At 62.0% G+C, this 115,343-nt stretch carries 102 protein-coding genes, 1 tRNA gene and 6 pseudogenes (2 of these 109 running past the window's edge); 57 read left to right on the plus strand and 52 right to left on the minus strand.

Annotation, left to right across the window (positions count from 1 at the left end; genetic code table 11):
* On the minus strand, window positions 1-814 hold the 5' portion of the coding sequence (gene ribA / locus HYN69_RS16590; RefSeq protein WP_108436720.1) for a GTP cyclohydrolase II. The gene continues 275 nt to the left of window position 1, outside the view; the window shows 814 of its 1,089 coding nt (coding positions 1-814); its start codon is at window positions 812-814; the stop codon falls past the left edge of the window.
* A 149-nt stretch (window positions 815-963) separates the two neighbouring features.
* Here ribA and HYN69_RS16595 point away from each other — a divergent pair, with 149 nt between their 5' ends.
* From HYN69_RS16595 to radC, 11 genes and pseudogenes are all read left to right on the plus strand, one after another.
* The gene (locus HYN69_RS16595; protein ID WP_108436721.1) at window positions 964-1,650 is read left to right on the plus strand and encodes a response regulator transcription factor; all 687 of its coding nucleotides are present in this window, start codon (window positions 964-966) and stop codon (window positions 1,648-1,650) included.
* A gap of 404 nt (window positions 1,651-2,054) precedes the next feature.
* Complete coding sequence (locus tag HYN69_RS16600; protein WP_108436722.1) at window positions 2,055-2,840, plus strand: exodeoxyribonuclease III; 786 nt, start codon at window positions 2,055-2,057, stop codon at window positions 2,838-2,840.
* A gap of 60 nt (window positions 2,841-2,900) precedes the next feature.
* Window positions 2,901-3,950, plus strand: coding sequence for a saccharopine dehydrogenase (locus HYN69_RS16605; protein ID WP_108436723.1), 1,050 nt, complete (start codon window positions 2,901-2,903; stop codon window positions 3,948-3,950).
* 15 nt (window positions 3,951-3,965) lie between these two features.
* The gene (locus HYN69_RS16610) at window positions 3,966-5,108 is read left to right on the plus strand and encodes a saccharopine dehydrogenase family protein (RefSeq protein WP_108436724.1); all 1,143 of its coding nucleotides are present in this window, start codon (window positions 3,966-3,968) and stop codon (window positions 5,106-5,108) included.
* A gap of 210 nt (window positions 5,109-5,318) precedes the next feature.
* Window positions 5,319-7,030 (plus strand): annotated as a pseudogene (locus HYN69_RS21965) (heparinase II/III family protein).
* A 27-nt stretch (window positions 7,031-7,057) separates the two neighbouring features.
* Window positions 7,058-8,644 (plus strand): bifunctional phosphoribosylaminoimidazolecarboxamide formyltransferase/IMP cyclohydrolase, encoded by a 1,587-nt coding sequence (gene purH, locus HYN69_RS16620; protein ID WP_108436725.1) that lies wholly within the window; start codon window positions 7,058-7,060, stop codon window positions 8,642-8,644.
* A gap of 13 nt (window positions 8,645-8,657) precedes the next feature.
* The gene (gene lspA / locus HYN69_RS16625; protein ID WP_108436726.1) at window positions 8,658-9,170 is read left to right on the plus strand and encodes a signal peptidase II; all 513 of its coding nucleotides are present in this window, start codon (window positions 8,658-8,660) and stop codon (window positions 9,168-9,170) included.
* A gap of 86 nt (window positions 9,171-9,256) precedes the next feature.
* Window positions 9,257-9,793 carry a DUF3035 domain-containing protein gene (locus HYN69_RS16630; RefSeq protein ID WP_108436727.1) on the plus strand — a complete coding sequence of 179 codons (537 nt, stop codon included), beginning with the start codon at window positions 9,257-9,259 and terminating at the stop codon, window positions 9,791-9,793.
* Between the two features lie 85 nt (window positions 9,794-9,878).
* Complete coding sequence (locus HYN69_RS16635; protein WP_108437279.1) at window positions 9,879-11,225, plus strand: M16 family metallopeptidase; 1,347 nt, start codon at window positions 9,879-9,881, stop codon at window positions 11,223-11,225.
* A 5-nt stretch (window positions 11,226-11,230) separates the two neighbouring features.
* Window positions 11,231-12,541: a M16 family metallopeptidase gene (locus HYN69_RS16640; protein WP_407925261.1), complete on the plus strand. Its 1,311-nt coding sequence runs from the start codon at window positions 11,231-11,233 to the stop codon at window positions 12,539-12,541.
* A gap of 72 nt (window positions 12,542-12,613) precedes the next feature.
* Window positions 12,614-13,366, plus strand: a complete 753-nt coding sequence (gene radC, locus HYN69_RS16645) for a RadC family protein (RefSeq protein WP_108436729.1) — start codon at window positions 12,614-12,616, stop codon at window positions 13,364-13,366.
* Here radC and HYN69_RS21760 read toward each other — a convergent pair.
* The 3 genes from HYN69_RS21760 to secA all read right to left on the minus strand — a co-directional run bounded on the left by HYN69_RS21760 (window position 13,338) and on the right by secA (window position 18,568).
* Window positions 13,338-14,831 (minus strand): OmpA family protein, encoded by a 1,494-nt coding sequence (locus HYN69_RS21760; protein WP_108436730.1) that lies wholly within the window; start codon window positions 14,829-14,831, stop codon window positions 13,338-13,340. The genes radC and HYN69_RS21760 overlap by 29 nt on opposite strands.
* Before the next feature lie 11 nt (window positions 14,832-14,842).
* Entirely contained in the window at window positions 14,843-15,697 is an 855-nt protein-coding gene (locus tag HYN69_RS16655; protein WP_159082509.1) for a hypothetical protein, read from the minus strand.
* A 147-nt stretch (window positions 15,698-15,844) separates the two neighbouring features.
* Window positions 15,845-18,568: a preprotein translocase subunit SecA gene (gene secA, locus HYN69_RS16660; RefSeq protein WP_108436732.1), complete on the minus strand. Its 2,724-nt coding sequence runs from the start codon at window positions 18,566-18,568 to the stop codon at window positions 15,845-15,847.
* A gap of 186 nt (window positions 18,569-18,754) precedes the next feature.
* On the opposite strand from secA, the gene HYN69_RS16665 reads away from it, so the two are divergent.
* The 4 genes and pseudogenes from HYN69_RS16665 to HYN69_RS21025 all read left to right on the plus strand — a co-directional run bounded on the left by HYN69_RS16665 (window position 18,755) and on the right by HYN69_RS21025 (window position 21,669).
* The gene (locus HYN69_RS16665; RefSeq protein ID WP_108436733.1) at window positions 18,755-19,606 is read left to right on the plus strand and encodes a foldase protein PrsA; all 852 of its coding nucleotides are present in this window, start codon (window positions 18,755-18,757) and stop codon (window positions 19,604-19,606) included.
* A gap of 24 nt (window positions 19,607-19,630) precedes the next feature.
* Window positions 19,631-20,964 (plus strand): annotated as a pseudogene (gene argJ, locus HYN69_RS16670) (bifunctional glutamate N-acetyltransferase/amino-acid acetyltransferase ArgJ).
* Between the two features lie 85 nt (window positions 20,965-21,049).
* Window positions 21,050-21,448 (plus strand): (deoxy)nucleoside triphosphate pyrophosphohydrolase, encoded by a 399-nt coding sequence (locus HYN69_RS16675; RefSeq protein WP_108436734.1) that lies wholly within the window; start codon window positions 21,050-21,052, stop codon window positions 21,446-21,448.
* A gap of 80 nt (window positions 21,449-21,528) precedes the next feature.
* Window positions 21,529-21,669: a hypothetical protein gene (locus tag HYN69_RS21025; RefSeq protein WP_174213634.1), complete on the plus strand. Its 141-nt coding sequence runs from the start codon at window positions 21,529-21,531 to the stop codon at window positions 21,667-21,669.
* 120 nt (window positions 21,670-21,789) lie between these two features.
* Here the strand turns inward: HYN69_RS21025 and infB are convergent, their stop codons facing one another.
* The 5 genes from infB to pip all read right to left on the minus strand — a co-directional run bounded on the left by infB (window position 21,790) and on the right by pip (window position 28,466).
* Entirely contained in the window at window positions 21,790-24,384 is a 2,595-nt protein-coding gene (gene infB / locus HYN69_RS16680; RefSeq protein WP_108436735.1) for a translation initiation factor IF-2, read from the minus strand.
* Complete coding sequence (locus tag HYN69_RS16685; protein WP_108437280.1) at window positions 24,381-25,013, minus strand: RNA-binding protein; 633 nt, start codon at window positions 25,011-25,013, stop codon at window positions 24,381-24,383. The genes infB and HYN69_RS16685 overlap by 4 nt, the downstream gene beginning before the upstream one ends.
* A gap of 19 nt (window positions 25,014-25,032) precedes the next feature.
* On the minus strand, window positions 25,033-26,643 hold the full coding sequence (gene nusA, locus HYN69_RS16690; protein WP_108436736.1) for a transcription termination factor NusA: 1,611 nt from the start codon (window positions 26,641-26,643) through the stop codon (window positions 25,033-25,035).
* Between the two features lie 17 nt (window positions 26,644-26,660).
* Window positions 26,661-27,278, minus strand: coding sequence for a ribosome maturation factor RimP (rimP, locus tag HYN69_RS16695; protein ID WP_108436737.1), 618 nt, complete (start codon window positions 27,276-27,278; stop codon window positions 26,661-26,663).
* Window positions 27,279-27,488: 210 nt separating this feature from the next.
* Window positions 27,489-28,466, minus strand: a complete 978-nt coding sequence (gene pip / locus HYN69_RS16700) for a prolyl aminopeptidase (RefSeq protein ID WP_108436738.1) — start codon at window positions 28,464-28,466, stop codon at window positions 27,489-27,491.
* Window positions 28,467-28,523: 57 nt separating this feature from the next.
* Here pip and ubiG point away from each other — a divergent pair, with 57 nt between their 5' ends.
* Entirely contained in the window at window positions 28,524-29,264 is a 741-nt protein-coding gene (ubiG, locus tag HYN69_RS16705; protein ID WP_108436739.1) for a bifunctional 2-polyprenyl-6-hydroxyphenol methylase/3-demethylubiquinol 3-O-methyltransferase UbiG, read from the plus strand.
* Between the two features lie 62 nt (window positions 29,265-29,326).
* Here ubiG and HYN69_RS16710 read toward each other — a convergent pair whose 3' ends face one another.
* The 10 genes from HYN69_RS16710 to HYN69_RS16755 all read right to left on the minus strand — a co-directional run bounded on the left by HYN69_RS16710 (window position 29,327) and on the right by HYN69_RS16755 (window position 43,636).
* The gene (locus HYN69_RS16710) at window positions 29,327-30,502 is read right to left on the minus strand and encodes an HlyD family efflux transporter periplasmic adaptor subunit (RefSeq protein ID WP_108436740.1); all 1,176 of its coding nucleotides are present in this window, start codon (window positions 30,500-30,502) and stop codon (window positions 29,327-29,329) included.
* On the minus strand, window positions 30,499-32,691 hold the full coding sequence (locus HYN69_RS16715; RefSeq protein ID WP_230426445.1) for an ATP-binding cassette domain-containing protein: 2,193 nt from the start codon (window positions 32,689-32,691) through the stop codon (window positions 30,499-30,501). The genes HYN69_RS16710 and HYN69_RS16715 overlap by 4 nt, the downstream gene beginning before the upstream one ends.
* Entirely contained in the window at window positions 32,688-34,028 is a 1,341-nt protein-coding gene (locus HYN69_RS16720) for a TolC family protein (RefSeq protein ID WP_159082510.1), read from the minus strand. The genes HYN69_RS16715 and HYN69_RS16720 overlap by 4 nt, the downstream gene beginning before the upstream one ends.
* Window positions 34,029-34,041: 13 nt before the next feature.
* On the minus strand, window positions 34,042-37,362 hold the full coding sequence (locus HYN69_RS16725; protein ID WP_108436742.1) for an Ig-like domain-containing protein: 3,321 nt from the start codon (window positions 37,360-37,362) through the stop codon (window positions 34,042-34,044).
* 192 nt (window positions 37,363-37,554) lie between these two features.
* Entirely contained in the window at window positions 37,555-38,562 is a 1,008-nt protein-coding gene (locus HYN69_RS16730; RefSeq protein WP_108436743.1) for an ABC transporter ATP-binding protein, read from the minus strand.
* Complete coding sequence (locus HYN69_RS16735; RefSeq protein WP_108436744.1) at window positions 38,559-39,599, minus strand: Gfo/Idh/MocA family protein; 1,041 nt, start codon at window positions 39,597-39,599, stop codon at window positions 38,559-38,561. The genes HYN69_RS16730 and HYN69_RS16735 overlap by 4 nt, the downstream gene beginning before the upstream one ends.
* The gene (locus tag HYN69_RS16740) at window positions 39,596-40,435 is read right to left on the minus strand and encodes a carbohydrate ABC transporter permease (protein WP_108436745.1); all 840 of its coding nucleotides are present in this window, start codon (window positions 40,433-40,435) and stop codon (window positions 39,596-39,598) included. Before HYN69_RS16740 ends, HYN69_RS16735 begins: the two co-directional genes overlap by 4 nt.
* Window positions 40,436-40,444: 9 nt before the next feature.
* On the minus strand, window positions 40,445-41,362 hold the full coding sequence (locus tag HYN69_RS16745; protein ID WP_108436746.1) for a carbohydrate ABC transporter permease: 918 nt from the start codon (window positions 41,360-41,362) through the stop codon (window positions 40,445-40,447).
* 82 nt (window positions 41,363-41,444) lie between these two features.
* Window positions 41,445-42,695 carry an ABC transporter substrate-binding protein gene (locus tag HYN69_RS16750; protein ID WP_108436747.1) on the minus strand — a complete coding sequence of 417 codons (1,251 nt, stop codon included), beginning with the start codon at window positions 42,693-42,695 and terminating at the stop codon, window positions 41,445-41,447.
* 47 nt (window positions 42,696-42,742) lie between these two features.
* Window positions 42,743-43,636 (minus strand): N-acetylmuramic acid 6-phosphate etherase, encoded by an 894-nt coding sequence (locus HYN69_RS16755; protein ID WP_108436748.1) that lies wholly within the window; start codon window positions 43,634-43,636, stop codon window positions 42,743-42,745.
* Between the two features lie 154 nt (window positions 43,637-43,790).
* On the opposite strand from HYN69_RS16755, the gene HYN69_RS16760 reads away from it, so the two are divergent.
* Genes HYN69_RS16760 through nagA form a run of 4 tightly spaced genes read left to right on the plus strand, consistent with a single transcriptional unit; the run spans window position 43,791 to window position 47,507 of the window.
* Window positions 43,791-44,615 carry a BadF/BadG/BcrA/BcrD ATPase family protein gene (locus HYN69_RS16760; RefSeq protein ID WP_108436749.1) on the plus strand — a complete coding sequence of 275 codons (825 nt, stop codon included), beginning with the start codon at window positions 43,791-43,793 and terminating at the stop codon, window positions 44,613-44,615.
* Window positions 44,615-45,379 (plus strand): GntR family transcriptional regulator, encoded by a 765-nt coding sequence (locus tag HYN69_RS16765; protein WP_108436750.1) that lies wholly within the window; start codon window positions 44,615-44,617, stop codon window positions 45,377-45,379. The genes HYN69_RS16760 and HYN69_RS16765 overlap by 1 nt, the downstream gene beginning before the upstream one ends.
* Window positions 45,376-46,398, plus strand: coding sequence for an SIS domain-containing protein (locus HYN69_RS16770; RefSeq protein ID WP_108436751.1), 1,023 nt, complete (start codon window positions 45,376-45,378; stop codon window positions 46,396-46,398). Before HYN69_RS16765 ends, HYN69_RS16770 begins: the two co-directional genes overlap by 4 nt.
* Window positions 46,398-47,507, plus strand: a complete 1,110-nt coding sequence (gene nagA, locus HYN69_RS16775; RefSeq protein ID WP_108436752.1) for an N-acetylglucosamine-6-phosphate deacetylase — start codon at window positions 46,398-46,400, stop codon at window positions 47,505-47,507. The genes HYN69_RS16770 and nagA overlap by 1 nt, the downstream gene beginning before the upstream one ends.
* Here the strand turns inward: nagA and HYN69_RS16780 are convergent.
* From HYN69_RS16780 to HYN69_RS21530, 6 genes are read right to left on the minus strand one after another with little or no spacing between them, the layout of a single operon-like run.
* Window positions 47,496-48,233 (minus strand): SDR family NAD(P)-dependent oxidoreductase, encoded by a 738-nt coding sequence (locus HYN69_RS16780; RefSeq protein ID WP_108436753.1) that lies wholly within the window; start codon window positions 48,231-48,233, stop codon window positions 47,496-47,498. The genes nagA and HYN69_RS16780 overlap by 12 nt on opposite strands.
* The gene (locus tag HYN69_RS16785) at window positions 48,230-48,790 is read right to left on the minus strand and encodes a DUF3833 domain-containing protein (protein ID WP_108436754.1); all 561 of its coding nucleotides are present in this window, start codon (window positions 48,788-48,790) and stop codon (window positions 48,230-48,232) included. Before HYN69_RS16785 ends, HYN69_RS16780 begins: the two co-directional genes overlap by 4 nt.
* 3 nt (window positions 48,791-48,793) lie before the next feature.
* A complete protein-coding gene (locus HYN69_RS16790) occupies window positions 48,794-50,020 on the minus strand; it encodes an MFS transporter (protein ID WP_108437282.1) in 1,227 nt (408 codons plus the stop codon).
* A 17-nt stretch (window positions 50,021-50,037) separates the two neighbouring features.
* Window positions 50,038-50,781, minus strand: a complete 744-nt coding sequence (locus HYN69_RS16795; RefSeq protein WP_108436755.1) for a DUF1365 domain-containing protein — start codon at window positions 50,779-50,781, stop codon at window positions 50,038-50,040.
* Window positions 50,778-52,073 carry an NAD(P)/FAD-dependent oxidoreductase gene (locus tag HYN69_RS16800; RefSeq protein ID WP_108436756.1) on the minus strand — a complete coding sequence of 432 codons (1,296 nt, stop codon included), beginning with the start codon at window positions 52,071-52,073 and terminating at the stop codon, window positions 50,778-50,780. Before HYN69_RS16800 ends, HYN69_RS16795 begins: the two co-directional genes overlap by 4 nt.
* Window positions 52,028-52,399 (minus strand): hypothetical protein, encoded by a 372-nt coding sequence (locus HYN69_RS21530; protein WP_230426577.1) that lies wholly within the window; start codon window positions 52,397-52,399, stop codon window positions 52,028-52,030. Before HYN69_RS21530 ends, HYN69_RS16800 begins: the two co-directional genes overlap by 46 nt.
* On the opposite strand from HYN69_RS21530, the gene HYN69_RS16805 reads away from it, so the two are divergent.
* Entirely contained in the window at window positions 52,340-52,885 is a 546-nt protein-coding gene (locus HYN69_RS16805; protein ID WP_230426446.1) for a sigma-70 family RNA polymerase sigma factor, read from the plus strand. The two genes, HYN69_RS21530 and HYN69_RS16805, sit on opposite strands and share 60 nt — an antisense overlap.
* Window positions 52,886-52,899: 14 nt before the next feature.
* Window positions 52,900-53,544, plus strand: coding sequence for a ChrR family anti-sigma-E factor (locus tag HYN69_RS16810; protein WP_108436757.1), 645 nt, complete (start codon window positions 52,900-52,902; stop codon window positions 53,542-53,544).
* Between the two features lie 27 nt (window positions 53,545-53,571).
* Here HYN69_RS16810 and HYN69_RS16815 read toward each other — a convergent pair whose 3' ends face one another.
* The 6 genes from HYN69_RS16815 to HYN69_RS16840 form a co-directional block, all read right to left on the minus strand.
* On the minus strand, window positions 53,572-54,081 hold the full coding sequence (locus HYN69_RS16815; protein ID WP_108436758.1) for a HutD/Ves family protein: 510 nt from the start codon (window positions 54,079-54,081) through the stop codon (window positions 53,572-53,574).
* Window positions 54,078-55,235 (minus strand): DNA recombination protein RmuC, encoded by a 1,158-nt coding sequence (locus tag HYN69_RS16820; RefSeq protein ID WP_108436759.1) that lies wholly within the window; start codon window positions 55,233-55,235, stop codon window positions 54,078-54,080. The genes HYN69_RS16815 and HYN69_RS16820 overlap by 4 nt, the downstream gene beginning before the upstream one ends.
* Window positions 55,232-57,061 (minus strand): DNA mismatch repair endonuclease MutL, encoded by a 1,830-nt coding sequence (gene mutL, locus HYN69_RS16825; RefSeq protein WP_108436760.1) that lies wholly within the window; start codon window positions 57,059-57,061, stop codon window positions 55,232-55,234. The genes HYN69_RS16820 and mutL overlap by 4 nt, the downstream gene beginning before the upstream one ends.
* A gap of 113 nt (window positions 57,062-57,174) precedes the next feature.
* Window positions 57,175-58,329 (minus strand): molecular chaperone DnaJ, encoded by a 1,155-nt coding sequence (gene dnaJ / locus HYN69_RS16830; RefSeq protein ID WP_108436761.1) that lies wholly within the window; start codon window positions 58,327-58,329, stop codon window positions 57,175-57,177.
* 73 nt (window positions 58,330-58,402) lie between these two features.
* Window positions 58,403-60,310, minus strand: coding sequence for a molecular chaperone DnaK (gene dnaK, locus HYN69_RS16835; RefSeq protein WP_108436762.1), 1,908 nt, complete (start codon window positions 60,308-60,310; stop codon window positions 58,403-58,405).
* A 184-nt stretch (window positions 60,311-60,494) separates the two neighbouring features.
* On the minus strand, window positions 60,495-61,301 hold the full coding sequence (locus HYN69_RS16840) for an ABC transporter permease (RefSeq protein WP_230426447.1): 807 nt from the start codon (window positions 61,299-61,301) through the stop codon (window positions 60,495-60,497).
* A 135-nt stretch (window positions 61,302-61,436) separates the two neighbouring features.
* On the opposite strand from HYN69_RS16840, the gene cysQ reads away from it, so the two are divergent.
* The 10 genes and pseudogenes from cysQ (at window position 61,437) to HYN69_RS16890 (ending at window position 71,996) form a co-directional block, all read left to right on the plus strand.
* The gene (cysQ, locus tag HYN69_RS16845; RefSeq protein WP_108436764.1) at window positions 61,437-62,207 is read left to right on the plus strand and encodes a 3'(2'),5'-bisphosphate nucleotidase CysQ; all 771 of its coding nucleotides are present in this window, start codon (window positions 61,437-61,439) and stop codon (window positions 62,205-62,207) included.
* Window positions 62,204-62,992 carry a 3-deoxy-manno-octulosonate cytidylyltransferase gene (locus HYN69_RS16850; protein WP_108436765.1) on the plus strand — a complete coding sequence of 263 codons (789 nt, stop codon included), beginning with the start codon at window positions 62,204-62,206 and terminating at the stop codon, window positions 62,990-62,992. The genes cysQ and HYN69_RS16850 overlap by 4 nt, the downstream gene beginning before the upstream one ends.
* A gap of 173 nt (window positions 62,993-63,165) precedes the next feature.
* Window positions 63,166-64,059, plus strand: coding sequence for a UTP--glucose-1-phosphate uridylyltransferase GalU (galU, locus tag HYN69_RS16855; RefSeq protein ID WP_108436766.1), 894 nt, complete (start codon window positions 63,166-63,168; stop codon window positions 64,057-64,059).
* Window positions 64,060-64,062: 3 nt separating this feature from the next.
* Complete coding sequence (locus HYN69_RS16860) at window positions 64,063-65,076, plus strand: glycosyltransferase family 2 protein (protein ID WP_230426448.1); 1,014 nt, start codon at window positions 64,063-64,065, stop codon at window positions 65,074-65,076.
* Between the two features lie 206 nt (window positions 65,077-65,282).
* Window positions 65,283-66,293, plus strand: coding sequence for a glycosyltransferase family 2 protein (locus HYN69_RS16865; protein WP_108436767.1), 1,011 nt, complete (start codon window positions 65,283-65,285; stop codon window positions 66,291-66,293).
* Window positions 66,290-67,336: pseudogene (locus HYN69_RS16870) on the plus strand (DUF5927 domain-containing protein); the annotation flags it as partial. The gene HYN69_RS16865 and the pseudogene HYN69_RS16870, both read left to right, overlap by 4 nt.
* 173 nt (window positions 67,337-67,509) lie before the next feature.
* The gene (istA, locus tag HYN69_RS16875) at window positions 67,510-69,048 is read left to right on the plus strand and encodes an IS21 family transposase (protein ID WP_108434414.1); all 1,539 of its coding nucleotides are present in this window, start codon (window positions 67,510-67,512) and stop codon (window positions 69,046-69,048) included.
* Between the two features lie 14 nt (window positions 69,049-69,062).
* Entirely contained in the window at window positions 69,063-69,821 is a 759-nt protein-coding gene (gene istB / locus HYN69_RS16880; RefSeq protein ID WP_108434714.1) for an IS21-like element helper ATPase IstB, read from the plus strand.
* 114 nt (window positions 69,822-69,935) lie between these two features.
* Window positions 69,936-70,604 (plus strand): annotated as a pseudogene (locus HYN69_RS16885) (DUF5927 domain-containing protein); the annotation flags it as partial.
* Window positions 70,605-71,996 (plus strand): nodulation protein NodH, encoded by a 1,392-nt coding sequence (locus tag HYN69_RS16890; protein WP_108436768.1) that lies wholly within the window; start codon window positions 70,605-70,607, stop codon window positions 71,994-71,996.
* Here the strand turns inward: HYN69_RS16890 and HYN69_RS16895 are convergent.
* From HYN69_RS16895 to HYN69_RS16930, 8 genes are all read right to left on the minus strand, one after another.
* Window positions 71,984-72,448, minus strand: a complete 465-nt coding sequence (locus HYN69_RS16895) for a PTS sugar transporter subunit IIA (RefSeq protein WP_108436769.1) — start codon at window positions 72,446-72,448, stop codon at window positions 71,984-71,986. The genes HYN69_RS16890 and HYN69_RS16895 overlap by 13 nt on opposite strands.
* A 36-nt stretch (window positions 72,449-72,484) precedes the next feature.
* Window positions 72,485-73,060, minus strand: coding sequence for a ribosome hibernation-promoting factor, HPF/YfiA family (gene hpf, locus HYN69_RS16900; protein ID WP_108436770.1), 576 nt, complete (start codon window positions 73,058-73,060; stop codon window positions 72,485-72,487).
* Between the two features lie 224 nt (window positions 73,061-73,284).
* The gene (lptB, locus tag HYN69_RS16905) at window positions 73,285-74,046 is read right to left on the minus strand and encodes an LPS export ABC transporter ATP-binding protein (protein ID WP_108436771.1); all 762 of its coding nucleotides are present in this window, start codon (window positions 74,044-74,046) and stop codon (window positions 73,285-73,287) included.
* Window positions 74,043-74,543 carry a lipopolysaccharide transport periplasmic protein LptA gene (gene lptA / locus HYN69_RS16910; RefSeq protein WP_108436772.1) on the minus strand — a complete coding sequence of 167 codons (501 nt, stop codon included), beginning with the start codon at window positions 74,541-74,543 and terminating at the stop codon, window positions 74,043-74,045. Before lptA ends, lptB begins: the two co-directional genes overlap by 4 nt.
* Window positions 74,540-75,097 (minus strand): LPS export ABC transporter periplasmic protein LptC, encoded by a 558-nt coding sequence (gene lptC / locus HYN69_RS16915; protein WP_216824619.1) that lies wholly within the window; start codon window positions 75,095-75,097, stop codon window positions 74,540-74,542. The genes lptA and lptC overlap by 4 nt, the downstream gene beginning before the upstream one ends.
* Before the next feature lie 57 nt (window positions 75,098-75,154).
* The gene (locus HYN69_RS16920; protein WP_108436774.1) at window positions 75,155-76,123 is read right to left on the minus strand and encodes a KpsF/GutQ family sugar-phosphate isomerase; all 969 of its coding nucleotides are present in this window, start codon (window positions 76,121-76,123) and stop codon (window positions 75,155-75,157) included.
* Window positions 76,104-76,718, minus strand: coding sequence for a ribonuclease D (locus HYN69_RS16925; RefSeq protein WP_108436775.1), 615 nt, complete (start codon window positions 76,716-76,718; stop codon window positions 76,104-76,106). Before HYN69_RS16925 ends, HYN69_RS16920 begins: the two co-directional genes overlap by 20 nt.
* Window positions 76,719-76,842: 124 nt before the next feature.
* Window positions 76,843-76,927 (minus strand) — tRNA-Leu (locus HYN69_RS16930).
* A 231-nt stretch (window positions 76,928-77,158) separates the two neighbouring features.
* Between HYN69_RS16930 and HYN69_RS16935 the strand changes: the two genes are divergently transcribed.
* From HYN69_RS16935 to HYN69_RS21970, 10 genes are all read left to right on the plus strand, one after another.
* Window positions 77,159-78,148 (plus strand): complex I NDUFA9 subunit family protein, encoded by a 990-nt coding sequence (locus tag HYN69_RS16935; protein WP_108436776.1) that lies wholly within the window; start codon window positions 77,159-77,161, stop codon window positions 78,146-78,148.
* 14 nt (window positions 78,149-78,162) lie between these two features.
* Window positions 78,163-78,963 (plus strand): undecaprenyl-diphosphate phosphatase, encoded by an 801-nt coding sequence (locus HYN69_RS16940; protein ID WP_230426449.1) that lies wholly within the window; start codon window positions 78,163-78,165, stop codon window positions 78,961-78,963.
* A gap of 164 nt (window positions 78,964-79,127) precedes the next feature.
* Window positions 79,128-80,564 carry an NAD(P)-dependent oxidoreductase gene (locus HYN69_RS16945; protein ID WP_108436777.1) on the plus strand — a complete coding sequence of 479 codons (1,437 nt, stop codon included), beginning with the start codon at window positions 79,128-79,130 and terminating at the stop codon, window positions 80,562-80,564.
* The gene (locus HYN69_RS16950) at window positions 80,564-81,280 is read left to right on the plus strand and encodes a hypothetical protein (RefSeq protein WP_108436778.1); all 717 of its coding nucleotides are present in this window, start codon (window positions 80,564-80,566) and stop codon (window positions 81,278-81,280) included. The genes HYN69_RS16945 and HYN69_RS16950 overlap by 1 nt, the downstream gene beginning before the upstream one ends.
* On the plus strand, window positions 81,277-85,815 hold the full coding sequence (gltB, locus tag HYN69_RS16955) for a glutamate synthase large subunit (RefSeq protein WP_108436779.1): 4,539 nt from the start codon (window positions 81,277-81,279) through the stop codon (window positions 85,813-85,815). The genes HYN69_RS16950 and gltB overlap by 4 nt, the downstream gene beginning before the upstream one ends.
* 131 nt (window positions 85,816-85,946) lie before the next feature.
* Complete coding sequence (mtgA, locus tag HYN69_RS16960) at window positions 85,947-86,717, plus strand: monofunctional biosynthetic peptidoglycan transglycosylase (RefSeq protein ID WP_108437287.1); 771 nt, start codon at window positions 85,947-85,949, stop codon at window positions 86,715-86,717.
* A 96-nt stretch (window positions 86,718-86,813) separates the two neighbouring features.
* Window positions 86,814-87,479 carry an FtsZ-binding protein FzlA gene (gene fzlA / locus HYN69_RS16965; protein WP_108436780.1) on the plus strand — a complete coding sequence of 222 codons (666 nt, stop codon included), beginning with the start codon at window positions 86,814-86,816 and terminating at the stop codon, window positions 87,477-87,479.
* 94 nt (window positions 87,480-87,573) lie between these two features.
* Window positions 87,574-88,623: a tRNA epoxyqueuosine(34) reductase QueG gene (gene queG / locus HYN69_RS16970; protein WP_108436781.1), complete on the plus strand. Its 1,050-nt coding sequence runs from the start codon at window positions 87,574-87,576 to the stop codon at window positions 88,621-88,623.
* A gap of 45 nt (window positions 88,624-88,668) precedes the next feature.
* Window positions 88,669-89,436: an SDR family NAD(P)-dependent oxidoreductase gene (locus HYN69_RS16975; protein WP_108436782.1), complete on the plus strand. Its 768-nt coding sequence runs from the start codon at window positions 88,669-88,671 to the stop codon at window positions 89,434-89,436.
* 80 nt (window positions 89,437-89,516) lie between these two features.
* The gene (locus HYN69_RS21970) at window positions 89,517-89,651 is read left to right on the plus strand and encodes a DUF1294 domain-containing protein (protein ID WP_216824620.1); all 135 of its coding nucleotides are present in this window, start codon (window positions 89,517-89,519) and stop codon (window positions 89,649-89,651) included.
* Here the strand turns inward: HYN69_RS21970 and tnpC are convergent.
* From tnpC to HYN69_RS16995, 3 genes are all read right to left on the minus strand, one after another.
* Complete coding sequence (tnpC, locus tag HYN69_RS16985; protein ID WP_108434424.1) at window positions 89,633-91,171, minus strand: IS66 family transposase; 1,539 nt, start codon at window positions 91,169-91,171, stop codon at window positions 89,633-89,635. The two genes, HYN69_RS21970 and tnpC, sit on opposite strands and share 19 nt — an antisense overlap.
* Before the next feature lie 79 nt (window positions 91,172-91,250).
* Window positions 91,251-91,604: an IS66 family insertion sequence element accessory protein TnpB gene (tnpB, locus tag HYN69_RS16990; protein WP_216824621.1), complete on the minus strand. Its 354-nt coding sequence runs from the start codon at window positions 91,602-91,604 to the stop codon at window positions 91,251-91,253.
* A complete protein-coding gene (locus HYN69_RS16995; RefSeq protein ID WP_108434425.1) occupies window positions 91,601-91,975 on the minus strand; it encodes a transposase in 375 nt (124 codons plus the stop codon). The genes tnpB and HYN69_RS16995 overlap by 4 nt, the downstream gene beginning before the upstream one ends.
* A gap of 169 nt (window positions 91,976-92,144) precedes the next feature.
* Between HYN69_RS16995 and HYN69_RS17000 the strand changes: the two genes are divergently transcribed.
* Complete coding sequence (locus HYN69_RS17000; protein WP_108436784.1) at window positions 92,145-92,399, plus strand: hypothetical protein; 255 nt, start codon at window positions 92,145-92,147, stop codon at window positions 92,397-92,399.
* Window positions 92,400-92,649: 250 nt separating this feature from the next.
* On the opposite strand, the gene HYN69_RS17010 is transcribed toward HYN69_RS17000, so the two are convergent.
* Entirely contained in the window at window positions 92,650-93,054 is a 405-nt protein-coding gene (locus HYN69_RS17010; protein ID WP_174213636.1) for a MarR family winged helix-turn-helix transcriptional regulator, read from the minus strand.
* A gap of 143 nt (window positions 93,055-93,197) precedes the next feature.
* Here HYN69_RS17010 and HYN69_RS17015 point away from each other — a divergent pair, with 143 nt between their 5' ends.
* Window positions 93,198-93,626, plus strand: coding sequence for an organic hydroperoxide resistance protein (locus tag HYN69_RS17015; protein ID WP_108436787.1), 429 nt, complete (start codon window positions 93,198-93,200; stop codon window positions 93,624-93,626).
* Between the two features lie 202 nt (window positions 93,627-93,828).
* On the opposite strand, the gene HYN69_RS17020 is transcribed toward HYN69_RS17015, so the two are convergent.
* The 4 genes from HYN69_RS17020 to HYN69_RS17035 form a co-directional block, all read right to left on the minus strand.
* A complete protein-coding gene (locus tag HYN69_RS17020) occupies window positions 93,829-94,485 on the minus strand; it encodes a hypothetical protein (protein WP_108436788.1) in 657 nt (218 codons plus the stop codon).
* Complete coding sequence (locus HYN69_RS17025; RefSeq protein ID WP_108436789.1) at window positions 94,485-95,129, minus strand: hypothetical protein; 645 nt, start codon at window positions 95,127-95,129, stop codon at window positions 94,485-94,487. The genes HYN69_RS17020 and HYN69_RS17025 overlap by 1 nt, the downstream gene beginning before the upstream one ends.
* 101 nt (window positions 95,130-95,230) lie before the next feature.
* Window positions 95,231-96,283 carry a zinc ribbon domain-containing protein gene (locus HYN69_RS17030; RefSeq protein WP_216824622.1) on the minus strand — a complete coding sequence of 351 codons (1,053 nt, stop codon included), beginning with the start codon at window positions 96,281-96,283 and terminating at the stop codon, window positions 95,231-95,233.
* A 227-nt stretch (window positions 96,284-96,510) separates the two neighbouring features.
* Complete coding sequence (locus HYN69_RS17035) at window positions 96,511-97,377, minus strand: branched-chain amino acid aminotransferase (RefSeq protein ID WP_108436791.1); 867 nt, start codon at window positions 97,375-97,377, stop codon at window positions 96,511-96,513.
* A gap of 153 nt (window positions 97,378-97,530) precedes the next feature.
* Between HYN69_RS17035 and HYN69_RS17040 the strand changes: the two genes are divergently transcribed.
* The 7 genes and pseudogenes from HYN69_RS17040 to HYN69_RS17070 all read left to right on the plus strand — a co-directional run bounded on the left by HYN69_RS17040 (window position 97,531) and on the right by HYN69_RS17070 (window position 103,811).
* Window positions 97,531-98,031 (plus strand): MarR family winged helix-turn-helix transcriptional regulator, encoded by a 501-nt coding sequence (locus HYN69_RS17040; protein ID WP_108436792.1) that lies wholly within the window; start codon window positions 97,531-97,533, stop codon window positions 98,029-98,031.
* Window positions 98,028-98,732 (plus strand): response regulator, encoded by a 705-nt coding sequence (locus HYN69_RS17045; RefSeq protein WP_108436793.1) that lies wholly within the window; start codon window positions 98,028-98,030, stop codon window positions 98,730-98,732. The genes HYN69_RS17040 and HYN69_RS17045 overlap by 4 nt, the downstream gene beginning before the upstream one ends.
* 68 nt (window positions 98,733-98,800) lie before the next feature.
* Window positions 98,801-99,726: pseudogene (locus HYN69_RS17050) on the plus strand (histone deacetylase family protein).
* Entirely contained in the window at window positions 99,723-99,962 is a 240-nt protein-coding gene (locus HYN69_RS17055; RefSeq protein ID WP_108436794.1) for an exodeoxyribonuclease VII small subunit, read from the plus strand. Before HYN69_RS17050 ends, HYN69_RS17055 begins: the two are co-directional and overlap by 4 nt.
* Before the next feature lie 50 nt (window positions 99,963-100,012).
* Window positions 100,013-100,822, plus strand: a complete 810-nt coding sequence (locus HYN69_RS17060; RefSeq protein WP_407925262.1) for a polyprenyl synthetase family protein — start codon at window positions 100,013-100,015, stop codon at window positions 100,820-100,822.
* 4 nt (window positions 100,823-100,826) lie between these two features.
* On the plus strand, window positions 100,827-102,740 hold the full coding sequence (gene dxs, locus HYN69_RS17065; RefSeq protein WP_108436796.1) for a 1-deoxy-D-xylulose-5-phosphate synthase: 1,914 nt from the start codon (window positions 100,827-100,829) through the stop codon (window positions 102,738-102,740).
* A 66-nt stretch (window positions 102,741-102,806) separates the two neighbouring features.
* Entirely contained in the window at window positions 102,807-103,811 is a 1,005-nt protein-coding gene (locus HYN69_RS17070) for a serine hydrolase domain-containing protein (protein ID WP_159082512.1), read from the plus strand.
* 108 nt (window positions 103,812-103,919) lie between these two features.
* Here the strand turns inward: HYN69_RS17070 and HYN69_RS17075 are convergent, their stop codons facing one another.
* Together HYN69_RS17075 and HYN69_RS17080 are read right to left on the minus strand one after the other, a co-directional pair.
* Window positions 103,920-104,915 carry a TerC family protein gene (locus HYN69_RS17075; RefSeq protein ID WP_108436798.1) on the minus strand — a complete coding sequence of 332 codons (996 nt, stop codon included), beginning with the start codon at window positions 104,913-104,915 and terminating at the stop codon, window positions 103,920-103,922.
* Window positions 104,916-105,157: 242 nt separating this feature from the next.
* Window positions 105,158-106,006: an SDR family oxidoreductase gene (locus tag HYN69_RS17080; RefSeq protein WP_108436799.1), complete on the minus strand. Its 849-nt coding sequence runs from the start codon at window positions 106,004-106,006 to the stop codon at window positions 105,158-105,160.
* A 157-nt stretch (window positions 106,007-106,163) separates the two neighbouring features.
* Here HYN69_RS17080 and HYN69_RS17085 point away from each other — a divergent pair, with 157 nt between their 5' ends.
* The 4 genes from HYN69_RS17085 (at window position 106,164) to HYN69_RS17100 (ending at window position 110,062) form a co-directional block, all read left to right on the plus strand.
* Window positions 106,164-107,642, plus strand: a complete 1,479-nt coding sequence (locus tag HYN69_RS17085; RefSeq protein WP_108436800.1) for an AMP nucleosidase — start codon at window positions 106,164-106,166, stop codon at window positions 107,640-107,642.
* Window positions 107,643-107,793: 151 nt separating this feature from the next.
* Window positions 107,794-108,081, plus strand: a complete 288-nt coding sequence (locus tag HYN69_RS17090; RefSeq protein ID WP_108436801.1) for an HU family DNA-binding protein — start codon at window positions 107,794-107,796, stop codon at window positions 108,079-108,081.
* Between the two features lie 119 nt (window positions 108,082-108,200).
* Complete coding sequence (locus tag HYN69_RS17095) at window positions 108,201-109,067, plus strand: DMT family transporter (protein ID WP_108436802.1); 867 nt, start codon at window positions 108,201-108,203, stop codon at window positions 109,065-109,067.
* A gap of 314 nt (window positions 109,068-109,381) precedes the next feature.
* Window positions 109,382-110,062 (plus strand): helix-turn-helix transcriptional regulator, encoded by a 681-nt coding sequence (locus tag HYN69_RS17100; RefSeq protein WP_108436803.1) that lies wholly within the window; start codon window positions 109,382-109,384, stop codon window positions 110,060-110,062.
* On the opposite strand, the pseudogene aroC reads toward HYN69_RS17100, so the two are convergent.
* The 3 genes and pseudogenes from aroC to HYN69_RS17115 form a co-directional block, all read right to left on the minus strand.
* A pseudogene (aroC, locus tag HYN69_RS17105) lies at window positions 110,059-111,158 on the minus strand (chorismate synthase). The gene HYN69_RS17100 and the pseudogene aroC sit on opposite strands and share 4 nt — an antisense overlap.
* A gap of 168 nt (window positions 111,159-111,326) precedes the next feature.
* Window positions 111,327-111,929, minus strand: a complete 603-nt coding sequence (locus HYN69_RS17110; RefSeq protein ID WP_108436804.1) for an enoyl-CoA hydratase/isomerase family protein — start codon at window positions 111,927-111,929, stop codon at window positions 111,327-111,329.
* Window positions 111,926-112,669, minus strand: coding sequence for an SDR family oxidoreductase (locus tag HYN69_RS17115; RefSeq protein ID WP_108436805.1), 744 nt, complete (start codon window positions 112,667-112,669; stop codon window positions 111,926-111,928). Before HYN69_RS17115 ends, HYN69_RS17110 begins: the two co-directional genes overlap by 4 nt.
* Before the next feature lie 125 nt (window positions 112,670-112,794).
* On the opposite strand from HYN69_RS17115, the gene HYN69_RS17120 reads away from it, so the two are divergent.
* Together HYN69_RS17120 and HYN69_RS17125 are read left to right on the plus strand one after the other, a co-directional pair.
* Complete coding sequence (locus tag HYN69_RS17120; protein ID WP_108436806.1) at window positions 112,795-114,336, plus strand: DUF2125 domain-containing protein; 1,542 nt, start codon at window positions 112,795-112,797, stop codon at window positions 114,334-114,336.
* Between the two features lie 120 nt (window positions 114,337-114,456).
* Window positions 114,457-115,343, plus strand: partial view of a TldD/PmbA family protein gene (locus HYN69_RS17125; protein WP_108437288.1) — the 5' portion only. Its footprint extends 457 nt past the window's final position; only the first 887 of its 1,344 coding nucleotides appear in the window; the start codon lies at window positions 114,457-114,459; the stop codon falls past the right edge of the window.

Here is a 115,343-nt window from a genome sequence, read left to right on the forward strand (position 1 = left end):
CGCGCATCTTGTTGGCAAGCCCGATCCCGCGCCCCTCCTGGTTCAGGTAAAGCAGAACCCCCGCCCCCGCCGCTCCCATCTGGGCCAGCGCCGCCTTCAGTTGCGGGCCGCAATCGCATTTCAGACTGCCCAGCACATCGCCCGTGAAACAGGCCGAATGCAGGCGCGCCAAGACCGGAAGCGACCGGTCTGGCCGCCCGACCTCGATCGCGTAATGCTCTTCGCCCCCGTCTTCGGGCCGAAACACATGCAACCGCCCCGCAGCAGCCGCCTGCATCGGCAAACGGGCATGCACAACGTCATGCAGCGGCGAAGACCGCGTAAGTTCCGGCAAAATCTCTGAAAGCGGCAGCAGCGTCAGCCCGTTCTCACCCGCCAGCGTCAACCCGTGCGGAACGGCCACCAGCAGCGCCGCAGGCAGCAGATGCGCCGATTTCACCAATTGCAGCGCCGCGCGGTGCAAAACGGCGGTCCCCTCGCGCAAAGACCGCAGCGGCCCCTTCAGCGGCACGCGCAAATCATCGGCAGGGTCGGCCAGCGCCCGCAGCCATTCGGTCCCCACGTCCGCCGGAACGGCGATCCGCGCAAGATCGCCGTCGTAAGCACGGGCCTTCAACGTCTCGGCCCGCCGCGCCGTCAGGGCAAGTTCGACCGCCCCCTGCACGCGCAGCGCGGCAAGGCGTTCAACCGACAGCGCCTCGACCGCGACGCACAGCATCGCCTGCCCTTCGCCCGTCAGCACCACGGGCACGCCCATGCGCAAATCGCCGCGGGCACGGGCAAGGCGTTCGACGATGGAAGGACGCAGCGGCATGAAACTCTCCTGTCCGCATATCTAGGGCGGTGCTCGGCAAATTGAAACATAGCCCGCTCCTGCGACACGTCCGCGTGAGGGTTTTGTCGCATACCTTGCCGCGAAAGCGAGCCGGACGCATCTGTGACACAACCAAGACGGAGGTTCCCATGGCCACGCTTCGAAAGATCTTGCTGGTAGACGACGATGACGACCTGCGCGAAGCGCTGAGCGAACAGTTGGTGATGACCGAAGATTTCGACGTGTTCGAGGCCCGCACCGGGGCCGAGGGCATGGAAAAGGCCAAGGCCGGGCTTTACGATCTGGTGATCCTCGATGTCGGCCTGCCCGATACCGACGGGCGCGAACTCTGCCGCCGGATGCGGAAACAGGGCGTGAAATGCCCGGTCTTGATGCTGACGGGGCATGATTCGGATGCCGACACTATTCTGGGGCTGGATGCGGGCGCGAACGACTACGTGACCAAGCCGTTCAAGTTCCCCGTCCTGCTGGCCCGCATCCGCGCGCAGTTGCGCCAGCACGAACAATCGGAAGACGCGGTGTTCACGCTGGGGCCCTATACGTTCAAGCCCGCGCAGAAAATGCTGGTGGATGAAAAGGATAAAAAAATCCGCCTGACGGAAAAAGAAACCAACATCCTGAAGTTCCTCTATCGGGCACAACAATCCGTAGTTGCAAGGGATGTGCTCCTGCATGAGGTCTGGGGATATAACGCAGGCGTCACCACCCACACGCTCGAAACCCACATTTACCGTCTACGTCAAAAGATTGAACCCGATCCCTCCAACGCGCGTTTGCTTGTTACCGAAAGCGGCGGATACAGATTGGTCGCTTAGGGCCTTATTGTTGCCGGATTCGATACCTATATCTGTATCGCAAGTTGCAGAGAGTTCCCCTTGTCGTGTCGGGGTTATGGCACGACACCCTCCCTGTTGGACCTGGCCGGGCTTCAAGCCCGGCCTTTTTTTGCTTTACAGCCACAGGTAGACTTTTAGCTGTAGCGGTATACATTTTCGTTAAGGAATTTTATACGAAGCCGTGCTAAACAAAGCTCACCTCCCTGTTGGACTTCGGCCCGGGCCAGCGCGCCCGGGCTTTTTTTATGCCCCCGCAAGCGGCGGGGAACCCGGCTTATCCAAAATACCCGCCCTTTCACGCTTGGCCCGGTTTTTCAGGTCTCGGGGCTGTGCTCGGGGCCGCAAGGTGATAGGACGGACAAGGATAAAAGGGGGCTTGGGGCATGTTCACGCTGGCAACTTGGAACATCAATTCGGTGCGGCTGCGCGAAGGGTTGGTGGCAAAGCTGATGGCCGACGAAGGCCCCGACGTTCTGTGCCTGCAGGAATGCAAAAGCCCGGTCGACAAGATCCCGGTCGATACGTTCCAGTCGCTGGGCTACACCCACATGGTCGCCCGCGGCCAAAAGGGCTACAATGGCGTCGCGATCATCTCGAAACTGCCGCTCGAAGAGGTAGGCGCGCGCGATTTCGCCACGCTCGGCCATGCCCGCCACGTGGCGGCGCGGCTTCCGAACGGGGTGGTGATCCACAATTGCTACGTCCCGGCAGGCGGCGACATCCCCGACCGCACCCAGAACGAGAAGTTCGGCCAGAAGCTCGATTTCCTGACCGAGATGCGCGACCATTTCTTTGCCGAAAGGCCCATGCGGTCAATCCTTGTGGGCGATCTGAATATCGCACCGCGCGAAGATGACGTCTGGTCGCACAAGGCGCTCTTGAAAATCGTCAGCCACACCCCGGTCGAGGTCGAGCATCTGGCGCAGGTGCAGGACGCGGGCGATTGGGTCGATGTGACGCGGGCCGACATTCCGCAGGGCTTGCTCTATTCATGGTGGTCCTATCGCGCCGCCGATTGGGACGCCGCCGACAAGGGCCGCAGGCTCGACCATATCTGGGCGACCCGCGACATCGCCGCCGCCGGACACGCCAGCCGCATCCTGCGCCCCTGCCGCGGCTGGGAACAGCCAAGCGACCACGTCCCGGTCTTTGCCAGCTTCGATCTGTGACAGGACTTTAACCCGCCGCGCAATCTGCTAGTCGTTTCGCCAAACGACGGGGGATTTGCGATGACGCATCTGTGGGTCAGGGCCGAACAGCGCCCGAACGAGGAACGTGTGGGCCTGACGCCCGAAGGGGCGGCAGCCCTGCTCAAGGCCGGGCTGCGCGTCACGGTCGAACGCTCATCGGTGCGGGCAATCGGGATCGACGGCTATATCGCCGCAGGCTGCGAGATTGCGGCCGAAAATTCATGGCCCGATGCGCCCCGCGATGCGATCATCTTCGGGCTCAAGGAACTGCCCGAAGACGGCACGCCGCTGCACCACAAGCACATCATGTTCGGCCATGCCTACAAGGGCCAACCCGCAGGGCGCGAGCTTCTCAAGCGGTTCAAGGCGGGCGGTGGCACGCTCTATGACCTTGAATATCTGGTGAACGAAAACGGCCGCCGCGTCGCCGCATTCGGCTATTGGGCAGGCTTTGCCGGAGCCGCCGTCGCGCTGCGGGTCTGGGCAGCCCAGCAGCGCGGCCAGATCGCGGGGCCGGTGGCGAAATACGCCGGAAAGGCCGAACTGATCGCCGATTTGCAGCGCGAACTGGGCACCGCAAAGCGCCCCGAGGCGATTGTCATCGGCGCCTTGGGCCGCGTCGGCACTGGCGCATCGGACCTGTGCGAACAGATGCAGGTCAAGGTCACGAAATGGGACATGGCCGAAACCGCCAGCGGCGGCCCATTCCCGCAGGTGCTCGAGCACGAGATTTTCCTCAACTGCATCCTCGCCTCTCCCGGTTGCCCGGTCTTCGTGCCCGCCTCCGCCAAGACGGCGGCGCGGCGGCTGACCGTGATCGGCGATATCGCCTGCGATCCGACCTCGGATTTCTCGCCCATCAAGGTCTATGACCGCGCGACCGACTGGAACGCACCGGCCCTGCGCGTGGCGGAAAATCCACCCCTCGACGTGACGGCAATCGACAACCTGCCATCCCTCTTGCCGGTCGAATCATCGCAGGATTACGCCGCGCAACTCTTGCCCAGCCTCTCGACGCTGGTTGATCTGCAAAGCGGCGTCTGGGGACGGGCCAAAACGGAATACGACCGCCACGTGGCGACGGTCTAAGGGGAGAAGACGGATATGACGATTCATTGGTGCGGAACGGGGCTGTCGTCGGTGCCGGGTTTGCGGCGTCTGATGACAGGCGGGCACAAGGTGGTGGTCTGGAACCGCACCGTCGAAAAGGCACGCGAAGCCGTGGGCGATCTGACCGCCGACATCCGCGCCTATTCGCTCGACGCGCTGGCTGCGGCGCTGCAGCCCGGCGATGTGGCAATCTCGATGCTGCCCGCCGACCAGCATGTCGGCATCGCCAAGGTCTGTCTGGAAAAGGGGGCGCATTTCGTTTCTTCCAGCTATATCGCGCCGGAAATGAAGGCGCTTGATGCCGAATTCCGCGCCAAGGGCCTCGCTTCGGTGAACGAGGTCGGCCTCGACCCCGGCATCGACCACCTGATGGCGCATGATCTGGTGGCCCGCTACAGGGCCTCGGACGCCTATCACCCTGAAAACGTGCTCTCCTTCACCTCCTATTGCGGCGGCGTGCCCAAGGTCGCCAACGCCTTTAAATACAAGTTCTCGTGGTCGCCGCTGGGCGTGCTAAAGGCCCTGCGCTCGCCCTCGCGGTCGCTCAAGGATTTCGCCGAATTCAAGGTGTCGCGCCCTTGGGATGCGATCACGGCCTATGACGCAGCCCTGCCCGTGCCCGAAAGCTTCGAGGTCTATCCCAACCGCGACAGCTACCCCTTCATGGCAGATTACCGCTTCGATCCAGGCTGGAAGGTCAAGGATTTCGTGCGCGGCACGATCCGCCTGAACGGCTGGGCTGACGCATGGGCCCCCGTGTTCCGCGAGATCGAAACGCTCGAAGGCCCCGCAGGCGATGCGCGTCTGGCCGAGATGGCCGCAGGCTTCTGGGCGGCCAATTCCTATGACGAAGGCGAAGCCGACCGCGTCGTCCTCTTCGTGTCGCTGAAAGCCGAACGCGACGGCAAGACCGTCTGGCACGAGGAATGGTCGATGGACGCATGGGGCGACGAACGCGGCACGGCGATGGCGCGTCTGGTGTCGGTGCCGGTGTCGATGGCGGTGGAATCGGTGCTTGCGGGCGAAATCGGCGCAGGCGTCCACGCCGCGCCGCATGACCCTGTGCTGATCGGCAAATGGATGGGGCAAATCAAGGGTCTGGTGCAGTATCTCGACCGCATCGACCATCTGGCCTGACCACCGGGGGTCTTGACCCCCGGACCCCCGGCGCTTTGCGGGGCGGGGGGCGGTGCGGTACGCACCGGGGGGGGGGCGAAAAGCCCCTCCCTTTCTGTCCGGGCATCGCGCAGGGGGCTTGCCCCGGTGACAAAGCGCCTGATCTCCGGGTAGGATCATCCTCAGGGACTCGGGGGTTCAACAATCCGGGCCGAACGGGGCAAGAACGGGATGGCAGGCGCTTTGTGGCAAGGGCTGGAAAACCGTTACGCGCTGTGGCAGGCGCGGCGGGTTCGGGTGGCGACAGGCTTCGCCTCGCAGCCCGAACCGCATTCGATCGGGCATTTCGCACGCGGGCGGCAGTTGATCGCCGGAAATTTTCAGTTTGCCGGGCAGCTGGTCGAAGCCAAGGGCAAATCCATCTGGGATGTCGCTGCCGCGTCAGGCACCGCCTTTCAGGCCGAGGTACAGGGCTTTGGCTGGCTCGATGATCTGGCCGCCGTGGGCGACACCGCCGCCCGCAAGCGCGCGCAGGATTGGACGTTCCAGTGGATCGCAGCGCACAGACGCAGCCAAGCCGCCGGATGGACGCCCGATCTGACGGGGCGGCGGGTCATCCGCTGGGTGAACCACGCCTTCCTTTTGCTGCAAGGTCAGGATCGCGCCGGCTCTGAAGCCTATTTCCGCGCCCTGACGGTGCAGGTCGCCTACCTCGCGCGGCAATGGAAACGCGCAGCCCCCGGCCTTGCACGGTTCGAGGCGCTGACCGGCCTGATCGTGGCGGGCCTCGCGCTCGAAGGCATGCAAGGGCAGGTCGCGTCCGCAGTGACCGAACTGGCAAGGGACTGCCAGCGCGAGGTTGATGCCGAAGGCGGTATCGCCACGCGCAACCCCGAAGAATTGCTCGAGGTTTTCACGCTTCTCAACTGGGCGGAAATCGCCCTGTCCGAGGCGGGGCGCGGCGTGCCTGCCCAGTTGACTGCCGCAATCGCGCGGATCGCGCCGACCTTGCGCGCCCTGCGCCATGCCGATGGCGGTCTGGCGCGGTTTCATGGTGGCGGGCGCGGCCTTGAAGGGCGGCTCGATACGGCATTGGCCAATGCAGGGGTAAAGGCCGCTCCGGGGCCGGGCCTTGCGATGGGCTTTGCACGGCTGTCGGCAGGGCGGACATCGGTGGTGGTCGACTCGGCCCCCCGGCGGGCGGGCGGGCGGGGCTTTCGGCGCATGCCTCGACCCTCGCGTTCGAGATGACATCGGGCCGCCGTCCGGTCGTGGTTAACTGCGGGTCGGGTCGCCCCTTTGGCGCGGAATGGGAGTTGGCGGGGCGGGCGACCGCGTCACACAGCACGCTGGCGCTTGATGGCGCCTCATCCTCGCGCATCGGGCGCGACGGGCGCGATCTGGTCGAACGCGCGGGTGTCACGCAGGCGCAAATGGCCCATGACGGCGCGGGGCATCACCTGTCGGTGGCCCATACCGGCTGGTCGGCCACGCATGGGCTGATGCATGGGCGCGTGCTGACGCTCGACCCGCTCGGGCGCAGGCTGACCGGCACCGACACGCTCGAATGCGTGACCCCGGGGGAAAGAAAGCGCCTGTTGCAAGTGCTGGGCTCTGCCCCAGATGGCGTGGGCTTTGCCCTGCGCTTCCACCTGCACCCCGATGTCGACGCCTCGATCGATCTGGGCGGCACGGCGGTTTCGCTCGCGCTGAAGTCCGGCGAAATCTGGGTGTTCCGGCACGACGGGCGCACAAAATTGTCGCTCGAGCCTTCGGTGCATCTGGAAAAAGGGCGTCTGCAACCACGTCCTGCGCGGCAAATCGTGCTTTCGGGCCATGCAAGCGGTTTCGAGACGCGGATCGGCTGGACCTTGGCCAAGGCACAGGATACTCCGCTGGCCATCCGCGATCTGGACCGCGACGATATGCCGGTTCCGGTTTGAACACTGTCGTATCTGGGGGCCTGACTGATGCCGAACCTTGTTCCGATTGGCCGCGCGCTGATTTCCGTCTCCGACAAAAGCGGCCTCCTCGATCTGGCACGGGCGCTTGCGGCGCGCGGGGTCGAGCTTATCTCGACCGGCGGGACCAGCGGCATGCTGCGGACGGCGGGCCTGACAGTGCGCGACGTGGCCGAAGTGACCGGCTTTCCCGAAATGATGGACGGGCGGGTCAAGACCCTGCACCCCAACGTGCACGGCGCGCTTCTGGCCCTGCGCGACGATGACGAACACCTGCTCGCCATGGCCGCGCATGGCATCGAACCGATCGACCTTCTGATCGTCAACCTCTACCCCTTCGAGGAAACCGTGGCCAAAGGCGCCGACCACGCCACCTGCATCGAGAACATCGATATTGGCGGCCCCGCGATGATCCGCGCCGCATCGAAGAACCATAAATTCGTGACCGTGCTGACCGACCCCGCCGATTATCAGGGCCTGCTCGACCAGTTGGCCGCGCATGACGGTGCGACAACCATGGCCTTCCGCCAAAAGATGGCGCTTGCCGCTTACGGCAAGACCGCCGCCTATGACACTGCCGTATCGAACTGGCTTGCGGGCGAGATTGCCGAAAAGACCCCGCGCCACCGTTCGTTTGCCGGAAAACTCGCCCAAGGGCTGCGCTACGGCGAAAACCCGCATCAGGGCGCGGCTTTCTACACCGACGGATCGAAACGCGAGGGCGTGGCGACTGCAAAGCAGTGGCAGGGCAAGGAACTGTCCTACAACAACATCAACGACACCGACGCCGCCTTTGAACTGGTGGCCGAATTCGCCGGAGACGCCCCGGCCTGCGCCATCATCAAACACGCCAACCCCTGCGGCGTGGCCGTGGGCACGACGCTGGCCGAAGCCTACCTGCGCGCCTATGACTGCGACCGCACCAGCGCCTTTGGTGGCATCGTGGCGCTGAACCAACCGCTCGACGCCGCAACCGCCGAAAAGATCGTCGAGATTTTCACCGAGGTCGTGATCGCTCCGGGTGCCAGTGACGAAGCGCGCGCCATCTTTGCCGCCAAGAAGAACCTGCGCCTTCTTACCACCGCAGGCCTGCCCGATGCGCGGTCGCAAGGCTTGGCCTTCAAGCAGGTCGCGGGCGGCTTTCTAGTGCAGGACCGCGATGCTGGCGTGCTTTCCACCCGCGACCTGCGCGTGGTGACCAAGCGCGCCCCGACCGATGCCGAAATGGCCGACATGCTTTTCGCGTGGAAAGTCGCCAAACATGTCAAATCCAATGCCATCATCTACGTCAAAAACGGCGCGACCGTCGGCGTGGGCGCAGGCCAGATGAGCCGGATCGACTCGACCCGAATCGCCGCCCGCAAATCGCAAGATATGGCGGAAGCCTTGGGCCTGCCCGCCCCCCTTACCCAAGGCTCGGTCGTCGCCTCTGACGCCTTCTTCCCCTTTGCCGACGGATTGGTTGCAGCCGCCGAAGCCGGCGCCACGGCGATCATCCAGCCCGGCGGCAGCATGCGCGACGACGAGGTGATCGCCGCCGCCGATGCGGCAGGGCTGGCGATGGTGTTCACCGGAATGCGGCATTTCCGGCATTGAAAGGGTAACGGGCATGCGTTTGGCAGCTTTGGTTGCAGGCGGAATTTTCCTGCTGGATCAGGCGACGAAACTGGCCGTCGTCCAGGGCCTGAACCTGATCGAACGGGGCGGCATCGACGTGCTGCCGCCCTATCTGACGTTCCGCATGGCGTGGAACCGTGGCATCAACTTTGGCCTCTTCGCGCATGATGCCGATGTGATGCGCTGGGTGCTGATCGCCGTGTCACTGGCGATCTCGGCCTGGGTCTGGATCTGGGTGCGCCGCGAAGGCGCCACCCGCTGGGCGCAAATCTCGGCTGGCGTGCTGATCGGCGGCGCGCTTGGCAACGTGATCGACCGCGTGGTCTACGGCGCAGTGGCCGATTTCCTGAACATGTCCTGCTGCGGTTTCGAAAACCCCTATGCGTTCAACGTGGCAGACATCGCAGTTTTCGCGGGCGCCTTCGGGCTGGTGCTGTTTTCCGGCGACCAAGGCCCCGACCGCAAGGCCAAGCGCAGCAAGCTGCGGGAAAAGCTCCGCAAATAGCCTGTGTTCAGGCCAAGGCGGAAAGACCCGTGACGCGGGGGATACGATAGGCTAAGACGGGGCGACAAGGTTCGACGGAGGCGGTAATGCAGGCAGCACGGGGGGTTCTCATGGTCGCAATGGCGGCTGTGCTGACGCTTGCGGCCTGCGGCCGGGGCGACAAGGCCCCGTCGCTGATGAACGTACGGTCGACCTCGCAGGGACCGGACGAATTCGCGATCCTGCCGCCCAAGCCTCTTACATTGCCGACCGATCTGGCCGCCTTGCCCGAACCTACGCCCGGCGGGCCCAACCTGACCGACCCCACACCCGAAGCCGACGCGATTGCGGCACTCGGCGGCACGCTGCGCCCCGCAGGCGGGGTTCCAGCCTCCGATGGTGGCCTGACATCCTACGCCGCCCGCTTCGGCATCGCCTCCGACATCCGCCAGACACTTGCGGGCGAAGACCTCGAATGGCGCAGAGACAACAACGGGCGCATCCTCGAACGTCTGCTCAACGTGAACGTCTATTACAAAGCCTATGCCGACATGTCGCTCGACCAGCAGGCCGAGCTGTGGCGTTGGCGCCAGGCTGGCGTCCGCACGCCTTCGGCCCCGCCGCCCAAACCGGACGAGAAGTAATCGCCGGTCACAAGCGCGTAGGGGCGGGTTGAACCTGCCCGCGCCGTGGCGCACCTTTGCGGTCAAAGCACTGGAGGTTGCGTCGATGGTCAGAAGCGTCAGGTATGCGGTTGCAGCCATTTTCGGGCTTTGCGCGCAATTGCAGCCCGTCTGGGCCGAGGATGTCACCACCTTCACGCTAAAGAACGGTCTGGAAGTCGTCGTGATCGAAGATCACCGCGCCCCGGTCGTGGTGCACATGGTCTGGTATCGCGTAGGCGCAGCCGATGAACCGGCGGGCAAATCGGGCATCGCGCATTTTCTGGAACACCTGATGTTCAAGGGCACGAAAACCGTCGGTCCGGGCGAGTTTTCCGACACGGTCGAAGCGCAGGGCGGCAATGACAACGCCTTTACCAGCTGGGATTACACCGCCTATTTCCAGCGCGTCGCGGCTGACCGTCTGGGCCTGATGATGCAGCTCGAAGCCGACCGCATGCAGAACCTGCAACTGACCGACGAAGTTGTGCTGCCCGAACGTGATGTCATCATCGAAGAACGCAACCAGCGCACCGACAACAGCCCCGGCGCGCTGCTGAACGAACAGATGCGCGCAGCGCAGTATCTCTCCAGCCCCTACGGCATCCCGATCATCGGCTGGAAGCACGAGATGCAGACCCTGACGCGTCAGGATGCGCTGGCCTACTACAAAGCCCATTACGCGCCCAACAACGCGATATTGGTGGTGGCAGGCGACGTGACGCCCGATCAGGTCAAGACCTTGGCCGAACAGCACTACGGCCCCCTCCAGCCCGCACCCGGCGTGCAACCGCGCCAGCGCCCGCAAGAACCGCCGCAACTGGCCGAGCGCCGTCTGTCCTACAGCGACGAACGGGTCTCCGAACCCTATTTCACCCGCAGCTACCTTGCGCCCGAACGTGACCCCGGCGACCAGAAAACCGCAGCCGCGCTGGCCATTCTTGCAGAACTCCTCGGCGGGAGCGGCCAAACCTCGGTCCTGTCGCAAGCCCTGCAATTCGGTGACGCGCCAAAGGCGACCTATGCCACGGCGATGTATGATGGCAGCTCGCTTGATGACACCACCTTCAACCTGCTCGCCGTCCCCGTGCCCGGCGTGTCGCTTCCCGATCTGGAAGCCGAGGTTGACAAGGTCATCGCGCAATTCCTGACAGACGGGCCGGACCCCGCCGCCTTTGAACGGATCAAGACGCAAATCAGAGCCGCCGACATCTACGCCCGCGACGACAGCCAAGGTCTCGCCCAACGCTACGGCGAAGGGTTGACCACGGGCCTGACGGTCGCAGACATCGAGGCATGGCCCGATGTCCTGTCATCGGTCACCATCGACGATGTGAAAGCCGCGGCCGCGATGGTCTTTGACCGCAAGAAATCGGTAACCGGCTACCTGATGGCCGAGGAGGCTGGACAATGAGCATGATGCGATTTCTTTCGGTCATTTCAATCGCCCTCGCCTTGGCGGCACCGGCCCGCGCCGCCGTCGACATTCAGGAAGTCACCTCGCCCGGCGGCATCAAGGCTTGGCTGGTCACAGACCCGAACATCCCCTTCACCGCGCTGGAAGTGCGCTTCCGCGGCGGCAGCAGCGTCGAGTCGCCCGACAAGCGCGGTGCCGTCAACCTGATGACCGCGCTGATCGAAGAAGGCACCGGCGACATGGACTCGGTCGGTTTCGCCCAAGCCCGCGACAGTCTGGCGGCGTCCTTCTCGTTTTCCTCCGATGCCGACAGCGTGGCCGTCTCGGCCCAGTTCCTGACCGAAAACCGCGACAAGGCGGTCGATCTTTTGCGCCAGGCCATCACCGCCCCACGCTTTGACGCCGACGCCATCGAACGGGTGCGCGGACAGGTGCTATCGAACCTGCGCTCCAGCGCCAAAGACCCCGGCGACATGGCAGGCAAGGCCTTCAACGCAATGGCCTTTGGCGACCACCCCTATGCCACATCGCCCCAAGGCACCGAGGAAAGCGTAAAATCTCTGACCCGCGACGATCTGGTCGCCGCCCATCAGGCCACCATTGCCCGCGACCGGATCTTCGTTGCAGCCGCAGGCGACATTTCCGCCGCCGATCTGGGCGCGATGCTCGACACGCTGTTCGGCGCCCTGCCCGAAACCGGCGCGCCCCTACCCGGTCGCGCCCCGTTCAACCTGACCGGCGGCACCACCGTGATCGACTACCCCGGCCCGCAATCGGTGGTGCTTTGGGGCGAACAGGGCATCAAGCGCGACCATCCCGATTTCTTCGCCGCCAGCATCCTCAACGAAATCCTCGGCGGCTCGCGCTTCTCGGCCCGCCTCATGTCGGAAGTGCGCGAAAAGCGCGGGCTGACCTATGGCATCGGCACCTCGCTTTCGGCCTACGACCAAGCCGAATTGCTCGCCGGCCAGTCCAACATCCCCAACGCCAAGGTCAAAGACGCGGTCGAGGTGATCAAGGCCGAATGGGCAAAGCTGGCCGAACAGGGCATCACCGCCGAGGAATTGCAGGCCACCAAAACCTATCTGACCGGCGCCTACCCCCTGCGGTTTGACGGCAACGGCCCGCTTGCGACGATCATGGTGAACATGCAGCTTATCGGCCTGCCCGCCGATTACCCCAAGACCCGCAACGACAAGGTGAACGCGGTCACGCTCGAAGACACCAACCGCGTGGCGAAAGAGCTGTTCCGCCCCGAAAACCTGCGCTTCGTGATCGTGGGCGAACCCGAGGGCGTTTCCTCAACCGACTGACCACGCCCCTGCCGTCACACCAGACGGCAGGGCGTTAACCTTTCCTCAACCATCCCCTGCCACGCTTCACGCATGGCACATGGTTTCAACGATTCCCTTCCCCTGTTTACCGACGCCGACGAAGCGGCGGCCGTCCCCCTGCCCGACCGCTTGCCCAGCTATATCGCCGATCACCGCAAACGCCTGCGGGCGCGTTTCATGGAAGGCGGGGCCAATGCGGTTGCGGAATACGAACTCCTTGAACTCATCCTGTTTCGCGCAATCCCGCGACAGGATGTCAAACCCCTCGCCCATCTCCTTTTGCAAACCTTTGGCGATCTTGCCCGCACCATCGCCGCCCCGATCCCGCAGTTGCAGCGGGTCAAGGGTGTGGGCGAAGCCGTCATCTTAGAGCTCAAACTGATCGAGGCCGCCTCGCAGCGCATGGCGCGGTCGCGGGTGATGCAGCGGCCGGTCCTGTCGTCATGGGCGGCCTTGCTCGACTATTGCCACACCGTCATGGCGCACCGCGAAACCGAACAATTCCGCATCCTGTTCCTCGATCGCAAGAACGTGCTGATCGCCGACGAAGAACAGGCCAAGGGCACCGTCGACCACGTCCCCGTCTACCCGCGCGAGGTGGTCAAACGTGCGCTCGAACTCAACGCCTCGGCGCTGATCCTCGTGCACAACCACCCCTCGGGCGACCCCACGCCGTCGCAATCCGACATCGACATGACCGACCAGATCCGCCACGCCTGCAGCGCATTGGGCCTGACCCTGCACGACCATCTGATCATCGGCAAAAGCGCCGAGGTCAGTTTCCGCGCAGCAGGCCACCTGTAAGCGCAGGCTGCACCCACAATTCCACCCGCCGGTTCAACCGCCGCCCCGCCGCCGTTTCGTCGCAGGCCATCGGCATCGCCTCGCCGAACGCCAGCACCTCGGGCAGCGTCACCTCGGGCGCAGCCAGCGCCAGCGCATCGCGCACCGCCTTTGCGCGTTCGTCAGACAGCGCCAGATTGGCCGCAGCCGCCCCCGACCCGTCGGAAAAACCCGCCAGCACCAGCGTCTCGCCCCTGAACAGCCCCGCCTCCAGCATCCGCGCCAGATCGGTCAGGTTCTCTTGCGATGCCGCCTCCAGCGTCGAAGACCCGTCCTCGAAACGGAACGTCAGCGACACCCGTTCCGCCCCGTCCATCGCCGCCACCAACCGCTTCAGATCGGGAAGCGAGGTTTCCTCACCCGCCCCCGCAATCGCATTCATCAGCCGCAAACCATCGGCCATCAACGTCTGCCGCTCGACCCCGCGATCCACATAACCCGCCCGCGCAATCGCCGCCTGCGCCTCGGGCAGGGCCAGAAACTCCAGAAATTCCCGCGCCATCAGCGGTAACCGCCGCCGTGGCGTCAGCAGGTTCAACGGCAGCGTCAGCGGATAATCCTCGGCCTTGACGGCAAGCGGCGAAGGCACCAGCGGAAAGCCGCAACTGTCGGTCAGGGTGATGACCTTGGCCTTACCCGCCGCCTTGCGCGTGGTGACCGCAATGCCCCACGGGTCGCGCGCGACCGCCGTGGCGAGTTCCGCCAGATCGCCATGCGCCTCGCCCAAGGCAACCGCCCGCCCCAACCGGCCCGCCAGCGCATCGGCGATGCTGCCCGCCTTTAGCCCGTGCAGCACCAGCGGCATGTCCGGCCCGCCAATCTGCGCCCAGTTCGTCACCTCGCCCGCCAGCACCCGCGCCAGATCGACCGACGCGATCTTGCCCACCGGATTGCCCTTGCCCACCACCGGCACCAGCGCATCCAGCGCCAGCACCCGCGCCCCGAAATCCGGCGCAGTCCCCGCCGAAAGCACCAGTTCCGCCCGCCCCGCAGCCAGATCGGCCAAGGCCGCCTCCGGCGGCGCGGGCGCAAAGGACACCTCGGCCAGCACCTGCCGCTTGCCGCGCTCGACCAGCCGCGTCACCGCCCCGTCCGCCACAACATCCAAACCGCGCGATGCCGCGAATGCCGCCACCAGCGGGGCGACCAGCGCCGCGCCCGCCTCGGCCTCGCCCACGATACGCACCTCGGCCCTGGGGGCTGTCAGGTCAGGACAGGCCGGCCCGTCGCACAGCACGCCCTGCCCGTCGACGGTCAGCAACCCGTATGACGTATCGATGCGGTAAAACTCGCCGTCCCAGCCCTGCAAGGTGCCGACCAATGCCAAGCCGCCATCGCGCGCCGTCAGGGTGACATCCTGCGCCTGCACCATACCTGCAAAGGCGCAAGCGACCAGAATCGCAGCGCCACCCCCCCGTAAATCCATAAACCCTCGCGCTATTCGGCGGCGGCGAGTGTCATGTCCGGCAAGGGATTGTTCAAGACCACAAAACCACCCATCGCATCGCATTCGGGCATGGCCAGCGTCAGATCACTCGATTGCACCGCGCCGCCTGCCGAAAACAGCGTCTCGCCCAGCAGCTCGCGCCCGCAGGTCGTATCGGATACTTCGGCCTCGATCGAAACCCGCGCCGTTTCAGGATCGGGAAAGGTGTAAACCTCGGCCAGCAAGGCAGGCTTGGATGCCGGATCACCCAGTGCCAGAACCCCGCCATTCGCGGCAGTCCGGTGGCCGGCGTCGCCGTAATCGGCTTTGCCCTCGAACCCGTTCAAGGCAAAGCGGTCGGCCTCTTGCCACTGGACGGCAAAGCGCCGCAGCCCGGCCAGTTCCGGCACAACCGCCGCTGCATCCAGCGCCGTTCCATCGTCGAACCGAGCCTCGACCGCACCCGCGATATCCAGCGCAGGCAGTGTCGCAAAAAGCGACCCCGTTGCAAGCGTCTGCATCGAAACCGCCAAGCCGCCATGCCGCAGCACAACCCGCGCGTTGGCCTGACAGGGCGCAAGCAGCGTGACGCCAAGCATCGCGCCCTCTTCGGCGAAAACCTCAAGGCTCATGGCGCAAGGATCGGCCATCGATGCGGCCTGCGTTTCAGCCTGCGCTTCGGCGATCTCGGCCACAGGGGCCTGCCAGACCTGCGCCGGTGTGCCCGCCGCCACGCGCAATGGCACAACCTGCGCCACCACCTTCGGCTCGGTCGGCGCAGACCCACCACCCGAAAGCATCTGCCCCGCAGAAATGGCCAGAACGACGCCGCCCAAGCCCAATGCAATCATACGCTTGCGGTCCATGCCGCTGCCCTCGCTAAAGACGTTCCGCGCAGACTGTGCCACCGGAACGCGCCTGCCTCATGGCCGCTCTGCGGCACATCCAAGGCATCGGCGCATGAAAAAACCCCCGCAGCCTGCGCCACGGGGGTCATGTCATTCAGGCCGCGATCAGACCGCCGTCTGTCCGTGGCAGTGCTTGAAGCGTTCACCCGATCCGCAAGGGCAGGGATCGTTGCGCGACGGGTTGCCCCATGTTGCAGGGTCCGCCTCGTCGAACCCTGCCAAACGCGCTGCCGGAGCCGGAGCGACATCTGCCGCAGCGGGTGCCTCGGCAGCCACAACCACGGGAGCCGGAGCCGCCGCCCGCTGCTGCGCCACGATCTGCGCCATCATCGCATCCTGCTCGGCCTGCGTCATCGGGCGGATCTGCGACAGCTTCTGCGTCACATCCTGCCGCAGCCCGTTCAGCATCGATTCGAACAGCGCGAACCCTTCGGTCTTGTATTCCGCCAGCGGATCACGCTGGGCATAACCGCGGAAGCCCACGACCGAACGCAGATGCTCCAGCGTCAACAGATGCTCGCGCCACTTGCCGTCGATGGTCTGCAACAGCACCTGCTTTTCGATGTTCCGCATCGTCTCGGGCCCGAAACCGGCCAGCTTTTCGGCCATCATGGCATCCGACTGCGCGACGATCCGGTCCCGCATCGCTTCCTGATCCACACCTTCTTCCGCCACCCAATCGGTGATCGGCAGATCGAGGTTCAGCTTTTCCATCACCGCCTTCTTCAGCCCCGGCCCGTCCCACTGGTCGGAATAGGTTTTCGGCGGCATGTAGAAATCGACCACATCCTCGATCACCTGCAAGCGCATGTCGGCGGCGATCTCGCCGATATCCTCGGCCTGCATGATATCCAGCCGCTGGGCGAAAATCGCCTTGCGCTGGTCGTTCATCACATCGTCGAACTTCAGCAATTGCTTGCGGATGTCGAAGTTTCGGCCTTCCACTTTGGCCTGCGCGCGTTCCAGAGATTTGTTCACCCACGGGTGGATGATCGCCTCGCCTTCCTTCATGCCCAGCTTCGACAGCACGGCATCCAGCCGTTCCGACCCGAAGATCCGCATCAGGTCATCTTCCAGCGACAGGAAGAAACTCGACCGTCCCGGGTCGCCCTGACGGCCCGAACGGCCGCGCAACTGGTTGTCGATGCGGCGGCTTTCGTGCCGCTCTGTCGCCAGCACGAACAGACCGCCTACCGCGACGACGGCGGCCTTTTCGTCGGCATGTTCCGCTTCGATCTTGGCGCGCACCTCGTCGGGGTGCAGATGCGGATCGGCGGCGATCGCCTCCAGCACCTTCATCTCGACGTTGCCGCCAAGCTGGATGTCGGTCCCGCGTCCGGCCATGTTGGTGGCAATCGTCACCGCGCCCAGCTTGCCCGCTTCGGAAACGATCTTGGCTTCCTGCTCGTGATGCCGCGCGTTCAGCACGTTATGCGGCACGCCCGCATCGGTCAGCAGCTTGGACAGATGTTCCGATTTCTCGATGCTCGTCGTGCCCACCAGAAGCGGCTGCCCCTTGGCATGGGCTTCCTTGATGCTGGCCACCACGCCTTCGTATTTCTCGCGCGCAGTGCGGTAAACCTTGTCATCCTCGTCCACACGCGCCACGGAGCGGTTGGTCGGAACCTCGACGACGCCAAGCTTGTAGATTTCGGCGAATTCCTCGGCTTCGGTCTGCGCGGTTCCGGTCATGCCGGCCAGCTTGTCGTAAAGCCGGAAATAGTTCTGAAACGTCACCTGCGCCAGCGTCACGTTCTCGGGCTGGATCTGCACCTGCTCCTTTGCTTCGATCGCCTGATGCAAGCCGTCCGACAGGCGGCGACCCTTCATCATGCGCCCCGTAAATTCGTCGATCAGCATCACCTCGCCGTCGCGCACGATATAATGCTGGTCACGGTGGAACAGCTTATGCGCCTTTAGCGCCTGCGTCATGTGATGCACCAAGGTGGTGCTTTCCGGGTCGTAAAGCGATTGCCCCTCGGGCAGCAGGCCCGACGCCGACAGGATCTGTTCGATCAGCTCGTTGCCATCCTCGGTATAGGTGACGTTGCGGGTCTTTTCATCCAAGCTGAAATGTTCTGGCCCAAGCTGCGGGATCAGCCCGTCGACCTTCATGTAAAGCTCGCTGCGGTCTGTCGACGGCCCCGAGATGATCAGCGGCGTCCGCGCCTCGTCGATCAGGATAGAGTCGACCTCGTCGACGATGGCATAGTAATGCCCGCGCTGCGCCATGTCTTCGATGGTCGATTTCATGTTGTCGCGCAGGTAGTCGAAACCCAACTCGTTGTTGGTGGCATAGGTGATATCGCAACGGTAAGCCGCGCGCTTCTCGGCCTCGCCCTGATAGGGATAGACCACCCCGCAGGTCATTCCCAAGGCGGCGTAAACCTTGCCCATCCAGTCGGCATCGCGCTTGGCCAGATAGTCGTTCACCGTGACGACATGCACGCCCTTGCCCGCCAAAGCGTTCAGATAGACCGGGAAGGTCGCCATCAGCGTCTTGCCCTCGCCCGTCTTCATCTCGGCGATGTTGCCCTGATGCAGGAATATTCCCGCCTTCAGCTGCACGTCGAAGGCACGCAGGCCAAGCGCCCGCTTCGCCGCCTCGCGGCAGTTGGCAAAGGCTTCGGGCAACAGGTCGTCAAGGCTTTCGCCCTTTTCAACCCGCGCCTTGAACTCGGCCGTCTTGGCCTTGATACCATCGTCGCTCAGCGCCGCGAACTCCGGCTCCAGCGCGTTGATCCGTGCCACGATCGGACGAACCGACTTTACCTTGCGGTCATTGGGCGTGCCAAAGACCTTCCGCGCGAGCGTTCCGAGACCCAGCATGTTTTCTCCGCTTGGTCGTTGCTGACATGAACGTGTGGCGCTCCGGCCTTGCCCGCCCCCGATGCCTTGCCTAGAAGGACCGGGTGGACCCGGCCGGACCCGCCGCACGCGACCCTCGCGAAATAAGGGACAGGCCGGGCTTAGTCAACGCCGCGCAAGCCCGCGGCACGATCAGGAGAAGGTGAGATGGCGAAACATACCGGTTTTTGGGCGGGCCTTACGCTCGCACTAGTCGCGTCCCTGCCGCTTGCAGCGCAGGATGCCCCCACGGCCGACACCGTCGTCGCCACCGTAAACGGCGAAGCCATCACCTTGGGCGAATTGATCGTCCTGCGTGAAAAGCTTCCCGCCCAATATCAGCAGCTTCCCGATGACGTGCTGTTCAAGGGCCTGATCGATCAGGCAGTCCAGCAAATGGCCCTCGAGCAATCGGTCGCCGACACCAAATCGAAGCGCGACGAGCTTTGGCTGGAAACCGACGCCCGCGGTTACATGGCAGGCAAAGCACTGGAAGCGGTGGTAAAAACCGCCGTCACCCCCGAAGCCCTGCAAGCCGCCTATGACGCGAAATACACCGCAGCCCCCGACGCGACCGAATATTCCGCCGCTCACATCCTCGTCGCAGACGAGGCAAAGGCCAAGGAACTCAAGGCCCAGATCGACGGCGGCGCCGATTTTGCCGAACTCGCCAAAGCCAATTCCTCCGACACCGGATCGGCCGTCAACGGTGGCGATCTCGGCTGGTTCGGCACCGGCATGATGGTCAAACCCTTCGAGGATGCGGTCGTCGCACTGAAAGCCGGCGAAGTCTCCGCCCCCGTCAAATCCGATTTCGGCTGGCACATCATCAAGCTGAACGAAACCCGCGTCGCCGCCAAGCCGACCTTGGAAGCCGTCACGCAAGAGTTGCAAGCCGAACTCGAACAAAAGGCCGTCGCCGCCCATATCGAAAAGCTGACCGCCGAGGCCAAGATCGAAAAGCCCGGCGAAGGGCTTGACCCCGCCCTGATGCGTGACGCAACTCTCTTCGACAAGTGATCTGACAAAACAGGGGGGCGGGCCATGGCCAAGACCGATTGGAAATCCGAAGCAAAAGCGCTCAGGAAAAAGGTCAAGGGCCTCAAATCCCGCCTCCCCGACCAAACCGGACAGACCAAAGCGGCAAAACCCGTGTCGCCCCTCGCCCCCAAGGGCGGCTTTCCGTCCCTGCCCCGCATCGCCGGCGTCGAATTCGCAGCGGTCGAGGCAGGCGTGCGCTACCAGAACCGCAAGGACGTGATGCTGATCCGCCTCGCCCCCGGCACCACCGTGGCAGGCGCCTTCACCCGCTCATCCACCCGCTCGGGCTGCGTGCGCGACTGTCAGGCCAAACTGGAAGCCAAAGTGCCCGCAGGCGCAGGTGCGGCCATCATCGTCAACTCCGGCAACTCCAACGCCTTCACCGGCAAAGCGGGAGACGAAGCCGTTGCCGCCGTCACCCAAGGCGTCGCGGACGCGCTGAACATCCCCGTCACCCGCGTCTTCTCCTCCTCGACCGGCGTGATCGGCGAACCCCTCCCCTACGACCGCATCACCGCCAAAATCCCCGACCTCGTCGCCGACCTGCGCGATGATGCCATCGACATGGCCGCCCAGGCGATGATGACCACCGACACCTTCCCCAAGGGCGCCGCCGCCACCGTGCAAGGGATCGGCGGCCCGATCCACATCGCAGGCATCGCCAAAGGCTCGGGCATGATCGCCCCCGACATGGCCACCATGCTCGTCTACATCTTCACCGACGCCAAACTGCCGCAACCCGCCCTGCAAAAACTCCTGTCGCGCAACGTCGACGCCACCTTCAATTCCATCACCGTCGACAGCGACACCTCCACCTCCGACACGCTGATCCTTAGCGCCACTGGCCAATCCGCCGCCGCCGAACCCAAGGGCGCGACCCTCAAAGCCTTCGAGACCGCGCTTCACGGCGTCATGCGCGACCTTGCCCTCCAGGTCATCCGCGACGGCGAAGGTGCCACAAAACTCGTCGAAATCCGCGTCACGGGGGCCGAGTCGGACGCAGACGCCGCGCGCGTCGCCTTCTCCATCGCCAACTCCCCCTCGTGAAAACCGCCATCGCAGGCCAAGATCCGAACTGGGGCCGCATCGTCGCCGCCATCGGCAAATCCGGCGCCACCGCCGATCGCGACCGCCTGTCGATCCGCTTCGGCGATATCCTCGTCGCGCAGAATGGCTGGCGTAACCCGAAGTACCGCGAAGAAGACGGCGCGACCTACATGCTGCAAGACGAACTCGTCATCGCGGTCGACCTCGGCCTCGGCCGCGCCAAACGCTCGGTCTGGACCTGCGACCTGACCAACCGCTACATCGAGATCAACGCCGATTACCGCTCCTGACTCTTCCCGCATTTTCTGTCCTCAAATATCCCACGGGGGGTCCGGGGGGTGTGAAACCCCCCGGCTTTTCAACAGGCACCGCGCAATGAAAACCGTCCTCGTCTCTGCCGTGGCCCTGATCGATGCCGATGGCCGCGTGCTTCTCGCCCAACGCCCCGAGGGCAAATCCCTCGCGGGCCTGTGGGAATTTCCCGGCGGCAAGGTCGAACCGGGCGAAACCCCCGAAGCCGCCCTGATCCGCGAACTGCACGAAGAACTCGGCATCGACACATGGCAAAGCTGCCTCGCGCCGCTAACCTTCGCCTCGCATACCTACGAGACTTTCCACCTTCTCATGCCGCTCTTTGCCTGTCGCCGCTGGCAAGGCACCCCCCACGGGGCCGAGGGGCAAAACCTCGCATGGGTGCGCCCCAACGCGCTGCGCGACTATCCCATGCCGCCCGCCGACCTTCCGCTGATACCAATCTTGCGTGATTGGCTCTGATTGCGACAGATTTGTGTTGGCAAGTCTGAACCGCTGATCTAGCTTTTACCAGCAAACGCCAATTCTGGGGGGAGTCCGGCATGCTCAGAACAATCACCGTGGGAAGCTGCGTGTCCATCCAAGGCATCGTGGTCAAGCAACTTACCGATGGCAAACTCGTCGTGCGCGTCGACCAGAACACATTCGTCGGCCATCCGGTCGCACAAGTCCGCGCCTCCTGACAGCGTAGGGTGCGCGCTTGGCGCGCACCCCTGCCGCCACGGACGGTGCGCGCAAAGCGCACACCCTACGAAAAAGGCCGCGCAATCAGCGCGGCCTTTTCCATTCTGTCAGGCCCCGGATCAGGCCAGCGTGCGCTGCACTTCCTCGCGCTCGAAGATTTCGATGACATCGCCTTGGCGGATGTCTTCGTAACGCTCGAACGCCATGCCGCATTCCTGACCGGACTGCACTTCTTTGACTTCGTCCTTGTAGCGTTTCAGCGTCTTCAGCGTGCCCTCGTGGATCACCACGTTGTCGCGCAGCAGACGCACACCGGCCGACCGGCGGGCAACGCCTTCGGTGACGATGCAACCGGCAACCATGCCAACGCCCGTAACCTTGAACACTTCCTTGATCTGCGCGTAACCGATAAACGTCTCGCGCACTTCGGCTTTCAACAAGCCCGAGGCCGCTTTCTTGATGTCATCCACCAGATCGTAGATGATCGAGTAATAGCGGATCTCGACACCTTTCTGATGGGCGCTGTTACGGGCGGACGCATTGGCCCGCACGTTGAACCCGATGATCGGCGCGCCGCTGGCTTCCGCCAGACCCACGTCGGTATCGGTGATCGCACCCACGCCCGAATGCAGGATACGCACGCGCACCTCGTCGTTGCCGACCTTTTCGAGGGCCTGCACGATGGCTTCGGCAGAACCCTGCACATCGGCCTTGACCAGAACCGGCAGTTCCGAAACCGACTTGTCGGCCTTGGCCTTGGCCATAAGCTGTTCCAGCGTGGTCGCGGCACCGGCTGCGGCGCGTTTGTCCTTGGCGGCCTTCTCGCGGTAATCCGCGATCTCGCGCGCCTGCGCTTCGGTCTCGACCACGTTCAGCACGTCACCGGCTTGCGGCGTGCCGTTCAGGCCCAGAACCTCGACCGGAACCGACGGACCGGCTTCCATCACCGTCTCGCCCTTGTCGTTGATCAGCGCACGCACCTTGCCCCACTGCTCGCCGACGACAAAGATGTCGCCCTTACGCAGCGTGCCGTTCTGCACCAGCACCGTCGCAACCGGACCACGGCCCACGTCGAGCTTGGCTTCGATCACGGCACCCTGCGCCGCCCGCTTGGGGTTGGCCTTCAGTTCCAGAATTTCCGCCTGAAGCGCGATTGCTTCCAGCAGATTGTCCAGACCCATGCCGGTCTTGGCCGACACTTCCACGTCCTGCACATCGCCCGACATCGCTTCGACGACGATGTTGTGTTGCAACAGGTCGGTCCGAACCTTGGTCGGGTCGGCACCGTGCTTGTCCATCTTGTTGATCGCCACGATCAGCGGAACCTTCGCCGCTTTCGCATGGGCAATCGCCTCGATGGTCTGCGGCATCACCGCATCATCAGCCGCAACGACCAGAATGACGATATCCGTCACCGCAGCCCCGCGCGACCGCATCGACGTAAACGCCGCGTGGCCGGGGGTGTCGAGGAACGAGATCACGGCCCCGTTTTCGGTCGTCACCTGATAGGCGCCGATATGCTGGGTGATGCCACCGGCTTCGCCCGACACCACGTTCGCCTTGCGGATCGCATCGAGCAGCGAGGTCTTGCCGTGGTCGACGTGCCCCATGATCGTCACGATCGGCGGGCGGGTGATCATGTCCTCGTCGCGGTCGTTGCCGACCGTCTCGATGGCCTGTTCCACGTCGGCATCCGAAACGCGCACTGCCTTGTGGCCGAATTCCTCGATCACCAGTTCCGCCGTATCGGCGTCGATAGCTTGGTTCATCGTGACCATCATGCCCATTTTCATGAGCGATTTGACCACATCCGCAGCCCGCTCGGCCATACGGTTGGCCAGTTCCGAGACGACAATCGTTTCGGGCAGCTGCACGTCGCGCACCTGCTTTTCCGATTTCTGTCCCAGACCCAGCGCCTTTTGCCGTGCCTTTTCCTGCTTGCGCTTCATCGCCGCAAGCGACCGCTGGCGTCCGCCCTCGTCTGATGTCGCATCCGACAGCGTCAGCTTGCCCGCGCGGCGGCCTTCGTCGCCTTTGGTCTTGGCGCGGTCACGGTCGGTCGCCCGCTCGTCCCGCTCGCGTTCCGATTTGCGCGGAGCCAGCGCAGGCGCCAGATTGCGCGTCCGCGGAACCGCAGCCTCACCCGGAGCTGGCGCAGGCGCAGGCCCGTCACCACGATCGAGCGGCTTGTCGGCCGATGCCGGCGCGGCGGGCTGCCTGCGGCTCGTGCCAAGAACATCGGCCTTTCGGGCCGCTGCGGCAGCGATGCGCGCTTCGGCCTCGGCCTTGCGGGCCGCTTCCTCTTCTTCCGCCTTCAGCCGCAGGGCTTCCAGACGGGCACGCTCTTCGCGCTCTTTGGCTTCGATCTCTTCGCGGCGGCGGGCGCGATCTTCGCCCCGCAGCTTTTCATCCTCGGCCCGCTTGGCGTTATCTTCCGCTTCACGTGCCTTGGCAGCCTTCAAGGCCGCCAGACGGCGCTCCATCTCCGCATCGGAAATGCCAGCCGGACGCTTGGACGGGTCGCCCAGATGCGGGTTCGCCCCGGGCGTCGCAGCACCGGTCGCGCCGGGCTTTGCCGGGACCACAACGCGTTTGCGCTTGGTCTCGACCACGACGCTTTTCGTCCTGCCATGGCTGAAGCTCTGCTTCACCTGCCCCGAACGCGGAGCACCACCACCCAGGCCGAGGGGTTTCTTGCCGTCAGTATCGCTCATGCCGTCTTCGTATCCTCTCCGGCGGTCTCGCCGCCGATCAGCCCGCGGATTCCCGCAAGCCTTGCCGCTTCCTCTACAACACGCGTCGTGAGTCCACCAGCCGCAAGCGCGGCGTGTATCGCACGTTCGCGCCCGAATGCCAAACCCAATTCCCCCGCGTTCAGGCAACGAATCAACGTTTTCTCGCCTGCCGGAGGGCGCAGTTTCGCGTTTCCGCGTTCCGACCCGTCACTGGCCTGAATCAGGATTCGCGCCTTTTCCTTCACCAGCCAGTCCTTGACCTTTTCATAGCCTGTCACAGCCGATCCCGCCTTGCGTGACATAGACACCAGATCAACCACCCGCCGCGCCAGCTGACCCTCGATCAGGTCGGCCAGCCCCTCGGGCACCTTCACCGGTTGCCGCGCGGCACGGGCAAACAGCCCCTTCGTCGCAGCCTTCTCGATCGCGGCACGATCCGCCATCACGTAAAACCCGCGGCCCGGCAACCGGCCCAGCACATCGGGCACCACCTCGCCATCGGGGCTTACGCAAAACCTGATCAACCCGCCCTTCGGCTGGCTGATACCCGAGACGATGCATTTACGCTCCGCCTCGTCCTGATCCGTTTCCCGTCCGCCCCGCGTCACTGCGGCCAAGTCCGAGGCCTCAGGCCTCGGCCTCCTCTTCTTCGACGTCTGCCTCGGCAGCACCGGCAAGCTCGGTCGGATCGACCCAACCCAGCATCACCCGCGCCGTCATGATCAGCGTTTGCGCTTCCTCGAGGCTCATCTCGAACTTCTCGAGAACGCCCTCGTCCTTTTTGCGCTGCCCGTTTTCGGTCGTCCAGCCACCGGCCAGTTCCCAGTCGGCGCAGGTCGCGAAATCTTCCAGCGTCTTGATGCCGTCATTCGCCAGCGCTTCCACCATCTGGGGTGTCAGGCCCTCGAATTCAATAAGGCTGTCCTCGACACCCAAGGCACGGGCATTTTCCAGCGCCTTGCGAGCCTGCTCTTCGATGTAATCGCGGGCACGGGCCTGCAATTCGCCAGCGGTCGCCTCGTCGAAGCCGTCGATCGACAGCAATTCGTCCGTTTCGACGTAAGCCACTTCTTCCAGATTGGTGAACCCTTCCGAAACCAGCAACTGCGCCATCATCTCGTCGATATCCAGCGTGTCCATGAACAGCTTGGTCCGCTCGGCGAACTCGGCCTGACGGCGCTGGCTTTCCTCGGCTTCCGTCAGGATGTCGATATCCAGACCTGTCAACTGGCTTGCCAGACGCACGTTCTGGCCACGACGCCCGATGGCGAGCGAAAGCTGCTCGTCCGGCACCACGACCTCGATCTTGCCGGCTTCTTCGTCGATGACGACCTTCGACACTTCGGCAGGCTGAAGCGCGTTCACAAGGAACGTCGCCTGATCCTGATTCCACGGAATGATGTCGATCTTTTCGCCCTGCAACTCGTTCACCACGGCCTGCACGCGGCTGCCGCGCATACCGACGCAAGCGCCGACAGGGTCGATCGAATTGTCATAGGAAATCACGGCGATCTTGGCGCGCGATCCCGGATCGCGGGCAACGGCCTTGATCTCGATGATGCCGTCATAAATCTCGGGCACTTCCATCTTGAACAGTTCGGCCATGAACATCGGGTCGGTCCGCGACAGGAAAACCTGCGGACCGCGCGGCTCGCGGCGCACGTCCTTGATGAAGCAGCGGATACGGTCGTTCGGGCGATAGCTTTCGCGGCCGATCTTCTCGTTGCGGCGCAGGATGCCTTCGCCACGGCCGATATCGACGATGATATTGCCGTATTCCTCGCGCTTGACGACACCGTTGATGATCGTGCCCTTGCGGTCACGGAATTCTTCATACTGGCGGTCACGCTCGGCTTCGCGCACCTTTTGCAGGATCACCTGCTTGGCCGATTGCGCGGCGATGCGGCCCAGTTCGACGGGCGGAACCTCGTCGATCACCTCGTCGCCGATCTGCGGGTCAGCCAGATAGGATTTCGCCTGCTTCAGCGTCAGTTGTGCGTGATGGCTCTCGACGGCGTCGTCCTCCACAACCGTACGGATGCGCGCGAACGTAGCACGGCCGGTCTTGCGGTCGATCTTGACGCGGATGTCCAACTCGGCCCCGTAGCGCGACTTTGCCGCACGGGCGAGGGACTCTTCCATCGCCTGGATCACAAGCTCCGGGTCGATCATTTTCTCCCGCGCGACCGCCTCGGCGGTTTGCAGAAGTTCCAACTGGTTCGCAGAAGTAATCGCCATCAAGGGCCTCCCGGAGGTTAGTGTCTGGTCTCGGGCGTGTCGGACGCGTCTTCGTCGTCCTCGTCGCCTTCGGTTTCTTCAATCTCGTCGAACTGGCTTTCGTCGATGATCCCCGCAGCCTTGCGCTGGCGCAGCATCTCGGCGATCAGCTCGTCGGTCAGGATCAGCTTGGCATCCGACAGCCATTCGAATTTCAACCCGATGGTCAGCGGATTGCCGGCCTCGTCGATCTCGATCAGCACCTCGTCGCCCTCGGTGCCTTGCAGCACCCCTTTGAAGCGGCGGCGGCCGTCGATCAGCTCGGTCGTCTCGATGCGGGCTTCATAGTCCACCCACATGTCGAAATCCTTCAGCCGCGTCAGCGGCCGGTCGATGCCGGGCGACGAGACTTCCAGAACGTAATTGTCCTCGATCGGGTCTTCCACGTCGAGCACGGCGGAAACGGCGGTCGAGATCTTGCCGCAGTCATCGACCTCGATCCCGCCATCGGGACGGTCTGCCATGATCTGCAAAATGCGCGTGCGTCCACCCATCAGGCGGATGCGGACCAATTCGAACCCCAGCCCCTCGATGACGGGGCCGACGATGTCGGCAAGGCGACGGTCGATGGCGGTCTTGGCGATCAGATCGGACATGGCAGCTTTCAGAGTGCAGGATGCAGAAAAGAAAAAAGCGGGCACAGCGGCCCGCTCGCGTGGATCTTTGGCGTCAGGTTTGGACCCCGACTCCGCTGTTAGGGGCGATATACGCCCGACCCGACGCTTGTGCAAGCGCAAGATGAAAGATCACCGCTTCCCTAACGCGGCGATTCAAAAGTCTGCATAGGGTGTGCACAGCTTGTGCATTCAGGCCACCCCGTCGCGCAGCCCGTCCATGACCCGCACCAAGGCCTCGCTGATTCCGGCCTCGGACAGTGCATGCCCCGCCATCGGCACGATACGAAGCGCGCAACTGTCCCAGCCCTGCGCCAGCTTCCACGCGGCTTGCGGTGGGCAGATCATGTCGTATCGCCCCTGCACGATCACCGCCGGAAGATGCAAAATCCGCTTCTTTTCCCGCAAGATCCAGCCGTCTTCCTCAAGAAAACCGCCGTTCTGGAAGTAGTGGTTTTCCAACCGCGCAAAGGCGCGGGCATATTCACCGGGGCTTTCGCCCATCATCCCGTCGTTCTGGATCGAGGCCAGCGCGTTCTCCCAATTGGCCCAGATCCGGCCGAACTTGGTCTCTTCCATCAGGTTGCCGGAAAACAGCCGCCGGTGATAGGCCGCAATCAGATCCTGACGTTCATCCGAAGGAATCGCATTGGCAAACCGCGCCCAAAGCTCGGGAAAGAACTGCCCCGCCCCGCCGCCATAGAACCAGTCCAACTCCTTGCGAGTCATCAGAAAAACGCCGCGCAGCACAAGGTTCGTCACCCGCGCCGGATGGGTGATCGCATAGATCAACGCCAGCGTCGCGCCCCAACTTCCGCCGAACAAGATCCAGCGGTCGATGCCCAAAGTCTGCCGGATAACCTCGATATCTGCGACCAGATGCCACGACGTATTCTGGATCACACTCGCATGCGGCCGCGACCGCCCGCAGCCCCGCTGGTCGAAAAGCACCACGCGATAGACCGCCGGATCGAAATACCGCCGCATCGCCGGGCTACACCCGCCCCCCGGCCCGCCATGCAAAACGACCACAGGAATCCCCTGCGGATTGCCACATTGCTCGACATAAATGCGGTGCCCGTCCCCCATGTCGATCACCCGCTGATCGAACGGGTCGATCGGCGGGTATAAAAATTCGACTGCGCGCTTTTGGCCTGATCTGTGATCCATCATTGCCCTATATAACCCGCCAAGGGCCAAGGACCAAGGCCTGCGAAAGGTGACAGCATGACGACCCAGACAACCATCGACCCGACCGAAGTCGCCAAGTTCGAAGCCATGGCCGCCGAGTGGTGGAACCCGAACGGCAAATTCAAGCCGCTGCACATGCTAAACCCTTGCAGGCTCGACTATATCACGCGCCAGATCGCGGCCGAGTTCGACCGCGACCTTACCCGCCCCGACCCGTTCAAGGGCCTACGCATCTTGGATATCGGTTGCGGTGGCGGTCTGCTTTCCGAACCGATGGCCCGCCTTGGTGCCACCGTGGTCGGAGCGGATGCCGCTCCGCGCAACATCCCCGTGGCGCAGCTTCATGCCGAACAGTCGGGCCTGACCATCGACTACCGCCATACGACTGCCGAAGACCTTGCCGCAGCAGAGGAACGCTTCGACGTGGTGTTGAATATGGAAGTGGTCGAACACGTCTCGGACCCGCAGGCCTATCTGACCGCCTGCCACGACCTTCTGAAACCGGGCGGGCTGATGGTATGCTCGACCCTGAACCGCAATCCGAAAAGTTTCGTCATGGCGATCATCGGTGCCGAATGGGTGATGCGCTGGCTGCCAAAGGGCACGCATGACTGGTCCAAGTTCATCACCCCCGACGAGCTTTACGCCCTCCTCCGGACGGCGGGACTCGATCCAGTCGACCGCAAGGGCATGGTCTTCAATCCCGCCTCATGGTCTTGGTCGTTGTCATCGCGCGATCTGTCTTGCAATTACGTGACGACCAGCCTGCGCCGCTGACCTTGCCGCTTTACGCAAACGTTAGTCCCAGCGCAGGCGGGGCACCAACGGCGCCCGTCCGGTCACCGCTCGGTCAACGCCTCTGACCCGCGCCAAAGCGGCTTGGTCAGATAGGTCAGCACAGTCTTGCCGCCGGTCAGCAGTTCCACCTCGGCCTGCATTCCGGGCCTGATTTGCAATGTCGCCTGCCGTTCGGTCAGTTTCGACAGGTCCACCCGCAGCGTTACCTTGTAGTGCGGGTCGCCGTTCGGATCACGGGACCGTTCATCCTTGAAGGTGTCGGCCGAAATGAACTGCACCTTGGCCTTCAGGGTGCCGTACATCGTGTAGTCATAAGCGGACAGCTTGATCGTCGCCTCTTGCCCCTCTCGCACGCTCGCGATGTCGGCGGGTTTCACCTTTGCTTCGATGAACAACTCTTCATCCAGCGGTATGATTTCCAGGATTTCCTCGCCCGGACGCACGACGCCGCCAATCGTGGTTATCGCCAATCGGTTCACCACGCCGCGCATCGGTGCGAACAGGACCGTGCGTGACAATTGGTCCTGCGACAACCGCAGTTTCTGGCGGAGCGAGGAAAGCTCGCCCTGAACTTTGGAATATTCGGCCGCACGGTCAAGGTCGGTCGTCGTCAGAACCTCGTTCAACCGCGCTTCGGCGTCCGACTTTGCTTTTTTGGCGCGGGTCACCTCGATTTCGGGTGCAACGTCACGGTCGAACATGCGCTGCGTCATGTCCAACTCCTTGGCCGCCTGCTCGAGCACCGCACGGGCACCGCTGCGCTTTGCTTCAAAGTCCGTCTGCCTTGCTTGCAGCAATGACCTTTCAGAGGCCACGATTTCGGGCACGCGCGCTGCGTCTTCGGCAGGCACGTCGAACTCTGGTTTTCCTGCGGCTTCCGCCTCGAGCCGCAGGCGCCGGATGTCGAGAGCCGCGATCTGGTCAGTCAGGTCATCGACGTTCGCCTGATATTGCGTGCCCTGCAACCGGGCCAGAACCTGCCCCGCCTGCACCGTATCGCCCTCGGCCACATCCAGTTCGGCCAGGATGCCCCCTTCGAGGTTCTGGATGATCTGCGGCCGCGAGGATGATACCACCTGTCCCGGCGCCCGCACGATTTCATCTACCCATGCAAAATGCGCCCACAGGAGGAACACCCCCAACGTTCCGGCGATCAGCCAGACCGTCCAGCCCGAGCGTCGCGCAGATTGCGAAAGCGGTGCATCAAAGGTCGTCATGACCCTGCCTTTGCCAAATGCGCGAGCACGGCATCGCGCGGGCCGTCGACCGCAAGTTTGCCGTTCTGCAAGATGACCGTCCGCTGCGTCAGTTGCAAAATCGGAATGCGATGCGTGGCGATCACGGCTGTCCGCCCTTGCAGCCAACCACCCAGTCGGGACACCAGCGTCGCCTCGAGCGTCTGGTCAAGCGCAGCCGTGGGTTCGTCCAGAATAGCAACTGCGGGGTCCTGCAACCACAAGCGGGCCCAGCCAAGCGATTGACGCTGCCCGACGGAAACACCTTCGCCCATTTCCTTGATCTCCAAGTCCAGCCCGCGCGGATGGCTGCGCACGAACGGACCCAGCCCTGAGAAATCCAGCGCAGCCAGCAACCGGTCGTCATCCCGTTCAAGCGCGTTCATCGTCAGGTTCGAGCGCAACGTGCCCGAGAACAGGCGCACTTCTTGCCCGAGGTAGCCGACGGACCGGCGCAAATCCCGAGGGTGGATCTGACCGAGGTCCAGCCCGTCGACCATGACGCGGCCACCGGTCGGTTCATAAATCCCGGCCAGCAAGCGAAGCAGGGTCGATTTTCCCGAACCGTTCGATCCCAGCACCGCCACGTGTTGACCGGCCGGAATCGCCAAGGCGGGCACGTCCACCGTTGCGCTTGCCTTGGCATCGTAACGGAACTCTACCGCACGCAGTTCAAACGCACCCTTCAGCCGATCGCGCCGAAGATAGGCGCGCCCGGGTTCTTCCGCCTGCGCTGCATTGGCGACGGCCTCCAGCCCTTGCAGGGCTGCCTTGACGTTCGACCACCTCGCAAGTGTGCCTGACAGTTGGGACAACGGCGCCAAAGTGCGACTTGTCAGCATCGACACAGCTATGATCGTCCCGACCGTAAAGGTGCCTGCAAAAACCTCGTAGGTGCCAACCATGATCGCAAGGATATAGGTCGCCTGTTGGACGCCCTGCGCCCATGTAGTCAGCCATGTCGTCAACAGCCGTTGGTACGAGGATTTTGCCGCCGACAGCGCCACCAGCTCCGACCACAGCCGCGCGACCTTTTCTTCGCCTCGTTGGGTGGAAAGCGTTTCGTGCTCGAAAACCGCTTCGTAAAGCAACTTGGCAGAGCGCGTGCTTGCACCTTGTGTCGCGTGGGTCAGCTCGACCATCCGCTTTTGCAGCAAAAGCCCCGGAACGACCATCAGCACTCCGCCTGCAATCAGCACCCAGACGATATTGCCGCCGATCATCGCGACCAGCGCAAGGAAGATGATCAAGAACGGCAAATCCGCCACAGTGCCGATGGTGCTTGCCGTGAAAAACTCGCGCACGGAGCCGAAATCGCGCATTGCCGCGAAAAGGGTCGATGGCTTACGCTCTCCGGGTGCTGCCTTCATTCCAAGCAATCGCTGCATCAGGCGCGCCTGTACATCGATCTCGATCTGCTTGCCGGTCGAATCCATCAGCGCAGACCGCGCCACCCGCAGCGCAGCATCCATCGCAATTGCCAGAAAGGCGCCAAGCGAGAGGACCCACAAGGTTGGCTCGGACTGGTGCGGAATGACGCGATCGTAGATCTGCAGGGAATAAAGGGCGATGCCTGCCGCCAGGAGGTTCGACACCAGCGAGGCGGCTGAAACCTCGATCATGCTGCGGCGATGAAAGCGGAACTCGCTCCAGAACCAATGCGGCTCTTGGACCGTTTCGCTATGCCGCTCTTCGATCTGGGCAAAAGGTGCCCGCACCGTAAGGAGCTTTCCGCCAAAGGCCGGCAGAAACTCGGCCAAGGCGATCTCGCTGCGAAAGTCTGGCGCGGCAGGGTCATGGATCGTTGTGGTCAACCCCGACATCGCAAGCGCAAGCACGACATGCCCGCCCGTCATTTCGACAAGGGCAGGCAGATCGGGAGATGACAGTTGCGCCCGTTCGATATGGTTGACCGAAAGCCCCGCCGTATCGCGCAGTGCCTGACCAAGGGCGACAAGCCCCGGTCGATTGCCAGCCTCGATCTTGACCAGTGCTTCGACCAAGTCAGTGCATGTAACCTCGGCACCGACCAAGGCTGCGGCAGTTGCAGCCAGTCGCGCCCGTGCCTGCAAAGGTCCGGTCTCGTGTTGCGCAACGGGTTGGGCTGTATGCACGGTTACAGCGTTGTTCCGCGCCGGATGCATGTCGAAGGAAATGACCTGCGTTGTCACATCGGCGCCCCATGGACCAGCAAACCCTGCATTGCGGCAACTTCAACCTCGCGTCGGGCAATTTCGTAATCCAGCGCCACCTGATCCCGCTCGAGCCGCAAAGCGGCGTCGTATTGCCCGACGAGTTCGACCAACGACCGCAAGCCGGCTTTGTATTGCTCGACAAAGAGGTCGAGGTTTCCCATCGTTTGCCGCAATACCTCAGCCCCTTGCGACCGGCGGAGCCGCAACTCGGCGATCTCGCCGCCGAGCGAGTCAATCCGTTGCCCGCTTTCAAGCCGCGCCTCGGCGAACCTGCGTTCGACAAGGTCGGGCGTCGCATTCAGTGCCCGCAACTTCGCACCAGTGCCAAAGCCGATATTCGCCCCGCCCAGTTGAAGCCCGGATAGAAAGGATCCGCCACCATCCAGCGAGGCGGTCGCCGCAAGTCCCGGCAGACTTCCTGCTCGCTCGGCCCGCGCCAGGGCCAAAACGCGTGCGCCCTCGCTTTTGGCGCGCATCACCGACAACGGCTCGGCTCGGCCCTGACCCAATGGTTCGATGCCGCGCAATCCCGCAAGCGGACGCCCGGCCAGTGACGCAAGATCGTTCAAGGACCGCTCGGCAGATTGCATGTCGCCAGAATAGGTTGCCTGCATCTCGGCGCGCTTCTGGCTTACGACTTGCAGTTCCGACCGGTCGGACAAGCCGCCCGTGACCCGCTGTTGCACCATATCCTGATAAGCTGACAGTCGTTCGACCCCGCGGCTTGCAACTGCAGCCTGCGCGCGCGCCTTTTCGGCGGCGATATAAAGCTCCAGGCCCTGACGCACACGGTCATTCGTGTCTTCGGCAAGACTGACCGCTGCCACTTCGACATCCGCCGCAGCGACCGCTCTTTCGGCACGTCGCCTTCCGTTGTCCAGCAGGGCCTGCTCAGCCACCAGCTTCGCAGCCATCACGCCGAGACTGTCCAGTGTCACCACCGGCCCGATTTGCGGAAGCCAGTTCTTGTCGACCGCCTCTTTTTGCAGCTTCGCCATCTGCAGTTCGGCAGCGGATGCCCCGCCCGATGCAAGCATGACCGCCTGCGCTACCGCTGCGTAACTTCCGCCTGCGGGCAAGACCGACTGGCGTGATCGCAGATCATCCATCACCGGAAAGGCCGCGGTGCTGCCTTCGGCGGCAAAAAGGCGGGTTTGCTCCGGCTTGTCCGGGGCCTGCCCTCTGCCAATTCCCTGAAACCCGGGCGGCTGCAACCCCCCCAGACATCCCGAAAGCAGCACCGCCACGGTCAGCATCAGGGCGAGGCGCGGTGATGCCACCCTGTCCGACCAACGGAGCACTGGGCGTTCCATGGACGATCTCCGCTCAGATGACCGTCCGGTTGATGTCTTCGTCGACGAAAATCGTGGCGCCATTCAGCGTGTAGACGGCGTAACGCTGCCCGTCCGAGCCGATATGCAGATTCTGCGTGTCGGTGGCACCGGTCATCGTAACACGGTCATTGCCTTCGCCATGGATCATCAATCTTTGGTCAGGACCGGTGACTGCCTGCAACTGCGCCGCAGTGATGTTCATCCGGCCTTGGGTCGACGACAGGTCCACCGCCGCAATGTCAAACCCGGCCAGACCGGGGCGCGACAGATCGACGACTGTTTCCCCAGTCGTCCGCAGATAGAGCGTGCTCGCATCGTTGCCTGCCGAATCGACATCACGGATGATCAGATAGCTACCATCCGGCAGGTTCGGAGAGAACAGCGCCAACTCGCTGCGGACCGCGGTCTGGTTCACCGGAACCATTATCTCGAACGCTCCATGCGCAGGCGTCACATCCACGGCAGCGCCACTGGCGGCAACCTCGTGGTAGCTGAATACATCCGGAGAATACGCTGTAAAAACGCCGCTAAGGATGCCGCCGGCACCGGAATCCTGAACCAATTCCGGTGCCGTCGGGGCGTCGGTATCGATATTGAAGGTAAAGTTGTGCAAGGCTCGGTTGCCGTTCGGATCGATTGCTTCGATAGACGCCGGAACGCCGTTCCGCGTGCCGCTGGGCAGTTCGTTGCGGCTAAAGGTGGTCGACCAGTTGCCGGAAACGTCTGACGTGACGGTATGGCTGCGGCCATCGACCGTTACAATTACCGTAGATCCGGCTTCGGCCTTGCCACTGACCGGCAATCCGGCAGACGCTTCGGCCGCGTTCATCACCCCGTCGGCGCCGACACTGAAGGCAACGTCGGATCGTGCAAAATTGTTCACCACCGTATCGATGGCTACGGTTTTCTGTTCCCAAGCCGTCTGGTTCCCATAGGCATCTTGCGCGCGCACACTGATGGTTGCTGTCGCGTTGACGCCTTCGGGTAAAGCTGCCGCCGGCACTGTGTAAGACCAGCGCCCGCTTGCCGTATCGGCCGCGGGAACTGTGGCCGAGAACTGGCCGATCTGGATCGTTACGACTGACCCCGCTTCCACCGTTCCATTGATGACCAGCCCTGCCGTCCGCTCGGCCGCATTCAACCTTTGTGCATCGAGCGGCCCGTCGTTGACCGCACCAACCAGATCGGGATTGGCGAACGAGAAATCGCGCACCAGCGTATCTACGGCAAAGTTACGTGTCAGGGTTTCGCTGCGGTTGTTTGCAGCATCGATCGAATAAAGCGAAATCAAACCGCCGTTCGCACCGCTTGCGATTTCGCCGGACGCGATCGTGTTCATAGGCAGGGTCCAGCGGCCATTCGCATCCGCCACGGCCATCCGTTCTGTCCCCATGTAAGTCACGAAGACCCGTGCATTCGCGTCGGCCGTGCCCTCCAGCGTAAAGCCAGAGGCCCTTTCCGCACCAGACACCACACCGTCCGCCCCGCCGGGGGCTGCCTGCAGCGTGATCCCTGCTTCAAGATCGACGCGGACCGGAAGGACATTACTGGCGGTGTTGCCTGCCCGGTCTGTCGAAGTGACCGTCATCGAGGTCATGCCGCTCACACTTCCAGCAGCACCAGCAGGCAGCGTCAGCGTCCACGCGCCGGTTGTCGCATTCACGTTTGCTGCGTAAGTGGTGCCTTGCCACGCCACATCGACGCGCGTGCTTCCTGCTTCGGCTTGTCCGGTCACGGTCAGCGCAGAGCGCGACTCCGACAGGTTCACGATTCCGTCGCCAAACGCAGCATGGCCCGCCATGTTCGCGAACGAAACGGAAGTCTGGGTGTCGACGATGAAGGATCTGGATGCCGAGCTGGGGTTTCCAGCAGCGTCCACCGTCGTGACCGTTGCGTTATACGTGCCGTCCACAAGGGTTCCGCCGGCAATGGAATAGCTCCAGCGGCCCTGTGCGTCGGCGACGACGGGCGCATTGGTGACCACGCCGGGAATGGTGACGCTCACCACGGCTCCGGCGGTGGTGGAACCACCAATCGAGACGGCTTGCGCCTGTTCGGTGCGATTGACGAAGCCATCACCCGAAACTTGGTCGACGGCCAAGGGATGCGGGATTGTGTCGAGCACAAGCGTATCGGTCAATCGCGTGACGTTGCCGTGAATATCGGTCGAGGTCAGCGAAACCGGGACCGTCCGCTCGCCACCCGCAACCTCGGCCTGCGAAAAGGTCACCGACCAGGTTCCGTCCTGCGCGACCGAAGTCGTGTGCGTCTTTTGCTCGATTGTGACCGAAACCGAAGCGCCCGCCTCGCCCGTTCCCTTAAGCGTCACACCATTTGCATATTCGGCCAGATTTTCGACGTCGTTGGTGCTTCCCGTGCCCTCGGTCGCAACGAGGGGCGGCGGAGTCATGTCGATGACCACCATAGCGCCCGGCAAAGTTGTCGATGTACTGCCGGTGAACGCGGCCTGCACCTGATAGTTTCCGTCAGGCGGCAGTGCGTTCGTGGGGAACGTCGTGCTCCACGTGCCGCCGGTCGTTATCGTCGTGGTCTGGCTGCTGCTTCCGACCGTTACGGTAACAGTGTCGCCAGCGTTGCCGGTTCCGGTCACTTGCAGCGACGGATTTGCAACGGTCGTGCTGAGCACCTGGGTCGAACCAGCGCCATTCACACTGGGCGGAAGCACGACGCTTGGCGTAGTACCGCCGCCGCCACCTCCGTTTCCGCCCGTTCCGCCACCAGTGCCGCCGCCATCCGGCGTCGTACCGGCCGAGCCGCCGCCGCCGCCAAGCGCAGCGCCACCCACCAATACCGCACCGCCGGCCGCCGCGGCGCCAAGGCCGCCACCGCCCATGCCCAGCAAGGCAGGGGTGAAAATGCCCATTCCGGCGGGTTCATTCGTCGCGCCCGCAGATGCCACCACCGGGTCGCCTTCGACAAAACGAAGGTCATCCAGGGGGCTCCATTTGTCGAAAGCGGATACAGGACCGTAATCTGCAACCAGGTAACCGTCTCCGGACTCGGAAAGCAGCACTTCGGTGATGTTGTTGTCACTGCTTAAGTACAAGTGATTAACGACGCCTTCGGGGACGTCGTAATACCCGAGCAGGATGATGGTCCTACCGTCTGCCAGTTCCACAACGAGGTCGCCTTCGACCCGCTGATAGCCCAGCACACTTTCCTTCGATATGTTCAATGAAATGCTGTCGCCAGCGCCAACTTGGACAAAGTTTGCCTGCTCGTCGCCGGCAACAGTTCCCATGGTGTTGCCGCCCGCAGAACTGCGGACAGCGAAATCAATCGCTGCACTCATTACCATCACTCCGCCTCAAGCCCGGCCATTCACGTGGCTAGGAACATTATTGGTCAGTCATACGCCGACCTATTGATGCCACAATTAACCCGCTTTTTGCCGCAATTCCAGACAAATCGCGCAATGGTAGTGAATTATGCGAACCTGCATGCCACATGTGGCATCAATCTCACGCTGTCCTGTCAGGTCTACCTAGCGAAGCCGTTGGCCATTCTTGCCAAAATGGAACGCGCGCTCGGCATCCAGAGACAGCCAGGCATCCGCATCGACGGCATAGTCATGCTCGCCGAACAACCGCACCGTTAAAAGCCCGTGGACCTCGGAACGGACATAGACGAGCGTTTCGCCGCCCAGCTTTTCAACATGGCTGATCCTGCCGTAAATCGCGCCGCTGCCCGCCGAAATGACCAGGTGTTCGGGCCGGATGCCGACCGTCTCACCCTGCATATCAATGGCGCCCGCTTTCAGAAAATTCATCTGTGGGCTGCCGATGAACCCAGCCACGAATGTGTTGGCAGGGTTGTTATATAATTCCATCGGCGCGCCGACCTGTTCGACCTTTCCCGCCCGCAATACCACGATCTTGTCGGCCAGCGTCATCGCTTCGACCTGATCGTGGGTCACATACACCATCGTAGCACCCAGTTCGCGGTGCAGTCGCGCGATCTCTATCCGCGTCGCCACCCGTAACGCGGCGTCAAGGTTCGATAAAGGCTCGTCGAACAGGAACAGCTTCGGCGTCCGCACGATGGCCCGCCCTATTGCCACCCGCTGCCGCTGCCCACCCGACAGTTCCGCAGGCCGCCGTTCGAGATAGTCACCCAAGGCAAGCATATCCGACGCTACCGAAATCGACTTCTCGATCTTGGCCTTGGGTTCACCTGCCTGCTTCAAGGCCAGGCCCATGTTATCGCGCACCGTCAGGTGCGGGTATAAAGCATAAGTCTGGAACACCATTGCGATCTCGCGCTTGGCAGGGGCCACATCGTTGATCCGCACCCCATCGAGCATCACATCGCCGCCAGACACATCCTCAAGCCCCGCGATCATCCGTAACAGGGTAGATTTGCCGCAGCCCGAAGGCCCGACGAAGACGCAGAACTCGCCCTCTTCGACCGTCAGATCGACGCCCTTGATCACCGCGGTCTTGCCATAGGCCTTGGCGACCCCGCGCAATTCCAGCGTGCCAACACCCCTCACAGCTTCACCGTCCCGAACTTGACCGGCTCACCCGACCGCACGCTCTCATCCGCCGCGAGGCAGATCGCCAGCGACTGCACCGCATCTTCCATATGCCGCGTCAAATCCAACCCCTCGTTGATCGCCCGCGCAACGAATGCCTGCTCGCGGTCGCACAATTCCTGATGTCCCGGTTCGTCCGCCATGCTCAGATCTTCATGACCACGTCCAACCCGGTGCACCCGAAGCAAACTGGTTTTGGTATGCGTGTCGATGTCATCCGACCGCGCACTTTCCGGCATCCGGATCGAAACCGCCCCGTTCGGGCTGACCACATCCTTCACGAAAAATGCCGTGTCGCTCATCATCGGACCCCAGCCCGCCTCATACCAGCCAAGGCTGCCGTCTTCGAACAGCACCTGAAAATGCCCGTAGTTGTACATGTCCGGCGCGATTTCGTTCGACAGACGCAGCCCCATACCCCGCACTTCCACGGGCTTGGCATCGGTGATTTGGCACATGACATCCACATAATGCACCCCGCAATCCACGATGGGGGGCGTGGTCTGCATCAGCGCCTTGTGCACCTCCCACGTCGGCCCGCCCGACTGCTGGTTCAGGTTCAGGCGGAACACATAAGGCCCGCCAAGCGCCCGCGCCTCCTCGATCAACCTAATCCAGGATGGATGGTGCCGCAGGATGTATCCCACCACCACCTTCCGTCCCGTCCTTACCGCACAGTCCCGCACCCGCCGCGCATCTGCCACCGTCGTAGCCAACGGTTTCTCCACGAAGACATGCGCCCCCGCCTCCATCGCGGCACAGGCATAATCGGCATGAGTGTCCGAATACGTTGCCACACAAACAAGATCAGGCTTCAACCGGCCCAAAGCCTCGGAATAATCCGCACTCAACAGGTAGCCCTGCAACTCTGCAGGCAAATCCACGGCCGAGCGGTTCACCAGCCCCACAATCTGAAACGCCGGATCCTTATGGTAAGCCAAGGCATGGCTCCGCCCCATATTCCCCAGACCAGCCACCAGCACCCGAATGGTCATTTCACCGCCCCCGCAGTAATGCCGCGGATCAACTGCCGCGAAAACACCAGATACAGCACCAGCACCGGCACGATCGCCAAGGACAGCGCGGCCAGCACCGCGTTCCAGTTTGTCACGAATTGGCCGATGAACACCTGGCTGCCGAGCGTGATCGTCTTCACCTCTTCGGCCGGTGCAAGGATCAGCGGAAACCAAAGATCGTTCCAGATCGGGATCATGGTAAACACCGCCACTGTCGCCATCGCGGGCCGTACAAGCGGCAAGACCAGACGAAAGAAGATCCGATACTCCGACAACCCGTCGATCCGTCCCGCGTTCTTCAGATCATCCGAAACTCCCTTCATGAACTCGGACAGGATGAACACCGCCAGTGGTAAACCCTGCGCCGTATAGACCAGCACCAGCGCGGTCAGAGTATTCACCAACCCTCCGGCCACCATTATCTGCAAGATCGCCACTGTCCCAAGCCGGATCGGGATCATGATGCCCAGCGCCAGATACAACCCCATCAGCGTATTGCCCTTGAACCGGTATTCCGACAGCGCAAATGCCGCCATCGCACCGAACAGCAGCACGAAGAACAGCGAAAACACCGTCACGGTCATGGAGTTTAGGAAATACTGGAAGAAATCTCCCTGCTTGAGCACCGTCGTATAACCGATCAGGTCGAAATGCTCGGGCCACGGCAGCGCCAGCGGGTCCGCGAATATCGCCCTCCGGCTTTTGAAGCTGTTCACCACGATCACAAAGACCGGAAACAGCGCGATCAGGGTATAGGCGATCAGTACCGCATGCGCCGCGATGCTACGCCCGACATTGCTCCGCACCACCGACATCCCGCCCCCTCAGAACTGATACCGACGCAACCGCGTCTGGATACCAAACAGATAAACACAAACGCCCAAGAGGATGATGCCGAACATCGCGGTCGCAATCGCCGACCCCATGTAAGGATCGCCCAGTTGCAACTGGAAACCAAAGAAGGTGCGGTAAAGGAATGTCCCCAGAATATCCGTACTGAAATCAGGCCCCGCCAGCGCGCCTTGCGCCACATAGATCAGATCGAATGCGTTGAAGTTGCCCACGAAGGTCAGAATCGAGATGATCCCGATACTCGGCAAGATCAGCGGCAGTTTGATCTTCCAGAACTGGCTCCAGCCTGTCACGCCGTCCATCTCGGCCGCCTCGATGACATCGTCCGGTATCGACAGCAAAGCGGCATAGATCAGCATCATGGGTATGCCCACGAACTGCCACACCGACACCAACGCCAGCGTGGTCAGCGCATATTCGGCCTTCCCCAGCCACGGCGCGAACAGGCTTTTCAACCCCACCATATCGAGCATCCCCGGTGCAATCCCCCAGATCGGCGAAAAGATCAGCTTCCACACGAAGCCCACGATCACGAAGGACAATATGGTCGGAATGAAGATCGCCGTTCGGTAAAATGCCGCCATCCGCAGCTTTGGGCTAGACAGCAAAGCCGCCAGCAAAATCCCGATGGGGTTCTGCACCAGCATGTGAATGACGAAAAACCAGAAGTTATTGCCCAAGGCGTTCCAGAACGCATCCGACCAGCGCCGATCACCGAACAGCGTGGCGAAGTTCGCCAGGCCCACGAAAACGCGGCTATCCGCCGACTCGTTGTAAAGCGAAAGGTTCAGCGTCCCGAACAAGGGGATGATCATGATCGCGGTATAGACCAGTAGCGCAGGCGCCAGAAACACCGCGATATGCCAGCGCACGGGCTTGCCCCTCGCCATGCCGAACCCTCATTTTCTGTCTGGAATTATCCTGCGGGGGTCCGGGGGGCGGCATACGCCCCCGGCCTTGGTCTCTAAAGCCTCAATTGGCAGGCTTGTACCAGCTGTCCAGCCCCTCTTGCAGGCGCTTGCCAGCATCCGCAGCGGTTTCCGTGCCCTTGATCACGTTCGCTGACGCATTCCACGTCTCGTTTTCAAGGTTCGGCGTTCCGCGCGACAGGATCTGATAGGTGGAACGGATCGTCGATTTGCACTTGTCACGCCACGACACGAACTCCTGCGCCAATGGGTCCGTCATCTTTACTGGGGTCGAGTTCAGCGAGAAGAACCCCGGCAAGCTGTTAGCGTAAAGATCTGCGAACTCCGACGATCCGACCCACTCGAGGAAGGTCTTGGCCTCATCCGGATGCGCCGACTTGGCGTTCATGCCCATCGCGATATCGGTATGGTCGCTGATGTAGCACTCGTCACCCGCAGTCACGACCGGCGGCGGGAAAGCACCCATCTTGAATTGAGCCTGCGTGTTGAAACCTGCAATCTCCCACGAGCCGGCCGGATAGATCGCGGCACGGCCCAGCGTGAACAGGTTCTGGCTGTCCGGATAGGTCTGGGCCTCGAACCCGTCACCTAGATAATCCTTCCACCGCGCCAACTGCTCATACGGAGCAACCCAAGCCGGATCAGTCAGCTTTTGCTCACCCTTGATCAGCGCCAGACGCCCCTCTTCGCCCTTCCAGTAGTTCGGCCCGATGTTGTTGTAACCCATCGTTGCAGCTTCCCACTGGTCGTTGGTGCCCATCGCCATCGGGATGTAGGTGCCATCGGCCTTGATCTTATCGAGCGCAGCAAAGAATTCGTCCACGGTCGTCGGCACGGCAATGCCCAGCGCGTCGAAAGCGTCCTTATTGTAGATGAAGCCGTGGATCACCGATGCCATCGGCATGCAGAAAGTCGCCGCGCCATCATCCGTCTGCCATGCCGACTTGGCCACCGGCGAGAAGTTAGCCATCGCGCCCAGACCCGACAGGTCCGCCAGATTGCCTTGGTTGTAAAGCTCCAGTGACGCATCGAATGGGCGGCAGGTGATCAGATCGCCCGCCGAACCGGCTTGCAACTTCGAGTTCAGCGCCGCGTTGTATTCCGCCGGAGCGGTCGGCGCGAAGACAATCTTGATCCCCGGATGCGCGGCCTCGAAGGCCGGAATCAGCTTGTCCTGCCAGATGGTCAAATCGTCGTTTCGCCAGCTTTCGATGGTCAGCGTCACATCCTCGGCCTGCGCCGCTCCGGCCAGCAGGGTTGTCGTCAGCAGGACAAGGCGAAAACTTTTCTTCATTGGTCGTCTCCCGGTTGGTTATTCGTTTTCTTATCGTTTTTCAGTTCTTATCGTTTCAGTCTGGCCAGGGCGGGGCCAAGATGCCCGCCGCTTGCCGCTAAGGTCGCTGTCGCCGCCTCGGGCGTTTCCCCTGCGGCTATCAGCACGGCGGGTTTCACCGCCCCTCCCGTTCGGGCCAGCGCTGCGCGCGCCGCCTCGATCCCCTGCCCCGACAGGTCCGACACGATCCGCGCCGCGCGCCCCGTCAGCTTTGCATTGTCCGCTACCACATTGACCATATAGCCATCATGCACATGGCCAAGCCTTATTCCTACCAAAACCGACAGCATGTTCAGCGCCGCCTTCTGCGCCGTTGCTGCCCCCATGCGGGTCGAACCGTTCACCACTTCCGGCCCCGTCTCGATGCAGACCCGAATGTCCGAAACGGCCAGCAAGGGCGAGTCCGGCACATTGGCGAACCCCGCCACAACCACCCCCGCCTTGCGCGCCAGATCGGCGATCACCAGCGTGTAGGGCGTGGTCCCCGATGCCGACAGGCACAGCACCACATCCCCCGCATTGAAACCCGCAGCAACGAAATCCGCCTCCGCTAGCGCCGGATCATCCTCGACCCCGCCCGTCATGTGCAACAGCGCGGCCGTCCCGCCCGCAAACAGTATCGGAGTTTGCACGGGCGGAATTCCGAATGTCCCCGCGAGTTCGAGACAATCCGCCAGCGCCATAAGGCCCGACGAACCGGCCCCCGCGTAGCCCATCTTGCCGCCCCGCGCCAAAGCCGCTGCACCTGCCTCGGCAGCCTCGGCAATCGACCCGAAAGCCCCGCGCACCTGCGAAATCGCTGCAATCTGGGCATCAAGCAACTGCCCAAGCGCCATCGCAGCGGGCTGTGCATGCAGTCCGGCAGAATGGGGATGCCTCGCCTCGGTCGCGCGTTCGGCCATGTGATTCCTCCGCTTCCTTCGACAATGCCAAAATAATACCAATTGTAAAGCATCATGTTCTTTACCGCCCACAGCATGCAATTAAAGGCTCGCTTCGTTAAACTTCTTCCCATTTGGTATTGTTTTGGTATCTTTACTCTGTGGAGGATTCGGAATGGCGCTTTATCTGGGGATCGATGGGGGCGGCACGGGCTGCCGCGCCGCCGTGGCCGATGCGTCGGGCCGCATCCTCGGCCTCGGTCAAGCTGGCCCCGCCAACATCGCCTCCGACCCCGACAGTGCCGCAGCCAATATCCTGCAAGCCTTGGACATTGCCTTGAAGGCCGCCGGCGGTGGCACCATTCACGCCGCAGGCCTCGGCCTTGCGGGCGCTAACGCGGCAGGCGCACCCGACCGCCTTCGCGCTGCCCTTCCCTTCGAACACGTTGCCATCGTCACGGACGCCATTACCGCCATAAAGGGCGCGCTCGGTCCCGACGACGGTATCGTCGCCGCCCTCGGCACCGGTTCGGTATTTGCCTCGCAGATCGGTGGCACCATCCGGCAGATCGGCGGCCGCGGCCTTGTTCTGGGTGACGAAGCCAGCGGCGCATGGATCGGCCGCGCCCTGCTCGCGCAGACCCTCCGCGCCGTTGACGGCTTCACGCACTTCACGCCCCTTCTGCAAGGGGTCTTGCAAGAACACGGCTCGCCTGACGCCATCGTCGCCCGCTCTCTGACATCGCGCCCTGCCGATTTCGCAACGCTTGCCCCCCGTGTAGCAAAGTCATCCGACCCCGCCGCCGCCGCAATCATGGCGCAGGCGACGAAAGACACGGCCGAAGCCATCGCTCTCCTCCAGCCCTTCAACTCCCTTCCCGTCACCTTCCTCGGCGGCCTCGGTCCGGCCTTCGCGGCCCGCCTGCACCACCTCGCGCAGCGCCCCGCCAAAGGCACAGCTCTGGACGGCGCGCTTCTCCTCGCACGGCAGGCCGCGTGATGGACCAGATCTTCTCGCCCGAGGGTTTCGACCAGACTGGCGCGGGCCCGCTTTACCTACAACTACAGCGTCGCATCTCTGACGCCATCGCCACAGGCCGGCTGCAACCAGGCGATAGCCTTCCGCCCGAGCGCGACATGGCCGCCCTCACCGGCCTTTCGCGCGTGACCATCAGGAAAGCGGTCGAGGGCCTCGTCGCCTCGGGACATCTGATCCAGCGGCGTGGTTCGGGCACCTTCGTCGCACCAAAGGTCGAACGCCTCGAACAGGCGCTCAGCCTTCTCACCTCGTTCACCGAAGACATGGCACGCCGTGGCAAATCGGCGGAATCGACGTGGATTTCCCGCGCTGTCCACAGCCCTTCGCCCGAAGAGGTCATGGCGCTTGGTCTGGCGGCCAATGCCCGCGTCGCACGGCTGGAACGTGTTCGCCGGTCTGACGGCATACCCCTCGCTATCGAACGTGCTTCGATTTCATCGGCATTCTTGCCCGATCCGGAAACAGTCACCGGCTCGCTCTATGCGGTGCTGGAAGCAAACCAATGCCGTCCCGTCCGCGCCGTGCAGCGGATTTCCGCTGCCAACCTTGGCCCCCATGACGCGGGGCTTCTGAACGTAGCGGTCGGAGCGGCCGGCCTGCGTATCGAACGCATCGGCTATTTGCCCGATGGTCGCGTGGTCGAATACACCCGCTCGCTCTATCGTGGCGATGCCTATGATTTCGCCGTCGAACTGAAACTCGATCCCGAAAGGACGTCCCGATGACCAGCCATATGGCCCGCGAGGTCGCCGAGATTCCGGAAGTCGCAGCCCGATTCCTGTCGCAATCGCGCCCCGCGCTCGAAGCCGCAGCCCAAGCCATGCGCGCACTCGACCCCTCGCTTATTGTCACTGTGGCGCGCGGCTCGTCCGATCATGCCGCGACCTACCTGAAATACGCAGCCGAACTGGTGGCAGGCGTCCCCGTCGCGTCGGTCGGCCCCTCGGTTGCTTCCGTCTACCACCGCCCCCTGCGCCTTGGCCGGGCAGCCTGTATCGGCATTTCGCAATCGGGCCGCAGTCCTGACATTGTCGAAATGATGCGCGCCGCAGGCAGCGGCGGCGCTCTTTCCATCGCCATCACCAACTTCGCCGACAGTCCCATGGCAATCGCCTCGGCCCATTGCCTACCGCTTCTCGCCGGGGCAGAGCACTCGGTTGCGGCCACGAAAACCTTTGTCATCTCGGTTCTCGCCTCGCTCGCACTCGTCGCCGAATGGCGGGAAGACGCGCCCCTCCGTGCCGCTGTGAACGCACTGCCCGAAGCATTTGCAGCAGCCCTGAAACTCGATTGGTCCCCTCTTGCCGCCCGACTGACACGGGCACAATCAGCCTATGTTCTGGGCAGAGGCCCAGCCTTCGCCATCGCCTCCGAGTCAGCGCTGAAACTCAAGGAAACCTGCGGGCTGCACGCCGAGGCCTATTCCGCAGCCGAAGTCCTGCACGGCCCCTCTGCCATCGTCCAATCCGGTTTTCCGATCCTCGCCCTCGCCGTCGACGATGCTGCGCGGACCGGGGTCATCCAGACCGCCGAACTCCTTGCATCGCAGGGCGCTGATGTCTTCATAACCGGCGCAGAGGCCAAAGGCGCGACTGCGCTTCCTTCGGTTGCGAACCAGCATGGCATCACAGCCCCTCTTGTCCTTGCAGTCAGTTTCTACGCCTTTGTAGAAGCCCTTGCCCGCCGCCGCGGATTTGACCCCGACACTCCTCCCTATTTGCGCAAAGTGACCGAGACGATCTGATGGCAAGCTGCAGCTACATCGGGGCCGCCATTTTCGACGGGGAAACCCTGCATCAGGGCGCCGCGCTCAACGTTGCGGATGGTCGCGTGGCCAGCATCGGGCCGGCCGAGTATGACACGGTCGACCTGCCGCCCGGCACGCTTTCGCCTGGGTTTCTCGATTTGCAGGTGAATGGCTCTGGCGGCCTTGGCGTCGACGGCGGGACGACTGCCGAAACGCTCATGCGGATTTGCGCGACCCAGGCCAGCCTTGGGGCAACGGGATGCCTGCCGACCCTGATCACAGACACGCCCGAGGCAACCGCCACGGTCGTTGCCGCAGGCATCGCAGCTGCCCGACGGAACACACCAGGGTTCCTTGGGCTTCATCTCGAGGGCCCCCATCTCGACCCGCGCCGAAAGGGGGCACACGACCCGGCACTGATCCGGCAAATGACAGACAGCGATCTGCGATTGTTGGTTCATGCCGCCGGTAACCTGCCTTCGCTGATGGTGACGGTTGCACCCGAAGCCGTCACGACCGAGCAGATCGCAGCCCTTCGCAGTGCCGGAGCCACCGTCAGCCTTGGCCACTCCGACTGTTCGGCAGCCACCGCGCTGGCCACTGGTGCCACCTGCGCCACCCATCTTTTCAACGCGATGAGCCAACTCGGAAACCGCGAACCTGGTCTTGTCGGCGCGGTTCTTTCGTCAAACCTTTATGCAGGCCTGATCGCCGATGGAATCCACGTCGACCCGATTACGCTTCGCATCGCGCTGGCGGCAAAGCCTGACCGCATCTTCCTCGTATCGGATTGCATGGCCCTCGCCGGAACCGAACTTACCGAAATGGTCTTGGGGAACCGCCTCATCCTGCGGAAAGACGGCCGGCTGACGCTGGAAGATGGTACGCTTGCAGGCGCGGATCTGACCATTCCGCGCGCATTGCAGGTCCTCACCGGCATCGGAATATCGCCTGTACGCGCCCTTGCGATGGCGACGACAATCCCCGCCTCGGTGATTGGTCGCCGCGATCTCGGCAACCTTCATCCAGGTGCCAGCGCCGATATGGTCCATCTGTCGCCGGACTTTACGCTTAATAAAGTCTGGCGCGCCGGTTCAGAGCTTTGAAAAGATGCTGAAATAAAGCCAGTCCGGCATCAGCTGAGACAGCCGGAACACCCAAGCAAACGGTACCGGGAACGAACGCGAGAACCGCCCGCTCTGCATATGCTCGACCATTTCCACTGCAGCCGCTTCCGGTTCCATAATCTGCGGCATGTTAAAGCTGTTCTTGTCGGTCAGCCGGGTCCGGATAAAGCCCGGATTGGCAAGTTGCACTTCGACCCCTGTCCCCGCAAGATCGCAACGCAGGCTTTCGGCCAAAGACACCAGCCCAGCCTTTGAAGCGCCGTAGCCGATAGCTCTCGGCAGCCCGCGGAAGCCAGACAAAGACCCAGTCAGGACGATATGCCCGTGACCGCGCGCCAGCATCGCGGGCAATACGGCCCCGACGACCCGCGCCGCGCCTGTCAGGTTTACGTCGATCATTGTCTCGACGGCCTTGGTGTCCCATTCTTTTGCCGTCATCGGCCAATAGACCCCGGCAAGAAAAACTACCCCATCCACGGCGCCAACTGCTTCGGCAGCTGCCAGAACCGAAGCGCTGTCACCGACATCCATGGCAACCGCCCGCGCCTTGCCCGGCATCTTTGCTACTGCCTCGTCAAGCCGCTCGGTCGACCGAGCCGACAAGACCACCTCGCAGCCTGCGCGGTTCAACCGCTCGGCAAGCGCGAGCCCGAGCCCCTCGCTTGCTCCGACAAGCCAATACCGCTTGCCTGCCCAATCCTTCATGCCTTCACCGCAGCGGGCATAGGCCGCATGGTGGCGACCAGTTCTGCGACCTTGATGCCGAATTTGCGGAATTGGCTGCGGTTCATGATCGTACCGTTTTCCATCACATACATCCAATCGACCACGTCGAGCACATGTCCGCCTGCATCGGGATCCAGCTTAATGCGGTATTTCAACTGCACCGCAGCTCCTGCGGAAACGCCCGAGCCTGTGCCAATCACATCATCGGCTTCCGCTCTGATGCGCCCGTCATTGCCAACCGTCAGTCGCCATTCGCGGTCCTGTACGCGTCCCGAGTCGTAGCGGAATCGCTCTTTCAACACGCCACGGTTGCCGTCCCAGTGACCTTCCATCTCGGCGACGAACCTTGACGATACGCGTCCCGTCGGCCCGTAAATCACACCTTCGCACAAAATCGGGCCAGAGAGATGGGCACGCAGGTCGAAGCGCGGCGTCCCTGCGGATAGATCAGCCGGCTTTTGCGACCGGAATCCGATGTATTTCGGCAAGACCAGAACCGCCGCCACGACCACCAGCAGCAGAATAAAGAATTCCATCCGTCAAACCTCCGAAACTTGCGTGACAGCCAGCAATGCAATGGCCAGACACTTGAGCGCGCAGGGAACCAGCGCGTAACAGACCGTCAGCGCCCAAAGCGCGCTTTCCGTATTTCCAACCCCCGAAACGAAGCCCGCCGCGTCCAGCGCAGGCAGAAGCACCGCCGCAGCCAGCGCCAGCGACAATTTCGACACGAAGGACCACAAGCCGAACGCGGCACTTTCGCCCGCTCCCAACTCGCCCAACCGCCGTGCGAAAAGCGCAGGCAACAGCACCATATCCGCCCCGAGGGCAGCGCCCGAAGCGACACAGATCACCGCAAAGGCAACCGTATCCCCCGTCCCCAGCAACGCCGCCCAAAGAAAGGCCGCAATCGCAAGACCCATGCCCGCCAGCAGGAACCGCTTTGCCCCATAGCGTTGCGCCAGCCGCGTCCAGACCGGCGTGGAAACTGCCGCGGAAACGAAAAACAGCAAGAGCAACCCGCCCTCGCTCCCACCTGCGCCTAAGCGACTTTCCACGAAGAACAGGAACAAGGTCGATGTCACCGCCACCGGCGCCGCATTCACCAGCGCCAGCAACAGCAACCGCCGCGCCAGCGGATCGGCCAGCACGGGCCGGAACAGCGCGAACGGATTGCCTACCGCAGCCCCTGCCCCGCTCCACTCGGCCCGCATCGCCCAGACGGCAACCAGCGCCAGCAGAACGAAACCCAAGGCAAAGGCGGCAAAGGGCCGCTCCGTCACCGCGCCCAGCACGACCGGAGCGACCGCCGCCACGCAGACGCCCACCAGCGACCCCGCCTCGCGCCATCCGGCCAGCCGCACATGCCCGCCCTCCAGACGCATGGCCCGCCCGACCCCTTCGCCATAGAACACGATCGTCAGGAACGAGAACGCCGTGAACAGCACCGCGAGTGTCACCGCAAACCAAAGCATCGGTGCTACAGGCGGCGTCACCGCAAACAGTCCGACCATGGCCAGCGCCATCGCAGCCGCAGCCACCGCGACCCAGAAACCCCGCCTTGCCCGCCCCGCCTCGGCCATCCAGCCCAGCACGGGGTCTTGCACAACGTCGAACAGGCGCAATAGCGCCAGCGTCCCGCCGAGCGAAGCCAATGAAACCCCGTAAGCATCCACATAGAACTTGGGCGCATGGATATAGATCGGTAGCCCCGCCATCGCGATCAGCGCGGCAAACAGGCTCCACGGCCAAAGCCGCGCAGACACAGGCAGCGCCATCGCAGTCACTGGCTGACCTCGGTTTCCGGCGGGACGGGACGCCGCCGGAACGCCACCCCCTTCACCGCAAGCTTCAACGCCTGCCAATGGATCAACGCCAACACCCGCCGCGACCCGAACGGTCGCCGCAGCGCCGCCCACAGGATAGCCCCACTGGTCAGCGGCACCCGCGGCCCGATCAGGTTAGTGAACAGCCCGCCCGTCCCGTTGGAATAATCGATCCAGACCCCCACCCGATCTGCGCGGATATCGAAGCGGAACCGATACCCCCCCTCGACCGGCTGAAAGGGTGACACGTAAAAGATCTTCTCCGCCACAATCGTATCCTCGCGGCTTATCGCCAGCCCGTCCGAATTGCGGCACAGATAGGAATGACGCTCGCCATAGGTGTTCGTCACTTCGGCAATCACCGCCGCCAACGCCTCGCCCGCATAGCACAGCCAGAACGACACGGGGTTGAACACATGTCCCAGCACCCTCGGCTGCGCCATCAGCATTACGCGGTCGGCCTGCACCCCGTGCGCGCCCAAAACCTCGCGCACCCACGTCGCGCCACGCCCCGCACCCACAGGCCCGCCATGATCGACATCATGCACCGAAAACAGTCCGCGCCTGTTCCGCGCAAAGAAGCCGCGCCCGACATCCCGATCCGCATCGAGCAGCACATAATCGACCGAGTAGCGAAAGCTGTTCTCCACCGCCCCCTTGCGACCATGGAATGTCTCGCCCCGGATCAGATCGACCGTCATGCCGCCATCTGCCGTTCCCGCGCACCCGAGCGCATTGCCTCGACCACATCCAGCGCCGAGGCGAAACCATCTTCGTGGAACCCGTTCCGCATCCATGCGCCCGCGAACCACGTGTTCAGCGTGCCGTTCATCTTCCTGATGGTCTCCTGCGCCTCGATCGCGGCAAGGTCATAGACGGGATGATCGAAACTCACCACGTCATCAACCAGCTCGTCCCTGATCCCGCCGTTAGAATTCAGCGTCACGAAAATCGGGTCTTCCATCGGGATCGGCTGAAGCGAATTCATCCAATAGGTCAGATCGATCTTACCCGACGCGCCCGCAGCAGGCTCCACATAAACCCAACTCGACCAGCACTTCTTGTTTTTGGGCATGACCGACGGGTCACGGTGCAACACTGCCTCGTTCGCCTGATAGCGCACTGCCCCCAGCGCCTTGGCCTCTGCAGGGGTCGCATCGGCCAAAAGCCGCAGTGTCACGTCCGAATGGGTCGCAAAGATCACATCGTCAAACAGTTCCCATTCACCGCCCTGCGCCCGCACGAGCACCGTCCCCGCCTCGCGCTTTACGGCCGCAATTGGCGCGCCCAGCCGAATATCAACGCCGCGCGACACAAGCGAAGCCTGCAATCGCCGCACATATTCTATGGATCCGCCCTTCACCGTATACCACTGGTGCTGCCCTTCGAAGTCCAAGAGGTGATGGTTCTGAAAGAACCGCACCAAGGCTTCCGCCGGGAAATCAAGTATCCCCCGCGTGGGCGTCGACCAGATCGCCCCCGAAAACGGCGTGATGTAATAATCGCGGAACCACGCCCCGGTCCCCAGCGCCCTCAACAATTCGCCTATCGTCATGCCCGCAGTCGCAATCGCCAGCGCCCGCTTGTTGAACCGCATAATGTCACGGATCATCCCCAGAAACCGGGGGCTTAGCGCATTCTTCCGCTGCGCGAACAGCGCATCTAGCGAGGCCAGCCCGTATTCCACGCGCCCACCATGCACCGAAGCGCCAAAGCTCATACTGCTTTCAACATAAGGCACGTCCAACTTGTCGAACATGCCCAGCAGGTTCGGGTAATTCACCTTGTTGAACACGATGAAACCGGTATCGACAGGTTGGTCGCCGTTCTTGCCGCCCATCTTGGTGCGCGCGTGGCCCCCCAACCGCCCTTCGGCCTCGAACAAAACCACACTGTCGCTATCTGCCAACAGATGCGCGGCGGCCATGCCGGAAATCCCTCCCCCGATCACAGCGACACGACGGGGAACGGCACCAAGGGTTTCAAACGGCATGAAAAACGATTCTCCAGATTGGTCTTACAGGCTTTTACGCAGCCGCGATGATGTTGGATCAAAGTGTAATATTTTTTGGACATGTGATACTTGACATGGCCCTGCACCGCATCATTTCGCCCTTTTGTGATCCAAAGAACAGCATGCGGCGTAAAACCTCCATGATGTTCGATGCGTGTCAGGCCGAAAAATCGGGTGCGCCTTTGCTCGCGCAGCAATATGCTGCGTCCGAACAAACGGTTAGTTGCCGAAGGGATGGGTCTGCCGTGCAGGCGGATAACGGGAATACGGATTGGGCGGCCCTGGTTCTTCGGGTGCGCGACCATCAGGACAAGGCGGCTTTTGCCGCCCTGTTCAGGCAGTTTGCCCCACGGGTAAAGGCCTTCCTGATGAAGTCGGGCGCCGATGCGGCCTTGGCCGAGGAGTGCGCGCAGGATGTCATGGCGACGCTATGGCAAAAGGCCCATCTCTTCGATCCGGCGCGGGCTTCGGTGGCGACATGGGTCTTTACCATCGCCCGCAACAGAAGAATCGACGCCCTGCGCAAAGCGCGCAGGCCTGAACCGGAAGACCTGCCTTGGGGACCCGAACCTGAACCTGATCAGGCCGAAGTCTACGAGGCGCAACAAGACACCGACAGGTTGGGTGCCGCTTTGGCCCAACTTCCGGCAAAACAGCGCGCTTTGATCGAGCGGGCCTATTACGGTGACCTTTCGCACAGCGAAATTGCCACCGAAACGGGCCTCCCCCTTGGAACGATCAAATCGCGCATCAGATTGGCGTTGGAAAAGCTACGCCAGCAGATGAGTTGAAGGCAGAGACGGCAATGAGCATACGGCACCATCTTTCTGACCAGCTTCTGATGGCCTATTCGGGCGGTGACCTGCCCGAGGCTTTCAATCTCGTGGTCGCAACCCATGTCTCGCTGTGCGACGAATGCCGCTCGCGGCTTGGCGCGTTCGATGCGGTCGGTGGCGCGGTTCTGACCGACACCGACTCGGTCGAAATGTCCGAAGACAGCCTTGCTGCCTGCCTCGACCGCATCGATATGCTGCCGCAAGCCACCACGCGACAGCCGCTGAAGCGGGCGGGCTGCTTCCCTGCACCCTTGGCCGATTACATTGGCGGCGGGCCGGATGCGGTGAAGTGGCGTCCCCTTGGTATGGGCGTAAAGCAGGCGATGCTTCGGACCGGTCGTGACGCTTCGGCGCGTCTGCTCTATATCCCGGCCGGTCAAGCCGTGCCCGACCATGGCCACCGCGGCCTCGAACTTACGCTGGTGTTGCAGGGCGCATTCCGTGATGACAGTGACCGTTTCGGTCCCGGCGACATCGAGATTGCCGATGAGGCTGTCGAACATACACCAGTAGCCGAAACCGGCCCCGCCTGCATTTGCCTTGCCGCCACCGACGCGCCATTGCGCTTCAACGCTCTGATTCCGCGGCTTGCGCAACCTTTCCTGCGGATTTGACTTAGCCCGAGACCGGAATGTATCGGATCAAACGAACAACCGGACCGCAAGCACGCGACCAATAACCTGTGCTGCACCTTCCACCAGTGCCAAGCCATATGGTTCGACCGCAGCGTCGTTTACTACCGCCTTATCCAGAGCAAACATTGCCAAAAGCCCACCGGCCGCCAGTTGCCCGCTGGACACGGCCACTTCCGGCAAGGGCAACGCGCGGTCTGTCATTACGTTGAAGTCGGTCGAAACACCCCCATAAATCACCGCCGAGACCGGAATGTCGCCGGCAAACGCGACTGGCCGAAGCGGCTGGCAGTCTAAATCGATCGCCTCACCAAGCAGCCGGAAGCCCGCACCATCCAGAACGGTCAGATTGCGCTCGATGTCCGGAAAGATCGAAAACGGTCCATCCTCGGCCACGACTGCCATCGACAGACGCCACAGCAATCGACCGTGACGCATTGCCTTTGCCAGTTCGACTGTCACACCCTTACCGTTGGCCCAAGGCATTTCCCGATAATCCGAGCAGCCCAAAATCCTCATTCTGCGGCCCTCGGGGGGATCAACGGCACAGAGTCGCCGCCCAATTCCTCGAAATCGAAATTGTCCAGCCGACGCGCCCGTTTGGTCGCCTTTTCGGTGGAAATCTTGATCTCCTCGATATCCTTCGCCGCTTGCCCGAAATGACGGTCGAGGTTCTCGACCCGCGTCCCCAGCCGCTCCACATCGCCGTAAAGCGCTGCCAGTTCCTTGCGGATCGCTCCTGCCTGTTCGCGCATCCGGGCGTCTTTCAGCACCGCCCGCATCGTGTTCAGCGTGGCCATGCAGGTGGTGGGCGACACGATCCAGACCTTTACGGCAAAGCCTTCGCGCACCACATCTGGAAAATTCGCGTGCAGCTCGGCATAGACAGCTTCCGAGGGCAGGAACATCAACGCCCCGTCCGCCGTCTCTCCCTCGATGATATACCGCTCGGCGATCGCCTTTATATGAACGCGCACAGCCCCGCGAAACGCCCGCTCGGCCTCGGCCTTTGCCTGCGCGGTTTGCGCCCGACGCAGCATCTCATAGGCTTCCAAAGGAAATTTTGCGTCGATGGCAATCGGCCCCGGAGGCTTTGGCAAGTGGACCAGACAATCGGCACGTCTCCCGTTCGACAGTGTTGCCTGCATTGTATAGGCATCCGACGGCAAAGCCTTCAGGACGATGTCATTCAACTGTATTTCACCGAACGCGCCACGCGTCTGCTTGTTGGATAGGATGTCCTGCAAAGACAGAACATTACCCGACAGCTTTTCGATATTCGCCTGTGCCTTGTCGATGGTCTCTAGCCGCTGCTGCAATTCGCCCAACGACCTTGCCGTGCGTGTGCTGCTCCCTTGCAGGTTTTCCACCATGTTGCGCTGCACTTCGGCCAACCGCTGCTCCATCACGCGCAGCATCGCGGATTGGCTGACCGCCTGCGCTTCGGACACATGGTGCAGACCACCCGCCAAACGTTCTTGCCCGTCAGACAGGCTTTGCACGCGATCCGCCAACCACGTCACCTCGCGCAGCACAGGCCCGGCCATGGTCGCCGACCGGCCCGCAGCGCGCAAGATAAGCACCAGCATCACCAAGAGTACCAGAAGGATTCCGGCAGGCACCAGCACCAGCGGGTCGCTCCACGCGTAGTCGATGCCCGCAACCGTGATCATCTGCGTCCGAACAGCCGTTCGATATCAGACAGTTGCAGTTCCACATAGGTGGGCCGCCCGTGGTTGCACTGGCCGGAATGCGGCGTCGCCTCCATCTCGCGCAGCAGGGCATTCATCTCTTCGGCCCGCATCTGCCGCCCAGACCGCACCGACCCATGACAGGCCATCCGGCTGAGCACCGCCTCTATCTTGGCCTGCACCAATTGGCTATCACCAAGGTCCGCCAACTCGTCCAGCACATCGCGCACCAGCGCCGCAGCCGAGACAATACCCAAAATCGAGGGCACTTCGCGCACTGCAACAGCCGACCCTCCAAATGCCTCGATCATCAGGCCAAAGCGCCGCAACTCGCCCGCGAACTCCAACAGACGCGCCGCATCTCCCGCCGACAATTCCACGATCTCGGGTATCAGCAGCGCCTGCGCCGTAACACCCGCCTCGGCCATCTGCCGCTTCAGCCGCTCATAGACCAACCGCTCGTGCGCGGCATGCTGGTCTACGATTACCATACCCCGCTCGGTCTGCGCGATGATGTAGTTTTCGTGCAGCTGCGCCCGCGCTGCCCCCAAAGGCCGCGCCATCAGGTCGGGCGCCGCTTCCACCGCGGCCTCGACCCGCGCCGAAGGTGCCTCGGCAAAGCCTTGCATGACGGGCGCCTGAAATGCAGAACTCCGCGAGAGCGCTGCACCGGAAGGTCGGTCCATCTGGTAAACCCGCGCCTCGCCCTGCGGCACCGAAAACGCCGCCAGAGTAGCATCCGCCACTGTAGAGCTCGCTCGATGCCCGGCGCCTGTAAGCACCGTTCGCAGCCCGGAAATCAGCAAGGACCGCACCGCGTCGGGCTCGCGGAACCGCACCTCGGCCTTGGCCGGATGCACGTTCACATCCACCCGTTCCGGATCGCACACCACATTCAACACCGCCGCAGGATGCCTGTCACGACTCAGGAAATCGAAATACGCCACCCGCAGCGCACCCAGCAGCATCCGGTCCAGCACCGGCCGCCCGTTCACGAAAACGAACTGTTGCACCGAAGACCCGCGCGAATAGGTTGGCAAGGCGGCATAGCCCGAAAGAGCCAAGCCCTCGCGCTCCACCTCTACCCGCAAAGCATTGTCGATGAACTCCGCCCCGAGTACACCCCCGACACGCGCGCGCAGTGCCTCGAAGAAATCTCCGTTCCCCGGGTCGGCGCGGAACATGACCCGCCCCTCGCCGCCTCCGGTCATGTCGCGCAGCGTAAAACCGACGGTGGGTTCAGCCAGCGCCAACCGCCGCACCACCTCAAGGATCGCGGTCGCCTCGGCCCGATCCGACCGAAGGAATTTCAGGCGGGCGGGGGTCGCATAGAACAGGTCGCGCAATTCGACCACGGTTCCCTTCGACAATGCCGCAGGCCGCACCGGCCCCATACGGCCACCTGCAACGGTGATCGTAGCGGCCTCGCCTCCGGCCACGCGCGATGTGATCGTCAGACGCCCGACCGATCCGAGCGAAGGCAGGGCCTCTCCGCGGAAGCCGAAGGAATGGATGTTCAACAGGTCGCTTCCGTCGATCTTTGACGTGGCGTGACGCGACAAGGCCAGCGGCAGATCTTCGCCCGACATGCCACAACCATCGTCGGTCACGCGGATCAGGGCCTTGCCCCCATCCGCGTAATCGACCGCGATACGGCTTGCCCCGGCATCGATCGCGTTCTCGACCAATTCCTTGACCGCAGAAGCCGGACGCTCGACCACTTCGCCAGCCGCAATCCGGTTTATGGCCGCTTCATCAAGCTGCCGGATCACCGGTCGTTCTAAGATTTGGGGCGCTGCGCTGTCCATGCACCTATATGTAGCAGGCTGAACCTGTCGGGGCTATAGATTCGCGCATGGATGATCTAAGTCTTGAACCAAAGCTCAAAGCTTGGCCCGCCGGTTGACGGGCCAAGACAAGCTCAGCTTTTCATGCCGTCCCAGAAGCCTTTGACCTTGGAAAAGAACGAAGATCCCTCGGGGTTGTTCTCTTCCGACAGCTTCTCGAATTCCGTCAGCAACTCGCGCTGACGTGCCGTCAGGTTCACGGGTGTTTCAACGGCAAGCTCAAGCACCATGTCGCCTGTTCCCCCGCCGCGCAACGCAGGCATTCCTTTAGAACGGAGCCGCATCTGCTTACCCGTCTGACTGCCCGCCGGAACCTTGACGCGCGACTTGCCGCCATCGATCGTCGGCACCTCGACCTCGCCACCCAAGGCGGCTGTAGTGATGCTGACCGGAATGCGACAGAACAGGTGAACTCCGTCACGCTGGAAGATGGCGTGCTCCTTGACCTCGATGAAGATATACAGGTCGCCCGCAGGCCCGCCCCGCAGACCGGCCTCGCCTTCGCCAGCCAGACGGATGCGCGTTCCGGTTTCGACGCCGGCGGGGATGTTTACCGACAGGCTGCGTTCTTTTTCGATCCGACCCGCACCGCCGCAAGAGCGGCAGGGGTTCTTGATGATCTGGCCCATGCCCGAGCATGTAGGGCAGGTGCGTTCCACCGTGAAGAAGCCCTGCTGCGCGCGGACCTTGCCCATACCCGAACAGGTCGGGCAAGTGACGGGCTCGGCGCCACCCTCGGCCCCCGTGCCGCGACAGGTGTCGCAGGTAATGGATGTCGGGACGTTGATGGTTTTCTGAACGCCCTTGAACGCCTCTTCAAGGCTGACGCGCAGGTTGTAGCGCAGGTCTGACCCGCGTTGCGCACGAGAACGGCTTCCGCCGCCTCCGCCACGGCCGCCCATGAAATCGCCGAACAGATCTTCGAACACGTCCGAGAATGCACTGGCGAAATCGCCGTTGTTCGCGCCGCCCGGATAGCCGCGACCGCTGCCGCCCATGCCCCCCTCGAACGCCGCATGGCCGTAGCGGTCATAGGCCGCCTTCTTGTCGGCGTCCTTGAGCACCTCGTAGGCTTCGTTGACTTCCTTGAACTGCGCCTCGGCGTTCGGGTTGTCGGAATTGCGGTCGGGGTGCAACTCTTTCGCCTTGGTGCGATAGGCCTTCTTCAGCTCTTCCGCCGAGGCTCCGCGCGCTGCGCCGAGGATGTCGTAGTAATCACGTTTTGCCACTGCAAAACCCCCATACAGAACCGGGTGGGGGCGGTTCGTTGCCGAACCGCCCCCTTTCCCGTTTCACGCGCGGTTACTTGCGCTTGTTTTCGCCAAGGTCTTCGAAATCGGCGTCGACGATGTCGTCATCGACATCACGCGGCGCGTCGGGGTCTTTACCTTCGCTTTCGGTCTGGCTGGCCTTGTAAATAGCTTCACCCAACCGCATCGCAGCCTCGGTCAGGTTCTGGATGCCGCCTTTGATCTTGCCAGCATCCTCGGTCTTGAGGGTCTCTTCCAGCGCGCCCATGGCAAGCTCGATGACTTCGACGGTCGAAGGATCAACCTTGTCGCCGTGTTCGGCCAAGGACTTCTTGGTCGAGTGCACAAGGCTTTCGCCTTGGTTCTTGGCTTCGACCAATTCGCGGCGTTCGCGGTCGGCTTCGGCATTGGCCTCGGCGTCGCGCACCATCTTTTCGATATCCTCGTCGGACAGGCCACCCGAGGCCTGAATGGTGATCGCCTGTTCCTTGTTCGTGCCCTTGTCCTTGGCCTTGACCGACACGATACCGTTGGCGTCGATGTCGAAGGTGACTTCGATCTGGGGCATTCCGCGCGGAGCGGGCGGAATTTGTTCGAGGTTGAACTGGCCGAGCATCTTGTTGTCAGCCGCCATTTCACGCTCGCCCTGGAAGACGCGGATGGTCACGGCGTTCTGGTTGTCTTCGGCGGTCGAGAAAACCTGGCTCTTTTTCGTCGGGATCGTGGTATTACGATCGATCAGGCGGGTGAACACGCCGCCCAGCGTTTCAATGCCCAGCGAAAGCGGGGTCACATCGAGCAGGACCACATCCTTGACGTCACCTTGCAGTACGCCCGCCTGAATGGCGGCACCGGCTGCCACGACTTCATCAGGGTTCACACCCTTGTGGGGTTCCTTGCCGAAGAACTTTGTCACTTCCTCGATCACGCGTGGCATGCGGGTCATACCGCCTACGAGCACGACTTCGTCGATGTCGGCCATGGTCAGGCCCGCGTCTTTCAGCGCGGCCTGGCAGGGCTTCATCGACTTTTTGATCAGGTCGTCGACGAGGGATTCCAGCTTGGCACGGGTCAGTTTCACCACGAGGTGGAGCGGCTGTCCGGTGTTCTTGTCCATCGAGATGAACGGCTGGTTGATTTCGGTCTGCGAAGCCGAGGACAGCTCGATTTTGGCCTTTTCAGCCGCTTCTTTCAGGCGCTGGAGCGCCATCTTGTCAAGCGTCAGATCAACTCCGTGCTCTTTCTTGAATTCGTCGGCAAGGTAGCTGACGATCCGCATATCGAAGTCTTCGCCACCAAGGAAAGTGTCGCCGTTTGTCGATTTCACTTCGAACAGACCATCGTCGATTTCGAGGATGGTGATGTCGAAGGTGCCGCCGCCAAGGTCATAGACCGCGATGGTGCGTGCTTCTTTCTTGTCGAGGCCATAGGCGAGCGCCGCTGCCGTCGGCTCGTTGATGATCCGCAGCACTTCCAGACCGGCAATCTTGCCCGCGTCCTTGGTCGCCTGACGCTGGGCGTCGTTGAAATAGGCCGGGACAGTGATGACGGCCTGGGTAACCGACTCGCCCAGATAGGACTCGGCGGTTTCTTTCATCTTTTGCAGGATGAAAGCGGAGACCTGCGAAGGCGAATACTTTTCGCCGCGCACTTCGACCCAAGCGTCGCCATTGCCACCGTTGACGATCTTATACGGCATGTTCTTCTGGTCTTTGAGGATGACCGGATCGTCGAAACGACGCCCGATCAGGCGCTTGACCGCAAAGATGGTGTTGGATGCGTTGGTCACTGCCTGCCGCTTGGCGGGCTGGCCGACCAGACGTTCGCCTTCGGTGAAGGCTACGATCGACGGGGTCGTGCGCGCCCCTTCCGAGTTTTCGATGATGCGGGGCTGCGAGCCGTCCATGATGGCGATGCAGCTGTTGGTGGTCCCGAGGTCAATACCGATGACTTTGGCCATGTGTTCTACCCTTCTTTCGGCGATGTTGTGGGGCTGGACCCTACAGGAAGGCGTCCGGCCCCGATCCCAAGTCTATCCGGCAAGAGCGGCCCGCCCTTTCCGGCTTCGATGGCTATATAAGTTGGGGGAAAGGTCGCTGCAAGCGGCAGTCGCCGTTGATTTTCTGACCCTGCTCAGGAAACGGTCACTTGCCCATCGTCCATGACAGTGACACCCGCTTCATCGTATAGAACTCTCCCATCAGACCGATGGTAAGACAGGCCAACAGGAAATACATCGGATATTCGATGTTCGAATAGCGCGGATCGTAGTTCAGAAAGATGTAACCGCGGCCTTGGTCGATGATGTGAAACAGCGGGTTCCAGTCGAACCAAGACAAAAGCACGGTCGGCATCGCATTCGCCACGAACATCTTGCCGGATGCTATCATGTTGATACGGCTGTAAACTGTCGAAATGGTCGAGAAAAAGCGGGGTTGCCACGGTGTCGCTGCGCGAAAGATCATCCCGATTGCAACTCCGGTCGCCCATGAAAGCAGCAAGACGCCGACGGTCTGAACAGGCTGGTCGATGGTGATCGGCTTTACCAATGCGTGATAGCCGAAAAGCAGGATGACCGCCGAAAGCGCCTGAAGATACAACGCGCCGAGCGCTGCCGCACCGACGGCGATCAGCGTGTTCATCGGCCCGTGTTTCATCATCGCGGATGTAGCGCCATCGGCTTTCATGACCGTGCCCATCGCCTTGACATGCGTCATGTACATGAAGATTCCGGACATCAGATACAGGATGTAGTCACCACGGATCGCGACATGCCGCGTTCCGGTAAAGGCGAACATCAGGTAAAAACCCGCCAGCATGATGACCGACTGCACGAGATTGAGAAGAAGGCCAACCACGGCACTGGTATGGCTTTTGCGGACGTTGTGGACTGCACCGTGGAAGACAAGCTCGAGCATACGCCACGCGGTGCGGGCTGGGGTTTTTTTCACATCGGCCGAGAATTTCAAGTCGCAGACCCCTTACACCCGCGCGGGCGGCTTGCCCTTGATCGCAGGGCGCATGATAAGTCAGAAAACGTGGATTTTCAATCAACGCGGGCGCCAGTTGTCCGTACGGGGTATGGTATGGACTTTGACCGCTTGATTCCGGTGATACGACAGCTTGCCCTTGAAGCAGGGACGCGGATCATGAAAGTCTATGACGCGCCCGACTTCGCGGTGAAAACCAAGAGCGACCACTCGCCGGTGACCGAGGCTGACGAGGCCGCGGATGCCCTGATTTCGGCAGGATTGCGGTCAGCATTTCCCGACACCGTCCTGATCACCGAAGAACAAGCCGACAGCCACGCGCTTCGGGCCACAACGTTTCTCATCGTCGACCCCTTGGACGGGACCAAGGAATTCGTGCAGCGCCGTGGCGATTTCACTGTGAACATCGCTTATGTAGAGCACGGCATTCCGCTGCGCGGCGTGGTCTATGCACCCGCGCAAGGCCGCCTGTTCTACACGCGGGCAGACGGGGTTTCAGTCGAGGAAGTGGGCGGCGTTGCGCGGGAAATCTGCGTGGCAAAGCCTGACAATGCGGCTTTGATGGTCGTGGCGTCCAAGTCGCACCGGGATGCCGCGACCGAAGATTACATCGCCCGCTATGCCGTCAAGGACAGCCGGAGCGCAGGGTCCAGCCTGAAGTTTTGTCTGGTCGCAACCGGCGAGGCGGACATCTATCCCCGTCTCGGCCGCACGATGGAATGGGATACCGCCGCTGGCGATGCGGTGCTGCGTGGCGCAGGGGGCAAGGTGGTTCGCATGGACGACCATAGCGACCTGCTGTACGGCAAGGTAGGCTGGGGCAACCCGTTCTTCATAGCTCTCGCCCCCGGAGTCGACCTGAAATGAGCGTCTTGATCGCCATTCCCGCGCGCTATGCCAGCACGCGCTATCCCGGTAAACCGCTGGTCACCCTGCGCGGCCCGGACGGCGAGAAAACCCTGATCCGGCGCAGTTGGGAAGCCGCCATGGCCGTACGCGGGGTGGACCACGTGGTTGTGGCGACCGACGACGACCGCATCCGCGATCACGCCGTATCCTTTGGCGCCGAGGTCGTGATGACCTCGGACAAATGCCAGAACGGCACTGAACGCTGCGCCGAGGTCGCTGCGAAACTATTAGGCTACGAGATCGTCGTGAACCTGCAAGGCGATGCGCCCCTGACGCCTGCGTGGTTCGTCGAAGATCTGGTGGCTGGGCTGCGGGCCGACCCGGATGCAATGATCGCCACACCCGTGCTGCGCTGCGAGGGCCGGATGCTGGCGGCTTTGCTGGCCGACCGCCGCGCAGGACGTGTCGGTGGAACGACGGCGGTTTTCGGCGCGGCGGGACGGGGACTGTATTTCTCGAAAGAGGTGATCCCCTTCACCGGCAAGACCTATGCCGACAACGAGCCTACGCCCGTTTTCCACCATGTCGGGGTCTATGCCTACCGGCCAGCAGCCCTGCTCGAATATCCGGCCTGGCCCGTCGGGCCCTTGGAACAGTTCGAAGGTCTGGAACAGTTGCGCTTTCTGGAAAACGGGCAGTCTGTGCTATGTGTCGAGGTCCAAGCGCAGGGGCGGCAGTTCTGGGAACTGAACAATCCAAGCGATGTGCCGGTTATCGAGGCGATGATGGCGGACCAGCGCTGACATTGCGCGCATCTTCCCGCTTTTCGCGGGATTGACTTGCACGATCACGGTGGAAGGGCTACCGCAACGGCGTTTTACAACCACGCAAAGACTGATAGTCTGCGCCGTGTTGCAGCGACAAGTGCGGCTGTCTGCCGGGTCCCGCACAGGGACTGAACCATAGGTGACGAATTATGAAAGCCAAAAAGGTCTCGAAGGCCATATTTCCGGTTGCGGGGCTGGGAACGCGTTTCCTGCCTGCGACAAAATCTATTCCCAAAGAAATCATGACCTTGGTCGACCGTCCGTTGATCCAGTACGCCATCGACGAGGCACGTGCAGCAGGTATCAAGGAGTTCATCTTCGTGACCTCGCGCGGGAAATCGGCACTCGAGGATTATTTCGACAACGCCCCGGAACTGGAAAGTGCGTTAAAGAAAGCCGGTAAAGAAGATCTGCTCGAGATCCTGAAAGAAACGAACATGGATTCGGGCGCGATCGCCTATATCCGCCAGAATCGTCCGATGGGCCTTGGCCATGCCGTCTGGTGTGCGCGGCGACTCATCGGGAACGAACCCTTTGCCGTCCTGCTTCCCGACGATGTCATCGCCGCCGAAAAGCCCTGCCTGCAACAGATGGTAGAAGCCTATGCTGAGACCGGCGGCAACATGGTCGCCGCGATGGAGGTCGCGCCCGAGCGGACCTCTTCCTATGGCGTGCTGGATGTGGGCGAAGACATGGGTGCTATCGTCAAGGCCAAGGGCATGGTCGAAAAGCCCAAGGCCGGGACGGCGCCGTCGAACCTGGCTGTGATCGGTCGCTACATTCTGTCGCCCAAGGTGATGACCAACCTGAACCGAATGAAACAGGGCGCGGGCGGGGAAATCCAGCTCACCGACGCCATTGCCGATGAAGTGGCCGATGGCAACGTATACGGCTACCGGTTCCGCGGGCAGCGTTACGACTGCGGATCGAAGGCTGGCTTCCTGCAAGCGACCGTCGCCTTCGGCCTGTCGCGTCCCGATCTGCGCGACGAGTTCTCGGCCTATCTGCACGATATGATCGCTTTGCAGAAAGCGGCGCAGTAAGCGGTGGCCGATTGGCTGGCAGCCTATCGCCTGCGCTGGAAACGGCGCAGGCTTCTGGCGCGGGCGATACACAAACGGCACGAACTGGTCGGTGTGCTCGACCGGACTAACAGTATCGAAGCCGAAGATGTCTTGTGCTTCGCCGTGGTGCGGAACGAGTCGGTCCGTCTGCCATGGTTTCTTGAACACCACCGCCGTCTCGGCGTGGCGCATTTCCTTATCGTCGACAACGACAGCGATGACGGAACTGACGCGGTTCTAGCGGCCCAACCTGACGTATCCCTGTGGCGGACCGGAGCGGGATACAAAGCATCGCGCTTCGGCGTCGATTGGGTAAACTGGCTTCTGGCGCGCTATGGTCACGGCCACTGGTGCCTGACGCTGGATGCAGACGAGACTCTGGTTTACCCCTATTGGGACACCCGGGATTTGCGCGCTTTGACAGCCTGGCTCGACGGGCAAGGCCGCGCAATGTTAGGCGCAATGATGCTCGACATCTACCCCAAAGGGCCGGTCGGGGCCCAAAGCTATCTGGCGGGTGACGACCCTTTTACCGTGCTGGAATGGTTCGATCCGGGAAATTACAGCGTGCAGGTGCAACAGCCGATGGGCAACCTGTGGCTTCAGGGTGGGCCACGGGCACGGGCTTTCTTTTCCGATGATCCGCGACGCGCACCGACCTTGAACAAGGTGCCGCTCGTCAGATGGAACCGGCGGTTTGCCTATGTAAACTCCACACATTCGCTGCTGCCGCCGCGGCTGAACCACATTTACGAAACGGACGGGGGCGAAGCACCCTCTGGGCTGCTGCTGCACAGCAAGTTCCTGAACGTCGCGGTTGCCCGTGCCGGCGAGGAGAAGATGCGGGGCGAGCATTTCTCCAATTCGGCACTTTACGACAGCTACTACGATGCGGTTGCAGCCGACCCCGATCTTTGGTGCGCTGCTTCGCGCCGCTTGACAGGGTGGCGCGGGATGGAAGCACTCGGATTGATGTCGCGCGGCGGATGGGTCTGACAGGGTCGCCTCTGCAACTTTCTGGTGAAAATCTGTCTCAAAAGTGTGTTTTGTTTACTTATGTCTGGTTCCATTTTAGATTGTGCGGAACCGGGTGCAGTCATGGCAGGGGATTTGCATGGCTGACAACCGGATAAGCAATCAGGGAGAGAGCTTGTCGCGGTGATGCCGTGAGGGTTCTGTACGGTGGGGACGGGTTTGTTCGAGTGGGTGTGATAGGGGCATATCGTCTACGGCTTCGGCGGCGGCGGCTACACTTGCGCGCGCGACTGAAGCGGCGCGAGATGACAAGCCTTGCCAACCGGACAGGCGCAATCCGTTCGGACAGCATATTGCTCTGCGCGACGCTGCGCGATGAACGGGTACGTCTGCCTTATTTCATGCGCTACTATCGTGACCTCGGGGTAAACCATTTCCTGATTGTCGATAACGGATCGACCGACGGCTCGCGTGAATATCTATCTGCACAGCCCGACGTATCGCTTTGGTCCGCCGATGGCAGCTACAAGAATTCGCGTTTCGGCATGGACTGGATCACCCATCTGCAACGTCGCTACTGCCATGGCCACTGGACACTCACTGTCGATGTCGACGAATTCCTGATCTATCCCTTCTGCGAGACGCGGCCCTTGCGTGCCTTGACCGATTGGCTTGACACGTCGGGCATCAGGTCCTTTTCGGCAATGATCCTCGACATGTATCCCAAGGGACCGTTTGACTTGCATCCCTACACCGAAGGTCAGGACCCGTTCGAGATCGCCCAATGGTTCGACAGCGCCAATTACTCTGTGAAGCGCAATCAGGGGTTCGGTAACCTCTGGCTACAGGGTGGACCCCGCACGCGGACGTTTTTTGCCGACGAGCCGGAGCGGTCTCCGGCGCTGAACAAAGTGCCATTGGTGAAATGGGACCGGGCCTATGCCTATGTCAGTTCGACGCATATGTTGCTGCCGCGCGGGCTGAACCTTGTCTATGACGAATGGGGTGGTGAAAAGGCGAGCGGATGCCTGCTGCATGCCAAATTCCTCGATACGTTTTCGAAAAAGGCCGAAGAGGAGATGAAGCGTCGCCAGCATTACGCCAACAGCCATGAATACCGCGCCTACCGCGAAGGACTAAAGGAAAACCCCGACCTTTGGTGCAAATGGAGCGAGAAATACATAAACTGGCGTCAGTTGGAAATTCTGGGCCTCATGTCCAAGGGTAATTGGGCATGATCGCTTCGACTTCGCTTGGCTTCGTCATGCTTTGCCACACCGCGCTGCACCGCGCGGCCGAAGTGGCGCGGCATTGGGCCGAGCGTGGCTGCCCGGTGGTAATCCACGTCGATGCCCGCGTGAAGGCCTGGAGCTACGACAAGATGAAGGGCGAATTGGCCGATCTGGCCAACGTCAGGTTTTCCGAGCGGTTCGCCTGTGAGTGGGGAACCTGGGGCATCGTTGCCGCTACCCAGGCCGCGTCCGAGGTGATGCTGGCCCATTTTGCAGAAGTGCGGCACGTCTATCTCGCATCCGGATCGTGCATGCCGCTCAGGCCGGTGAAGGATCTGATCGAATATCTCGAGGCCCGCCCGCGCACCGATTTCATCGAAAGCGTGACCACCGAAGAAGTCGGTTGGACGATCGGCGGGCTGAACATGGAGCGGTTTACCCTTCGGTTCCCGTTTTCTTGGCGGACGCAGCGTCGGCTCTTTGACGGCTACGTGGCGTTGCAGCGCAAGATAGGGTTTCGGCGGACCATTCCCAACGATGTCGTGCCGCATCTGGGCAGCCAGTGGTGGTGCCTGACGCGGCAGACCCTCTCGGCAATTCTAGAAGGACCCGAGCGCAAACTTTACGACGACTACTTCCGTAGGGTATGGATTCCCGACGAAAGCTACTTCCAAACCTTGGTGCGGCTCTATTCATCGCAGGTGGAAAGCCGGTCGTTGACGCTGTCGAAGTTCGACTTCCAAGGCAAGCCACACATTTTTTACGACGATCACCTGCAATTGCTGCGGCGATCCGACTGTTTTGTTGCACGCAAAATCTGGCCTCATGCCAACAAGCTTTACCGGACATTTCTGACCGACGACGCCGAAGCGCAAGCGGGGGGTGAACCCAATCCCGGCAAGATCGACCGCCTGTTCGCCAAGGCTGTCGAGCGCAGGGTAAAGGGCCGACCGGGCCTTTATATGCAAAGCCGCTTTCCCAACGAGAATTTTGAGAATGGCAGGACGGCCGCACCCTATTCCGTGTTTCACGGATTTTCCGAGGTGTTCGTGCGTGTTTCGCGTGATGGCGGGCACTGATTTCAGATGATGGCGGGCACCCGTTTCGCGCGATGACGGGCAGCTATTTCACGCGATCGCGGGCAGCGATTTCGCGTCATCGCGGGCAGGCCTGGTCGGCAAAGAGAGGATAGAGCTGCGCTCCTTGAAGAGAGGGGGGCAGGATGCCGACGGGACGACTGAACATGCGGCGGATACGCGATGTTTTACGATTGAAGTTTGGCCAGGGCCTGAGCGAGCGGCAGGTTGCCGCCTCTCTGGGGCTGAGCAAGACAAGCGTTGGAACTTACCTGCACCGGGCGCGGCAGGCGGGTCTGACCTGGCCTTTGCCACAGGGTCTCGACGATGACGGGCTGGAGCTTTTGCTGTTTCCCGCAGCGCCAACCGTGCCCGCCCCCGAGCGGCCGTTTCCGGATTGGATCAGCATCGACCGAGAGCTGCGCCGTCCCGGGGTGACCCGGATGCTGCTGTGGGAAGAATACCGTGCGGCCCATCCGGCAGGCTTTGGCTACACATGGTTCTGCACCCATTTCGACGCCTGGAAAGGGCGGGTTCGCCCGACGATGCGGCAGACCCATGTTGGCGGCGAGAAGGTCTTCGTCGACTTTGCCGGCGACACGATCGACGTCATAGACCCGGCAAGCGGTGAAGTGCAGCCCATGAAGCTGTTCGTCGCCGCGATGGGCGCATCGAACTACACCTATGCCGAAGCGGTCGCCTCGGAGGGCCTTGAAGACTGGATCGGTGCCCATGTGAGGCTGTTCACCTTCTTGGGTGGCGTGCCCAAGGTGGTCGTGCCCGACAACCTGAAGTCGGCCGTGCTGAAGCCGGACCGCTACGATCCCGGACTGAACCGGACCTATGCCGAGATGGCGGAGCATTATGGCACGGCGATCCTGCCAGCCCGGCCTCGCAAGCCCCGCGACAAGGCAAAAGTCGAGGTTGCGGTGCAGGTGGCGCAACGCTGGATCCTGGCGCGGCTGCGCAACCGGCGCTTCTTCTCTCTGGCGGAGCTGAATGCCGCGATCCGGCAGTTGTTGGATGAGTTGAACATGCGGGTCATGCGCGGCTACGGCGCCAGCCGGGCCGATCTCTTCGCGACGCTCGATCGGCCGCATCTCCAGCCGTTGCCGCAGGCCGCTTATACCTTCGCGCGATGGAAACGCGCCCGAGTGGCGTTGGACTATCATGTCGAGGTGGACAGTTCCTGGTATTCCGTGCCCTTCGGCCTGATCCGGGAAGAGGTGGATGTTCGCATCAGTGGCGACATCGTGGAGATCTTCCATAAAGGTCAGAGGGTTGCCAGCCACCTCCGCTGCCCCGGACGCCGCAGCCATGTGACGCTGCCCGATCATATGCCCTCGGCCCATCGGCGGCACGCCGAATGGACCCCGGCCCGGATGCTGGCGCAGGCCGCCAAGCTGGGACCGTCGGTCACCGCCTTTTGCGAGGCGGTCATGACCGCCAGGCCACATCCCGAGCAGGGCTTTCGAACCTGTCTCGGGGTTCTGGCCCTGGCCAAAAGCTACGACGCCACGCGCCTGGATGCCGCCTGTCGGCGCGGCCTGACCATCCAGACCCGATCTGTCGCCTCGATCAGGTCGATCCTGAAGAACGGGCTCGACCGGGCCTTCCTTGAGGACCGACCCGAAGACCGCCCCCTGCACCACGCCAATATCCGTGGGCAGGGTTATTACCACTGAGAAGGAGAAGACTGATGTTGACCCACCCCACTTCCGAGCGCCTCACCGCGCTCGGCCTGGCCGGAATGGCACGCGCGCTGGATGAGCAGCGCCGTGCCGGCCCCACCTATGAAGCACTCGGCTTCGAGGAGCGTCTCGGCCTTCTGGTCGATCGCGAGGCCGCCGAGCGCGACACCAAACGCCTGACCGCCCGCCTGAAGTTCGCGGCCCTCCGGCAGACCGCCAGCGTCGAGGATCTCGACCTGCGCACACCGCGTGGCCTCGACCGCGCCGTCATGGCGCATCTGATCGACGGGGGGTGGACCCTTCGGCATGAGAACCTGCTGATCACCGGCCAGACCGGCCTCGGCAAAAGTTGGATCGCCTGTGCCCTCGGTCACAAAGCCTGCCGTGACGGACGCAGCGTCGTCTACCACCGCGTCCCGCGCCTCTTCGAGGCCCTCGCCCTGGCCAGAGGAGACGGGCGTCACGCCCGCATGCTCAAAGCCATCGCCAAACTGGACGTGCTGATCCTCGATGACTGGGGTCTGGCCATCCTCGCCCCATCGGAGCGACGCGATCTGCTGGAAATCCTCGAAGATCGCCACGGCCGTGGTTCTACCATCGTCACGAGCCAACTCCCGGTTGAGCACTGGCATGAAGCCATTGGAGATCCCACCCTGGCTGACGCCATCCTGGACCGCCTCGTCCACAACGCTCATCGCCTTCAGCTCTCAGGCGAAAGCATGCGCCGAAAAGTCACGAAACCCCTTGACCTCGGCCATCAGGCCTGACTCCATGAAGCCGTCGATCAGCCTGCCCGCGACCGCGAAATGGCTGCCCGCGATGCCGTGAAACAAGCGCCCGCGATCGCGCGAAATCACTGCCCCAATCGCGCGAAATCCGCAGTGTTCGAGCAGTTCGAGATATGGCTTTCGAAAACCACAGGCAGCCGCGTGCATGGACATCTGTTTGCACCGGACCGAGTCGAGTTCGCAGGCGGCGAGGCGGTTTATAACGGGGCGTTGTCCGACAATCCGAAACTGCGCGACTACAATCCCAAATCCTTTCTGTCCAACCTGATCTGGGCAACGCGGGGTGAACGGCAATGCTTCCAATTCGGACCGTTGGACAATCAGGTTCTGAATACTTTCATGGCGATGGATGCCAACGCTCAGATCTCGGTGATCTCCGGTGCGTGGGCGCTGCCCCTGTGGCGTTCGAACAAAAATTTCGGCGACATCCGGCGCGAGGCCGCGCGGTTGCAAAAGGTCGAAAGCGAGACACTGGCAATCTTGCGCGCGTCGACGACAAAGGCGCGGGTGCGGATTTGGTCACTTGCCGAATTCGTCGAAAGCCCGATGGAGCCCCTGCAAACCATCGTAGACGAAATCAGCCCCCGCAGCCTGCGGCGGCTGACCGAGGCGCCCAAAATGGCCGATCTGACCGGCTTCGGGCAGTTCCTGCAAAACCTCCGAAATCAGGGGATGCAGCCGGTTCTGATGGGTGATTTTCCTGCGGGCGACGACCCGCGCCCTGCCAGCGCCCAGCGCGGGCGGCCGTATCTGGTGAAATAAGTGACTGGTTTCGATACATTCGTGATGTTCGCCGAGATGCGGACCGGGTCGAATTTCCTTGAATCGAACCTGAACGCGCTGGACGGGGTGACCTGCTTTGGCGAGTTGTTCAACCCGCACTTCATCGGCAAGAAAGACCAGACCGAGATGTTCGGCGTGACGCTCGCCGCGCGCGAGGCCGATCCGATGTCCTTGATTGCGGCAGCACGGTCTGCGACAGGCGGAATGGTGGGGTTTCGCTGGTTCCACGACCACGACCCGCGGGTGTTCGAAGCCGTCATGGCAAACCGGCGCTGCGCCAAGATCGTGCTCACGCGCAACCCTGTCGAAAGCTATGTCAGCCTGAAAATCGCGCAGGCGACCGGTCAGTGGAAACTGACCAATCCCAAAAACCTGAAACAGGCCAAGGCGCGTTTCGATGCGGCCGAGTTCGAAGAGCATCTCGAAACGGTCCAAGGCTTCCAGATCGCACTTCTGAACGCGTTGCAAGTCAGCGGACAGACAGCTTTCTACCTCGACTACGAAGATATCCAGGATGTTGGGGTGCTGAACGGCCTGGCCTCGTATCTGGGTGTTCCGGCGCGGATCGAGGCAATAGACCAGACTTTGACCGTTCAGAATCCGCAGATACTGACCGAAAAGGTGACCAACCCTGCGGCAATGGAGCAGGCACTAGCACGTCTGGACCGGTTCAACCTGTCACGCACGCCAAACTTCGAACCACGGCGATCGGCGGCGATCCCAAGTTTCATAGCCTCCCGCGAAACGCCTTTGCTGTTCATGCCCGTGCGCGGTGCACCGGAAAAGCGGGTTGTCGATTGGCTTGAGGCTTTCGGAGGGCTGGAACAGAATTTCGTCCAGAAATCTCTGCGCCAATGGAAGCGTAGCAATGCAGGTCATCGCAGCTTTACCGTTCTGCGCCATCCGGTTGACAGGGCATGGTCGGCGTTTCAAGACGCCCGCGGTTCGGGGCTTGGCCAAGAACAGCGCAACGTGATTTCGCGCGTTCACGGAGTGGCCTTTCCCAAGCAAGGCTACGCTTCGGTCGGCGATGAGCGCGACGCCTTCATTGCATTCTTGCGTTTTCTGAAACGAAATCTCTCGGGCCAGACGGGCTTCAAAACCGCTCCCGGATGGGCAACACAAACAGCCGTCCTGCAGGGGTTCGCTTTGTTCAACGGGCCCGATGTGGTTCTGCGCGAAGACCGTCTGCAAGAAGGTCTGAACTGGCTCTGCTCGGAACTGGGTGTCGTAATGCCCGCGCTGCGGGGGCCCGAGCCTAGCGGACTTGACGCCCTGATGACCGATGAAATCGAGGAAGTTGCGCGTGATACCTACCAGCGCGACTATATGGGCTTCGGTTTCGGCCCGCGAAATGGTCAGGCGGCCTGAATGGCCCGGGACTCGGTCAGGATTGCGTAAAGTTTCGCCGGATCACTGTTTGCCCGCAGTTTCGATACGACATTCGCATCCCGCATGGTGCGGCTCACAAGTGCGAGCGCCTTGAGATGTTCGACACCCGAATCCTTAGGAGCAAAAAGACCAAAAACCAGATCGACAGGCTGGCGGTCGACGCTGTCGTAATCGAGCGGTTTTTCGAGACGGATGAAGACACCGATGATCTTGGACAGATCTTCCAGACGGGCATGGGGCAGGGCAATGCCGTGACCCACACCGGTCGGCCCAAGGCTTTCACGTTCCTGCAAACCATCGATGGCCGTGGCGGCGTTCAGCCCATAGGCCGAAGATGCAAGCTCTCCCAGTTCCTGAAAGAGACGCTTCTTGCTTGTCAGTTGCCCGACGACCCTTACGGCCGCCGGGATAAGTAGCTTGGAGAGGTCCATGCCGTCAGTAATTCCTGTGCCGTGCCGAAGCGCCGGTCATTTGCTGTTGCGCGGATCGATCCAGCCGATGTTGCCGTCATCGCGACGGTACACCACATTCACGCCGCCATGTCCTTCGTTTCGGAACACGAGCATTTTTTGACCACCAAGCTCCAGCATCATCACGGCTTCGCCTACGGTTACAGAAGGTATCTTCGTCTCCATTTCGGCAATCACGATGGGCTGGGTCAGGTCGTCAGTGTCATCCTCGGGCTCTTCCGTTGGCGCGAGGATATATGACGAGCCTTCGGCGAATTCAACCGGCGCCGTGCGGGTGTTGTGGTGGTTGCGGATGCGGCGCTTGTAGCGGCGCAACTGCTTGTCCATCTTTTCGCGGCAGGATTCGAAAGCAGCATAGATTTCCGTCGCGTGACCCTTGGCTTGCGCGGTCAGCCCTGTCGAAAGGTGGATCACGGATTCGCAGACATATTCATGCGCAGAGCGCGAAAAGACGATGACGGCGTCGGTCGGACGCTGCGCGTATTTCTCGACCACTTCGCCAAGCTCGGCCTTTACGTGGGTCTGGAGGGCTTCCCCGATATCAATCTGTCTGCCGCTGATCTGGTAACGCATGATGCCTCCTTCGCGTGCTGCGCCATGGATTGCCGCGATGGCAAGCGTCCGGCCTACTGTAATATGAGTGGGGTGTTCCGGGCGATCCTGCAAGGTTGCGCGTCCGTCGAAGGGCGGCATAGGCGGATCGGGACAAGGCATATGATGCGCACATTGATTGTATTTGCGCCCAAGGGTCCCTGTCTTGTCAACAGGCACTTGCAGAACGATCCGACAGGCGCCCGTCACCCGATCCGGAAGTTCTGGCCCAGATAGACGCGGCGAACCATCTCGTCGCGGACGACTTCTTCGGTCGTGCCGCTCATCAACACCTTGCCGTCATGCAGGATATAGGCGCGATCGACGATTTCGAGTGTCTCGCGCACGTTGTGGTCCGTAATGAGGACACCGATTCCCCGCCCCTTCAGATCGGAAACGAGATGGCGGATTTCGGCCACGGCGATCGGGTCGACGCCGGCGAAAGGTTCGTCCAGCAGCAGATATTTCGGGTCGGCAGCCAGACAGCGCGCAATTTCGACGCGGCGGCGTTCGCCGCCCGACAACGCAAGTGCAGGCGCTCGACGCAGATGCGTGATCGAAAACTCCGACAGCAGTTCTTCCAGCCTCTCGCGGCGTTTGTGGCGGTCGGGAACGGCGATCTCGAGCACGGCGAGGATATTGTCCTCGACTGACAGGCCACGGAAGATCGAAACCTCTTGCGGTAGATAGCCGATCCCGAGCCGCGCACGGCGGTACATCGGAAGCGCTGTAACATCGCGACCGTCGATCAAAACCTCGCCCCCTTCGGGGGTGACAAGCCCGGCGATTGCGTAAAAACATGTCGTCTTTCCCGAACCGTTGGGTCCGAGAAGTGCCACCACCTCGCCCCGCATCAACGTCATCGAGACATCGCGAATGACCGGACGCCGTTTGTAACTTTTGCGCAGCGACCTGACGGTCAGCCCGGCCGAGCCTTCTGTCACTGTCAGGCCGGGTTTGATCGTCACGGCGCTACGCCCGACTTGGGGACAAAGGTGGTTTGCACACGGCCCTGCATAGTGCCGGTGCCCTTTTGCAAATCGTAGACAAGTTTCTGCCCGGCGATGGTCGTCGGGCCCTGGGTCAGCAACACATCGCCGGTCATGACCACTTCGCCACTGGCGATGGTGTAGACGGCTTCGTTTGCTTCGGCAGCTTCGGTTTCGCTAGCAAATGTAACGCCACCATCGAAAAACAACTTCTCGATTCCGCTGCCATCCGCGCTGTTCTGCACACGGGCTTTAGCCGATTTGATGGTCATCGCACCCTGAGTGACGATTACGTTCCCGTCAAAGATCGCAATACCGCTGGTCTGGTCGACCGAAAGGCTGTCAGACGCCACATCGACAGGCAGCGAACTGTCCTGTTGCAACGACTTGAACTTGATCTCTTGCGCCATTGCCGGGGCGGCAATGCCGAGCAGAGCGGCAAGTAGCGGGGCGAAAATCGAGAAAGTGCGTTTCATTTGGGCTGATATACCAGTTTCACGCGGCCATTGAAAACCAGAAGATACGTGCCGTCGCCCTTTGGGTCCGGCATCAGCGACATACTGTCGGCTGTAACGGTTCCGGTAGGACCGGTGGCTTGAACGGGAACGCTCGAAGTAAAGGCGCTTGCAGAAAGGTCGGCATCCAGCGCTTCGGTTTTCACTTGATAGGCCGCCGAACTGTCGATCTGGACATCTCCGGTCAGCCGCAGGGTATTTGTCGCCGCATCGAGTGAAGCGGCATTCGAGCGAATATCGGTGCGTAGCCCGGTGCGGCTTGTCAGCGTGGCGGTCACATCGACTGCGGTCGATGGGTTGCCCGGCGTGGTTGCAGGCCGTGCTTCAAGGGCTTGCAACGTCAGTGTCGACCCGTTGGCGGTCGTGCCGGAATAGACGGGTTTGGTCAGCCTTGGTTCGCGCACAAGCGATTGCACATCTATATCCGAATAGGGAATCGCGGTTTCGGGGTCGATACGGTTCGACACGAGGAACAGCGTCGACAACAGCCCCAGGGCGGTCAGTGGCAGTGCCACCTTCAGCCAACCCACGGTCCGCGACCATCCGTCAAAGGCACGCCGACCCGCCATTCGTCAGGCGATCCCAGCGCGAAGGCAATCGTGGATGTGAAGCAAACCGACTGCGGTGCTGCTGCTTTGGGGATCCGTAACGAAAAGGCAGGTGATCTTTTTGTCGTTCATGATCCGCACGGCCGTTTCGGCCAGCGCATCGGGATGGATCGTGCGCGGCGCTGCGGTCATTACATCGCCCGCCGTCAGGTCCATCAGGCCCGAAAGATGCCGGCGAAGATCGCCATCGGTAATGATCCCTTGCAGGTGTCCGTCAGTGTCGGTCACACCGACGACGCCATAACCGCGGCCCGACATGGTAATCAGCGCTTCGCCCATCGGCGTGTCGTGGGCTACGGTCGGCGGGTCGTCATGCATCAGGTCACGCACCTTGGCCAGACGCGCGCCCAACTTGCCACCGGGATGGAACACACGAAACTGTTCGGGGGTGAACTTGCGATGCTCCATCAACGCGATGGCGATTGCATCGCCAAGGGCAAGCGTCATCGTGGTCGAAGTGGTCGGAACTATGCCCGTTCCGCAGGCCTCGGGCGCAGGCGGAAGCAAAAGCGCCACGTCCGATTGGCGCAGCAGCGTCGAGTCGGGCCGCGACGCGATTCCGATCAGCGGAATATCAAAACGGCGGGTATGGGCGATTATGTCGGCAAGTTCGGGTGTTTCGCCCGAATTCGACAGCACCAAAGCGACATCGCCCCGCATCACCATGCCAAGATCGCCGTGGCTAGCCTCGGCAGGGTGAACGAACTGCGCGGGCGTACCTGTCGACGCAAAGGTCGCTGCGATCTTGCGCGCTATATGCCCCGATTTACCCATGCCGGAAACAATGACCCGACCCTTGGCAGCAAGAATCAGCTCCACCGCTGCGACGAAATTTCCGTCAAGACTGCAAGCCAGCATACCAAGAGCATCGGCTTCGCGCCGCACGACGCGGCGGGCTGTCTCGATAAGCGGATCAGTGGTGGAAGATGTCATTGGGTTCGTCCCAGCCCATAAGGTCAAGCTCCGCGCGGGTCGGCAGGAAATCGAACAACCGCTGGGCAAGATCCATCCTTCCTTCGCGGATAAGGCGGGCCTCGAGTTCGGTTTTCAGGCGATGCAAATAAAGCACATCAGACGCCGCATACTCCCTTTGCGCATCGGTCAGCGTCTCGGACCCCCAGTCAGAGGTCTGCTGCTGCTTGGACACATCGACCCCGACAAGTTCGAGCAACAGGTATTTCAGCCCATGCCGGTCGGTAAAGGTGCGGATCAGGCGCGAGGCGATCTTGGTGCACCATACCGGCGCAGTCGTCACTCCGAACGCCTGTTTCATCGCCGCAATGTCGAAGCGTCCAAAGTGAAATAGCTTCAGCGTGAAAGGGTCGGTCAACAGACGTTCGAGGTTGGGCGCTGATGTCTGGCCGCGCCCGATCTGCACAAGGTGTGCATCACCGCTGCCATCCGAAAGCTGCACGAGGCACAGCCGGTCACGACGCGGATCGAGACCCATGGTCTCGGTGTCGATGGCGACCACCGGGCCGAGCGTCAGCCCGTCGGGCAGGTCGTTGCGGTAAAGGTGGATCGCCACTTGAAAATCCTTGTATGAAAGGTGTGAGCCCGCATTAGACCCGACGAAAGGCACGGTCAACGCCGCGGCCGGACTAAAAGCGAAAGGGCGCGCTTTTCAGCACGCCCTTTTCAAATCATCGACGTGGTGCCCAGAAGAGGACTCGAACCTCCACGCCTTGCAGCGCTGGTACCTGAAACCAGTGCGTCTACCAATTCCGCCATCTGGGCATCACGTCGATGTGCGGCGATGTAAAGAAGCGTTGTGGCACTGTCAACGGCAGGTGTGAAGAATCTTTGCGTTGCATATGCATTAGCAAAGGCCTCTGCGCTGTCTAGCCTGACCCGGGGATGATCATGATTTTTCACGCAGTCTTTCGGGCAAGGCTGCGGCGCTTTGTGGTGCTTGGCCTTTCGGGGGCAAGGGTGTAATCAGCATTCGAACATGCAGGAGGCCCGCAGATGAACAAACTGGTCACGATCTATGGCGGTTCGGGGTTTGTCGGGCGTTACATCGCACGGCGGATGGCAAAGGAAGGCTGGCGCGTGCGGGTTGCGGTGCGCAATCCCAACGATGCGCTTTTCGTCAAGCCTTATGGCGTGGTCGGTCAGGTAGAGCCTGTGATCTGTAACATCCGCGACGATGCCTCGGTCCGTTCGGTCATGCGCGGGGCGGATGCAGTGGTTAACTGCGTCGGTATCCTGAACCGCGCTGGAAAAAACACCTTCGATTCGGTGCAGGCCGAGGGGGCCGGACGGATTGCACGGATAGCGGCAGAAGAGCGCGTAACCCGTCTGGTGCATCTTTCGTCGATCGGGGCAGATGCTGCTTCCGAAAGCGAATACCAGCGGACAAAGGCGGCGGGCGAGGCTGCGGTTCTGGCAGCTTTCCCGAGCGCGGTGATCTTGCGGCCTTCGATCATCTTCGGAAATGAGGACGGGTTCTTCAACCGCTTCGCCGCGATGACACGGATGGGTCCGGTGCTTCCCGTAGTCGGGGCCGATACGCAGTTCCAGCCGGTCTATGTGGATGACGTGGCACAGGCCGCGGTAGCGGGCATCACAGGGCGCGCCGACGCCGGAGTCTACGAACTGGGCGGGCCGGATGTGGCCACGTTCCGCGGGTTGATGGCCCAGATGCTCGAGGTGATCCAGCGGCGGCGTCTGGTACTGAACATTCCGTTTTTCTTGGCGAACATCATGGGTGGCGCACTCGATCTGGTGCAGACTTTGACGGCAGGCTTGGTAAAGAACGGCATGATCACGCGCGATCAGGTGCGGAACCTGCGGCGAGACAACGTGGTTACGCCCGGTGCGCTTGGCTTGGCCGATCTGGGGATCACACCTACGGCACTTGGCGCTGTGTTACCCGAGTATCTGTGGCGCTACCGCCCTTCGGGGCAATATGCCGCGATCAAGAATTCGGCAAAGAACCTGAAGCCAAGAACCTGATCGGGGCCTGAACCTTGAGCAATTTCATAGATGCAGCACTTCTCGGCCTTGTCGAGGGGTTGACCGAGTTCATTCCCGTTTCGTCAACGGGTCATTTGTTGCTGGCAGGTCATTTTCTGGGGTTCGAGTCGCCGGGGCGTACGTTCGAGGTGGTGATCCAGCTCGGCGCGGTGCTGGCGATCCTGACGGTTTACTTTGGCAAGCTGTGGCAGGTCGCATCGACTATGGGAAGCGATCCGGCGTCGCGGCGCTTCGTAGTGTCGGTGCTCTTGGCGTTCCTGCCCGCAATGGTGATCGGCGCTCTTGCACATGATTTCATCAAGGCAGTGCTGTTCGAGACGCCTGCGCTGGTTGCGGTGATGCTTATCCTTGGCGGGATTGTGCTTTTGTTCGTAGACCGTTTCGCGCCCGTGCCGCAATACGAGGACGCGATGGAGCTGCCGTTCCGCAAAGCGTTGGCAATCGGGTTCATCCAGTGTCTGGCTATGGTGCCCGGGGTCAGCCGGTCAGGCGCGACCATTGTCGGCGCGCGGATGCTTGGCGTGGGGCGGCGGGCGAGCGCGGAGTTTTCGTTCTTCCTGTCCATGCCGACGATGGCTGCGGCCTTTGCCTATGACCTGTTCAAAAGCCGCAATGTGCTCGACTTCTCGGCGGTAAGCGACATTGCCGTGGGCTTTGTGCTCGCCTTGGTCAGCGGGGTCCTGGTTGTACACTGGCTTCTGGATTTCGTGTCGCGGCACGGCTTTGTGCTGTTTGGCTGGTGGCGAATCATTATAGGCAGCCTAGCTCTTGGGCTGCTTTTGTTGGGATTTTAGCCTAATAGGTATCTGATACTGACCTAATTATCCATGGATTGGGAAGTATTTTTGACCTACCCGCTAAAAAACCTGCCATTAGGTCAGTAAGGCTGACTTTTCATGTTCCGAAGGCCACAGTAAAAAGCGCGTCCGAGATAACCCCTGTCGGGAGGCGCCTTTCAATGGCCAAGCAACGCATGCTTCAGTTCGTGACGGTCGGCAAGGAGATGCCCGAAAAGCGCCCAGCGCCATTGCGCGCCCAGGACTTTCACGAAATTTACCGCGAGTTCGCTGCCGAAAAGGCGGCCGAGCAGGCGGGGCGGTGCAGCCAGTGCGGCGTGCCCTACTGCCAGTCGCATTGCCCGCTGCACAACAATATCCCCGACTGGCTGCGCCTGACAGCAGAGGGGCGGTTGAAAGAAGCTTACGAGCTTTCTCAGGCAACCAACACTTTCCCCGAGATTTGCGGCCGCATCTGCCCGCAAGATCGTCTTTGCGAAGGCAACTGCGTGATAGAGCAGTCGGGCCATGGCACGGTAACTATCGGGTCGGTCGAGAAGTACCTGACCGATCTGGCGTGGGAAAACGGTTGGGTGAAGCCCGTCGTTCCCGCGATGGAACGGACGGATTCGGTGGGCATCATCGGGGCCGGTCCGGGCGGGCTAGCGGCGGCGACCGAGCTGCGGCGGCGCGGAGTGCAGGTGACGGTCTATGACCGTTATGACCGTGCGGGCGGGCTGATGACCTATGGCATTCCCGGCTTCAAACTGGAAAAGCCGGTGGTGATGCAGCGGATCGAACAGCTTCAGGAGTCGGGCGTGCAGTTCATTTTGAATTGCACGGTGGGCCAAGATATCAGCTTCGATGCGATCCGCGGCCAGCATGATGCGGTGTTGATCGCCACCGGAGTTTACAAGGCGCGCGATATCTCTGCTCCGGGCGTCGGCGCCAAGGGCGTGGTCAAGGCGCTGGATTATCTGACGGCGTCAAACCGCAAAAGTTTTGGCGATGACGTACCCGAGTACGATCGTGGCGAGCTGAACGCATCCGGCAAGAGGGTTGTCGTTATCGGTGGTGGCGACACGGCGATGGACTGCGTGCGGACGGCGATCCGGCAGGGCGCTGTTTCGGTAAAGTGCCTGTATCGGCGCGACAAGGCGAACATGCCAGGATCGCAGCGCGAGGTACAAAATGCCGAGGAAGAGGGCGTCGATTTCGTCTGGCTGACCGCTCCCAAAGGGTTCACCGGCGGCGACGTGGTAGATGGAGTGATGGTGCAGCGGATGCGTCTGGGCGCGCCGGATGCATCTGGGCGGCAATCGCCCGAGTTGATCGAAGGGGCCGACTACATCGAGCCTGCAGATCTGGTCGTGCAGGCGCTGGGCTTCGAGCCAGAGGAAATTCCGGTGCTTTGGGGCGTGCCGGAACTGGCCGTGACGCGCTGGGGCACGATCAAGGCGGATTTCCGCAGCCACGCCACAAGCATGCCGGGGGTTTACGCCGTGGGTGATATCGTACGCGGGGCATCGTTGGTGGTCTGGGCGATCCGCGACGGGCGCGAGGCGGCCGAGGCGATGCTCGCCTATCTCGCACAGCCCGTAACGGTAGCGGCAGAGTGATGCGCGGCGTGTTGCTTTTGGCCTTGATGGCCGGGCCGGTGGCGGCAGGGAATTTCACGCCTCCCGCCGGATGCGAGACGTTCCTGACCGTGCAGTCAAAGGGTTGTCGCGTGTCGAACCATTACATTTGCAGCGCCGACCCGCAGGGCGATAAGTGGCGGGCTGATTTCGATCAAGAAGGGATGTTCTTCCTTTCGCGCACCAACTCCGAAGGGGAATGGGTCGAAAGCATCGATGTTGGTGCAGGCACGACCCAGGTCCTGCAAGATCGCGCCGATCCGGCCTCGTTCAGCGAATTGCTGTCGCGAGGGCGGGATGACTACCGTTTCAACCTGTCGACCAATGGCGCGACGCCGACCGAGGTGACGGGCTATGATGCATTGACCGGAAAAACTGCGGTCATCGACGGCGAAGAGCTGCAGCAAACCGAATTCGAATATTCCGAAAGCGCACAGGATGGCACATTGTTGCGGCGATCTTACGGCAATGAATACATCAGCGCCAAATGGCGGCTGTTCTTTGCAGGGCCAAGCCAATGGGACGGCGGGACGGGGTTCTTGCCGATGGATGGCTCGCCCGTGAAATTCAGTGAAGCTGGAGAGCCCGGTTTCGCCTCGACACAGCCGATTTTTGATTGCGACGCGGTGATGTCGTCGCTGCCCGCGGCGGTCTCACCCGCGCGTTATGCACTTACCACAGGAGGCCAACAGCCATGACACTCTATGATGACGCCTGGGTAAAGGCCGAAGAGGCAAAGCGGGCTTGGCTGGATGCGAACGGGCTGTACAAGGCCGATGACGAACATTCGTCCTGCGGCGTGGGTCTGGTGGTGTCGATTTCCGGCAAGCCGACGCGCAAGGTCGTGGAGAACGGGATCAACGCGCTGAAAGCCATCTGGCACCGTGGCGCGGTCGATGCCGACGGCAAGACCGGCGACGGCGCCGGTATCCATGTGCAGATTCCGGTCAAGTTCTTCCACGATCAGGTGCGCCGCACGGGGCATGAACCCGACATGGGCAAGCTGATTGCCGTGGGGCAGGTATTCTTGCCGCGCACCGATTTCGGCGCGCAGGAACGCTGCCGGACCATCGTCGAGGCCGAAGTGCTGCGGATGGGGCATTACATCTATGGCTGGCGGCACGTTCCGGTGAACACCGAAGTGCTGGGTGACAAAGCCAACGCCACGAGACCAGAAATCGAGCAGATTCTGATTCGCTGCGACAAGAATATCGACGACGAGCAGTTCGAGCGCGAACTGTACATCATCCGCCGCCGGATCGAAAAGGCGGCGATTGCGGCGCAGATTCAGGGGCTGTACCTGTGTTCGCTGTCGTGCCGGTCGATCATCTACAAGGGAATGATGCTGGCCGAACAGGTGGCGGTATTCTACCCTGACCTGATGGACGAGCGGTTCGAATCGTCCTTTGCCATTTATCACCAGCGTTACAGCACCAACACCTTCCCGCAGTGGTGGCTGGCGCAGCCGTTTCGCATGCTGGCCCACAACGGTGAGATCAACACTCTGAAGGGCAACGTGAACTGGATGCGGAGCCACGAGATCCGCATGGCCAGCAGCGCTTTCGGCGAGGCGGCCGAGGATATCAAGCCGATCATCCCGTCGGGTACTTCGGATTCCGGCGCACTTGATGCAGTGTTCGAGGTTCTGGTGCGGTCGGGCCGGTCTGCGCCGATGGCCAAGACCATGCTGGTGCCCGAAGCGTGGTCGAAGGCCACGACCGACATGCCCAAGGCATGGGCCGATATGTACGCCTATTGCAACGCCGTGATGGAGCCGTGGGACGGGCCTGCTGCCTTGGCGATGACCGATGGCCGCTGGGTGTGTGGCGGGCTGGACCGCAACGGTCTGCGGCCGATGCGCTACGTCATCACCGGCGACGGGCTGCTGATCGCGGGTTCGGAAGCGGGCATGGTGCCGGTCGATGAAACCACGATCCGCGAAAAGGGCGCGCTTGGGCCGGGGCAGATGATCGCGGTCGATATGCGCGATGGCAAGCTTTACCACGATGCCGAAATGAAGGACCGTCTGGCCGCGGCCAACCCCTATGGCGAGTGGATCGAGAAGGTCGTCGAACTGAACGCGCTGCTCCGCGATGTGCCGGAAGCGGCGGTTTTCAGCGGGGCCGACCTTCGCAAGCGCCAGATCGCGGCGGGTTACACCGTCGAGGAACTGGAGCAGGTGCTGGCCCCGATGGCCGAGGACGGCAAAGAAATGATCGCGTCGATGGGTGACGATACGCCTGCGGCAGTGCTGTCATCGGTCTACCGCCCGCTGTCACACTTCTTCCGGCAGAATTTCAGCCAAGTGACCAACCCACCCATCGACTCGCTGCGCGAGGGTCGGGTCATGAGCCTCAAGACGCGGTTCGGGAATTTGCGGAACGTGCTGGACGAAAACTCCAGTCAGACAGAAATTCTGGTTCTGGAAAGCCCGTTCATCGCCAACAGCGAATTCGATGTTCTGGTGAAGCGCTTCGGCGATCAGGTCGCGTTCATCGATTGCACCTTCCCCGTGGGGTCGAGCCTTGACGATCTGCGGCAGGGGCTAGAGCGCATCCGCGCCGAGGCGGAAGACGCGGTGCGGTCGGGCGCGGGGCAATTGATCCTGACAGATGAACACCAAGGGCCGCAAAAGGTGGGGATGCCGATGATCCTTGCCACAAGTGCCGTGCATAGTTGGCTAACGAGCAAGGGGCTGCGGACGTTCTGTTCGGTCAACGTGCGGTCTGCGGAATGCATCGATCCGCATTACTTTGCGGTGCTGATCGGCTGTGGCGCGACGACGGTGAACGCGTATCTGGCACAGGATTCGATTGCAGACCGCATTTCGCGCGGCTTGATCGAAGGGTCGCTGACAGATGCGATGCGGCGCTACCGCGATGCCATCGATGCGGGTCTGCTCAAGATCATGTCAAAGATGGGAATCTCGGTCGTCTCGTCCTATCGGGGCGGGCTGAATTTCGAAGCCGTGGGCCTGTCCCGCGCGATGGTGGCCGAATATTTCCCGGGGATGCACAGCCGCATCTCGGGAATCGGCTTGCACGGGATCGAACAGAAGGTCGAAGAGGTTCATGCCAAGGGCTGGCTGGGCGGCGCGGATGTGTTGCCGATTGGCGGCTTCTACAAGGCCCGTCGCTCGGGTGAAAAGCACGCATGGGAAGCACAGACGATGCACATGTTGCAGGCCGCCTGTGACCGCGCATCCTATGACCTGTGGAAGCAGTTTTCGGCTGCGATGCGGGCGAATCCGCCGATACACCTGCGTGACCTTCTGGATATCAAGTCTCTGGGCAAGCCTGTTCCGATCGAAGAAGTGGAATCGATCACTTCGATCCGCAAGCGCTTCGTTACGCCGGGGATGAGCCTCGGGGCGCTATCGCCCGAGGCGCACAAGACGCTGAACGTGGCGATGAACCGCATCGGGGCCAAGTCGGACAGCGGCGAGGGTGGCGAAGACCCTGCACACTTCCTGCCGGAACCGAATGGCGACAATCCGAGCGCCAAGATCAAACAGGTGGCTTCTGGGCGTTTCGGTGTAACGGCCGAATACCTTAACGCCTGCGAGGAGTTGGAGATCAAGGTCGCGCAAGGCGCCAAGCCCGGCGAAGGCGGGCAGTTGCCGGGGATGAAGGTCACGGCGCTGATCGCGCGCTTGCGGCACAGCACACCCGGGGTGACGCTGATTTCGCCGCCGCCGCACCATGACATCTATTCGATCGAAGACCTTGCGCAGCTGATCTATGACCTGAAACAGATCAACCCGCGGGCCAAGGTGACGGTCAAGCTGGTGTCGGCCTCTGGCGTCGGGACGATTGCGGCGGGTGTGGCCAAGGCCAAGGCGGATGTGATCCTGATTTCAGGCCACAATGGCGGGACGGGGGCTTCGCCGGGGACATCGATCAAATACGCTGGCCTGCCGTGGGAGATGGGCCTGACCGAAGCGCATCAGGTGCTGAGCATGAACAACCTGCGCGAGCGGGTGACCTTGCGCACCGATGGCGGGCTGCGGACGGGTCGCGATGTGGTGATGGCAGCCATGCTGGGGGCCGAGGAATACGGCATCGGCACAGCGGCGCTGATCGCCATGGGCTGCATCATGGTGCGCCAGTGCCAGAGCAATACCTGCCCCGTCGGCGTCTGCACCCAGAACGAGGCTTTGCGCCAGAAGTTCACGGGCAGCGCGGACAAGGTGGTGAACCTGATCACCTTCTACGCGCAGGAAGTGCGCGAGATCCTCGCCAGCATCGGCGCGCGGTCGATGGACGAGATCATCGGGCGGGCGGACCTGCTCACGCAGGTGTCGCGCGGGTCGGCCAATCTGGATGACCTTGACCTGAACCCGCTGCTGATCACGGTCGATGGGGCGCAGAAGATCACCTACGACCGTTCGAAACCGCGCAATGCGGTGCCGGATACGCTTGATGCCGAGATCATCCGCGACGGTGCGCGCTTCTTCGAAGACGGCGAGAAGATGCAGCTTTCCTATGCGGTGCGGAACACGCTTCGCACCATCGGGACGCGGGCCAGTAGCCATATCGTTCGCAAGTTCGGGATGCGGAACAGTCTACAGTCCGACCACCTGACAGTGAAACTGACCGGGTCTTGTGGGCAATCGCTTGGGGCTTTCGCAGTGCGCGGGCTGAAAATCGAGGTGCAGGGCGATGCCAACGATTATGTCGGCAAGGGCCTGTCAGGTGGCACGATCACGGTGCGGCCGATGATGTCCTCGCCGCTGCTGGCGGAAGAGAACACGATCATAGGTAATACCGTGCTTTACGGGGCGACCGACGGCTTCCTTTTCGCATCGGGTCGTGCGGGTGAGCGTTTCGCGGTGCGGAACTCGGGAGCAAAGGTCGTGGTCGAAGGCTGCGGGTCGAACGGCTGCGAATACATGACCGGCGGCGTAGCCGTTGTTCTTGGGCGCATCGGGGCCAACTTTGGCGCCGGAATGACAGGCGGCATGGCCTATGTCTACGATCCGCAGGGCGTGGCAGAGGACTTCATGAACCTCGAGTCGCTCGTGACTTGTGGGATCGGGCATCCGCATTGGGAGGCGCAACTGCGCGGCCTGATCGAACGGCATGCCGCCGAGACAGGGTCTCAGATCGCGGTACGGATATTGGCCGAATGGGAAAGCGAGAAGCGTAACTTCCTGCAGATCTGCCCAAAGGAGATGTTGATGCATCTGCCGCACCCGCTGACCGACGAAGCGGCGAAAGTTCCAGCCGAGTGATTGGAAGGCCCCGGTGAAAGCCGGGGCCTTTTTGCCTGACGGCCCGCCGCGCCGGAAAGGTGCCTAGGCCCGCGCTGCGCCAAAGGCCAAGCCTTGACCGCGGCGCACGCATCATGGCTATGCTGCAGCCCATGACCGATGATACCCCCCCGCAGAAAGAGCTGCCGTTTACCGCGCCGAAGCGGCGTGCGAAGAAGGCATCGACTGCATTGGTCGTGCCGGAACATCGCGCGACAAAGCGGCGTGTGTTCATCTGGGTGGGGCGCATTCTAGGCGGGATCGCGGCATTCTACATGGCGCTGATCCTGCTGTTCGCTGTCGTGCCGCCGCCGATCAACCTTTACCAATTAGGTGAGGCGTGGAGGTTGGGCGGGATCCAGAAGGATTGGGTATCGATCGACGAGATGACGCCCGCTTTGGGGCGGTCGGCGGTTGCTGCCGAGGATGCGAATTTCTGCCTGCACTGGGGTTTTGACATGAAGGCGATCCGCGAGGCCGTGAGTGAGGGGTCGAATCGCGGCGCTTCGACGATCAGCCAGCAAATGGTTAAAAATGTCTTTCTATGGCACGGGCGGTCTTGGCTGCGAAAGGCGATGGAAGCCGCTATGACCCCGGTGGTCGAACTGTTCTGGTCGAAAAGCCGTATCCTCGAGGTCTATCTGAACGTGGCCGAGTTCGGGACGGGCGTTTTTGGGGTTCAGGCGGCGGCGCAGCATTACTTTGGCGTCGATGCGCGTGATCTCACGCCGACGCAAGCGGCTCGGCTGGCGGCAGTGCTGCCCGATCCGCAGAACCGCAATGCCGCCAAGCCATCAAATTTTGTCAGGCGGCGTACAGCGGCGATCATCAGCGGGGCAGAAACCATCGCGGCCGACGGGCGGTCCGCGTGTTTCGAGGAATAGACCAATGTGTACCTTGGCTACGGCTATTCACGGTTGAAATCCGCACCCCGAGCGGGCAAGGAGTTCATCAAAGTTACAAAGGTGTGACCTGTCGTCATGATCCGACTTTATCATTTTCCCCTTTCGCCCTTTTGCCGCAAGGTCCGCCTCACGCTGGCCGAAAAGCGGCTTGAGGTAGAGTTGGTCGAAGAGCGCTATTGGGAACCATCGCCCGACTTTCTACGTCGCAATCCGGCAGGCAAGGTGCCAGTCTTGAAGATCGACAACAAGGTGTTGTCCGAAAGTCAGGCGATCTGCGAGTACATCGAGGAAAGCCACCCCGCGCCGCAATTGATGCCACGCGATGCCGAACAGCGCTACGAGGTGCGGCGGCTGTGCGCATGGTTCGATGACAAGTTTCAGGACGAGGTCACTTCCAAGCTGCTGTACGAGCGGATGAACAAGAAGATCATGGGGCAGGGCTATCCCGACAGCAAGAACGTCAAGTTCGGGGCGAGCCGGATCAAGTATCATCTCGATTACATGAGTTGGCTTCTGGACCAACGGCGCTGGCTGGCGGGGGATGTGATGACGCTGGCCGATCTGACGGCGGCGGCGCATCTGTCGTGCCTCGACTATATCAGCGATGTGGACTGGAACCGGTCGGCCACCGTGAAGGACTGGTATGCAAAGGTAAAGTCGCGCCCATCGTTCCGCACATTGCTGGCCGATCAGGTCCCGGGCTTTCCGCCGCCGCAGCACTATGCGGACCTCGATTTCTGACCTGTCACCAGCAGGATTTTCTGCGAGAATCCTAAGGGGGCATTCTGCCCCTGTCGCGACTTGTGCGACTCCTCCTAAGGATATTTGAGCCGGCATGAAAGATGCGAGCACTTTGAAAGCGGCCCTTGTGGCGCGGGCTTTGGAGGAGGGGTTCTCCAAGGTTGGCGTCTGTGCCCCGGATGCGGTGCCTGAGGCTGCGGGGCGGCTGGCGACGTGGCTGGCAGAAGGGCGGCAAGGGCAGATGGGCTGGATGGCGGATCGTGCCGATTGGCGCGGATCGGCAGCGGCCTTGTGGCCCGAGGCGCGGTCGGTCGTGATGCTGGCCGAGGCCTATACGCCCGAGCAAGATCCTTTGGCGGTGCTGGATCAGCCGGACCGGGGCGCGGTTTCGGTCTACGCGCAGGGCAAGGATTACCATGACCTCGTGAAGAAGCGACTCAAGCGGGTGGGCCGCTGGCTGATCGATCAGGAGGGCGGCGAGATCAAGGTTTTCGTCGATACTGCGCCGGTGATGGAGAAGCCCTTGGCACAGGCGGCGGGTTTGGGGTGGCAGGGCAAGCACACCAATCTTTTGGCGCGGGATTTGGGCAACTGGTTCTTTCTGGGGGCGATCTTTACCACAGTGGACCTGCCGCAGGACAGAGCAGAGGAAAGCCATTGTGGGACCTGCACCGCCTGTCTCGACATTTGCCCGACTTCGGCCTTTCCGGCGCCTTACCAGTTGGATGCGCGGCGCTGCATTTCCTATCTGACCATCGAGCACAAGGGTCCGGTGGACGAAGCGTTGCGCGGGTCAATGGGCAACCGGATCTACGGCTGCGATGATTGTCTGGCCGTCTGCCCGTGGAACAAGTTCGCCCAAGCCGCGCGCGAGGTAGGGTATCAGCCACGCGTCGGGGCACCGGAACTGGTGGAATTGGCCGCGCTGGACGATGCGGCGTTCAGAGCGCGATTTGCGGGGTCGCCCATCAAGCGGATCGGACGGGACCGTTTCGTGCGGAACGTGCTTTATGCGGTAGGTAATTCCGGGATACCTGCGCTTTGCGTGGTGGCTGCCCGTTTGGTGGACGATGCGGACGTTGCGGTGGCCGATGCGGCGCGCTGGGCATTGGGGCGGCTTGCGGGAACGGGTGGGCATGCCTAATCTGCGCGTTAATCTAGGTAAGCGTCACAAGGATGAGGTGTAGCGATGGCAGGGCGTTTAGCGGGAAAGATCGCAATCGTCTCGGGCGGGGCGACAGGGTGCGGCGGGGCAGCATCGCGCCTGTTCGCGGCCGAAGGGGCGGCGGTGGGGATCATCGACCGCAACGTGGCGGCGGGCCAGGCGCTGGCGGACGCGCTGACGACTGACGGCTACCGTGTGGTTTTCGCGCGTGCCGATGTGGCGGTGAAGGCAGAGGTCGAGGCGGCGGTAGCAGAGGTTGCAGCAGCACTCGGGCCGATAAACGTGCTGTTCAACCATGCAGGGACAATCGTCATCAAACCCTTCCTCGAGACCGAGGAGGAGGATTGGGACTTCCTGTTCGATGTGAATGTGAAGTCGATGTATCTTATGACCCGCGCCGTGCTTCCGCACATGCTGGCGCAGGGTAAGGGGGCGATCGTCTGCACATCTTCGATCAGCGCGGTCTATGCCACTCCGAATGAGGTACTTTACGATGCGACCAAGGGGGCCTGCCATATGTTTGCGCGGGCGATTGCCGTGGAGTTCCGCGACAAGGGTATCCGGTGCAACGCGATCTGCCCCGGTTTCATCGATACCCCGCACGGGCAGCGCGAGGTTGAGTTGCTGACGCGCTACGGGGTGGATGTGTCCGACGGGGCGATCAAGGCCGCGCAGGGGCGGTTCGGCCAGCCAGAAGATATCGCGCGGGCGGCGCTATATCTGGCGTCGGACGACGCCGAGTTCGTCACCGGCGCGCAGCTCTTCGTGGATGGCGGGTTCAGCGCGGTATGATCGCGCCGGGAACGACCGGGTTCCTGCTACTTTGTCTACTGGGATACGCGGTTTTCGCCAGCGTCCTCGGCTATGTCGCTATGGCCATCGACAAGCGCCGGGCCGGGCAGGGGGAATGGCGTGTTCCCGAGGGGACGCTGCTTTTGCTTGCGCTTGCTGGTGGGTGGCCGGGGATTAAGCGTAAGCGCTGTGCCGATCACACCATGACGGCGTAATTCCATGGGAGCAGGTCGCCGATCTGGCTTTGTTTGTGGCCTTTGACGATGGCGGTAAGCGTGTTTGCGAGCCAGACGTGTGGGTCGATCGCGTTCATCTTGCAGGTTTCGATGAGCGAGGCGATGACGGCCCAGTTCTCAGCCCCGGCGTCGTGGCCAGCAAAGAGGGCGTTCTTTCGGTTCAGGGCGATGGGGCGAATGGTGCGTTCGACGGTGTTGTTGTCGATCTCGACGCGGCCATCAGTCAGGAAGCGGCCAAGGCCGTCGCGGTATTTGGCGATGTAGGCAAGTGCTTCGCCCAAGGGCGACTTTGCGGAGGCGCGGGCGCGGTGGTAGGCCAGCCAGTCGTCGAGGCGGGCGAGGATCGGGGCGGAGCGGTCCTGCCGGATGGCCAGCCGGGTCGCGGGGGCAGTGCCGCGGATCTCGGCCTCTATGGCATAAAGCTCGCGGATGAGAGCCACGCCGTCCTCGGCAATCGGCGCGGGTCCGCTGCGGGTGATCTCGATCAACTTGCGGCGTGCGTGCGCCCAGCAATATGCGAGCTGAATGCCCGGACCGATCCGGTCCGCTGCGATCAAGCGGTTGTATCCGGCATAGCCGTCGACTTGGAGAATACCCCCAAAACCCTTCAATATCCGCTCAGCATGTTGCCCGCCCCGACCTGGGGCAAAGGTGAAGACCACGCCCGGTGGTGACGTGCCGCCCCACGGCCTGTCATCGCGGGCCAAGGCCCAGAAGTATCCGGTCTTGGTCTTTCTGGCCCCCGGATCGAGAACCGGGGCGCGGGTCTCGTCCATGAAGAGCTTGGTTGACCGCTTCAGGTCCGCCATCAGCGCGTCATGGACGGGGCGGAGTTCGAAGGCGGCGCGACCCACCCAATCGGCAAGGGTGGAGCGGTCGAGATCGACGCCTTGGCGGCTGTAGATCTGGGCCTGCCGGTAAAGCGGCAGGTGGTCGGCATACTTGCTGACCAGCACATGGGCGACCGTGGCTTCGGTCGGCATGCCGCCCGGGATCAGCCGCGCGGGGGCAGCCGCCTGAACCACGCCATCGGTGCAGGACCGGCAGGCATATTTGGGTCGGCGGGTGACGATGACACGGAACTGGGCGGGCACGATGTCGAGCCGTTCCGACACATCCTCGCCGATGCAATGCAGGCAGCCACCGCAAGCGCAGGTCAGGCTGTCCGGCTCGATGATCTCCTCGATGCGCGGCAGGTGCTTTGGCAGCAATCCACGATTGGCGGCACGCGGTTTGGCGGGGCGCTTGGCGGCCCGATCCGCGGCATCCTCTTCGGCATGGATCACGGCCATGGCCGTTTCCAGATCTTCCAGCGCCAGTTCGAACTGGTCCGGATCGCCCTTTTCCGATTTACGGCCGAAGACCGCCTGCTTGAAGGCCGCGACCAGCTTTTCTAGCCGTGCGATGCGCTCGTCCTTGCGCTTGTCACGTGCGTCCGCGGCAATCAGCATCGCCTTCAGCGCAGCAATTTCTTCAAGCAGATCAGCGGTCTCTGGCATGGCTGATGTTTACCAAACCACCATGGGCTATGCCTCCGGAAAGAGCACGATGAGTCATCCTGCCGCAGGGCAGAACCGGTCATTCCACGGCTTTGGGAGCCTTCGCCGCGACGGCCCGAACGCGCCGCCAATCGAGCCCCGCAAACAGCGCCTCGAACTGCGCATGGTTCAGCATCATGACCCCGTCCTTAACGGCGGGCCAGGTGAAGCTGTGTTCTTCCAGCCGCTTGTAGGCCATCACCAGACCGGTGCCGTCCCAATACAAGAGCTTCAACCGGTCCGCCTTCTTCGCGCGGAACACGAAGACTGTCCCGGTGAACGGGTCCTTGCGCAGCTCATTCTTCACCATCGCGGCCAGGCTGTCGTGGCCCTTGCGGAAGTCGATGGGCTTCGTCGCCACCATGATCCGCACCCGGTTCGACGGGAAGATCACGGGAAAGCCCGCAATGCCATGATCAGTTCCGCGAGCCGTGCCGCAGGTGTGGCAACATCCAGCCGTATCGTCACAGGGCCGATCAACAGATCAATCGACGCAGTTGAAACAGGCGTGTCCACTGCCTGCGCCGTCGCCACCGGCGCGGCGAACTCGGCTCCCGTTACCTCTGGCACGACCAGCTTGCCCTGCCGCGCAAGCGTCCGCCACGAAGACAGGTGGTTGGCCTTCACCCCATGCCGACCCGCCACCTCATTCACCGTGACACCAGGCACCAGCGTCTCCGCCACCATCCGGCCCTTCGCCTCGTCAGACCACCGCCGCTTGGCTGCCGGTGCTGCCAGCAGCTCCACAAAGCCGACGGCCTCCATACTGCGCTCCCGATGGACTCCCACTGACACCTCCCGTGCAAATCTCCACACGAGGGCGCATCGCAGCTTACGGATTCAGCAGGAAGGTGGGGTCGGCACAGCGCTTACGATTAAGCTGGCACAGCGGCGGCTGCGTCACAAGACCGTCAGCCAGCCGTTCCGTGCGCTGTTGACGCTGATCGGGCTGGCGCAGGCGGGGCTACTGCTGGCGGCGCTGGTGCCAGCCGCTTGGGTACAGCGCGCGGCGCAGGTGGCGGTCAACGTTGCCGCTCCGGCCGGAATCTCGGCGGTGCAGGCAGTGGGGAATACGGTGTCGGGCGTGGTGCGCGAGGTGCTTACGGTGCCGACGCCGCTGGACGAACCCGCGGAAAGCGAGACGGATCTGCCCAAGCGCTTCGGTCCCGGATCGGACGCTGGCGGCTGATGGCTTGCGTGCCCATGTCGGGGAAGGTCCGGCTTCAGCGACTCGGGGCGGCGGTGCTAGGATCAGTGCATCGGGAGGTAGGTCATGTCACGTCATCTTGCAGACCACGGACATTCGCGCGGCTCGGGGAGGGTGCGGGCATTTTTTCGCATCGCGCGGCAGGGTCGGGGGTGGTGGCACCGAAGCGAGAGTGTGGCGAGTGGGAGGAGGGTGGTGGAGTTTATACGGCTGGCTCGCGGGTACCAAGAGCCTAGCGCGGGCGCATCCTGTTTCGGAGGGCTGTCAGGTCGTCGCGCAGCGTAGCGGCTTCGGTTTGGCCAAGCCCCGTGAGGTCAAGGAAACATTGCGGGACAGAGGCGGCTTGTTCGCGAATGGCGTGGCCCCTTTCGGTTAGGTTCAGTCGCACTTGCCTTTCGTCGGCCGGATCCCGGCTGCGCGTCAGGTAGCCCGATTGCTCAAGCCGTTTGAGAAGCGGGGTGAGGGTGTTGCTGTCGAGGCGTAGTGTGGCGCTTACCTGGCCCACCGTCTGGCCGTCTTGGGACCACAGCGCAGCGAGAGCCAGGTATTGCGGATAGGTGAGCCCTAGCGGGTCAAGCAGGGGCTTATAGGCTGCCTGCATCGCATGTGCCGCAGAATAGAGCGCGAAGCACAGCATTTCCGGCGGTGTTAAGGGCGGTTTTACAGACATCGCTCAAAGTTATATCGTACACGATGGAAGCGCAAGCGATTGACAGTCGGTGAGAACTGCTGCTATTAATATCGCATACGATATAATCGCAAACGATAAAGGAGAAATCCATGGGTATCGACCCGAAGTACTGGACCGAAGCACAGGCGACCGGAGGCGGGCGGAACGGGCTTGCCAAGCTGGCCGATGGAAAACTGACGGTGACGATGACAAGCCCCAAAGAGTTGGGGGGTTCGGGTGCTGGGCATAACCCGGAAGAGCTGTTCGCGCTGGGTTATGCTGCCTGCTATTTGGGTGCGATGCGCTACGTGGCCGGTCTCGAGAAGCTAGGTGCAGTGCCGGATGCGGCAACCGTGGACGCACATGTTGCGATCGGCGGGCGCAGCGAAGGGGGGTTCGGGCTGAAGGTAAAGCTTGTCGTGACTATGCCGGGAGTCGAGCGCGGAGTGGCAGAAAGGATTGCCGAGCGTGGTCATTTCATCTGCCCCTATTCGCACGCGACCAAGGGAAACATCGAAGTCGAGACCGTGGTCGCCTGAGCCACCCGATTGATAAAGGAAAACGCCCGGGCGATGACTGACGCATTCCGTCTGGTAGGACATGGACCTGCCAAGCGGTGCCGGACAGTCCCTACTGTCCGCTTTGGCTCTCGCCAGCTTCAACCGCCAGATCCGCAAGATCTGGCGGTCGATGTGTCAACTGGATAGTCACCTTCACCATTCCTGTAAAATGCAGTCAGTTTCAAGCCAATGCCATTAGGTATCCAATTTTGCTTGCAGCGCGCAGAATTTCTGGACTGAGGCTTGGATCGTTGAGGGGGCGATGAAATCTCGGGGCAGAGGGAAGGGCGTTCGTCGATTTTTCGTAGAGAGCAAAGGCATCACACCCTCCGCCCATCGAGGGTGGATAGACGATACCATCTACGTCTGGGAATGCTTCGTATAGCGCCTTACTCCATCTTTGTGCACGCCCCTTCGCGCCAGAGCTAATGGCAGACGATGCTCCCATTCTGGTGACAAACGGGCCTCGCAGATCCAATAGCTTCAGTTCGCGTTCTGTCGAAAAAGCGGTGAACCAGGGATTGTTGAGATCGGTGTCTATGACCCGACTCAATTGAAAGACTTCAGCCAAGCAAATCCCGAGACCGGAGAGGGCTCCTTTACCTGCAGCGTAGTAGATTCCTCGTAAGCCTGTGGTTGGATTTCCTGCCGGATCTCTCTCGTGATGATCGAACCGTGAGCCTGCCGGCCCCCGGAAGCGGAATTCGTTCCACTCAACGGGGTGGAATCCACCTCGAAAGAAGATACGACACAAAGCAGTGCCTTTGGGCAACACGAGAATATCTGGCTCAACCGTGCGCAGGACGGCGGGTGCTGGTGGTTCTGGGAACTTCGGCATCAGATGTCAGCAGCCAGCTCCGCAACTACCTTGGAGTCTTCACCTGCCATAAGCCACTCAACTGGCGTCATTGCATCGCCATTTGCGTCCTCGAGATCAGGCTGTGGCGTCATGAAGAATCCGTAGATCGTCAAAAGCTTCACACCTGGTCGAACTGCAGCAAGCACCTTTCTCAAGCCAGGCAATTCGCCGTTCTCAGTGAATTGGAAGGCCGGAATGAGGTGGGAGCGACCATCTGATCCACGAATGGAGAGGAGATCACCTTCGCTGATACGCTGGCGAAGTCTACCGTTCGTCACGCCGAGGCGATTGGCCGCAAAGCCGATCGGAAGCGCTGTTGCCCGGATGTGGCCCAGCAAGCCGGCAGATTTCAGGGCTTGGTCCATGCTTGCAGCGCCGCTTTTGATGCCTACACCAACGTCTTCCAGAGCCTGCGCTTCATCGGGAAGCAGAGGCTCTCGATAACCTTTGATCAAGAGACGATACCTGTCATCCGTCGCCAAGGCTCGCAAAGCAGCAATGTAGTCGAGCTCGGCACCTGGCGTGCCCAGGAGCTTCACTGCGCTCTTGAGTTCTGTTGCTACATCTTCGTCTGTCGCGGCAATGCCCATAGAATCGCTCCATTTGCTAACGATAACATACATCGTTAGTTTGCGTTAGTAACGTTTGCTATGCGAAGAATTTCGGTCAATAGTGACTGCGAGAATGGGGATGTAGATCGCGCCAGAACAACAGCGCATGGAGATTATCCCGCTGACACATCAGCCCCCAGATCTTGTGGATCCGGTGGCTGTAGTTTCTTTGTCAGCAAGACCTCTGCGGCTGCTTTTGAGGCCCGGTAATAGGGACTGCTGAGCACCGCAGCCGGGATCACCCGATCCCGGGTCGTGATACGCTCGAGATGCCGCCTTATGGTGGCTTCGAGGCTTTGCGCCTTTGTGAGACGCGCTCTCCGATCGAAAGCGGACCGTCCGCTATCCAGATTGCGCGCCGCATTCACATCGGCGTGGATCTCGTGGCCACAGGAGCGGTACGAGAAGTCGGACTGGGTCTTGCGGTTCGCCTTCGAGACGAACCCGCACTCCGAGCAAGTCTGTGACGAGTAGGCCGGGTTCACCTCCGAAAAGGTGATGCCATACCGCTCCTCGAAATCCTTCATCTTCGAGCGGATCACCACTCGGCCCGACCGGGCCAGAATGCGGTTCAGCCACAGCGACAGACCGGGCGCACGGAAGTCAAGCTTCTCGAGCACCACATGGGCCGGGCGCTTTTGCATGATCACCCGGTTCAGCACCCGACCGATCTCGGTCTTGAGGAAGCCCCGGAAGGCCGCGACCCGCGCGCGATACCGCCGCGAGTGGTTCGGCTTGAGGCCTTGCTTCTCGCCCTTGTGGGGCCCGGACGCCATATTGATCGGTTCACGGGAGAACCACGCGCCAGCTCGGTTGATCGTCAGCAGCTGGTGTCGCACGGCATCATCGACTGTCGATCGTAGAACGGTCTCTTTGAAGTCGTTGGACCGGTTGGACATGAAGCTGTCGAGCTGACGCACCACTTGGTAGCGCAACATCTGCACCCGCACGGCACCGACGCGGGTCTTGGCGCGCAAGATACGGGGCGATCTGGCCTCGCCTGCTGCCGAGACCATCTTGTTGAAGCGTCCCGTCTCGAAGAAGCGTTGCCCTTGATCGGCGGCGACATCTGGAGCCGCGCCCCTCATGGCGCGAAGCACATCAAGGGCTTCCCGGATCTTGCCGGGATTGGCGTCGCTCAGAGGAAGGTGGTCGCAGCGCTTCATCACCAAGGAATATTGGCCGTTTTGGCCGGAGACGAAGCGGCAACACCACATTTTGTGGCTGATGTGTCAGCGGGATAATTCCGACAGCGCATTATCGTTCCTGCGGACGGTCAGCGTGAAAAAGCATAGGCTCGCCGGGAGGTGTTCGGCGAGCCTATGCGTTTGTGTCCTACAAGCCGGAATGCGTCAGGCGATGGCGCGGGCGTTTTGCTGTCAAGAGTTTGGTGTCAGGCGCGAACCAACGCCTCGTACTCCGTCGCCACGCGGCGGGTGATGTCGCCGACCTCGAACGTATACTCGCCGATCTGGCCGACCGGAGTCACCTCGGCTGCCGTCCCCGTAAGCCAACATTGTTCGAAACCAGCCAGTTCATGCGCTTCGATGTGGCGTTCGTGAACCTTGATCTGCATGTCGCGAAGCATGCCGATTACTGTCTGGCGGGTAATGCCGTTCAGTATGCAGTCGGGGGCGGGGGTGTGGACCTCGCCGTCCTTGACGAAAAAGATGTTGGCACCGGTCGCCTCGGCCACGTAGCCGCGGTAGTCGAACATCATGGCGTCCGAACAGCCTTTGGCCTGGGCTGCATGCTTGGCCATGGTGCAGATCATATAGAGACCCGACGCTTTCGCCTCGCACGGGATGGTTTCGGGCGATGGACGTTTCCACTTGGCGATGTCGAGCTTCGCACCCTTCATCTTAGCGTCACCGTAATAAGCGCCCCATGTCCAGCAGGCGACGGCAAGGCGGACGGGGTTGTTGAGCGAGGCGACACCCATTTCGTCGCCCGCGCCGCGATAGGCGATGGCGCGGATGTAGGCGTCCGTCAGGCCGTTGGCCTTGAGTACTTCCTCTTTCGCGGCATTGATCTGTTCGACGGTGTAGGGGATTGGCATGTCGAGCATCTCGCCGGATCTCAGCAAGCGGGCGGAATGTTCCGAGGATTTGAATATCTTGCCGTTGTAGCAACGCTCGCCTTCGAACACGCTCGATGCGTAGTGCAAGGCGTGGGTGAGGATGTGGACGTTCGCCTGACGCCATTCCACCAGTTTGCCGTCCATCCAGATGAATCCGTCGCGATCGTCGTAGCCAGCCATTTGCCCTCTCCCACGGGTAAAATTTGCGAAAGTTGCGTAATTTAGGTCCGAAACGGACATAAAGTTGCGCAAAACCGGTGAGGTGGCTAACAGTCTGCGCTTGGAAAGTCAACAAGGCTGACGTAAATTTGGCGGGAGTGACAGGAGCGCGCGATGGTTGATGGTGCAGGGGGCGGCGAAGGGCTGCTGTTTCTGACGGACGAGCAGTTGAGGAAAGGCATCGAAGCGATGTTCTTTGCCTATCGCGGGTTCACGGCCGATCCTGACCGCATTTTGGAAGGGATGGATTACGGGCGGGCGCATCATCGGGCGATTCACTTCATCCATCGGTCTCCGGGGACGACTGTGTCGAACCTGCTGGCGATACTGGGGGTGACGAAGCAAAGCCTGAACCGCGTGCTGCGAAGCCTGATCGAAGATGGGTTGGTCGAGCAGCGGGTCGGACGGGCCGACAAGCGCGAGCGGCATCTGCATCTGACGGCCAAGGGGGCCGAGTTGGAGCGGGCGCTCTCGGACGCGCAGCGTGCGCGGATGCGGGCAGCCTATCGTGCGGCAGGGCCTGCGGCGGTTCAGGGGTTTCGAACGGTACTGGAAGCGATGATGGACCCGGAAATGCGCCGCCAATATCAGGGACTGAGGGACTGGAACCTATGAATGAATTGCAGCCACATCTTCTCGTTGTCGACGATGACGAACGTATCCGGGGCTTGCTGCAAAAGTTCCTGATGCGGAACGGCTATCTGGTCACCGTCGCCCGTGACGGCGCACAGGCGCGGCGGCTGCTTGGCGGGCTGGAATTCGACATGATCGTTCTTGACGTCATGATGCCCGGCGAAGACGGAATAACGCTGACGCGGGATCTCCGGGCGCGACTTGCGGTGCCGATCTTGCTTTTGACGGCGCGGGGCGAAACGGCGAACCGGATCGAGGGGTTCGAGGCAGGGGCCGATGACTACCTGATCAAGCCGTTCGAGCCAAAGGAGCTGCTGCTGCGGATCAATGCGATCCTCCGTCGGGTGCCGGTTGCGAAACCGGCAGAGCCTGCGCCCAAGGTGTTGCACATGGGTGCGGTGCGTTATGACATGGACCGCGGCGAATTGTGGCGGGGCGTCGATGTTGTGCGTCTGACTGCTACCGAGGCGGCCTTGATGCGGATCTTTGCCGCACAACCCGGTGTCGCCATTGCTCGGGAAAGGCTGGTCGGCGATCTCGGACGCGGGGCCGAGGACAGCGCGCAGGAACGGGCTGTGGATGTCCAGATCACAAGGTTGCGCCGCAAGATCGAGGACGACCCCCGACAACCCCGCTATTTGCAGACCGTGCGTGGCGAAGGCTATATGCTGCAACCGGACTGACGGCCCACCGGCCGTGGGGCCTTGCGCTGGACCGTAACGCGTTGGGTTCGAGATAAAGGGGTGGACGGATGGTGACGCTGGTTTTTACCCACTCCGATTTCCTCGGCCACGAGACTCCACCAGGGCACCCTGAACAAGTGGCGCGGCTGGGCGCGGTAGAGCGCGGACTGACAGGGTTGGAAGTCGAGAGACGCGAAGCGCCCCTGGCCGACGAAGTGGAGGTTTTGCGTTGCCATCCAGCTTCCTATCTGGCCCGCGTCAACACGGCAGTACCGGTCAAAGGATGGGCCCGGCTTGATGGCGACACTTACCTTTCACCGCGGTCGTTGACCGCAGCATTGCGCGGGGTCGGGGGCTGCGTTGCGGCGGTCGATGCCGTGATCTTGGGTAAGGCGCGAAATGCCTTTGTGGCGGGTCGCCCCCGGGGCATCATGCCGAAACGGCGACCGCGATGGGCTTTTGCCTGTTCGGCAATGTGGCGATTGCGGCGAAGCGTGCCTTGGACCAGCACAGTCTGAAACGCGTGGCGATAGTCGATTTCGACGTGCATCACGGCAACGGGACCCAGGATTTGCTGTGGAACGAACCACGCTGCCTGTTCGTCTCGACCCATCAGATGCCGCTCTATCCCGGCAGCGGCGCCGAGACCGAGCGTGGAGCACACGGGCAGATCTTGAATGTTCCGTTGCAGGCAGGTTCCGGCAGCGCAGCGATGAGGTCGGCATACGAGGCGCGCGTATTCCCCGCATTGGAAGCCTTTGCGCCGGAATTCCTGCTGGTATCGGCGGGTTTCGATGCCCATGTGGACGATCCGCTGGCCAATCTGGAATGGCATGCGGACGACTATCGCTGGTTGACGGGGCGGTTGTGCGACATCGCCGACACCCATTCGGGTGGGCGGATCGTCTCGACACTCGAAGGGGGATATGATTTGCAGGCGTTGGAGGCCTGCGTGACGGCGCATGTAGGCGTGCTAGAGGAGCGAGGACGATGAGCGACAAACCCGTGGCCGAGATGAGCTTCGAAGAAGCGATGGCGGCGCTGGAGCAGGTGGTCAACCAACTCGAGCGGGGCGATGTGGCTTTGGAGCAGTCTATTGCGCTTTACGAAAAGGGCGCTGCCTTGAAGAAGCATTGCTCCGACAAGCTGGCTGCAGCCGAGGCCAAGGTCGAGATGATCCGCGCACAGGAAGGCCGCGCAGTCGGAACGGCCCCCGCGGAGGGACTGTGAGCTTCAGGCAAATTTTGGCGGCCGATGCGGACCGGATCGAAGCGCGCCTCATGGCAGCTCTGGTCGGACGGGCCGATGTGCCGGTTGTCGACGCGATGCGTTACGCCCTGCGCGGTGGCAAACGGCTGCGCGGCTTTTTGGCTTTGGAATCGGCGCGGATGCTCGGTGCTCCCGATGCTCTTGCCGCTGCGGCAGCGGTCGAGGCTTTGCATGCCTATTCCCTTGTCCATGACGACCTGCCCTGCATGGATGACGATGACTTGCGGCGCGGGCAACCGACTGTTCATGTGAAGTGGGACGAGGCGACTGCCGTTCTTGCTGGCGACGCGCTTCAAACACTGGCTTTCGAGTTGTTGTGCGACCCTGCTCTCGGGCCTGCGGATGTGCAGGTTGCACTTGTCGTGGGTCTGGCCAAGGCGTCCGGGGCCGAAGGGATGGTGCTTGGACAAGCGCTGGATATTGCGGCCGAGACGGTGGCAACGCCGCTTACGCTGGTGGACATAACCCGACTGCAGGCAGGCAAGACGGGGGCGCTGATACGCTGGTCGGCCGAAGCGGGTGCGATAATGGCTGGCGCCGATCCGGCTCCGCTACGGAACTATGCGACTGCTTTGGGATTGGCCTTTCAGATCTGGGACGATGTGCTCGATGTCGAGGGCGACGCGGCCAAGGCGGGTAAGCGGCTGCAAAAAGATGCCGAGGCCGGCAAGGCGACGTTCGTCTCGCTCTTGGGACTGGCCGAGGCAAAAGCAAGGGCCTTGCATTTGATCGATGAGGCCGAGGCGCATCTGTCGCCCTATGGCACAGGGGCAGTGAACCTGATAGCGGCGGCGCGGTTCGTGATTGCGCGGGAAAGTTGAGACAATGAGCAAGAAACCCGTCACCCCCATTCTTGACCGCGTGCACCTGCCTGCGGACATGAAGTCGCTGTCCGACCGTGAATTGCGGATGGTGGCTGACGAATTGCGGGCCGAGACTATTTCTGCCGTATCCGAAACCGGCGGCCATCTGGGCGCGGGCCTCGGCGTGGTCGAGCTGACGGTTGCCATTCACGCCGTGTTCGACACGCCCCGCGACAAGCTTGTCTGGGATGTCGGGCACCAGTGCTATCCGCACAAGATACTGACAGGGCGACGCGATCGCATCCGAACGCTGCGGACGGAAGGTGGGCTGTCAGGCTTTACCAAACGGTCGGAAAGCCCGTTCGATCCTTTTGGTGCAGCACATTCCTCGACTTCGATTTCCGCCGCTCTGGGGTTTGCCGCAGCGCGCGACCTCGGCGGCGATCCCGGCGATGCCATTGCGGTAATCGGCGATGGCAGCATGAGTGCCGGCATGGCCTTCGAGGCTATGAACAATGCGGGGCACCTGAAAAAGCGGCTTTTCGTCATTCTGAACGACAACGAGATGTCGATAGCCCCGCCCGTCGGTGCGCTGTCTGCCTATTTCACACGGCTTTACACGGGTGCTCCGTTTCAGGAATTCAAGGCGGCAGCGAAAGGTGCGGTATCCCTTTTGCCCGAGCCGTTTCAAGAGGGGGCACGTCGGGCAAAAGAAATGCTCAAGGGCATAGCTGTCGGCGGGACGCTGTTCGAGGAACTGGGCTTTTCCTATGTCGGACCGATTGACGGGCACGATCTGGAGCAACTTCTGGCAGTGCTGCGAACTGCCAAATCGCGGGCGACGGGGCCGATGCTGATCCATGTAATCACCAAGAAAGGCAAAGGCTACGCCCCGGCCGAGGCTGCGCGGGACAAGGGGCACGCGACGGGCAAGTTCGATGTGCTGACCGGCGTGCAGGCCAAGGCGGCATCGAATGCACCAAGCTATACCAAGGTCTTCGCCCAAGGGCTGATTGCCGAGGCAGAGCGCGATGACAAGATCGTTGCGGTGACTGCTGCGATGCCGGACGGGACGGGTTTGAACTTGTTCGCCGACCGCTACCCAAAGCGAATCTTCGATGTGGGCATCGCCGAGCAGCATGCAGTGACCTTCAGCGCCGGTCTGGCGGCAGGCGGGATGAAGCCTTTTTGCGCGATCTACTCTACCTTCTTGCAGCGCGGTTACGATCAGGTCGTGCATGATGTGGCGATCCAACGCTTGCCCGTGCGCTTTGCAATCGACCGCGCCGGATTGGTTGGCGCGGACGGAGCTACACATGCAGGGGCATTCGATATCGCGTTCCTTGCCAATCTGCCCGGCATCGTCGTGATGGCCGCAGCCGACGAAGCCGAGTTGATGCACATGGTTGCGACCGCAGCGGCGCATGACGAAGGACCGATTGCGTTCCGCTATCCCCGTGGCGATGGGGCAGGCGTCGATTTGCCCGTGCGCGGTGTGCCGCTGGCAATCGGCAAGGGCCGCGTGATCCGCGAAGGCGGTCGCGTTGCAATCGTATCCTTCGGAACACGTCTGTCCGAAGTGATGCGGGCTGCAGAAGCGCTGGTTGCGCGGGGGATTGCTCCGACCGTGATCGATGCCCGCTTCGCCAAACCGCTGGACCGCGACCTGTTGCTTAACGCCGCGCGAAACCATGAGGCATTGGTGACCGTCGAAGAGGGCGCTGTCGGAGGATTTGGCAGCCATGTCGCGCAATTGTTCGCAGATGAGGGCATTTTTGACCGCGGGCTGAAGTTCCGTTCGATGGTTCTGCCCGATATCTTCATTGATCAGGCCAGCCCCGAACGGATGTATGAAGTCGCAGGCCTCGACGCGATGCAGATCGAGGCGCGGGTTCTGGCGGCACTGGATGTGGCGGTCGTGGGCAGACGGGCCTGACCGATCTTTTGAGGGTAGAAAGTTATGTGGCGAGTGATTTTGGCGCTAGGTTTGGCGCCGTCTGCCGTGTCGGCGGAACCGGTCCTTCCCGGGGTGGATGCCGAAGTCAGGCAAGTCGTTGGCGACGAGACGCCTGGTCTGGCAGTACTCGTCACGCGCAACGGCAAGGTGGTTCACATGGCCGGATATGGTCTGGCCGATATAGACAGCGAGACGCCGGTTACGCCGCTTTCGATATTTGACCTTGCCAGCGTCTCCAAAGAGATGACCGCCTTGATGGCTGCCATGCAGATCGAGGAGGGAAGCTATGAGCCCGATACGGTTCTCACGGACATTCTGCCCGCACTTGGCGACGGCGGAACCGACCGGCCACTGACCGTGAATGATCTGATCCATCACATCGGCGGCTTGCCCGATTATCTGAACGGGACGCTGGACTATGATGAAACAACCATGAATGAAGACGTGATCGCTTGGCTTTCGGGTGAACCGCGCGAGGCCGAACCGGGCGACGTGTTCTCCTATTCCAACAGCGGGTATGTTACGCTTGGTTCAGCCGTGGCTGCGATGGACGAGGCCGACTCGTTGGCGACAGTGCTGTCTGGGCGCCTGTGGGGGCCGTTGGCAATGACCATGACCAGCCTGAAAGAGCCAGTCGATCCAAATCTGGCCGTCACAGGTTATGACGGAACCGGCGGTGACTTCGCGCCTTCGCATGAACCGACGGTGATCGAAGGCGATGGCAACGTGTTCACCAACCTTAAGGATCTGGCAAAATACGAAGCGGCCCTTTCGCGGGGCGACCTGCTCGAGGACATGTCGGTGCTGTTCACCAACGGCGTCATGGCAGACGGAAGCCCCATAGATGACGACGGGCAAGGTTATGGCTACGGCTGGTTTCTGGAAGAAATAGATGGAAGCGACTATGCGATGCATTCGGGAAGCTGGATGGGGACATCGACCTATTTTCAACGCAACCTGACCACCGGCGTTAGCGTGATCCTGCTGGCGAACGGCGAAAGCATCAGCCTTGATGCGCTTGCCTTGAATGTGGAACTTGCGGCGGATTAAGAGCCACAGTGCGCTTTTGGACGGCGCCTCGAGACGGTTGCTTTGGCACATTTTCGAAAATGACAACGCCCGAAGCGCGGGGCTTCGGGCGTCACCTTGTTTACCGTGTCAAACCGTGGACGCAGCTTTTTCGTCCGGCGCCTGACCTCTTGTCTTCCATATCGACACCGCAACCCCGGCGCCGAGAATGGCGAAGGTGATGCCCAGCGACCATGCGGGCGGGAATTTTTCCCAACCGAACAGGTCGGCGATGAATATCTTCGATCCGATGAAGACCAGAAGCAGCGAGAGCGCATATTTCAGGTAGGCGAAACGGTGCAAGATCGCCGCCAGCGCAAAGTAAAGGGCGCGCAGGCCAAGGATTGCGAAGATGTTCGACGTATAGACGATGAAAGGGTCGGTCGTGATGGTGAAGACTGCGGGCACCGAGTCGACCGCGAAGACGAGGTCGGCGATTTCGATCAGGATCAGCGCAAGGAACAGCGGCGTTGCATAACGCGTGATCTTGCCGGTTTCCGGATGCGGCTGGCGTACGAAGAATTCATTGCCTTTCACCTCGTCCGTCACGTTCATGCGGCGGCGCAAGAACTTGAGCAGCGGGTTGCCAGAAAGGTCGTGCGGCTTTTCCGAAACGAATAGCATCTTGATGCCGGTGAAGATCAGGAACACGGCAAAGACGTAAAGCACCCAGCCGTAGTTGGCCACGATGGTCGCGCCGAGCGCGATCATGATGCCGCGCAGCACAATCACCCCGAGGATGCCCCAGAACAGCACGCGGTGTTGATACTGACGCGGAATGGCGAAGAACGAGAAGATCAGCGCTATGACGAAGATATTGTCGAGCGCCAGCGTCTTTTCCACCACAAAGGCGGTCAGATACTGCGCCGTCGCCTCGGGGGTGAGTTGCCACCACACGAAGCCCGCGAAGCCGAGGCCGAGGGCGATATACATTGCCGAAAGTTTCAGGCTTTCAGCGACACCGATCTCGTGGTCGTCTTTGTGCAGGACGCCAAGGTCGAGCACCAACAGGCCGACGACCAAGGTGATGAAGACAAGCCACATCCAGACCGGCGTGGCGAGGAAGGGAAGAAATAGGAATTCCACCGAAGGGACCTCTCTGTTTGCTACACACGCCGAGAGGTCAGCCAAATACCGGGCATGACATCGAGCGCACTCGATGCGGTCCGACATCACGACATCAACATGCCGTCAGAGGGGCCCGGTCCGCAACGTTCGATATGGAGGTACGCCGCTGGCGTTCAAGGGTTCGTGAATGGTTTTTTTTGCGCGCCCTGCGATTTTGCGCGCCCTGCGATGCAGGTCGCTCGGTTCCATGGGCAAACCGATCAGCCGCGGACGCCTTCCGCCGCCAAAAGGGCGGCTAGGCCCTCGTGATAGGACGGGTAGATCAGGCGGACACCAAGTTCGGTCTTGATCCGGTCGTTCCGGACGCGTTTGGATTCAGCGTAAAAACTACGAGCCATAGGCGTCATTTCTGCTTGGTCATACGGAATTGCTTCGGGTAGCGGGAGACCAAGGAGTTCCGCAGCATGACCGATGACATCCTCCGGCGGAGCAGGATCGTCGTCGCATATGTTATAGATCGCGCCGGGGTTCGGGCGGGCGATAGAAGCGGTAAGCGCATTTGCGATGTCATCCACATGGATGCGCGAGAAAACCTGCCCCGGTTTCAAAATGCGGCGGGCGGTGCCATCGCGGACCTTTTCGAACGGGCCGCGACCGGGGCCATAGATCCCGGCCAGACGGAAAATATGAAGCGGCAAACCAAGGCTGGCCCACTCGGCTTCGGCAAGCACGCGGGCGGCGCCACGACGGGTGGTCGGAGAGAGCGCTGTCGTTTCATCGACCCATCCGCCCTGATGGTCGCCATAAACGGCGGTGGTAGAAAGATAAGCTGCCCACTCGGGCCGTGCTGCCGCAAGTTCGGCCCGATGCTCGCGCAGGATCGGATCCCCCTCGTCATCAGGTGCGACGGAGGAAAGGATATGCGTCGCGGATGCGATCGCTTCGGAAAGCGCGCATGGCAAGATCAGCGCCTCGACACCGTCAGCCAGCAGTTCTGCGGCTTTCGTTGCAGACCGCGTCGTGCCGATCACGCGCCATCCCTGCGGGATAAGGCGACGTGACAGGGCACGGGCAGAATAGCCGTGGCCTATGGAGAGCAAGGTTTTCATCCTGCGACTATCAGGTGCCGCTGCAATGGCTGCAAGAGGGGCCATCCCGAAACGCGGGCATGAGTGGCCTGTTGCGCTGCCTTTGTCTCAAAGCCTTCACTTGCGCGAGTGATCCGCTTCCGGCTTAGATGGAGGATGAGAAATGAAATGATGTGATATGCAAGAAGACGCCCTGCCGGTATTGATGCCGGATTACCCTGCCCCGCAGGCATTTTACGACCCGGCTGCTGCAGTCGACCGGCTGGAGCAAATCTACGATGCCGCGACCAGATTCCTGTCGCAGCATTTCGCAGCCTCTATCACCGGCCAAAAACCGCAAGCACGGGTGCGTGCCTTCTACCCCGAAATCCGTTTGACGACGACGAGCCATGTGAAGACCGATTCGCGTCTCTCGTTTGGCTATGTCGCCGCGCCGGGCAGCTATTCCACTACGGTAACGCGGCCGGGGCTGTTCAGGAATTACCTGATCCAGCAGTTGGGTCTATTGATCCAGAACCACGGGCAGCCGGTGGTGATCGGTGCGTCCAACACCCCCATGCCAGTGCATTTCGCCGTCGCAGGGAACCCGAATGTGACGATCCCGCAGGAAGGCGTGCTTGAGTTCAGCCTGCGTGATGTCTTCGACGTGCCGGACCTTGCCACTACCAATGATGACATCGTCAACGGCACACGCCAGTTCCATCCGGACGGTTCGCAACCCTTGGCTCCGTTCACGGCACAGCGTGTGGACTATTCGCTTGCGCGGCTGGTGCATTACACGGCGACCGATGTCGAACATTTCCAGAATCATGTACTTTTCACCAACTACCAGTTCTATGTCGACGAATTCGAAGCCTATGCCCGCAAGATGCTTGCCGATCCGGTCTTGGGCTATTCCGCCTTCGTGGCGCCCGGAAACCAGATCATCACAGACAGCGGCGCGATCTTGCAGCAGGCGGCAAAGATGCCGCAAATGCCGGCCTATCACCTGAAACGGCCTGACGGTCAGGGCGTCACTCTGGTCAACATCGGCGTCGGGCCGTCGAACGCGAAAACCGCGACCGACCATATCGCGGTCCTGCGCCCACACGCCTGGCTGATGGTGGGCCATTGCGCCGGTCTGCGGAATTCGCAGTCGATGGGTGATTTCGTGCTGGCCCACGCCTATTTGCGCGAAGACCATGTGCTGGACGCCGACCTGCCGGTCTGGGTGCCTATCCCGGCCTTGGCGGAAATCCAGATCGCTCTGGAAGATGCCGTGGAAGAGGTGACGCAGCTCGAAGGCTATGAACTCAAGCGCATCATGCGGACCGGAACGGTTGCCACCATCGACAATCGCAACTGGGAGTTGCGCGACCAGTCGGGGCCGGTTCAGCGCCTGTCGCAATCGCGGGCCATCGCGCTGGATATGGAAAGTGCGACAATCGCTGCCAACGGATTTCGCTTTCGTGTGCCCTATGGAACGCTGCTGTGCGTGTCCGACAAACCGCTGCATGGCGAGTTGAAACTGCCCGGCATGGCGTCCGAATTCTACAAGACGCAGGTTGCACGGCATTTGCTGATCGGGGTTCGCGCCATGGAACTGCTGCGCGAAATGCCGATCGAACGCATACATAGCCGCAAGTTGCGCAGCTTTGACGAGACCGCCTTCCTGTGAGCTTTCGGCCGAAAACCCTTGCCTATTCTAGGCGGGCTTTGCGAAATAGGCTTGATTTGTTCGGCAAAACCTAATTTAGCGGCAAGACAGTCGCTTAAACTACAGGGACATACCCGCCTGTCAGAGCGGGTCAGAAACGAAGGATAGAGAAATGCAGAAACCGATGACCAAGACGCAGCTTGTTGCCGCTCTGGCCGAAGAAATGGGTTCGGACAAGAAACTGGCCGGTGCTGCCCTCGACGCCATCGCAGCCGTCGTGTCGCGTGAAGTCGCAGCTGGCGGTGCCGTCACGCTGCCGGGTCTGGGCAAAATCGTTTGCCGCGCCCGCCCCGAGCGTCTGGTTCGCAACCCTGCGACCGGCGAGACCGTGCCAAAGCCTGCCGACAAGCAAGTCAAGTTCTCGATCGCCAAAGCACTGAAAGACAGCGTCAACGCCTGATATTTCATCGGTCGTCAAGACCGATACGGGGCCGCTCTTTCCGGGCGGCCCTTTTGCATGCGTCCACCTCGCTTGGTTATGTCAATACCGGGAAACGATGCGCGGACAGAGAGGAATTCATGGATTTTCGCGCGGTTCTGATGGGGCTGACTTTCAGTCTGATGTGGTCTTCGGCCTTTGCAACGGCCCGGATCATCGTGGCCGACGCACCGCCGCTTTATGCACTCGCCTGCCGTTTCGCGATCTCGGGGGCGCTTGCCATCGGTGTAGCGCTTTTGTTGGGACAGACATGGCGCTTGCAGCCGCTTCAGCGGCGTTCTGTGATCGTATTCGGGCTGTGCCAGAACGCGGCCTACCTGGGGTTGAACTTTCTGGCGCTGCAATGGATCGAGGCATCGCTGGCTGTGATCATCGCGGCATCGATGCCATTGATCGTAGCTGCCTTGGGCTGGATCATTCGCGGCGACAAAATTGGACGATTGGGTGTCGCGGGGCTGGTTGCAGGCTTTGCCGGCGTCGCGCTTATCATGGGAACGCGAGTGGAGGGTGGGGCCGACCATCTGGGTGTAGTGTTCTGCATCGGGGGGGCACTGGCCTTGGCAGTGGCCACGCTGACGCTGCGGTCAGCGAGCGGGCAGGGCAATTTGCTGATGGTGGTGGGCCTGCAGATGCTGGTGGGATCGGCGGCGCTGGTGGTGCTGGCGCTGGTCTTCGAAGAGCCGAGGCTGAACCTGACACCCGCTTTCCTTGCCGCCTTCGTCTACCAGATATTGGTTCCGGGACTGGCCGCGACCTTGCTTTGGTTTGAGCTTGTACGGCGGATCGGGGCGGTTCGGGCAGCGACATTCCACTTTCTGAACCCGTTTTTCGGCGTGGTCATCGCCGCGCTGTTGTTGGGCGAAGAGGTCGGGCCGTTCGATTTGCTTGGCGTTGCCGTGGTGGCGGGCGGCATCCTCGCCGTGCAGATCAGCCGACGACCAGTCTAGGCTACACTCATCATGGATTGGAAAGCCCCACGGCCGTCTGATTCAGAACCGGCTCGATCACCGAGCCGTACCCAGAAAAGCCACGTCAGATAGGCGCTGCGCTGGGGGTCCGTTGCGATTGGACCAAGGCCACTTTCGGGAAACCCATCAGTCAGCGCCAACATGACCGCGTCTGAATATACAATAATATCAGTATCTTGAATCGGTACAGCCTCGTTTGCTTCTAAATGCCGCTTTTGCCATTTTTGATCCTTTTGGTTGGTAGTGGTCGGTGTATGCGGTAGGGTTACTGACAAAAGCTGGCAGGAACACGCATGGCCCGTGCTGACCGACTGTTTCGATTGTTGCAGGCGCTGCGGATGTTGCCGCAGCCTGTCACCGCGGCGCGGCTGGCGGCGGAGACGGGGGTTTCGGAGCGGTCGCTTTACCGCGACATCGCCTCACTTCGGGCGGGGGGCGCCTTGATCGACGGGGCGGCGGGGGTGGGGTACACCTTGACCGAGGACCCTGCCCTTCCGCCGCAGATGTTCACGCGACTCGAGGTCGAGGCCTTGGTGCTTGGTCTGGCCGAGGTTCGGCTTACTGGCGATCCGGAACTGGCCGAGGCGGCGAGGGCGGCGCAGGCGAAAATTGTGGCATCGTTGCCCGAGAGGGTGCAGCGACAGGCGGTGCATGCGGTGCAGGAAACCTATCGCTTCGATCTTCGCGCCCCCGCACCACCACATCTTGCGATGTTGCGGCAGGCGTCATGGGACGAGGCCGAGGTGCGGATCACCTATCGCGACAAGGACGGGTCGCAGACCAGCCGCCGTATCTGGCCTTTGTCGATCGTGTTTCTGGATCGGTCGCTGATGCTTTTGGCGTGGTGCAACCTGCGCCGCGATTTTCGCCGGTTCGATCTGGCGCGGATCGGGCGGGCCGAGTTTACCGGCATCAGCTTTCGCCCCCGCCGCGTTCCGATGCTGCGGGAATTTCACGTAATATTAAAGGGTTAGCCAATCTTGCCGCGCTGGCCGCCGGTATGGGCACGGTCAAGAAGCAAGTGGTCGAGCAGGACGCAGGCCATCATCGCCTCGCCCACCGGAACTGCGCGGATGCCGACGCAGGGGTCGTGGCGGCCCTTGGTCACCAGATCGAGTTCTTCGCCCTTGGTATTGATGGTCTGGCGGGGGGTCAGGATGCTTGAGGTGGGCTTGACGGCGAAGCGGCAGACGACAGGTTGACCTGTCGAAATGCCGCCCAGAATTCCGCCCGCATGGTTCGACAGAAATTCGGGGCCATTCAGTCCCATGCGAATTTCATCAGCATTATCAACGCCTGTCAGGGATGCGACGGCCATTCCGTCACCGATTTCGACGCCCTTTACCGCGTTTATCGACATCATGGCCGAGGCGAGGTCGCTGTCGAGTTTGGCGTAGAGCGGGGCGCCTAGGCCGGGGGGACTTGGGTGGCGGTGACTTCGATGATGGCACCGACCGAGTTGTGCGAAAGGCGCAGGTCGTCGAGGTAGGCGGCCCATTCGATGGCGGCGACGGGGTCGGGGCACCAGAAGGGATTTTCGTCGATCTGGGCCGCGTCAAAGCGGCTGCGGTCGATGCCGTGGGTGCCCATTTGCACCATATAGCCGGTGATGTGCAGAGAAGGGGCCAATGATTCCAAGACCTTGCGTGCCACCCCGCCTGCCGCGACGCGGGCTGCGGTTTCGCGGGCGCTGGAGCGACCGCCGCCGCGATAGTCGCGGTGGCCGTATTTCTGGTGGTAGGTGATATCGGCGTGGCCGGGGCGGAAGGCTTGGGCTATGTCCCCGTAATCCTTGGATCTTTGGTCGGTATTTTCAATCATCAGCTGGATCGGCGTGCCGGTTGTGATGTCCTGGAACACGCCCGACAGGATGCGAACCTGATCGGGTTCCTTGCGCTGGGTGGTAAACTTGTTCTGGCCCGGCTTGCGGCGGTCGAGCCACGGCTGAATATCGTTTTCTGTCAAGGGGATACCGGGGGGCACGCCGTCGACGGTGCAGCCCAAGGCGGGGCCGTGGCTTTCACCCCAGGTGGTGACGCGGAAGATGTGGCCGAAGGTGTTGAAAGACATGAAAGCCGCCCCTGCTGTGCGTTTTCCGCTTTAGGGGAAAGTCGGGTTTTGTGCAATGTCGCGCCCTTTGGCGCGGGTGATAGCAGGGATTCTGCTATGCACAGGTGATGCACAGATTTGCACTGCCGTCTTCAGATTGCCTTCATCTGTTCGCTGCCAAGATCGGGCCTAGAACAGCGCCTTGATCGCCGCGCCGTGGCTGCCCGCCGCGATGGCATCGGCGCAGAGGGCGTGGGCCGCAGCCAGTGCGTCTTCGGCCACGACATCGACGAGGCCCCAGCCCAGCGCCTGATCGGCGGTGATGCGTGCGCCGGCGAGGAGGATCATCTTGGCGCGGGAGGGGCCGATCAGGGCTGCCAGTCGGGCGGGGTCGGCCTTTTGCGGCAGGTAGCCGCGTTTCATCACCGGATAGAAGAATTGCGCTGCCGGAACCGCGACGCGCAGATCGCAGGCCAGCGCCAGACCGAAGGCCCCGCCCGCGAGCGTGCCGTTCAGGGCGGCGACGGTCAGGCCGGGATAGGCGGCAAGGGCCTGCGTGGCGCGTGCCCATTCGGGTGAGGTGCCGAGGCCGGCGGCCATGCCGTCAAGATCGGCGCCTGCGGAAAAGACGCGGCCTGCTCCGGTGAGGGCGATTGCGGGGTGTTTGGCTTGGGCGGCTTTGCCTACCGCATCGGCCAAGGCGGACAGCATGGCTTCGGTCAGGGCGTTGGCCTTTTCGGGGCGGTTCAGGGTGATGACGTGCAGGCCACCTGCATCATGGGCGGTGATCATGCGATCAGGCCCACGGCGCGGCGCACGCGGTCTTCGCGCAGCGAGACATCGGAACCGAGCCACGGGTCGGCCGCCGCGCCGCACATCCAGACCAGCGCCCTTGCGGCCCAGTCGGGCGGGATATGCGCCGAAGGGTCAAGCCTGCTGACCGCGTTCACGCCGCTTGTCTTGATCTTTACCTGCATGTCGGTAGCTACGGTTCCCGGTGACAGGCCGAGAACGCGGATGCCGTGGGGGCCTTCTTCGACATGGGCAACGCGGGTGAGCATGAGGGCGCCCGCCTTGCTGGAGCAATAGGCGCCCCAGCCTTCGAGCGGGTTGACCGCAGCACCCGAGGAGACGGTGATGATGGTGCCGCCGCCCTGTGCGCGCATCACGGGCAGAACGGCTTTCATGCCGTGGAACACGCCTTTCAGGTTGATGTCGATGGCTTGGCCGAAGTCGGCAGCATCGGCATCGGCAAGGCGGGCGATGGGGTCGATCACGCCTGCGTTGTTCACCAGCACGTCGATTCGTCCGAAGCGGGCGATGACGGCGGCGATTGCCGCGTTGACCGAGGCCGCATCGGCAACGTCGCAGCCCAGTGCCATGGACTGCGGCAGGGACGCGGCGAGGGATGCGACCGCATCGGTGCTGCGGGCCAGAAGGGCGGTTTGCGCCCCTGCGGCTGCGAATTCGCGGGCTGCCGCCGCGCCGATGCCGCGGCTTGCGCCGGTGATGACGACCACTTTGCCTTGCATGGTTTTTGCTCCTCGGGGTTTACCTGACATCTATCCTGCCCGACTTTTCGATGTAATGCCTTGACCCCTTCGCACGGGGGGAGGATGCTTTTGCGCGATACATTCTTTCAGTCACGAGGTTGATTATGAAATTCCGGTTGCTGGCAGGTTCGACCGCTCTTGCCACCCTTTTGGCCCAAGCCGCCTTTGCCGATGTCACTCCGGCACAGGTCTGGCAGGATTGGCAAGACCTGAGTGCCAGTTACGGGCAGGTTCTGACCCCCGGCAAGGTGGATGACCAAGGGGATGCGATCGTCATTACCGATCTTGCGATCATCTCGGACCAGGGGGATGTGAAGGCTTCGGGGACGATTGGCGAGGTGCGCTTTGCCGACAATGGCGACGGGTCGGTCAAGATAACCATGTCGGAATCTTATCCGCTGACGGTGACGGTGCCAGCCGAGGAGGCGGGCGGCAATCCGACGACGATTTCGCTTTTGGTGGAACAACCGGGTCTGGTTGTGACCGCGGCGGGCGACGAGGTGGAGACGAGCTATGATTTCGCGGGGCCGAGTGTGCGGCTTTCGCTGACCGGCGTCGAAGGGGTGAAGGCCGAAGCGATGGACGTGACCGCTGCGGCGTCGCTGGTGAACGTGGCAGGAAAGTACATCTTTGCGCCAAACGGGGATAAGCGGTCGCTCAATTCCAGCTTTTCGGCGGATAGCCTGACGCTGGATGTGGCCGGTAACGACCCCGACCCGACGCCCTCGGTCGATGGAAGTGCGGCCGGGGCGAGCGCGTTGAAGGTGAATTTCGTGATGGCCGATATTACCGGCACCACGAGTGGCACGCTTCTGGATGCCGCCGCGATGGCGGATATGGCGGCGGCGCTGAAAGCCGGTTTTGCGACCGATGGCAGTTTCGAGGCTGGCAAGACGAGCTATGACATCGACGTGACCGATGCGACGGGGAATACCAAGATCACCGGCACGGGCGAGACGACCGGTCTGGCCTTTGCGATGGACGACACGCGGCTTTCCTATTCGGGCAGCGCGACGGGCGTGACGACCACCATGACCTCGCCCGAGTTGCCGTTTCCTTCGGTGGCGGTTTCTTATGCCGAAGCGGGGTTCGGGTTCCTGATGCCGGTCAGCCCGACGGATGCGCCTGCCGATTTCAGCCTGATGACACGGTTGGTGGATTTCACCATCTCGGATGAGGTGTGGGATCTGTTCGACCCGACCAAGCAGTTGTCGCGCGATCCGGCGACGTTGATCATCGACACCAAGGGGACGGCGACGCTGACGGCGAACCTGTTCGACACGGCGGCGATGGAAGCGGCGGGCACGACGCCTCCGGGTGAGCTGAACTCGCTTGAGGTTACCGAGTTGCAGGCCAAGATTGCGGGGGCCGATCTGACGGGAAAGGGCGCTTTTACGTTTGATAACAGCGACTTGACCACCTATGACGGGATGCCCGTACCGACCGGCAAGATGGACCTGAAGCTGACGGGCGGCAACGCGCTGATGGACAAGCTGGTGGCGATGGGGCTGATGCCGGAAGATCAGGTGATGGGGTTCCGCATGATGCTGTCGATGTTCGCCAACGCGACGGGCGAGGACGAGCTGACCTCGACGCTGGAGTTCAAGGACAAGGGCTTTTTCGCCAACGGCCAGCGTTTGCAGTAACGCAGGCTCGGGTTTCGGCGGCCCCCGCATCGGATTGCGGGGGCCGTTTCATTTAAGCCGCACGCTTGCAGCGGCACGACTGGCGGACTACCTGCATCGGGCAGATTACAGGACATGACCATGACCGCTTCGCTTGAAACGCTTACCTCTCGCCTGCTTGACGCCGCACGCAAGGCGGGGGCCGAGGCCGCCGATGCGATGGCGGTGACGGGGGCTTCGCTGTCCATCGACCTGCGGGTGGGCAAGCTGGAGCAGGCCGAACGGGCCGAGGCGACCGAGATCGGGTTGCGCGTGCTGATGGGCGGGCGGCAGGCCTGCGTTTCGGCGTCGGACCTGTCGGACCGCACGATCGAGGCTTTGGCGGAACGCGCCGTGGCGATGGCGCGTGAAGCACCGGACGATCCAACCGTGGGGCTGGCCGAGGCGTCGCAACTGGCGCGGGGCTGGGATATTGCCGCCTTTGACCTGAGCGACCCCGCAGACGAGCCTTCGGCGGCGGCGCTGGAGCAGGATTGCCGCGAGGTCGAGGCGGCGGCGCTGTCGCGCAGCGGGATTACGCAAGTGGAAAGCTCGGCGGGGTATTCGGCGCGGGCGATCCATATCGCGGCGACGAACGGGTTTTCGGGGGGCTATGCGCGCACGTCGCGGTCACTTTCGGCGGTGGCCTTTACCGGTTCGGGCACCAATATGGAGCGCGACTGGTCGGGGGAATCGCGCACCTATCAGGCGGATTTGCCTGCCGCGAAGGGGATTGGCGAATTGGCGGCAGACCGTGCCTTGGCGCGGGCGGGGGCGACCAAGCCCAAGACCGGCACCTATCCCGTGCTGTTTGACGAGCGGGTTGCGGCGTCACTGATCGGGCATTTGCTTTCGGCGATCAACGGGGCGGCGATTGCGCGGGGCGCTTCGTGGTTGCGCGATGCCTTGGGCCAGCAGGTGCTGCCTGCGGGCCTGTCGGTGATCGAAGACCCGCATCGCGCGCGGATCGGCGGGTCGCGCCCGTTCGA

Origin of the sequence: Gemmobacter aquarius (assembly GCF_003060865.1) — a bacterium.
GTDB classification, from domain to species: Bacteria; Pseudomonadota; Alphaproteobacteria; order Rhodobacterales; family Rhodobacteraceae; genus Paragemmobacter; species Paragemmobacter aquarius.

Coding starts and splice junctions, on each gene's coding strand:
- HYN69_RS16595 (WP_108436721.1), top strand. CDS start 964: ATGGCCACGCTTCGAAAGATCTTGCTGGTAGACGACGATGACGACCTG.
- HYN69_RS16600 (WP_108436722.1), top strand. CDS start 2,055: ATGTTCACGCTGGCAACTTGGAACATCAATTCGGTGCGGCTGCGCGAA.
- HYN69_RS16605 (WP_108436723.1), top strand. CDS start 2,901: ATGACGCATCTGTGGGTCAGGGCCGAACAGCGCCCGAACGAGGAACGT.
- HYN69_RS16610 (WP_108436724.1), top strand. CDS start 3,966: ATGACGATTCATTGGTGCGGAACGGGGCTGTCGTCGGTGCCGGGTTTG.
- purH (WP_108436725.1), top strand. CDS start 7,058: ATGCCGAACCTTGTTCCGATTGGCCGCGCGCTGATTTCCGTCTCCGAC.
- lspA (WP_108436726.1), top strand. CDS start 8,658: ATGCGTTTGGCAGCTTTGGTTGCAGGCGGAATTTTCCTGCTGGATCAG.
- HYN69_RS16630 (WP_108436727.1), top strand. CDS start 9,257: ATGCAGGCAGCACGGGGGGTTCTCATGGTCGCAATGGCGGCTGTGCTG.
- HYN69_RS16635 (WP_108437279.1), top strand. CDS start 9,879: ATGGTCAGAAGCGTCAGGTATGCGGTTGCAGCCATTTTCGGGCTTTGC.
- HYN69_RS16640 (WP_407925261.1), top strand. CDS start 11,231: ATGCGATTTCTTTCGGTCATTTCAATCGCCCTCGCCTTGGCGGCACCG.
- radC (WP_108436729.1), top strand. CDS start 12,614: ATGGCACATGGTTTCAACGATTCCCTTCCCCTGTTTACCGACGCCGAC.
- HYN69_RS21760 (WP_108436730.1), bottom strand. CDS start 14,831: ATGGATTTACGGGGGGGTGGCGCTGCGATTCTGGTCGCTTGCGCCTTT.
- HYN69_RS16655 (WP_159082509.1), bottom strand. CDS start 15,697: ATGGACCGCAAGCGTATGATTGCATTGGGCTTGGGCGGCGTCGTTCTG.
- secA (WP_108436732.1), bottom strand. CDS start 18,568: ATGCTGGGTCTCGGAACGCTCGCGCGGAAGGTCTTTGGCACGCCCAAT.
- HYN69_RS16665 (WP_108436733.1), top strand. CDS start 18,755: ATGGCGAAACATACCGGTTTTTGGGCGGGCCTTACGCTCGCACTAGTC.
- HYN69_RS16675 (WP_108436734.1), top strand. CDS start 21,050: ATGAAAACCGTCCTCGTCTCTGCCGTGGCCCTGATCGATGCCGATGGC.
- HYN69_RS21025 (WP_174213634.1), top strand. CDS start 21,529: ATGCTCAGAACAATCACCGTGGGAAGCTGCGTGTCCATCCAAGGCATC.
- infB (WP_108436735.1), bottom strand. CDS start 24,384: ATGAGCGATACTGACGGCAAGAAACCCCTCGGCCTGGGTGGTGGTGCT.
- nusA (WP_108436736.1), bottom strand. CDS start 26,643: ATGGCGATTACTTCTGCGAACCAGTTGGAACTTCTGCAAACCGCCGAG.
- rimP (WP_108436737.1), bottom strand. CDS start 27,278: ATGTCCGATCTGATCGCCAAGACCGCCATCGACCGTCGCCTTGCCGAC.
- pip (WP_108436738.1), bottom strand. CDS start 28,466: ATGGATCACAGATCAGGCCAAAAGCGCGCAGTCGAATTTTTATACCCG.
- ubiG (WP_108436739.1), top strand. CDS start 28,524: ATGACGACCCAGACAACCATCGACCCGACCGAAGTCGCCAAGTTCGAA.
- HYN69_RS16710 (WP_108436740.1), bottom strand. CDS start 30,502: ATGACGACCTTTGATGCACCGCTTTCGCAATCTGCGCGACGCTCGGGC.
- HYN69_RS16720 (WP_159082510.1), bottom strand. CDS start 34,028: ATGGAACGCCCAGTGCTCCGTTGGTCGGACAGGGTGGCATCACCGCGC.
- HYN69_RS16725 (WP_108436742.1), bottom strand. CDS start 37,362: ATGAGTGCAGCGATTGATTTCGCTGTCCGCAGTTCTGCGGGCGGCAAC.
- HYN69_RS16735 (WP_108436744.1), bottom strand. CDS start 39,599: ATGACCATTCGGGTGCTGGTGGCTGGTCTGGGGAATATGGGGCGGAGC.
- HYN69_RS16740 (WP_108436745.1), bottom strand. CDS start 40,435: ATGTCGGTGGTGCGGAGCAATGTCGGGCGTAGCATCGCGGCGCATGCG.
- HYN69_RS16745 (WP_108436746.1), bottom strand. CDS start 41,362: ATGGCGAGGGGCAAGCCCGTGCGCTGGCATATCGCGGTGTTTCTGGCG.
- HYN69_RS16750 (WP_108436747.1), bottom strand. CDS start 42,695: ATGAAGAAAAGTTTTCGCCTTGTCCTGCTGACGACAACCCTGCTGGCC.
- HYN69_RS16755 (WP_108436748.1), bottom strand. CDS start 43,636: ATGGCCGAACGCGCGACCGAGGCGAGGCATCCCCATTCTGCCGGACTG.
- HYN69_RS16760 (WP_108436749.1), top strand. CDS start 43,791: ATGGCGCTTTATCTGGGGATCGATGGGGGCGGCACGGGCTGCCGCGCC.
- HYN69_RS16765 (WP_108436750.1), top strand. CDS start 44,615: ATGGACCAGATCTTCTCGCCCGAGGGTTTCGACCAGACTGGCGCGGGC.
- HYN69_RS16770 (WP_108436751.1), top strand. CDS start 45,376: ATGACCAGCCATATGGCCCGCGAGGTCGCCGAGATTCCGGAAGTCGCA.
- nagA (WP_108436752.1), top strand. CDS start 46,398: ATGGCAAGCTGCAGCTACATCGGGGCCGCCATTTTCGACGGGGAAACC.
- HYN69_RS16780 (WP_108436753.1), bottom strand. CDS start 48,233: ATGAAGGATTGGGCAGGCAAGCGGTATTGGCTTGTCGGAGCAAGCGAG.
- HYN69_RS16785 (WP_108436754.1), bottom strand. CDS start 48,790: ATGGAATTCTTTATTCTGCTGCTGGTGGTCGTGGCGGCGGTTCTGGTC.
- HYN69_RS16795 (WP_108436755.1), bottom strand. CDS start 50,781: ATGACGGTCGATCTGATCCGGGGCGAGACATTCCATGGTCGCAAGGGG.
- HYN69_RS16800 (WP_108436756.1), bottom strand. CDS start 52,073: ATGCCGTTTGAAACCCTTGGTGCCGTTCCCCGTCGTGTCGCTGTGATC.
- HYN69_RS21530 (WP_230426577.1), bottom strand. CDS start 52,399: ATGGTCGCGCACCCGAAGAACCAGGGCCGCCCAATCCGTATTCCCGTT.
- HYN69_RS16810 (WP_108436757.1), top strand. CDS start 52,900: ATGAGCATACGGCACCATCTTTCTGACCAGCTTCTGATGGCCTATTCG.
- HYN69_RS16815 (WP_108436758.1), bottom strand. CDS start 54,081: ATGAGGATTTTGGGCTGCTCGGATTATCGGGAAATGCCTTGGGCCAAC.
- HYN69_RS16820 (WP_108436759.1), bottom strand. CDS start 55,235: ATGATCACGGTTGCGGGCATCGACTACGCGTGGAGCGACCCGCTGGTG.
- mutL (WP_108436760.1), bottom strand. CDS start 57,061: ATGGACAGCGCAGCGCCCCAAATCTTAGAACGACCGGTGATCCGGCAG.
- dnaK (WP_108436762.1), bottom strand. CDS start 60,310: ATGGCCAAAGTCATCGGTATTGACCTCGGGACCACCAACAGCTGCATC.
- cysQ (WP_108436764.1), top strand. CDS start 61,437: ATGGACTTTGACCGCTTGATTCCGGTGATACGACAGCTTGCCCTTGAA.
- HYN69_RS16850 (WP_108436765.1), top strand. CDS start 62,204: ATGAGCGTCTTGATCGCCATTCCCGCGCGCTATGCCAGCACGCGCTAT.
- galU (WP_108436766.1), top strand. CDS start 63,166: ATGAAAGCCAAAAAGGTCTCGAAGGCCATATTTCCGGTTGCGGGGCTG.
- istA (WP_108434414.1), top strand. CDS start 67,510: ATGCCGACGGGACGACTGAACATGCGGCGGATACGCGATGTTTTACGA.
- istB (WP_108434714.1), top strand. CDS start 69,063: ATGTTGACCCACCCCACTTCCGAGCGCCTCACCGCGCTCGGCCTGGCC.
- HYN69_RS16895 (WP_108436769.1), bottom strand. CDS start 72,448: ATGGACCTCTCCAAGCTACTTATCCCGGCGGCCGTAAGGGTCGTCGGG.
- hpf (WP_108436770.1), bottom strand. CDS start 73,060: ATGCGTTACCAGATCAGCGGCAGACAGATTGATATCGGGGAAGCCCTC.
- lptA (WP_108436772.1), bottom strand. CDS start 74,543: ATGAAACGCACTTTCTCGATTTTCGCCCCGCTACTTGCCGCTCTGCTC.
- HYN69_RS16920 (WP_108436774.1), bottom strand. CDS start 76,123: ATGACATCTTCCACCACTGATCCGCTTATCGAGACAGCCCGCCGCGTC.
- HYN69_RS16935 (WP_108436776.1), top strand. CDS start 77,159: ATGAACAAACTGGTCACGATCTATGGCGGTTCGGGGTTTGTCGGGCGT.
- HYN69_RS16945 (WP_108436777.1), top strand. CDS start 79,128: ATGGCCAAGCAACGCATGCTTCAGTTCGTGACGGTCGGCAAGGAGATG.
- HYN69_RS16950 (WP_108436778.1), top strand. CDS start 80,564: ATGCGCGGCGTGTTGCTTTTGGCCTTGATGGCCGGGCCGGTGGCGGCA.
- gltB (WP_108436779.1), top strand. CDS start 81,277: ATGACACTCTATGATGACGCCTGGGTAAAGGCCGAAGAGGCAAAGCGG.
- mtgA (WP_108437287.1), top strand. CDS start 85,947: ATGACCGATGATACCCCCCCGCAGAAAGAGCTGCCGTTTACCGCGCCG.
- fzlA (WP_108436780.1), top strand. CDS start 86,814: ATGATCCGACTTTATCATTTTCCCCTTTCGCCCTTTTGCCGCAAGGTC.
- queG (WP_108436781.1), top strand. CDS start 87,574: ATGAAAGATGCGAGCACTTTGAAAGCGGCCCTTGTGGCGCGGGCTTTG.
- HYN69_RS16975 (WP_108436782.1), top strand. CDS start 88,669: ATGGCAGGGCGTTTAGCGGGAAAGATCGCAATCGTCTCGGGCGGGGCG.
- HYN69_RS21970 (WP_216824620.1), top strand. CDS start 89,517: ATGGCCATCGACAAGCGCCGGGCCGGGCAGGGGGAATGGCGTGTTCCC.
- tnpC (WP_108434424.1), bottom strand. CDS start 91,171: ATGCCAGAGACCGCTGATCTGCTTGAAGAAATTGCTGCGCTGAAGGCG.
- HYN69_RS16995 (WP_108434425.1), bottom strand. CDS start 91,975: ATGGAGGCCGTCGGCTTTGTGGAGCTGCTGGCAGCACCGGCAGCCAAG.
- HYN69_RS17010 (WP_174213636.1), bottom strand. CDS start 93,054: ATGCTGTGCTTCGCGCTCTATTCTGCGGCACATGCGATGCAGGCAGCC.
- HYN69_RS17015 (WP_108436787.1), top strand. CDS start 93,198: ATGGGTATCGACCCGAAGTACTGGACCGAAGCACAGGCGACCGGAGGC.
- HYN69_RS17020 (WP_108436788.1), bottom strand. CDS start 94,485: ATGCCGAAGTTCCCAGAACCACCAGCACCCGCCGTCCTGCGCACGGTT.
- HYN69_RS17025 (WP_108436789.1), bottom strand. CDS start 95,129: ATGTATGTTATCGTTAGCAAATGGAGCGATTCTATGGGCATTGCCGCG.
- HYN69_RS17030 (WP_216824622.1), bottom strand. CDS start 96,283: ATGAAGCGCTGCGACCACCTTCCTCTGAGCGACGCCAATCCCGGCAAG.
- HYN69_RS17035 (WP_108436791.1), bottom strand. CDS start 97,377: ATGGCTGGCTACGACGATCGCGACGGATTCATCTGGATGGACGGCAAA.
- HYN69_RS17040 (WP_108436792.1), top strand. CDS start 97,531: ATGGTTGATGGTGCAGGGGGCGGCGAAGGGCTGCTGTTTCTGACGGAC.
- HYN69_RS17045 (WP_108436793.1), top strand. CDS start 98,028: ATGAATGAATTGCAGCCACATCTTCTCGTTGTCGACGATGACGAACGT.
- HYN69_RS17055 (WP_108436794.1), top strand. CDS start 99,723: ATGAGCGACAAACCCGTGGCCGAGATGAGCTTCGAAGAAGCGATGGCG.
- HYN69_RS17060 (WP_407925262.1), top strand. CDS start 100,013: ATGGCAGCTCTGGTCGGACGGGCCGATGTGCCGGTTGTCGACGCGATG.
- dxs (WP_108436796.1), top strand. CDS start 100,827: ATGAGCAAGAAACCCGTCACCCCCATTCTTGACCGCGTGCACCTGCCT.
- HYN69_RS17080 (WP_108436799.1), bottom strand. CDS start 106,006: ATGAAAACCTTGCTCTCCATAGGCCACGGCTATTCTGCCCGTGCCCTG.
- HYN69_RS17085 (WP_108436800.1), top strand. CDS start 106,164: ATGCAAGAAGACGCCCTGCCGGTATTGATGCCGGATTACCCTGCCCCG.
- HYN69_RS17090 (WP_108436801.1), top strand. CDS start 107,794: ATGCAGAAACCGATGACCAAGACGCAGCTTGTTGCCGCTCTGGCCGAA.
- HYN69_RS17095 (WP_108436802.1), top strand. CDS start 108,201: ATGGATTTTCGCGCGGTTCTGATGGGGCTGACTTTCAGTCTGATGTGG.
- HYN69_RS17100 (WP_108436803.1), top strand. CDS start 109,382: ATGGCCCGTGCTGACCGACTGTTTCGATTGTTGCAGGCGCTGCGGATG.
- HYN69_RS17110 (WP_108436804.1), bottom strand. CDS start 111,929: ATGATCACCGCCCATGATGCAGGTGGCCTGCACGTCATCACCCTGAAC.
- HYN69_RS17115 (WP_108436805.1), bottom strand. CDS start 112,669: ATGCAAGGCAAAGTGGTCGTCATCACCGGCGCAAGCCGCGGCATCGGC.
- HYN69_RS17120 (WP_108436806.1), top strand. CDS start 112,795: ATGAAATTCCGGTTGCTGGCAGGTTCGACCGCTCTTGCCACCCTTTTG.